This is a genomic window from Gammaproteobacteria bacterium (genome assembly GCA_011682695.1).
Lineage (GTDB): Bacteria > Actinomycetota > Acidimicrobiia > Spongiisociales > UBA4744 > BMS3Bbin01.
This window is the reverse complement of record JAACED010000012.1, coordinates 57,256-144,592: the sequence shown is the minus strand read 5'-3', so window position 1 is coordinate 144,592 and position 87,337 is coordinate 57,256. Positions and strand designations below refer to the sequence as shown.

84 protein-coding genes, 1 tRNA gene, 3 rRNA genes and 1 riboswitch (1 of these 89 cut by a window edge) are annotated in these 87,337 nt (G+C 62.6%); of the genes, 42 read left to right on the top strand and 46 right to left on the bottom strand.

What is annotated here, in order from left to right:
• The 27 genes from pyrR to GWP04_03995 all read left to right on the top strand — a co-directional run.
• On the top strand, positions 1–350 hold a 350-nt coding region (gene pyrR, locus GWP04_04125; GenBank protein ID NIA24734.1), incomplete at its 5' end, for a bifunctional pyr operon transcriptional regulator/uracil phosphoribosyltransferase PyrR.
• A complete protein-coding gene (locus GWP04_04120) occupies positions 347–1,264 on the top strand; it encodes an aspartate carbamoyltransferase catalytic subunit (GenBank protein ID NIA24733.1) in 918 nt (305 codons plus the stop codon). The genes pyrR and GWP04_04120, both read left to right, overlap by 4 nt.
• On the top strand, positions 1,257–2,513 hold the full coding sequence (locus tag GWP04_04115; GenBank protein ID NIA24732.1) for an amidohydrolase family protein: 1,257 nt from the start codon (positions 1,257–1,259) through the stop codon (positions 2,511–2,513). Before GWP04_04120 ends, GWP04_04115 begins: the two co-directional genes overlap by 8 nt.
• 38 nt (positions 2,514–2,551) lie before the next feature.
• Entirely contained in the window at positions 2,552–3,433 is an 882-nt protein-coding gene (locus GWP04_04110; GenBank protein ID NIA24731.1) for a dihydroorotate dehydrogenase, read from the top strand.
• A complete protein-coding gene (gene pyrF / locus GWP04_04105) occupies positions 3,427–4,116 on the top strand; it encodes an orotidine-5'-phosphate decarboxylase (GenBank protein NIA24730.1) in 690 nt (229 codons plus the stop codon). Before GWP04_04110 ends, pyrF begins: the two co-directional genes overlap by 7 nt.
• Before the next feature lie 21 nt (positions 4,117–4,137).
• Positions 4,138–4,449 carry a hypothetical protein gene (locus GWP04_04100; GenBank protein NIA24729.1) on the top strand — a complete coding sequence of 104 codons (312 nt, stop codon included), beginning with the start codon at positions 4,138–4,140 and terminating at the stop codon, positions 4,447–4,449.
• A 382-nt stretch (positions 4,450–4,831) separates the two neighbouring features.
• A complete protein-coding gene (locus GWP04_04095; protein ID NIA24728.1) occupies positions 4,832–5,437 on the top strand; it encodes a guanylate kinase in 606 nt (201 codons plus the stop codon).
• Positions 5,434–5,664 carry a DNA-directed RNA polymerase subunit omega gene (gene rpoZ / locus GWP04_04090; GenBank protein ID NIA24727.1) on the top strand — a complete coding sequence of 77 codons (231 nt, stop codon included), beginning with the start codon at positions 5,434–5,436 and terminating at the stop codon, positions 5,662–5,664. The genes GWP04_04095 and rpoZ overlap by 4 nt, the downstream gene beginning before the upstream one ends.
• Positions 5,665–5,670: 6 nt before the next feature.
• Positions 5,671–6,849 carry a bifunctional phosphopantothenoylcysteine decarboxylase/phosphopantothenate--cysteine ligase CoaBC gene (gene coaBC, locus GWP04_04085; GenBank protein ID NIA24726.1) on the top strand — a complete coding sequence of 393 codons (1,179 nt, stop codon included), beginning with the start codon at positions 5,671–5,673 and terminating at the stop codon, positions 6,847–6,849.
• A 108-nt stretch (positions 6,850–6,957) separates the two neighbouring features.
• On the top strand, positions 6,958–8,133 hold the full coding sequence (locus GWP04_04080) for a methionine adenosyltransferase (protein ID NIA24725.1): 1,176 nt from the start codon (positions 6,958–6,960) through the stop codon (positions 8,131–8,133).
• A gap of 2 nt (positions 8,134–8,135) precedes the next feature.
• Complete coding sequence (locus tag GWP04_04075) at positions 8,136–9,905, top strand: hypothetical protein (GenBank protein NIA24724.1); 1,770 nt, start codon at positions 8,136–8,138, stop codon at positions 9,903–9,905.
• Between the two features lie 14 nt (positions 9,906–9,919).
• A complete protein-coding gene (gene def / locus GWP04_04070; protein ID NIA24723.1) occupies positions 9,920–10,417 on the top strand; it encodes a peptide deformylase in 498 nt (165 codons plus the stop codon).
• Positions 10,414–11,316 carry a methionyl-tRNA formyltransferase gene (locus GWP04_04065; GenBank protein ID NIA24722.1) on the top strand — a complete coding sequence of 301 codons (903 nt, stop codon included), beginning with the start codon at positions 10,414–10,416 and terminating at the stop codon, positions 11,314–11,316. The genes def and GWP04_04065 overlap by 4 nt, the downstream gene beginning before the upstream one ends.
• Positions 11,317–11,399: 83 nt before the next feature.
• Positions 11,400–12,065, top strand: a complete 666-nt coding sequence (gene rpe / locus GWP04_04060) for a ribulose-phosphate 3-epimerase (GenBank protein NIA24721.1) — start codon at positions 11,400–11,402, stop codon at positions 12,063–12,065.
• 1 nt (position 12,066) lies between these two features.
• A complete protein-coding gene (locus tag GWP04_04055) occupies positions 12,067–12,996 on the top strand; it encodes a response regulator (GenBank protein NIA24720.1) in 930 nt (309 codons plus the stop codon).
• Between the two features lie 132 nt (positions 12,997–13,128).
• Positions 13,129–13,246: riboswitch (FMN riboswitch) on the top strand.
• A gap of 42 nt (positions 13,247–13,288) precedes the next feature.
• On the top strand, positions 13,289–14,332 hold the full coding sequence (ribD, locus tag GWP04_04050) for a bifunctional diaminohydroxyphosphoribosylaminopyrimidine deaminase/5-amino-6-(5-phosphoribosylamino)uracil reductase RibD (GenBank protein NIA24719.1): 1,044 nt from the start codon (positions 13,289–13,291) through the stop codon (positions 14,330–14,332).
• Complete coding sequence (locus tag GWP04_04045; protein NIA24718.1) at positions 14,332–14,919, top strand: riboflavin synthase; 588 nt, start codon at positions 14,332–14,334, stop codon at positions 14,917–14,919. Before ribD ends, GWP04_04045 begins: the two co-directional genes overlap by 1 nt.
• A complete protein-coding gene (locus GWP04_04040) occupies positions 14,916–16,139 on the top strand; it encodes a bifunctional 3,4-dihydroxy-2-butanone-4-phosphate synthase/GTP cyclohydrolase II (protein NIA24717.1) in 1,224 nt (407 codons plus the stop codon). Before GWP04_04045 ends, GWP04_04040 begins: the two co-directional genes overlap by 4 nt.
• The gene (locus GWP04_04035) at positions 16,126–16,587 is read left to right on the top strand and encodes a 6,7-dimethyl-8-ribityllumazine synthase (GenBank protein ID NIA24716.1); all 462 of its coding nucleotides are present in this window, start codon (positions 16,126–16,128) and stop codon (positions 16,585–16,587) included. Before GWP04_04040 ends, GWP04_04035 begins: the two co-directional genes overlap by 14 nt.
• A 189-nt stretch (positions 16,588–16,776) precedes the next feature.
• Positions 16,777–17,505: a translation initiation factor IF-3 gene (locus GWP04_04030; protein ID NIA24715.1), complete on the top strand. Its 729-nt coding sequence runs from the start codon at positions 16,777–16,779 to the stop codon at positions 17,503–17,505.
• Positions 17,505–17,696, top strand: a complete 192-nt coding sequence (gene rpmI / locus GWP04_04025; protein NIA24714.1) for a 50S ribosomal protein L35 — start codon at positions 17,505–17,507, stop codon at positions 17,694–17,696. Before GWP04_04030 ends, rpmI begins: the two co-directional genes overlap by 1 nt.
• Positions 17,697–17,706: 10 nt before the next feature.
• Positions 17,707–18,063: a 50S ribosomal protein L20 gene (rplT, locus tag GWP04_04020; GenBank protein ID NIA24713.1), complete on the top strand. Its 357-nt coding sequence runs from the start codon at positions 17,707–17,709 to the stop codon at positions 18,061–18,063.
• Positions 18,064–18,169: 106 nt separating this feature from the next.
• Positions 18,170–18,805, top strand: a complete 636-nt coding sequence (locus GWP04_04015; protein NIA24712.1) for an RNA methyltransferase — start codon at positions 18,170–18,172, stop codon at positions 18,803–18,805.
• A gap of 90 nt (positions 18,806–18,895) precedes the next feature.
• The gene (gene pheS, locus GWP04_04010) at positions 18,896–19,930 is read left to right on the top strand and encodes a phenylalanine--tRNA ligase subunit alpha (protein ID NIA24711.1); all 1,035 of its coding nucleotides are present in this window, start codon (positions 18,896–18,898) and stop codon (positions 19,928–19,930) included.
• Positions 19,927–22,314 carry a phenylalanine--tRNA ligase subunit beta gene (locus tag GWP04_04005; protein ID NIA24710.1) on the top strand — a complete coding sequence of 796 codons (2,388 nt, stop codon included), beginning with the start codon at positions 19,927–19,929 and terminating at the stop codon, positions 22,312–22,314. The genes pheS and GWP04_04005 overlap by 4 nt, the downstream gene beginning before the upstream one ends.
• Positions 22,315–22,316: 2 nt before the next feature.
• The gene (gene argF / locus GWP04_04000) at positions 22,317–23,207 is read left to right on the top strand and encodes an ornithine carbamoyltransferase (protein ID NIA24709.1); all 891 of its coding nucleotides are present in this window, start codon (positions 22,317–22,319) and stop codon (positions 23,205–23,207) included.
• Positions 23,204–23,749 (top strand): DNA-3-methyladenine glycosylase, encoded by a 546-nt coding sequence (locus GWP04_03995; protein NIA24708.1) that lies wholly within the window; start codon positions 23,204–23,206, stop codon positions 23,747–23,749. Before argF ends, GWP04_03995 begins: the two co-directional genes overlap by 4 nt.
• Positions 23,750–23,791: 42 nt before the next feature.
• Here GWP04_03995 and GWP04_03990 read toward each other — a convergent pair whose 3' ends face one another.
• Positions 23,792–26,176 carry a PBP1A family penicillin-binding protein gene (locus tag GWP04_03990; protein ID NIA24707.1) on the bottom strand — a complete coding sequence of 795 codons (2,385 nt, stop codon included), beginning with the start codon at positions 26,174–26,176 and terminating at the stop codon, positions 23,792–23,794.
• A gap of 148 nt (positions 26,177–26,324) precedes the next feature.
• On the opposite strand from GWP04_03990, the gene GWP04_03985 reads away from it, so the two are divergent.
• Positions 26,325–27,503: a tyrosine--tRNA ligase gene (locus GWP04_03985; GenBank protein ID NIA24706.1), complete on the top strand. Its 1,179-nt coding sequence runs from the start codon at positions 26,325–26,327 to the stop codon at positions 27,501–27,503.
• Between the two features lie 226 nt (positions 27,504–27,729).
• On the opposite strand, the gene gltA is transcribed toward GWP04_03985, so the two are convergent.
• Positions 27,730–29,166 carry an NADPH-dependent glutamate synthase gene (gltA, locus tag GWP04_03980; GenBank protein NIA24705.1) on the bottom strand — a complete coding sequence of 479 codons (1,437 nt, stop codon included), beginning with the start codon at positions 29,164–29,166 and terminating at the stop codon, positions 27,730–27,732.
• A gap of 17 nt (positions 29,167–29,183) precedes the next feature.
• The gene (locus tag GWP04_03975; GenBank protein ID NIA24704.1) at positions 29,184–30,029 is read right to left on the bottom strand and encodes a sulfide/dihydroorotate dehydrogenase-like FAD/NAD-binding protein; all 846 of its coding nucleotides are present in this window, start codon (positions 30,027–30,029) and stop codon (positions 29,184–29,186) included.
• A gap of 427 nt (positions 30,030–30,456) precedes the next feature.
• Between GWP04_03975 and GWP04_03970 the strand changes: the two genes are divergently transcribed.
• From GWP04_03970 to GWP04_03950, 5 genes are all read left to right on the top strand, one after another.
• A 16S ribosomal RNA gene (locus GWP04_03970) occupies positions 30,457–31,997 on the top strand.
• Positions 31,998–32,183: 186 nt separating this feature from the next.
• Positions 32,184–35,783, top strand: a 23S ribosomal RNA gene (locus tag GWP04_03965).
• A gap of 60 nt (positions 35,784–35,843) precedes the next feature.
• Positions 35,844–35,960 (top strand): 5S ribosomal RNA (gene rrf, locus GWP04_03960).
• Together the 16S, 23S and 5S rRNA genes form the textbook arrangement of a ribosomal RNA operon.
• Before the next feature lie 145 nt (positions 35,961–36,105).
• On the top strand, positions 36,106–36,771 hold the full coding sequence (locus tag GWP04_03955; GenBank protein NIA24703.1) for a hypothetical protein: 666 nt from the start codon (positions 36,106–36,108) through the stop codon (positions 36,769–36,771).
• Between the two features lie 53 nt (positions 36,772–36,824).
• On the top strand, positions 36,825–37,640 hold the full coding sequence (locus GWP04_03950; GenBank protein NIA24702.1) for a L,D-transpeptidase family protein: 816 nt from the start codon (positions 36,825–36,827) through the stop codon (positions 37,638–37,640).
• Here GWP04_03950 and GWP04_03945 read toward each other — a convergent pair.
• A complete protein-coding gene (locus GWP04_03945) occupies positions 37,609–38,532 on the bottom strand; it encodes an MBL fold metallo-hydrolase (GenBank protein ID NIA24701.1) in 924 nt (307 codons plus the stop codon). The genes GWP04_03950 and GWP04_03945 overlap by 32 nt on opposite strands.
• 91 nt (positions 38,533–38,623) lie before the next feature.
• Here GWP04_03945 and GWP04_03940 point away from each other — a divergent pair, with 91 nt between their 5' ends.
• From GWP04_03940 to GWP04_03925, 4 genes are all read left to right on the top strand, one after another.
• Positions 38,624–38,947: a single-stranded DNA-binding protein gene (locus GWP04_03940; protein NIA24700.1), complete on the top strand. Its 324-nt coding sequence runs from the start codon at positions 38,624–38,626 to the stop codon at positions 38,945–38,947.
• Positions 38,948–39,150: 203 nt separating this feature from the next.
• Entirely contained in the window at positions 39,151–40,674 is a 1,524-nt protein-coding gene (locus GWP04_03935) for a gamma-glutamyltransferase (protein NIA24699.1), read from the top strand.
• A 127-nt stretch (positions 40,675–40,801) separates the two neighbouring features.
• A complete protein-coding gene (locus GWP04_03930) occupies positions 40,802–40,981 on the top strand; it encodes a hypothetical protein (protein NIA24698.1) in 180 nt (59 codons plus the stop codon).
• A 165-nt stretch (positions 40,982–41,146) separates the two neighbouring features.
• The gene (locus GWP04_03925) at positions 41,147–41,497 is read left to right on the top strand and encodes a hypothetical protein (protein NIA24697.1); all 351 of its coding nucleotides are present in this window, start codon (positions 41,147–41,149) and stop codon (positions 41,495–41,497) included.
• On the opposite strand, the gene galK is transcribed toward GWP04_03925, so the two are convergent.
• Positions 41,452–42,567: a galactokinase gene (gene galK, locus GWP04_03920; GenBank protein ID NIA24696.1), complete on the bottom strand. Its 1,116-nt coding sequence runs from the start codon at positions 42,565–42,567 to the stop codon at positions 41,452–41,454. The two genes, GWP04_03925 and galK, sit on opposite strands and share 46 nt — an antisense overlap.
• A 178-nt stretch (positions 42,568–42,745) precedes the next feature.
• Entirely contained in the window at positions 42,746–43,120 is a 375-nt protein-coding gene (gene trxA, locus GWP04_03915; protein ID NIA24695.1) for a thioredoxin, read from the bottom strand.
• 820 nt (positions 43,121–43,940) lie between these two features.
• Here trxA and GWP04_03910 point away from each other — a divergent pair.
• Positions 43,941–45,731 (top strand): hypothetical protein, encoded by a 1,791-nt coding sequence (locus GWP04_03910; protein NIA24694.1) that lies wholly within the window; start codon positions 43,941–43,943, stop codon positions 45,729–45,731.
• Positions 45,732–45,995: 264 nt separating this feature from the next.
• A complete protein-coding gene (locus GWP04_03905; protein ID NIA24693.1) occupies positions 45,996–47,369 on the top strand; it encodes an MBL fold metallo-hydrolase in 1,374 nt (457 codons plus the stop codon).
• 3 nt (positions 47,370–47,372) lie between these two features.
• Here GWP04_03905 and GWP04_03900 read toward each other — a convergent pair whose 3' ends face one another.
• From GWP04_03900 to GWP04_03885, 4 genes are all read right to left on the bottom strand, one after another.
• A complete protein-coding gene (locus GWP04_03900; protein NIA24692.1) occupies positions 47,373–48,881 on the bottom strand; it encodes an FAD-dependent oxidoreductase in 1,509 nt (502 codons plus the stop codon).
• A gap of 83 nt (positions 48,882–48,964) precedes the next feature.
• Positions 48,965–49,729, bottom strand: a complete 765-nt coding sequence (gene amrB, locus GWP04_03895) for an AmmeMemoRadiSam system protein B (GenBank protein NIA24691.1) — start codon at positions 49,727–49,729, stop codon at positions 48,965–48,967.
• A gap of 385 nt (positions 49,730–50,114) precedes the next feature.
• Positions 50,115–50,780: a ribonuclease HII gene (locus GWP04_03890; GenBank protein ID NIA24690.1), complete on the bottom strand. Its 666-nt coding sequence runs from the start codon at positions 50,778–50,780 to the stop codon at positions 50,115–50,117.
• Positions 50,781–50,805: 25 nt separating this feature from the next.
• Entirely contained in the window at positions 50,806–51,342 is a 537-nt protein-coding gene (locus tag GWP04_03885; protein NIA24689.1) for a hypothetical protein, read from the bottom strand.
• 211 nt (positions 51,343–51,553) lie between these two features.
• Here GWP04_03885 and GWP04_03880 point away from each other — a divergent pair, with 211 nt between their 5' ends.
• Positions 51,554–52,042: a GNAT family N-acetyltransferase gene (locus GWP04_03880; GenBank protein ID NIA24688.1), complete on the top strand. Its 489-nt coding sequence runs from the start codon at positions 51,554–51,556 to the stop codon at positions 52,040–52,042.
• Positions 52,033–53,067, top strand: a complete 1,035-nt coding sequence (locus GWP04_03875; GenBank protein NIA24687.1) for an adenosine deaminase — start codon at positions 52,033–52,035, stop codon at positions 53,065–53,067. Before GWP04_03880 ends, GWP04_03875 begins: the two co-directional genes overlap by 10 nt.
• On the opposite strand, the gene GWP04_03870 is transcribed toward GWP04_03875, so the two are convergent.
• From GWP04_03870 to der, 31 genes are all read right to left on the bottom strand, one after another.
• Entirely contained in the window at positions 53,058–53,855 is a 798-nt protein-coding gene (locus GWP04_03870; GenBank protein ID NIA24686.1) for an alpha/beta fold hydrolase, read from the bottom strand. The two genes, GWP04_03875 and GWP04_03870, sit on opposite strands and share 10 nt — an antisense overlap.
• A 3-nt stretch (positions 53,856–53,858) precedes the next feature.
• Positions 53,859–55,349 carry an aminotransferase class V-fold PLP-dependent enzyme gene (locus GWP04_03865; protein ID NIA24685.1) on the bottom strand — a complete coding sequence of 497 codons (1,491 nt, stop codon included), beginning with the start codon at positions 55,347–55,349 and terminating at the stop codon, positions 53,859–53,861.
• The gene (locus tag GWP04_03860; protein ID NIA24684.1) at positions 55,342–56,676 is read right to left on the bottom strand and encodes an aminomethyl-transferring glycine dehydrogenase subunit GcvPA; all 1,335 of its coding nucleotides are present in this window, start codon (positions 56,674–56,676) and stop codon (positions 55,342–55,344) included. The genes GWP04_03865 and GWP04_03860 overlap by 8 nt, the downstream gene beginning before the upstream one ends.
• A 3-nt stretch (positions 56,677–56,679) precedes the next feature.
• Positions 56,680–57,732 carry a glycine cleavage system aminomethyltransferase GcvT gene (gcvT, locus tag GWP04_03855; GenBank protein ID NIA24683.1) on the bottom strand — a complete coding sequence of 351 codons (1,053 nt, stop codon included), beginning with the start codon at positions 57,730–57,732 and terminating at the stop codon, positions 56,680–56,682.
• A 74-nt stretch (positions 57,733–57,806) separates the two neighbouring features.
• Complete coding sequence (locus tag GWP04_03850) at positions 57,807–58,205, bottom strand: hypothetical protein (GenBank protein ID NIA24682.1); 399 nt, start codon at positions 58,203–58,205, stop codon at positions 57,807–57,809.
• Positions 58,206–58,243: 38 nt separating this feature from the next.
• Entirely contained in the window at positions 58,244–58,726 is a 483-nt protein-coding gene (locus GWP04_03845; protein ID NIA24681.1) for a MerR family transcriptional regulator, read from the bottom strand.
• 167 nt (positions 58,727–58,893) lie between these two features.
• Positions 58,894–59,889, bottom strand: coding sequence for a potassium channel protein (locus tag GWP04_03840; protein NIA24680.1), 996 nt, complete (start codon positions 59,887–59,889; stop codon positions 58,894–58,896).
• A complete protein-coding gene (locus GWP04_03835) occupies positions 59,886–60,392 on the bottom strand; it encodes a bifunctional nuclease family protein (protein ID NIA24679.1) in 507 nt (168 codons plus the stop codon). The genes GWP04_03840 and GWP04_03835 overlap by 4 nt, the downstream gene beginning before the upstream one ends.
• Positions 60,393–60,404: 12 nt before the next feature.
• The gene (locus GWP04_03830) at positions 60,405–60,968 is read right to left on the bottom strand and encodes a hypoxanthine phosphoribosyltransferase (protein NIA24678.1); all 564 of its coding nucleotides are present in this window, start codon (positions 60,966–60,968) and stop codon (positions 60,405–60,407) included.
• Positions 60,961–62,097, bottom strand: a complete 1,137-nt coding sequence (locus GWP04_03825) for a D-alanyl-D-alanine carboxypeptidase (protein ID NIA24677.1) — start codon at positions 62,095–62,097, stop codon at positions 60,961–60,963. The genes GWP04_03830 and GWP04_03825 overlap by 8 nt, the downstream gene beginning before the upstream one ends.
• A 126-nt stretch (positions 62,098–62,223) precedes the next feature.
• Positions 62,224–62,910 (bottom strand): MerR family transcriptional regulator, encoded by a 687-nt coding sequence (locus GWP04_03820; GenBank protein NIA24676.1) that lies wholly within the window; start codon positions 62,908–62,910, stop codon positions 62,224–62,226.
• On the bottom strand, positions 62,903–63,241 hold the full coding sequence (locus tag GWP04_03815) for an FHA domain-containing protein (GenBank protein ID NIA24675.1): 339 nt from the start codon (positions 63,239–63,241) through the stop codon (positions 62,903–62,905). The genes GWP04_03820 and GWP04_03815 overlap by 8 nt, the downstream gene beginning before the upstream one ends.
• A 236-nt stretch (positions 63,242–63,477) precedes the next feature.
• Positions 63,478–63,864, bottom strand: a complete 387-nt coding sequence (gene gcvH / locus GWP04_03810) for a glycine cleavage system protein GcvH (GenBank protein NIA24674.1) — start codon at positions 63,862–63,864, stop codon at positions 63,478–63,480.
• A 31-nt stretch (positions 63,865–63,895) separates the two neighbouring features.
• Positions 63,896–64,453, bottom strand: coding sequence for a CDP-alcohol phosphatidyltransferase family protein (locus GWP04_03805; GenBank protein NIA24673.1), 558 nt, complete (start codon positions 64,451–64,453; stop codon positions 63,896–63,898).
• Positions 64,426–65,442, bottom strand: a complete 1,017-nt coding sequence (locus tag GWP04_03800; GenBank protein NIA24672.1) for an ATP-binding cassette domain-containing protein — start codon at positions 65,440–65,442, stop codon at positions 64,426–64,428. The genes GWP04_03805 and GWP04_03800 overlap by 28 nt, the downstream gene beginning before the upstream one ends.
• Positions 65,439–66,458 carry an ATP-binding cassette domain-containing protein gene (locus tag GWP04_03795; GenBank protein NIA24671.1) on the bottom strand — a complete coding sequence of 340 codons (1,020 nt, stop codon included), beginning with the start codon at positions 66,456–66,458 and terminating at the stop codon, positions 65,439–65,441. Before GWP04_03795 ends, GWP04_03800 begins: the two co-directional genes overlap by 4 nt.
• Positions 66,459–66,462: 4 nt before the next feature.
• Entirely contained in the window at positions 66,463–67,503 is a 1,041-nt protein-coding gene (locus GWP04_03790; protein ID NIA24670.1) for an ABC transporter permease subunit, read from the bottom strand.
• Between the two features lie 35 nt (positions 67,504–67,538).
• Positions 67,539–68,711, bottom strand: a complete 1,173-nt coding sequence (locus GWP04_03785) for an ABC transporter permease subunit (GenBank protein ID NIA24669.1) — start codon at positions 68,709–68,711, stop codon at positions 67,539–67,541.
• A 101-nt stretch (positions 68,712–68,812) separates the two neighbouring features.
• Positions 68,813–70,831, bottom strand: a complete 2,019-nt coding sequence (locus GWP04_03780) for an ABC transporter substrate-binding protein (GenBank protein NIA24668.1) — start codon at positions 70,829–70,831, stop codon at positions 68,813–68,815.
• A gap of 160 nt (positions 70,832–70,991) precedes the next feature.
• Complete coding sequence (locus tag GWP04_03775; GenBank protein NIA24667.1) at positions 70,992–72,683, bottom strand: hypothetical protein; 1,692 nt, start codon at positions 72,681–72,683, stop codon at positions 70,992–70,994.
• Positions 72,684–72,691: 8 nt separating this feature from the next.
• Positions 72,692–73,393, bottom strand: a complete 702-nt coding sequence (locus GWP04_03770) for a response regulator (GenBank protein ID NIA24666.1) — start codon at positions 73,391–73,393, stop codon at positions 72,692–72,694.
• The gene (phoU, locus tag GWP04_03765; GenBank protein ID NIA24665.1) at positions 73,383–74,072 is read right to left on the bottom strand and encodes a phosphate signaling complex protein PhoU; all 690 of its coding nucleotides are present in this window, start codon (positions 74,070–74,072) and stop codon (positions 73,383–73,385) included. The genes GWP04_03770 and phoU overlap by 11 nt, the downstream gene beginning before the upstream one ends.
• The gene (gene pstB, locus GWP04_03760) at positions 74,069–74,929 is read right to left on the bottom strand and encodes a phosphate ABC transporter ATP-binding protein (protein NIA24664.1); all 861 of its coding nucleotides are present in this window, start codon (positions 74,927–74,929) and stop codon (positions 74,069–74,071) included. The genes phoU and pstB (GWP04_03760) overlap by 4 nt, the downstream gene beginning before the upstream one ends.
• The gene (pstB, locus tag GWP04_03755) at positions 74,926–75,699 is read right to left on the bottom strand and encodes a phosphate ABC transporter ATP-binding protein (GenBank protein NIA24663.1); all 774 of its coding nucleotides are present in this window, start codon (positions 75,697–75,699) and stop codon (positions 74,926–74,928) included. The genes pstB (GWP04_03760) and pstB (GWP04_03755) overlap by 4 nt, the downstream gene beginning before the upstream one ends.
• Positions 75,696–76,565, bottom strand: coding sequence for a phosphate ABC transporter permease PstA (gene pstA / locus GWP04_03750; GenBank protein NIA24662.1), 870 nt, complete (start codon positions 76,563–76,565; stop codon positions 75,696–75,698). The genes pstB (GWP04_03755) and pstA overlap by 4 nt, the downstream gene beginning before the upstream one ends.
• Positions 76,562–77,542: a phosphate ABC transporter permease subunit PstC gene (gene pstC / locus GWP04_03745; protein ID NIA24661.1), complete on the bottom strand. Its 981-nt coding sequence runs from the start codon at positions 77,540–77,542 to the stop codon at positions 76,562–76,564. The genes pstA and pstC overlap by 4 nt, the downstream gene beginning before the upstream one ends.
• A gap of 82 nt (positions 77,543–77,624) precedes the next feature.
• Entirely contained in the window at positions 77,625–78,740 is a 1,116-nt protein-coding gene (pstS, locus tag GWP04_03740; protein NIA24660.1) for a phosphate ABC transporter substrate-binding protein PstS, read from the bottom strand.
• Between the two features lie 285 nt (positions 78,741–79,025).
• Positions 79,026–79,100 (bottom strand) — tRNA-Pro (locus tag GWP04_03735).
• Positions 79,101–79,256: 156 nt separating this feature from the next.
• Positions 79,257–79,694 carry a nucleotide-binding protein gene (locus tag GWP04_03730; GenBank protein NIA24659.1) on the bottom strand — a complete coding sequence of 146 codons (438 nt, stop codon included), beginning with the start codon at positions 79,692–79,694 and terminating at the stop codon, positions 79,257–79,259.
• Between the two features lie 109 nt (positions 79,695–79,803).
• Positions 79,804–81,168 carry a thiolase domain-containing protein gene (locus GWP04_03725; protein NIA24658.1) on the bottom strand — a complete coding sequence of 455 codons (1,365 nt, stop codon included), beginning with the start codon at positions 81,166–81,168 and terminating at the stop codon, positions 79,804–79,806.
• Positions 81,169–81,196: 28 nt separating this feature from the next.
• Positions 81,197–82,513 carry a ribosome biogenesis GTPase Der gene (der, locus tag GWP04_03720; protein NIA24657.1) on the bottom strand — a complete coding sequence of 439 codons (1,317 nt, stop codon included), beginning with the start codon at positions 82,511–82,513 and terminating at the stop codon, positions 81,197–81,199.
• A 68-nt stretch (positions 82,514–82,581) separates the two neighbouring features.
• Between der and ispH the strand changes: the two genes are divergently transcribed.
• Positions 82,582–83,628: a 4-hydroxy-3-methylbut-2-enyl diphosphate reductase gene (ispH, locus tag GWP04_03715; protein ID NIA24656.1), complete on the top strand. Its 1,047-nt coding sequence runs from the start codon at positions 82,582–82,584 to the stop codon at positions 83,626–83,628.
• 14 nt (positions 83,629–83,642) lie between these two features.
• Here ispH and GWP04_03710 read toward each other — a convergent pair whose 3' ends face one another.
• From GWP04_03710 to GWP04_03690, 5 genes are all read right to left on the bottom strand, one after another.
• Positions 83,643–84,275 (bottom strand): (d)CMP kinase, encoded by a 633-nt coding sequence (locus tag GWP04_03710; GenBank protein ID NIA24655.1) that lies wholly within the window; start codon positions 84,273–84,275, stop codon positions 83,643–83,645.
• A gap of 359 nt (positions 84,276–84,634) precedes the next feature.
• Complete coding sequence (aroA, locus tag GWP04_03705; protein ID NIA24654.1) at positions 84,635–85,918, bottom strand: 3-phosphoshikimate 1-carboxyvinyltransferase; 1,284 nt, start codon at positions 85,916–85,918, stop codon at positions 84,635–84,637.
• Positions 85,915–86,631: a pseudouridine synthase gene (locus GWP04_03700; protein ID NIA24653.1), complete on the bottom strand. Its 717-nt coding sequence runs from the start codon at positions 86,629–86,631 to the stop codon at positions 85,915–85,917. The genes aroA and GWP04_03700 overlap by 4 nt, the downstream gene beginning before the upstream one ends.
• Positions 86,628–87,200, bottom strand: coding sequence for an SMC-Scp complex subunit ScpB (gene scpB / locus GWP04_03695; GenBank protein NIA24652.1), 573 nt, complete (start codon positions 87,198–87,200; stop codon positions 86,628–86,630). Before scpB ends, GWP04_03700 begins: the two co-directional genes overlap by 4 nt.
• Positions 87,187–87,337, bottom strand: the 3' end of a protein-coding gene (locus GWP04_03690; GenBank protein NIA24651.1) for a segregation/condensation protein A. It continues 614 nt past the right edge of the window; only the last 151 of its 765 coding nucleotides appear in the window; its start codon lies off the right edge, out of view; it ends in the stop codon at positions 87,187–87,189. The genes scpB and GWP04_03690 overlap by 14 nt, the downstream gene beginning before the upstream one ends.

Here is an 87,337-nt window from a genome sequence, read left to right as displayed (position 1 = left end):
CCGTGGGCACGCTTGGAATCGGCCTGTACCGCGACGATCTCGCCGCACGCCCAAGGGCGTCGCTGTTCCGTACCGCGATGCCGCTCGACATCAGTGGATGGACGGTCGTGCTCGTCGATGATGTCCTGTATACCGGTCGTACGATCAGGGCCGCGCTCGACGCCTTGACGGACCTGGGCCGCCCCGCCGCAGTACAGCTCGCCGTACTGATCGACCGCGGTCACCGTCAGATTCCCATCCGAGCAGACTACGTGGGCAAGAACCTGCCGACCTCGGAGGATCAGCGCGTCACGGTGCGGTTGAGCGAGATCGACGGTGAGGACGGCGTATGGATCGAGGGGGGCCCATGAAGCACTTCCTCACCACCGACACACTTTCCCGGGATGAGATGGACAGCCTTCTCGACCTGTCCGACGAGTTCGTAGATGTACTTTCGAGACCGATTCCCAAGGTCCCGGCGCTGCGGGGTCGGACAGTGGCGATGCTCTTCTTTGAGCCCTCCACGCGTACCCGCATGTCGTTTGAGCGAGCAGCGAAGGCGCTTTCGGCGGACACGATGAGTTTCTCCCCCGGCACCTCTTCTCTCTCGAAGGGCGAGAGCCTCAAAGACACGGCACTGACCATCAAGGCGATGGGAGCGGAGGCGCTGGTCGTGCGGCACAAAGCAACGGGGGCTCCGTGGCGAATCGCGGAGTGGACCGGTCTGCCCGTCCTCAATGGCGGAGATGGGGCGCACCAGCATCCGACCCAGGCCCTGCTCGACGCGCTCACCATTCGCCGGCACTTCGGGACACTCGACGGACTCCGTATCGCCATCGTCGGAGACATCAGACACTCTCGCGTCGCTCGATCCGACATCTCCACCTTCTCGACACTGGGCGCCCAGGTGACACTCGTGGGACCGAGCACACTGCTTCCGGTGGATCTGACGGGCTGGCCGGTCGAGACTGCGGAGGGCATCGACGACGTTCTCGATTGCGACGTCGTGTATTTGCTGAGAATCCAGACCGAGCGCGGTGGGGCCTCGGTCCTTCCCTCTCTGCCCGAGTACGTGAGCAGATTCGGTATGACCAGGGAACGTTTCGCGAAGATGCCGGACCATGCCGTGGTGATGCACCCTGGGCCGATGAACCGCGGAGTGGAAATCGCTCCTGAGGTTGCCGATCACGAACGGTCGCTCGTGCAACCCCAGGTAGCGAACGGAGTTGCGGTCCGAATGGCGGTTCTGTTCCGTCTCCTCGGAGGGGAGGTTGCTGATGCGTGAACTCTTACTGCAGGGCGGTGTCGTTCTCGGACCGGATGGGCCCGCTACGGCAGATGTGCTGATTCGCGAAGGACGAGTGGTCGAGGTGGGTGATCACCTGCGTGCGGAGCGGGTGATCGATTGTGAAGGTGCGCTTGTCGGTCCAGGGTTCGTGGACCTTCATGTTCATTTTCGTGAGCCCGGCCAGGAGTGGAAGGAAGACATTGAAAGTGGCTCCAGGGCGGCCGCCGCCGGCGGCTTCACGGCCGTCGTGGCGATGGCGAACACCGAGCCGGCGACCGATGCAGGACACCTTGCACGCTATATCCAGGAACGGGGCAGGGAAGTCGGCCTCGTGGAGGTGATCCCTGCAGGGGCGATCACACTCGGCCGCAACGGCGAGCACCTCGCTCATCTCGACGAACTGTGGAAAGCCGGTGTGCGACTCTTCTCCGACGATGGGGATGCCGTACAGGACGCCGGACTTCTGCGCCACGCCATGGAGTACATCTCGGACCTCGGCGGGACGGTCGCCCAACACGCCGAGGATCCCGGATTGACTCGCAACGCTCACATGCACGAGGGTGCCGTCTCTTCGAGGCTCGGGATGCCAGGTATCCCTTCTCTCGCAGAGGAAACGATCGTTGCGAGGGACCTCGCGCTCGTTCAACTCACCGGCGTCAGATACCACGTACAGCACGTGTCTACGGCCGGCACGGTCGAGTTGGTGCGAACGGCGAAACGTCGAGGTCTCCCGGTGACCGCGGAGGCCACTCCGCATCATCTCGCCCTGGATCACACCGAGATCGAACGGATGGACGCCGCATACAAGATGTACCCGCCGCTTCGGAGTCCAGAGGACGTAATCGCCGTCGGCGAGGCCCTGCGTGACGGTACGATCGACGCGGTGGCGACCGACCATGCACCGCACGCGGCAGCAGAAAAGGACGTTCCGTTCGAAGAAGCGCCGCGGGGTGTGATCGGGCTCGAGACGGCCGCGGCGGTAGTGCAGACGTTCGTCGCGCCGGATCCGGTCTCCTTGTTCGAGAGGATGTCGGTGGCGCCGGCCAAGATTGCAGGGCTCGCCGAACACGGCCGGTGGCTGGAGCCCGGAGCGGTGGCCAACGTCGTCGTGTTTGCTCCCGATGTCCAATGGACTCCCCGGCGATTCGTCTCGCGGTCGGAGAACTCTCCATTCCTGGGACGAACGCTGACGGGTCGCGTGATGGCAACGGTGCACAACGGCGACGTGACCTACCGGTCGGAGTGATGTCTCCATCGGTCGATACGAGAACCAGGTTGGGTCCTGTGCCTCTTGATACGCCGTTGATCGCCGCGGCGGGCACGTTCGGAGCAGTTGTCGATTTTGCAGCGGTGGCTGCTCTGCAGGTATATGGAGCTGCGGTGGCCAAGTCGGTGAGTGCCGAGCCATGGCCCGGTCGTCCGGCACCTCGAGTGGGGTCGGTGGGCACCGGGATGCTCAACGGAATCGGCATTCAGAACCCGGGCATCGAGGCCTGGGTCGTGTCCATGGCCGGCGAGATCGAAGAAGTGCCGATTCCTGTCTGGGGCTCCGCAGTGGGACAGACGCCCGGGGAATTCGCATTCGTCGCAACCGAGATGGCTCGCGCCGGGGTCGGTGCAGTCGAGGTCAACCTCTCCTGCCCGAACCTCGAAGGGCGAGGGATCATTGCGCTGGACCCGGTGAAATCGGGTGAAGTCATCGCGGAAGTTCGGTCGGCGGTGGATGTTCCGATCGGAGCGAAGCTCTCCCCGAACGCGGCGGATATCGTCGAGGTCGCCGGCGCCGTCCTGAATGCGGGGGCGGACTTTCTCACCCTGACGAATACCGTCAAAGGGGCGGGCATCGACGTACGAACAAGGCGGCCGATCCTCACAGGGTTGATCGGTGGCTACTCGGGACCCCCGTTGAAGCCGATTTCGCTCGCCTGTGTGCTCGAAGTGCACCGGGAGATACCCGACGCGCCGATCATTGGCTGCGGTGGCGTGCGGAGCGGGGAAGACGTGATCGAGTATCTCCTGGCTGGAGCGTCGGCAGTCGGTCTCGGGTCCGTGCACTTCGTGGAACCGAGAGCCGGAAGCAGGATCCTTCGCGAGGTACTCAGCCTCGCAGATGAGTTGAAGTTCGAGACGTTGAGTGAGCTGATTGGAGGAGTGGAACCATGGTGAATCCGCTGATTGTTGCTCTCGACGTTGCGACTGCGGCCCAGGCGGTACGGCTGGCGCGCATGCTCGAAAGCGAGGTGGGCGGCTTCAAGGTGGGTCTGGAGCTGCTGAGTGGCCCCGGTCCTGCGACGATCTCCGTGCTCGGGACGAGTGGGGTCCCTGTGTTCGCCGACGCGAAGCTGCACGACATACCGGCCACCGTTCGCCGCGCAGCGAGGCAACTTGGAGCGCTCGGAGCCCGTTGGGTGAGCGTGCACGCCTCCGGAGGACGGGCGATGCTGGAAGCAGCCGTAGAAGGCCTCGCCGACGGTGCGGGTGGCAGAGACGCCGGTGTCCTGGCTGTGACGGTACTTACGAGCCTCGACGATGAAGCTTTGCATGGGGTCGGCATCGCAGCGTCTCCCGGACGTCTCACCTCGCGCATGGCCCGCCTGGCCGCCGAGACTGGGTGCGAAGGTATCGTCTGTTCGCCGAAGGAACTCGGGATCATCGCCACGGTGGCGCCCGACCTCGTGAAAGTCACTCCCGGGATTCGAGAGGCCGGAGCCGCCAACGATGACCAAGCCAGGGTCGCCGCCCCTCGTGAGGCGATGCAGCACGGCGCCGACTTCTTGGTAGTTGGTCGCCCGATCATTCGTGCTGTCGAACCCGTGCTCGCCGCCCGCCGAATACTCGCGTCGATCTGAGGCTTGGTAGAGTGCGGACTCATGGCACCTCCTCCACTCACCAACGAGCAGCGAGCGGCTGCTCTCGCAAAGGCCGCTGAGGCACGCAGGGTTCGCGCAGAACTCAAACAGCTCCTGAAGATCGGTTCGGTGACATTCGCCGAAGTATTGACTCGGGCCGACGAAGATCCGATTGTCGCAGGCATGAAGGTCAACGCCGTGCTCTGCTCACTGCCGGGCACCGGCAAAGTCAAAGCGAAGCGGCTGATGGAAACACATGGCATTGCAGAGAGCAGGAGGCTGCGCGGCCTCGGTGGACGCCAGCGCGCCGCCCTTCTCGACACGTTTTCTTAGGAGCCCGCTGAGCAATGCATGGCACGCGCCTCGACGACCGTGCATCGCCGCTCGCCATGTCCGCAGCCCTTGACGCACCGCGGGGGGTGCGCCTTCGTCCTGCGTCCTTGCGGGCGACACGCACAGCCGCCGATCTACGCACCGGCATCACCCAGCAGACTCCTGGGAGCCCGCCGAGCAATGCATGGCACGCGCCTGGACGACCGTGCCCAGGAACTCGGTCTGGAAGCCGGCTTCCGGCTTCCAGCCGCCAGGTCTCTCCAGTTTTCGTCTTCGGCGGGAGCCGCGACGCTCGCCCTACGGTCTCGAGGCCGCGTAGGTCGCGGTACCGAATACGAAGTACTGAATACGAAATACCAGGTACCGGGTACGGGATCGACGCGTGCCGGCGCCGACGCGAGCGCTCGTGAGTACTGATCCTGGGCGCCTCATCGTCGTTTCCGGTCCTTCGGGTGTCGGCAAGTCGACAGTGGTGGCCGCACTTCACGAGCAGCATCCCTTCTTCTTCTCCGTCTCGGTTACGACCAGACAGCGCCGACCTGGAGAGGCAGAGGGAGTGGACTACCGGTTCGTCACGCGAGAGGAGTTCGACCGGCTGCGATCCTCGGGCCAACTTCTCGAATGGGCAGAGTATGCCGGGTTTCAGTACGGGACTCCCAAGGATCCCGTGCTGGAGCAGCTCGCATCCGGCAACGACGTGTTGCTGGATATCGAGGTCAATGGTGCCGTGCAGGTCAAAGCGGCGTTCCCGGAAGCGATCACGGTGTTCGTGGCCCCTCCGTCGTTGGAGGCCCTCGAGGAGAGACTCCGGGGGAGGGGAGATACCGACCCGAAGCAGATCGAGCGGCGTCTCGAAATAGCTGCATGGCAACTGAGTACGGCCAGGGACACCTTCGATCATGTGATCGTCAACAGGCGGGTTGAGGATACAGTCGCCCAGATCCTGCGTATACTTGATGCATCCCCCACGAGAGCAGACTCATCATGATGCAACCGCCAGTCGAAGACCTCCTGGAAGTGGCGGGAGGTCGGTTTGACCTCGTCGTGCTCGCTGCGCGTCGCGCCCGCCAGATCAACGCCTATTTCAACCAGTTGGGCGAAGGGATCGGCCACTATGTTCCGCCGCAGGTGCATACGTTGAGCCACAAGGCGTTGACGATTGCGTTCGAAGAGATTGTCGAAGGCAAGCTCGTCGTCGATCACGCAGAGGACTAGCCGTCTATGCAGCGGCGCATCCTGCTCGGGGTTACCGGAGGAATTGCCGCGTACAAGTCCATCTATCTGGCTCGCCGACTCGGCGAAGAGGGTGCGGACGTCCAGGTGGTCATGACGGACGCAGCTCAACGCTTCGTCGGGGCGCAGAGTTTCTCCGCAGTGACCGGTCACCGAGCTCTTACCGATCTCTTCGGCCGTGTGAGCCCGCACACCGAACTTGCGCAGTGGGCAGAAGGTGTCGTGGTTGCACCTGCAACTGCCACGACGATCGCAAAAGCGGCCGCCGGACTCGGAGACGATCTCCTGTCGGCAACGCTCATGGCAACACGCTCCCCGGTGCTCTTCGCCCCCGCGATGCATACCGAGATGTGGGAAAACGCTGCAACACGAAGGAACGTGTCCACACTGATGGCCGATGGCTACCGTTTCGTGGGCCCGGCGTCCGGAGTGCTTGCCGGGGGGGACATAGGGCCTGGACGGATGGTTGAACCCGAGGAGATCATTACCGCCCTTTCGGCGATGATGAATCCTGAGCTCGCAGGATGGGACGTGCTCGTGACGGCCGGCGGCACACGGGAGCCCATCGACCCTGTCCGGTTCGTCGGCAACCGATCGACCGGAAAGATGGGCCATGCCATCGCCGCCGAAGCGGCACGCAGAGGCGCACATGTGACGCTGATCAGCACATCGGCTCTCGAGACACCCCCGGGAGTGGATCGTGTCACGGTCGAGACCGCGGACGAAATGGCCGCAGCGGTACTGGAGCGCGCTCCGAGTGTCGATGTGGCCGTGATGGCGGCCGCCGTCGCAGACTTCAAACCGGCCGAAGTCTTCGATCGGAAACTCCGGCGGAAAAACGGCCCACCGCTGCTGAAGATGACCAAGACTCCCGACATTCTCGCTGCGGTTGCAGCGCTCGATCCCCGACCTTTCCTCGTAGGTTTCGCTGCCGAGACGGGCCCCGTGGATGCGGCGGTCGAGAAAGCCCGCGGCAAAGGTGCAGACTTCATCGTCGCAAACGACGTGAGCGCAGAAGGGTCCGGATTCGGAACCGAGACGAACCAAGTGAGCATCCTCGATCCCGAGGGCGCCATCGACGCGTGGCCACTCATGTCGAAACAGGAGGTCGCCGTCCGTCTCTGGGACCTCATCGCGGAGAGAGCGAAGTCGCGCCAACCCCGATAGCCCGGCTGGATGAACGCGCCAAGGATGGTTCCCACGTGCGAGCTCTGCTCCGTGCTCGCGGGCGTCTGAATCGCGAATACCGCACATCGACGTCGTATACTCCCGGCGATGCGTACCTGGTTCTTCACCTCTGAATCCGTCACCGAGGGACATCCCGACAAAGTCGCCGATCGCATCTCCGACGCGATTCTCGATGAGGTGATCAGACAGGACCCTGTGGGGCGCGTCGCCTGTGAAACGCTGGTTACCCGGGGCAGGGTTCTGGTTGCCGGGGAGATCGGGAGCAGTGCTCAGATCGATGTGGACGGGACAACCCGTGATGCAATCGCAGCTTCGGGATACGACGATCCTGCAGCGGAGTTTTCGGCGCGCAAGTGCCGGATCGACAACCTGATCGGTGTACAGAGCCCCGACATTGCCGGAGGAGTCGAAGTCTCATTGGAGTGGCGGAACGGATCCACCGACCCGTTGGACCGTCTCGGTGCCGGAGACCAAGGGATCATGTTCGGCTACGCGGTCAAAGAAACCCCGGAACTCATGCCGGCCCCGATTGAGTACGCTCATCGGCTCGCACAGCGACTCGCGGCAGTACGGAAGGACGGGACGCTCGACTATCTCGGTCCGGACGGAAAAACTCAGGTGACCGTCAGGTATGAGGGCCGCAAACCCGTCGCGGTGCACCGGGTGCTGATCTCGAGCCAGCACAAGCCGGGGTTCTCCCAGGAGCGGCTGAAGGATGAACTGACCGAAGCGGTCGTTCGACCTGCGCTCGATCCATCGCTGATCTCCGGAGAGTTCGAGCTGCTTGTCAATCCTTCGGGGAAATTCGAAGTGGGCGGACCCGAAGCCGATACCGGCCTCACGGGACGCAAGATCATTGTCGACACGTATGGAGGCGCCGCTCGCCATGGAGGAGGATGCTTCTCTGGGAAGGACCCCACGAAGGTGGACCGTTCTGCGGCGTATGCGGCGAGATATGCGGCGAAGAACGTGGTGGCGGCCGGCTTGGCCGAGGAGTGCGAGGTACAGCTCTCGTACGCGATCGGACGTGCCCGGCCGTTCTCCATTCGCGTAGAGACATTTGGCACGGAGCACATCGACCTGGTGGTCCTGGATGATCTCGTCAGGGAACGATTCGATTTTCGACCGGAAGCGATCATCGAACGCTTCGGTCTGCGTCGGCCGATCTATACGGCGACTTCTGCGTACGGTCATTTCGGTCGCGATGGATTTCCCTGGGAGGCGACCGACCTCGCCGAAGACCTGGCCAGGGAGGCAGGCTGACTTTGCGCATTGCGCGAGTCGTTCCCGACCTTCCCACATACGCCGTCGATGAAGGGTTCCGATACGCGACCGATCAGCCGCTCGCGGTCGGATCCGTCGTACGCGTGCCGCTGGGGCGAAGGGTCGTACGCGGGTGGGTGGTCGGTGTGGAGCACGGAGAACCCTCAGCCCTGAAACAGATCAAGGCGCTGTCGGCCGAGGTGCCGATCTTCACCGAGGAACTCCTACAGACGTTGCGATGGGCCGCTCATCACTATGTTGCCCCCCTCGCGGCTCTGCTGCGGCGCGCCGGACCTCCGAACCTGCCTGGCAGGGTGGACACGGAAGTGCTTCCCCCGGTGACGCTGGAGGCGCGAAAAGGGCTGGCGGCGCCGATCTCTGCCGCAGTCGCCGGGCGCCGGGCGAGAGCCGTGTACTCCCTGGTAGGCAGGGACGATCTGGCCGATGCCCTGCTGGAGGTCGGACCCGTTCTTGGCTCGGGCGGATCCGCAATGGTCATCATGGCGACAGGTGCGGAAGTCGCAACCCGTGCTGCTCTCCTGCGTGAAGCGTTCGGTACCCGTGTGATCGAGGTGCCTCCAGAGGCCTCTCACCGTGAGGTCACCGCCGCATGGGATCGTGCATGTCAGACGCCGGGGCACGTCGTGGTTGGCACACACCGAATCGAGTTTTGGCCGATCGAGCAACTGCGGCTTGCAGTGATCGTCGAGGAAGGCCGCAGAGCGATGCGGGACCGTCAAACACCCACGATCCATGCGAGAGAGGTCATCCGGCGGCGGGCCTCCGTTGAACGCTTCAATGTCATGTATCTGGGGAGCGTGCCGAGCACGACAGTGCTTGCGGCGGGTGTCGAAGTTCAGCGGCGTTCGACCCGGGGATGGCCCCCGGTCGAGATCGTCGATCGGACGGAGGATCCGCCGGGAAGTGGGCTCTTCGCTCAGCGCGTGCGAAGCTCGATCGCCGGTGCCCTCCGCAGAGACGTCAGGGTGTTCGTGTTCAGCCACAGGCGGGGGTATGCCCCCGCATTCCGCTGTGTCGGCTGCAAGACGCTGCGCCGTTGTCCTTCGTGCGGATCGCGGCCAGAGCCGGGCGACGCGTGCAGCCGATGCGGAGCCGAGCTGGGGCCGTGCCCGGTCTGTGGCGGGAAACGATTCGAACCGCTCGGGGCCGGCGTAGGAAGGATCTCCGAGGTTCTACGCCGTGCGTATGGGGACAAGGCGGTCGGTGCAGTCGGGAGCGAAGCGCCGATCTGGGTTGGCACCGAGCGTGACATTCCCTCGGTTGCAGGGGTCGGGCTTGGTGTGGTGGGCGACGCCGATGGTTTGATTCTGGGTAGCGCCTACAACGCGGCGGAGGAGGCACTGCGCATTTTCGCACGGCTCGCCGTCAGCATCCCTTTCGGCAGCGGTCGGCACCTGATCGTTCAGACCGGTCAGCCGGACCATCCGGTGATCGCCGCGCTGCGTAGCGGAGATCCGCTGCCGTTTCTCGAGGGGGAGCTTCGGGTTCGGCAAGAGTTCGGGCTTCCACCGTCGGGTGAGGTGATTGTCGTCGAGGTGGACGGAGGAACGCGGGACGCAAGCGCCGCGCTGCAAGCGGCCGTTGAAGCAGGGGCGACTCTGTTGGGTCCCGCGGAACGGGCGGGCAAGCTGCGTTGGCTGATTCAGGGCCGTGATCTCTCCGACGTGCGATCGTCGCTTCGACAGGTTGCACAAACACTTCGCGATGGAGGTGCCGCCGTTCGACTGGATGTCGACCCCCTCGACCTCTGAACTATGCTCGGGGCATGGCCATCTTTCCCATACGGACGTTCGGTGACCCGGTACTCAGAACCCGTACAACCGAGGTGACCGAGATCGATGACAGCATCCGGCGCCTCGTCGACGATCTGATCGAAACGATGTACGACGCGCCCGGTGTCGGGCTCGCTGCTCCCCAGATCGGCATCTCGAAACGGGTCGTGGTGTTCGATGCAGGAGATGGCCCGAAAGTCTTGATTAACCCGGTGCTCCTCGAAACATCCGGAGAATGGCTCTTCGAAGAAGGTTGCCTCTCTGTGCCGAACCGATTCTGGCCGATCGAACGTCCCGCGTTCGCCCGGGCGCGTGGACTGGACGAATTCGGCAATGTGGTCGAGTACGCGGGCCAGGAACTACTCGGGCGGGTGCTTCAGCACGAGATCGATCACCTCGAGGGGACGTTGCTCATCGAGCGCCTCGAGCGCAAAGTCCGCAAACAGGCGCTGCGCGATCTCCGCGAAGAAGCACTGGGACTCGACCAGTGACCAGGATCGTTTTCCTGGGCACACCTGCCACGGCGGTCCCGAGCTTGCGGGCTCTGGGCAGCCAGGTCGTGATGGTCGTTACGCGACCCGACCGGGGCGCCGGCCGCTCGCGAAAGCCGCGTCCCTCACCGGTAAAGCTGGCTGCGTCACAGCTCGGAATCGATGTATTCCAGCCAGAGCGGTCGGCCGACCTGGCCGCGACCATCGCCTCCGCGCAAGCCGATGTGGCGGTCGTGGTTGCCTTTGGGATGCTCATTCCTGCTCCTGCCTTGTCGTTACCGGCGAAGGGGTTTGTGAATGTTCATTTCTCGCTCTTGCCACGGTGGCGCGGGGCTGCTCCCGTCGAGCGGGCCATCCTGGCCGGCGATCACGAGACCGGAGTGACCATCATGCAACTGGACGAGGGACTCGATACGGGTCCCCTGCTGGCCAGTCGAACGCTGCCGCTCAGCAGCGAATCCGATGCCGTAGGCGTCACCGATGCGCTCGCCGACCTTGGAGCAGAGCTACTGGCCGAGACGCTCCCGTCGTACCTTCGGGGGGAGCTGCAACCACGAGCACAGCCGGACGACGGCGTCACGTACGCGAAGCGCATCGACACTTCCGAGATGAAGATCGACCCATCGATGTCCGCGGAGACGGTCGATCGGGTGATCCGCGCGTTCACCGCACGCGGGGGCGCATACGGGTTCCACGATGGTGAGCGGGTGAAAATATGGCGAGCTCGCCCGGCAGTGGGTCCTGACCTCGAGCCCGGTCGACTTGCCGTCCACGAGGGAGCAGTGTTCCTTGGAACGGGCCGAGGTGACCTGGAATTGCTCGAAGTGCAGCCCGCCGGCCGGAACCGCATGGAGGCCGCTGCGTGGGCGCGCGGCCGCAAACTCGGCAGCCTGCGCTAGCTTCTCGTCGCCGGGTTCGACGTGACCTGAAGAACGAACCGGGGGTCCGGAGTACCTGCCTCCGGAGTTGATACACTCGCACGATGCAGCCTGCACGCATTGCCCCTTCGCTTCTTGCTGCGGACTTTGCACATCTCGCAGAGGATGTGGCGATGGTCGAACCGTATGTCGAGGTTCTCCACCTCGACGTGATGGATGGACACTTCGTTCCGAATATCACCTTCGGGATGCCGGTCATCGCCGCTCTGCGGCGCTCTTCTTCGTTGTTCTTCGATTGCCACATGATGACGACGAATCCCGACGCCTATTTCTCGGCGTTGAGGGCAGCAGGAGCCGATCTCACGACAGTGCACATCGAGGTGTATCCGGACCCGACGCGAGTCGCCGCGCAGGCTCGGGCCGAAGGGCTGGCGTTCGGCCTCGCCCTGAACCCCTCCACACCGTTCGAAGCGGTGGAGCCGTTCGTCGAACTCGTCGACCTCTTGCTCATCATGTCGGTACATCCGGGCTTGGGAGGGCAGTCGTTCATCACCGATTCGCTCAAGAAAGTCGAGACTGCGAGAAAGTTCATTGATTCTCACTGTCTGCCGACCGATATAGAGATCGACGGAGGTGTGAGCTCTGAGAACGCCCGTGCTGCACGGGACGCCGGAGCGGACGTGTTCGTGGCCGGAAGCGCGATCTTCGGGTCACCTGATCCCGTCGCAGCCGTACTGAACCTCAGAGCGGCAGTCGAATCGATGGAGTGATATGGCACAACGGATCCTGGTGGCGGACGACGATCCCGACATCCTGCAGTTCATTCGCGTGAACCTGGAACTCGAAGGGTTTCAGGTGTCGGAGGCGCGGGATGGTCGCGAAGCGATCGAGTCGGTCATGAAGGAGCCTCCCGACCTCGTTCTCCTGGACGTCATGATGCCCAAGTTGGACGGCTTCGATGTTCTCCGTCGGCTGCGGACACATCCTTCGGCCGCGAATACGTCTGTGATCCTGCTCACGGCGAGAACGATGCCGGAGGACCGTGTCCGCGGTCTCGACCTCGGAGCAGACGACTACATCAACAAGCCCTTCGATGTCGAGGAACTCGTCGCTCGCGTCAAGGCTGTCATGCGTCGCTCCCAGACGATGCGAGACGTGTCACCGTTGACGGGGCTACCGGGGAATTTCAGGATTTCCGAGGAGATGGAGCGGCGTGTCGCCGAGCGCGGGCCGATTGCCATTGTCCACGCCGATCTCGACAACTTCAAGTCCTTCAACGACCACTACGGTTTCATGCGAGGGGACCAAGTGATCAAGTACACCGCCCACGCTCTGCTCGAAGCAGCGGCGGAGAACGAGGATCCGCGGGTCTTCGTCGGGCACATCGGCGGTGACGACTTCGTCGCGTTGATCCATCCCGACTCGGTCGAGGCGTTCTGCAAGGCGACCATCCGGATCTTCGATGAAGGCATCCTCGATTTCTACGACACCGCGGACGCGTTGCGCGGATATGTAGAGGTGAGCGATCGGCGGGGAGAACAGCACGCGTATCCCATCATCTCCATATCGCTCGGTGTCGCCACCAATCGGCACCGTGCCATCACATCACAATGGGAGGCCTCGGCGGTGGCGGTGGAGATGAAAGAGTTCGCCAAGGCAACGTCGGGTTCCGCCTACGAAATCGACCGCCGCACCTCCTGAACGCATGGGTCGCGCGGTGCCCTCGTCCTCGAGGAGCACATGTCCGCCTTCGTCCTGCGTCCTAGGCGACATCACCGACTCGGCATCGACACCACGAATGTCACCTGCCAAGGCGCCACTAGACTGTTGAGCAGCCCCCTTCAGGGCAGGGTGCAATTCCCGACCGGCGGTGAGAGCCCGCGACCCCTTCGGGGTGGACCCGGTGAAACTCCGGAGCCGACGGTGAAAGTCCGGATGAGAGAAGGAGGGCGTCATGCGTTCGCGCGCGTCCGCCCCGGTGAAGAGGTGACGTGTGGACGAACACTGGATGGCCCGGAGTCTCGAGATTGCACGAGGTTCGCATCCCCATCCGAATCCGCGCGTGGGAGCAGTAGTCGTCGACACGAACGGCGAATCGGCGGGTGAGGGCAGCCACACCGGCCCGGGTAGCCCCCACGCCGAGGTGATTGCGCTCGACAGGGCCGGCACCTTGGCCCGAGGTGGAACGATCTATGTCACGCTCGAGCCCTGCTCACACTTCGGAAGAACGCCACCCTGCGTGAGCGCCATCGTCGCTGCCGGGATTCGGCGTGTCGTCGTGGCGGCCGAAGATCCCGATTCCCGCGTTGCGGGTAGGGGGATCGAGGCGTTACGGAAAGCCGGATGTGATGTCGAGGTCGGTCTGATGGAGCACGAGGCGCGAATGCTCGATCCCGGCTATTTCCACCATCGCAGAACGGGACGCCCGATGGTCACGTTGAAGGCAGCAGCGACGCTCGATGGCCAGGTGGCGGCTCTCGACGGTTCGTCGCAGTGGATCACCGATGAAGCTGCACGAGAGGACGCACATCGCCTCCGCGCCGCAGCAGATGCCGTGATGGTGGGAGCCGGCACGCTGCGCGCCGACAATCCTCGGCTGGACGTTCGGTTGGAGGAGTACGCGGGTCCGCAGCCGGTGCCGGTGCTCGTCGCGGGGGCACAGCCGATTCCTCTCGATGCTCGGCTGTTGGCTCGCGCTCCGATCGTGCTCACCCCAACTGCGATCGAAGGTGTCGATGCAATCGTTGCACCTGCCAACGGTGTGGTCGATCTGCGGTTCGGCCTCGAGGCGCTTGGCAAACGAGGCATCGTGGACGTTCTCGTCGAGGGCGGTCCGAGGTTGGCTGCTTCGCTGCTCTCGGAGAATCTTGTCGACCGGATGGTCCTCTACCTCGGCGCCCGGGTTGCGGGAGGTGCAGGAAAGACCATGTTCGAAGGGGCGTTCGCCACCCTGTCACAGAGTCGTCGCGTGCACATCACACACGTAGGGACGGTTGGCACCGGCGTGAAGATCGAGGCCACATTGGAGGATGATTGATGTTTACCGGAATCGTTGAATCTCTCGGCACGGTGCGGCGCATCGTGATGACCGACCTGGGTTGTCGACTCGACATCGAGACGGACCTTCCGGGCCTCGGCATCGGTGACTCGGTGGCGGTCAATGGCGTTTGCCTGACGGTTGTTGCGTCTCCGGACGGGGGCTTCGAAGCCGATGTCATGCACGAGACCCTTCTGCGCACCGATCTGGGCACGCTCGAGGCAGGAACGTCGGTCGACTTGGAGCGTCCGCTTGCGGCATCAGGTCGCTTCGACGGTCACATCGTCCAGGGCCATGTCGATGGGGTTGGGCACGTGCAAACAGTGGAGCCGGAGGGCGACAGCGTGCGCATGCGTATCGGTATCCCGGAGGCGATCTCACCGTACATCGCGGAGAAAGGTTCGGTCGCGGTCGACGGCGTCAGCCTCACGGTGACTGCCGCGGGTGGCGACTGGTTCGAGGTCGCGTTGATCCCGCACACTCTCGAAGTGACGGTCCTTGGACTGCGGGGCCCAGGCGACCCCGTGAATATCGAGGTGGACGTGATCGCCAAGTATCTCGAACGCCTCATGGAGAGGAAACGATGACTTTCGCGCCGATAGAAGATGCGATCGCTGCGATCTCACGGGGAGAGTTGGTCGTCGTTGTCGACGATGAGGATCGGGAGAACGAGGGTGATCTCATCCTCGCAGCCGAAAAGGCGACGCCGGAGAAGATCGGATTCATGGTGCGTCATACGAGTGGCATCATCTGCGTACCACTCGTGGGTGAGCGCCTCGACGAGTTGCGTATCCCGATGATGGTGATGCAAAACACCGACGTCCGGCACACCGCCTTCACGGTGTCGGTGGACTACGGCCCGGTCACGACGACGGGGATCTCGGCAGCGGACAGAGCTGCAACGATCAGAGCAATGGTCGATCCTGCGACTGAGCCTGAAGATCTCACGAGGCCCGGTCATATCTTCCCATTGCGTTATCGGCCGGGTGGAGTGCTTCGGCGAGCAGGCCACACCGAAGCCGCGGTCGATCTGGCAACGTTGGCGGGACTCCAACCCGCCGGCGTGCTCGCCGAGATCGTTTCCGACGACGGTTCGATCGCTCGCCTCTCCGACCTGGTGGAGTTCGCTCGCAAGCATCATCTCGTCATGATTCAGATAGCGGATCTGATCGCATACCGGCGTCAGCGTCAACGGTTGATCCGGCGCGGGGCCGAAGCGCGCATTCCGACGGAGTTCGGGGACTTCGAGGCGATCGCCTACGAGTCTCTCGTCGATCATCGTGAGCATCTGGCGCTCGTCAGAGGGGAGATCGTGGGCAAGGAAGGCGTCCTGGTGAGGGTCCATTCGGAGTGCCTGACCGGGGACACGCTCGGGAGTCTTCGCTGTGATTGCGGTTTCCAGCTGCGGGACGCGATGAGGAAGATCGCAGCCGAAGGGAGCGGCGTGGTGCTCTACCTGCGTGGACACGAAGGCCGAGGAATCGGGCTCATGCACAAGCTCGAGGCATACGCGCTCCAGGACCAGGGTCGTGACACGGTTGAGGCGAACCTCGAGCTGGGGCTGCCAACAGACGCGAGGGACTACGGGGTGGGTGCCCAGATCCTCGCCGATCTCGGGATCACGACGATGCGACTGCTGACGAACAACCCGACGAAACGGGCGGGGATCGAGGGCTACGGTCTCGAGATCATCGAGAGCGTTCCGCTCGAGGTGAGACCGAATCCGGAGAACCTCGGCTATCTGACGACCAAAGTGGAGAAGCTCGGGCATTCCATTGATCTGGAGGGTGCAGATGCAAGTTCATGAGATCCTCGGAGAGCCGACGGGAGGAGGGCGTAGGGTCGGGGTCGTCGTCGCTTCCTTCAATCGAGTGATTACGGACGGTCTGCTTGCAGGCGCGCTGGAGGCGCTCGAGGCGGCCGGTACCGAGCAGGTGACCGTGGTTCGAGTTCCAGGATCGCTGGAGGTGCCCCTTGCCGCGCGACGCCTCGCGCAGACCGGATACGACGCGGTGGTTGCGATCGGCGCGGTGATCAAGGGAGAGACCGACCACTACGAGCATGTCGGCAGCCAGTCGATTGCAGGGATTGCGAGCGTCTCCCTCTCCAGCGGTGTACCGGTCGGCAACGCAATCCTCACCGTGACCGAATTCGAGCATGCGAGAGACCGTTCACTGCCTGGACCCGCAAACAAAGGGCTCGAGGCAGCGAAGGCCGTACTCGCGATGGTGGATGCACTGGAGAAGATCGGCTGAGGCCGGGACCTGAACTCCGGCCGGTCCCCTCCACCGAGGGTGCTCGCATTGACAGGGTGCGACCCCACCGTATACTGCCGTGAACAATCGAGCGCAAGTGGAGACCATCCCACCCGGCCACCGAAGGTGCGCCGAGGTTCTGTTGAGACGGCAGTGGGCTTCGCTTGCTGTCGTTTTCCATAGAGGAGGATTGCGATCGCCGAACTACGCGTCAATGGGAATATCCGAGCCCGAGAAGTCAGAGTTGTTGCCCCCGACGGAGGTCAAATCGGAATCAAGAAACTGCAGGAGGCCTTGTGGCTGGCCGAGCAGTTGGGTTTGGACCTCGTTGAAGTGGCACCGAGCGCGAATCCGCCGGTCTGCAGGCTCATGGACTATGGCAAGTACAAGTATGAGCAGTCCGTCAAATCCCGGGAAGCTCGAAAGAACCAGACTCGTACGGTGATCAAGGAAGTCAAGTTCAAGCCGAAAATCGGCCAACACGATTACGAGATCAAGCGGAATCGGGTTCTGAAATTCCTCGCACACGGTGACCGCGTGAAGATCACTATCTGGTTCCGAGGCCGCGAGATGTCTCGACCCGAGTTGGGGATGAAGATCATCGATCGCCTCGTCGAGGAGATCGGCGACGCCGCAAAGATAGAGCAAGCCCCCCGGCAAGAGGGACGGAACATGCACATGGTCCTGGTACCGGTCCGCCAACCGAAACCGGCGAAACAGGACGAAAGCGCAGACGCGAATGGTGAAACCGTCCCCGTCGAGGCCGTGGAGGCCGTCGAGCCTGTGGAGGCCGTCGAGCCTGTGGAGGCCGTCGAGCCTGTGGAGGCCGTCGAGCCTGTCGAGGAGGCCGCGGAGGCTGTCGAGGCCGTGGATACCGACGCCGGCACCGGCACCGATCCAGATGAGAGGAACAGCTGATGAAGACGAAGAGTCACCGGGGTGCCGCAAAGCGTATTCGGCGCACCGGATCAGGCAAGCTCGTGCGCGCGCGCGCGGGTCGAGGCCATCTGAAGCTTGCCAAGAGCCGGAAGCGTTTCCGTCAGCTCAAAGGCAATACCGAACTGACTCGCGGCGACCGGCGTACGGCGTCGCGTTTGCTGGGCCGCTAGGAGGCATCGCATGGCACGAGTAAAACGCGCCGTTCACGGTCGGAAGAAGCACCGCAAGGTCCTGGATCGCGCCAAGGGCTACAAAGGGGCAAAGAGCCGCAGATTCCGCACGGCGAACGAGCAGGTCATGCATGCCATGTCGGACTCATATCGAGACCGCCGTGCGAAAAAGGGAGAGTTCCGACGGCTCTGGATCTCCAGGATCAACGCCGCGGCTCGACAGAACGGTACAACCTATTCGCGGCTGATGGCCGGGTTGAAGGAAGCCGAGATCCAGGTCGATCGAAAGATGCTTGCGGAGATGGCGGTCAACGACCCCACGTCGTTTAGCCAGATCGTCGAGGCAGCCAACGCAGCCCAACACTGAACCGATTCGATCGACGCGCAACTCGCGGGTCGCTGCAGCCCTGAGGCTTCGGCGCACTCGCGAGCGTCGCGTCACCGGTCGAACGATCCTGGAAGGCCCCAATCTGGTGCTCGCGGCGATCGCCGCCGGGCATGAACTCGAAACGGTGTTCGCCCTCGTGGGTGATCCCGTGGCCGAGCCACTGCCCGGGACCGCATATGTGAGCGCAGAGGTGCTCGAGAGACTGGCGCCAACGCAGCATCCGCGAGGGCCCGTGGCAGTCATGGTGGTCCCGCCGTCGGTCGAAGCATCCCGCTCGTGCCTGTTGCTGTTGGGCATTGGCGACCCGGGCAACATGGGAACACTCATCCGCTCTGCAGCAGCATTCGGCATGGACGTGGCAGTCGACTCCACGAGCACCGATCCGTGGTCCCCAAAGGCACTGAGGGCGGCTGCCGGCGGCCATTTTCGAACGACCATCGAGAGGGAGGCGACACCGGAGAGCCTGCAGACACGAGGCTTCACGACGGTGGCGGCGGTACCACGGGCGGGGGTCGACCCGGTGGAGCTTGCCCACGAAGATCGGATTGTGATCATTATCGGTCCCGAGGCCGGTGGCCTTCCCGCGCATATCGTGACTGCATCCGATCTGCTCGTCACGATTCCCATGCCGGGAGGAATGGAGAGTCTGAATGCCGGAATCGCCGGAGCAATCCTCGCCTATGAGTACAGCCGGCATCACCGGGGAATCGAAGACGTCTGACAACGTACCCGCGAGGGTCTGGTGCGGCATGTGGACTTCCGCCGCAGGATCGGAGGGCAGGACTCGTCGGCGCGCTAACCTCCCGGCACGATGGATCACATCAAGCAACTGCGCGCAGAGGCCCCGGCTCGCATCCGAGCAGCTTCGAGCCTCGACGCGCTTCAAGAACTCGAACGGGAGCTGATCGGGAGATCGTCGATCATCGCTCAGCAGCGCAAGAATCTCGGCAGCATTCCACCCGAAGAGCGCCCCGCTGTCGGTGCCGCGCTGAATGAGGCTTATCAGGAACTGAAGACGCAGCTGGAAACACGTCGAGCCGAGTTGGAGAGAGCTGCGGAGGATGAACTTCTGGAGGTCGAACGCACCGATGTGACGTTGCCCGTGTTCGAGATCCAGAGGGGCCATCATCACCTGCTTACCGAGACCGTGGAGGAGGTTTGTGACATCTTCACCGCCCTCGGGTATGCGGTAGCCACAGGACCTGAGGTGGAGACTGCGGCCTACAACTTCGACGCCCTCAACACGCCGCCGACACACCCGGCACGGCTCGAGTCGGACACGCTCTATGTCGACTGGGGCGATCCAGCGGACGAACTGCTCTTGAGAACGCAGACGTCGCCCATGCAGGTCCGTTACATGGAGCAACATGAGCCGCCGGTCTATGTGATCGTGCCGGGGAGGGTGTACCGCTCCGATGCCCTGGACGCAACCCATTCGCCTGTGTTCACGCAGATCGAAGGGCTTTCGGTCGACGACGCTCTCACCTTCGCCGACCTGAAGGGAACCCTGCAGTACTTCATGGAGCGGTTCTTCGGTGCCGGCAGGAAGATCCGCATGTACCCGCACTTCTTTCCGTTCACCGAACCCTCCGCAGAGATGGCGGTGTCCTGCTTCAACTGCGACGGCAGCGGATGTCGCGTGTGCGGGCAAACCGGATGGATCGAACTCCTCGGGTGCGGAATGGTCGACCCGAACGTGTTCGATGCCGTGGGTTACGATCCGACACGGGTGTCGGGGTTCGCGTTCGGGGTCGGGGTGGAAAGGCTCGCGATGGTGCGGCACGGCATCGGGCACATCAGACATTTCTTCGATAACGATGTGCGCGTGCTGGAGCAGTTCCGATGAAAGTCTCCCTCCGCTGGCTGAAGGAGTTCGTCGCCGTCCCGACGGACGACCCGGCCGAGCTTGCCGAGGTGCTGGCATCGCTCGGGCATGAAGTCGAGGGTTACCAACGCTTGGAGGCGGCGTTTTCGGGCGTCGTGGTCGGCAGGGTCGAGCAGATCGAACGGCACCCCGACGCCGACCGGCTTCGCTTCTGCCAAGTGTCGGTCGGGGGAGTGCCGCAGGACATCGTGTGTGGAGCCGACAACTTCGACGTCGGGGCGATCGTGCCGGTGTCGGTTCCCGGAGCAGTCCTCGCCGGAGGACTCCATGTGGAGGTTCGAACGATTCGAGGAGTCCGATCTCATGGGATGATCTGCTCGGAAGCCGAGTTGGGTCTGGGCGAGGGACGAGAAGGGATCATGGTCCTCGACCCTTCGACTCCCGTCGGTACGGACTTCTCGACCCTGGTGCCATATCCGGACGTCATCTTCGATCTCTCGATTACCCCGAACAGGGGCGATGCGATGTCCATCCTGGGAATCGCTCGGGACCTGGCCGCCTACTACCGGCTCGATCTATCCGTACCGGCAGCCGAGTTGCAGGAACGGGGTGAAGCGTCGGCGGTCTCCATCGTGCTGGAGGATCCGGTGGGATGTCCGAGGTATGTGGGCCGAGAAGTGCGCGAGGTCACTGTGTCGGATTCCCCGTTGGGGATGCGCCTGAGGCTGCGAGACGCCGGAATCCGCTCCATCAACAATGTCGTGGACATCACGAACTATGTCCTGCTCGAGTACGGCCAGCCGTTGCACGGCTTCGATCTCGACACGATTGCCGAGGAAACGATCGTCGTGCGCAGAGGCCGGTACGGAGAGGACCTGCGAACACTCGATGGAGTGAAACACGAGATCACTCCCGAGGACCTGCTGATCACGGATCCCGAACGGGTGATCGCATTCGCTGGAGTAATGGGAGGCGAAGAGACAGAAGTCGGCCCTACGACGCGTCGGGTGCTCATCGAAGCCGCTCATTTCGATGCCCCGACGGTCATGAATACGGCACAGCGGCACGGGTTGCGGACCGAAGCTTCGTCCCGATTCGAACGAGGAGTGGATCCGGACCTTCCGGCACGAGCCGCGGCACGAGCCGCACATCTGCTGGCGCAGCTCGCCGGGGGCGTGCCCGCCCCCGGTTCGAAAGACGCGTACCCGAGTCCGATCCCTGAGCGAACGGTCAGGCTCTCCCTTGCCGAGCCTGGACGTCTCCTGGGGGTCTCCCTTGCCCGAGAGGAGATCGTCGATCTGCTGGAGCGACTCGGTTTCGGCGTGCGAGGAGAAGATCCTTTGGACGTCACCGTGCCGACGTATCGTCCTGACGTGAGCCGGCCGGCGGATCTGGTCGAGGAGATCGCGAGGCTGTACGGACTCAACCATATCCCCTCGCGACTGCCGCACGGCCCCGGGTCCGGACTCGGCGGTACTGCCCGACGGGCCCGAACGCTCCGGGCAGCGCTCGTTGGAGCCGGGCTTTGGGAAGCGTCGACGCTGACGTTCCTCGCTCCGGAAGACCTCGAAAAGCTGCACGCAGACGCCGCGACCGCCATCCGCGTGCGGAATCCGTTGCGTGAGGAGGAGTCGCTGCTGCGCACCACGCTGCTTCCCGGGCTATTGAAGTCGGTACGTTTCAATGCCAGTCATGGGCTCCCTTCGGTTGCCCTTTTCGAGACGGGGAAGGTGTTCATCGATACTCCGGATCACGTCGATCCGAAGATCCCGTTTCAACCGGACACTCTGGCCTTTGTCATCTCCGGACGATTCGGTGCCAAGACGCTCGGGGGGGAGAGCCGGCCGGCCGATTTTGGCACCGCAGGAGCCGTCTGGAAGGTGATCGAAACAGCCATGGGCCTAGAGGCTGAAGTGCGCGCCGAACAGCTCGCAGGTTTTCACCCCGGACGTGCAGGGCGAGTATTCCTCGACGAGCATCCGATCGGCGCGTTCGGAGAACTGCACCCAGCGGTGACGCGGGCCTACGGAATCGAAGGACGTGTTGCCGCCGGCGAGTTCCGCTTGGAGAGATTGCTCGAAACGCATGGCTTCTGGACCTTCAAGGAACCGAGCACCTATCCGCCGGTTGTCTTCGACCTGGCGTTCGAGGTGCACGAGACCGTGCCTTCAGCCGAACTCGTCAAGGTGATCCGGGATGCCGCAGGTCCCATGCTCGAGACGGTGCACCTGTTCGATGAGTTTCGCGGCGGCTCCCTGCCGGAAGGCCACAAGAGCCTCGCCGTCCAGCTGACGTTCAGGTCGCCTGACACGACGCTGACGAACGAGGACGTTCGGGAGGACCGAGGCCGCATCATCACCGCCGTAGCCGACAAACTCGGAGGACGCCTCCGGGGGGGAGCGTAACAATGGACTTTCTGCGTATCGACGACCTGACACCCGATCAGCTGCGCGCCGTGCTGGCCCGCGCCGAATCCGTTCGCCGTGATCCGTCCGCCGTGAGCGGGCGGCTGGCCGGACGATCTGTCGGCTTGTTCTTCCAGAAGCCGTCGACGCGTACCCGTGTCTCCACGGAGCTCGCATCTGCTCAGCTGGGCGCCATTCCCGTCGTGCTCGGTCAGCAGGAAGTCGGTTTCGGCAGCCGAGAGGCCGTCAAGGACGTCGCGGGCGTCTTGGATCGGTATCTGGATGTGATCGCCATGCGGGTGTTCAAGCACACCGACCTGGTCGAAGTGGCCGAGCACGCGCAAGCTCCTGTGATCAATCTGCTTTCCGATGTGGAGCATCCATGCCAGGCCTTGGCGGATCTGCAGACCATCGCCGAGGAGCGCCCCATGGCCGGCACGACACTCGCGTACGTTGGCGACGGCAACAATGTTGTCCACTCGCTGATGGTCGGGGCCGCGATGATGGAGATGAAGGTTCGCATCGCCACTCCTGCCGGATACGAGCCTGATCCCGAGTATGTCGCAAAGGCCGAATCGTTTGGTGACGTATTCGTTACCAACGATGCCGAGGATGCGGTCCGGGGCGCCGACGTCGTCTACACGGACGTCTGGGCGTCGATGGGTCAGGAGAACGAGGCGGGGGAGCGCAACCGTGTGTTCTCGCCATATCGAGTCGACCTCGCTCTCTTCGAGCAGGCGGCGGAAGACGCGATCTTCCTGCACTGCCTGCCCGCACACCGGGGGAGTGAGGTCACCGACGCGGTGGTCGACCATGTCCGATCTCGGGTGCTCGATCAGGCGGAGAACCGATTGCACACGTTCAAAGCCTTGCTCCTACACCTGTTCGAGTGACCACTCTGCCCGAAGGTCCGGTTCAGGAGGTCGCGAAACGTCTGCTCGGTGCGCGACTGCGGACCGAGTTTGCCGGCCTCGCCACGGAAGTGATCCTCACCGAGGTGGAGGCCTACGGTGGAGTCGACGACCCCGCCAGTCACGCTTCCAGGGGCGTCAACGCCCGCAACAGGGCGATGTTCGGTCCGGCGGGCACGCTGTACGTGTATCGATCCTACGGTGTGCACTGGTGCGCCAACGTGGTCACTGGGGCGGTGGGAATGGGGGAAGCGGTCCTGCTCAGAGCCGGACTGCCGACCGAGGGGGAAGAGACGATGCGACGGCGCCGGGGGAGAAGGGACCACCTGTGTGATGGCCCCGGGAAGCTTTGCCAGGCGCTGGGGATCACCGGGAGTCAGGATGGGACGAGCCTGTTCGAAGGGCCTGTGAGGCTGCGGCTGCCTGCAGTTCCCCCGCCACAGACCGTGCTGGCAACAAGCCGGGTCGGGATCAGCAGGGAGAAGGAGCGACCGTGGCGCTTCACAGTTATCGAGTTCTCATGACGGTTCGATGGGACTATTCCTGCGAAGCGTCACGAGAGCGGGTCAAGGGTTGGCCCACAGGGTGACCGGCTGACCGGCAGGCGTGCCCGGAGCGGGTTCCTGTTTCCACACGACTCCAGCTCGTCGGGCTGCATCGTCGGGATTCGCTTCTGCTTGGGTGATGATCTCGACCGCCGCGCCGATCGCTTGCAGCTCCGTAACCGCCTGACCCACGGGGAAGCCGAGCAGCGACGGGATGACCGAACCGGGTTCCGGGCCGGCGACGACAAGGCGGACCTGGCTTCCCGCCTGGGCGGGGAAGCCGGCCGATGGGCTCTGGTTGAACACCGTCCCTTGAGCGAGGGCTCCGCCGTCGCTCCAGTCGATGTGGTTCGTGAAGCCGGCAGTCGTCAGTGCTTCGACGGCCGACCCGAGATCCAATCCGATCACGTCGGGAACGGTCGCTGCCCCGGCCTCGACGACGCCGGCCGGGTTGTGGACCGGACATATGACCGTCGGGACCTGATCGGCCGGGACGCGAATGCGAGCGACGTGAGACCTGGGGCAATAGGGTCCGGCGAGGAAACCGGTCGACAGGTCGACTTCCACGGTGACCATGCCTTCCGTGTCGGCCTCGGCGAGTTGGCCGTACGGAGTGCCTGCGAGTGCTCCGGACGCGAAACGTGCCCAGATCTGTGCCGGCCATGACCCCCCGGTGATCGTGAAAGGAGTTGTTGGTGGTTCCATGGAGACCTGACCTTCCGCATAGCCAACCCATACGGCTGCGGAGAGCTCCGGCGTGTACCCGACGAACCACGCGTCGCGGTGTTTCTGTGAGGTTCCGGTCTTCCCGGCGATCGGTCGTCCGATCTTCGCCTGCTGGCCGGTGCCGCGGCGGACCGTTTCTGTGAGCGCAGCGGTGACCGACTGCGCCACGTCCTTGCTCATCGCCTGGGTGACGATCGGAACGGGTTCCCAGATATTCACGCCGTCGTGTGTCTCGATGGCAGTGACGAGAATCGGATCGACGTGGGTGCCGTCCGCAGCGAAGGTTCCGTATGCAGAGGCCATGTCCAGCGGGGTGACCTCTTGAGCTCCGAGTGCAATGGCAGGGAACGGCTGGAGGTCTGTCGTGATACCTGCCGCCTTGGCGACGTCGACAACGTGCTGCGCACCAATGGCGTCGACGACTTGCGCGTACACGACGTTGACGCTGTACACGGTGCCTTCGAGCAACGTCAGATTCGGAAATGCGGCATCGTTGTAGTTGTCGACGAGCCAGGGGCCGGAGTCGGTCTGGATCGTTATCGAGCGACCACCCTGGAACAACGAGTCGAGCGAGAACCCGTGCTCGAGGGCAGCAGCCAATACAAAGGGCTTGAACGCCGACCCCGGTTGGCGGCGGCCCTGAACCGCAAGATTGAACTGGGCGTGCGGGTCGGTCGGATCGTAGAAGTCCCGACCGCCGACCAGCGCCAGCACATGGCCGGTGCGCGGGTCCACGGCAGCCAGAGCGGCAGACGGGTCGGCTCCTTCGATCACGGACGCTATGGCCGCATGCGCCGCTTCCTGCGCCGTCGGATCGATGGTCGTGTAGATGCGCAGGCCACCCCTGAACAGCGCGTTGTAGCGGTCCTGAGGGGTTGCTCCGAGGCTCGGGTCGTGGAGGAGGCGCCGTTTCACTTCTTCGGTGAAATACGGGTAGCGATCCTCGTTGCCGCGATCCCGTGGTCGGAGGAGCAGAGGTTCCTGGTCGGCAGCCTTCGCTTCTTCGGGACTGAGCCAACCCAGTTCGACCATCTTGTTGAGCACGACCCTGCGACGTCGCAAGGCGGCATCGGGATGCCGGTAGGGATCGGTGTCCGATGGCGACTGGATGAGTCCGGCGAGGAGAGCAGCCTCGGCCACGGTGAGGTCGGCCGGAGCTTTGCCGAAGAAATGCGCCGTCGCCGTGCCGACACCGTAGGCGCCATCACCGAAATAGACGGTGTTGAGATAGCGCTCGAGGATCTCCTCCTTCGTGAGCCCCTCCTCGAGGCGCAAGGCGAGTGCAGCTTCGGTGAGCTTGCGATCGAGGGTGACTTCGGGTGTGAGCACGACGTTCTTCAGATATTGCTGGGTGATGGTGGAGGCGCCCTGCACAACGCCACCGGCGTCGAGGTTTGCGACGATGGCACGAGCCAGCGCGTGAAGATCGACACCGGCGTGCTCCCAATACCGTTGGTCTTCGATGGCCACGACTGCGTCGATGAGAGAGCGGGGGAGCTCCTCGTAGCCGACAAGTGCCCGGTCTTCCTCCGCATGCCACTCGGCCAGCACAGAGCCATCGGAGGCATAGACGACGGTAGTCAGGCCCCGTGTGCCCAACCCGGGATCATCGATGGGTTCCAGCCGGCATGACGCTGCGAGCAGCGCGAAACCTGCAAGGACCAGCAACCAGCGCTTCATAGCCATCCTTGGTCGTCCATCGGCCACGGCGGATCTGGGGTCGATGCACCTCGTGAAGGTCAGCGTACCGAGATGCGACACGAAGCCGCGGATTTGATACGGGTGAGCGTGTGCCTGGACACTAACCTGCCCCTTCGAAGGAGGGCAGATGCTCAGCGCGCTACTGCGAGGGACGGACCGGGTGGTGACCGAGGAGGCGTTCGCGCGTCGCCTCGCATCGAAACGGCCGCTCAGAGTGAAACTCGGTCTTGATCCCACCGCTCCGGCGGTGACGCTCGGCTGGGCGGTGGTCCTGCGAAAGCTCCGCCAGTTTCAAGAATATGGCCACACGGCCGTTCTGATCGTCGGGGATTTCACCGCTCAGGTCGGCGATCCATCCGGCAAGAATGAGACTCGACGGAGGCTATCGGCCGAGGAGGTCAACGCATACGCAGAGCACGTACTTGCGGGATTCCGCAAGATCCTGCTTCCGGAGCCACTGGAGATCCGCTACAACTCGGAGTGGCTCGCGAAGCTCGACATGGAAGCGATTCTCGAGCTTACCTCTCAGGTCACGGTCGCACAGATGCTCGAGCGCGGCGACTTCGCCAAGCGGTACGCGGCAAACCAACCGATATCGCTCATGGAGTTCGTCTACCCGCTCCTGCAAGGCATGGACTCGGTGGCGGTCAATGCAGACATCGAGCTCGGGGGTGTGGATCAGCTGTGGAACCTGATGGTGGGGCGTGTGCTCCAGGAGCGTGCCGGTCAGGACCCGCAGATTCCGATGACGATGCCGCTGCTCGTCGGCACCGACGGTGTCCACAAGATGTCCCAGTCGTTGGGCAATTACATCGCGATCGATGATCCACCTGCCGAGATGTTCGGCAAGATCATGAGCATCCCCGACGAACTGCTGGTCTCCTACTTCGAACTGTGCACGGATGTCTCGGAGGCCGACATTGCCGATATCGCCGAGGGGCTGGCCGATGGCTCTTTGCATCCGGGTGAAACCAAGCGGCGTCTCGGATACGAGATCGTGAAGATCTACTGGGGAGCCGATGAAGCCGTGGCGGCGGAGGCAGCTTTCGATCAGGTGTTCAAGCGGCACGAAGTGCCCGCAGACATGCCCGAATTCCAGCTACCGGGAGAAGACCCCGTCTACCTTCCCTCTCTCTTGCGGTCCGCCGGCCTGGTGGCTTCGGCGTCGGAGGCGAGACGGCTGGTCGATGAAGGTGCCGTCAAGGTCGACGGCGAGCGGATCGGCACGTTCGAGGTTCCCCATGCCACGCTGCACGGGAAGGTCCTCCAGGTCGGAAAGCGTCGATTCATTCGGTTCGTCGACTGAGCCGTCTGTGACGGTCCTCGTTCCGCGCGTGGCGGCAGGGAGCGCAATGTCGGTTCGAGATGGACCTCACGGGGATAAGTTCCGGGGGTGTGCCACATCGTCACGGGTCGGGCGGTGGCATCGACCTGAGGGGCTCACCGACCGGTGCACGCATCTCGATCGGTAGTCGCCGTCAGCCGGGTGATGGACCTTCCGCGTGGGCAGCTCCAGACTGTGCGCCAGAGCATCACGTCGAGGGTGCCGGCTCAAGCTCCGCCTCTTCGATCTCCCAGACGCCGGTCTCGAGGTAGTCGTTGATGGACTGCGCTGCCCTCCGGCCTGCTCCCATGGCGAGGATGACGGTGGCTCCGCCGGTCACGATGTCGCCGCCGGCAAAGACCCCGCGCTTGGTGGTCCGTCCAGTGGACTCGTCGACAACGATGGTTCCACGGCGTGTCTGGTCGAGGTCGGGGGCAGTCTTGAGCAAGAGCGGATTCGGGGCGTTACCGATCGCCATGATGACGATCTCGACGGGCATGTCGTACTCGCTGCCCTCAATCGGTACGGGTCGACGTCTGCCACTCTCGTCGGGTTCCCCCAACTCCATTCTCTGGACGCGCATCCCGGTGACGCGGGCATTCTCATCACCGAATATCTCCACCGGGGCTGACAGCAGGACGAAATCGACACCCTCCTCCTTGGCGTGTTCGACTTCTTCCTGGCGAGCCGGCATTTCTTCCTCGGACCGCCGGTAGATGATCGATGCCTTTGCGGCACCGAGTCGCAGTGGGGTGCGCACGGCATCCATGGCGGTATTACCCCCGCCGACCACCGCCACCGGTTTTCCGCGCACGTCGAGCACAGGCGTGTCCGCCTCCGGGAGATACGCCTTCATCAAGTTGACGCGTGTGAGGTACTCGTTGGCCGAGTAGACCCCAACGAGGTTCTCGCCCGGGATGCCCATGAAGCGAGGAAGACCTGCTCCCACACCGAGGAACACGGCGTCATAGCCTTCTTCGTCGAGGAGGTCGTCGAGTGTGTCGATCATCCCGATCACCTCGTCGGTCCGGAACTCGACCCCCATATCCTCGAGCTGCTGGATCTCGACGCGAACGATCTCTTTCGGGAGGCGGTATTCAGGGATGCCGTAGACGAGCACGCCGCCGAGTTCGTGCAGGGCTTCGAAAACCGTCACTTGGTGACCCGCTTGTATCAGGTCGGCGGCACACGCGAGCCCCGCAGGCCCGCTCCCGACGATGGCGACGCGTTTGCCGGACGGTTCGAACGTGCGCTGTTCCTTGGGATGAGCGTGCTCGCGTTCATAGTCGGCGACGAAGCGCTCGAGTGCACCGATCGCGATCGGACGACCCTTCCTGATGAGCACACACGCTCCTTCGCACTGGATCTCCTGAGGGCACACACGACCGCAGATGGCCGGGAGTGAGTTGTCCTCCTTGATGATCTTTGCGGCTTCCAAGAAGTGACCCTCGGCCATTTCGGCGAGAAAGTCCTTGATACGGATGTTGACGGGACAGCCGTCTTCACACTTTGCCACGGGACAGAGCAGGCAGCGGGAAGCTTCGAGCACGGCGGCGGCCTCGCTGAGACCCAGGTTGACCTCTCCGAAGTTGGAGATGCGCACCAGCGGATCCTGCGCGGGCATGTCGACCCTCGGCAATTGCATACGTTCTTTCCGACTGATCATGCGACGTCTCCGTTTGCCGTCCTGCACTGAAACTTGTCGAGCTGCTCGCGTTCGAACTCGAGATAGGTACGGTTGCGGAGAGCAAGGAGTTCGAAATCCACTGCGTGCGCGTCGAATTCCGGGCCATCGACGCATGCGAACTTGGTCTCGCCCCCGACGCTCACGCGGCAACCACCGCACATGCCGGTGCCGTCCACCATGATCGGGTTCAGGCTCACGACCGTCTTGATGCCGTACGATCGGGTTACGCGGGCCACGGCTTCCATCATCGGGATTGGACCGATGGCGAGGACGTGGTCGATCTTTCGACCGGTGTCGATGAGTTCCTGCAGCTTATCGGTGACGAAACCGTGGAAGCCGTAGGTGCCGTCGTCTGTCGTCGGGTAGACCTCGTCGCAGACTTCGCGGAGTTCCTTTTCGAGGATGACATACTCTCGGCTGCGACCACCGATGATGGAGATGACGTGGTTGCCCGCCTCCTTGAGAGCCACAGCGGTGGGGTAGGCGATGGCGGTTCCCACGCCACCGCCGATGGACACGGAGGTTCCGAAGTTCTCGATGTCTGAGGGGGCGCCCAGCGGACCTGCCACGTCGGCGATCAGATCGCCCGATTCCAGCAGGTTGAGGGCCATGGTCGTCTTGCCGACTCCCTGCACGATCAGGGAGATCCAGCCTTCGGTGTCATCGGCGTCGCTGATCGTGAGTGGGATGCGCTCACCGAGCTCGTCCAGCCGTACGATGACGAACTGTCCCGGTAAGCGTTTCCGAGCGATGCGAGGCGCTTCGATATGGAAGCGCTTTACCTCGGGAGCGAGGAACTCTGCCTGAAGAATGCGGAACATAGTGTCTCCTTGTCGTGCCATTCTTGTCTTTTGCGCGGCGATGAGCGAAACCTGCGGCTGTTGAGAATCGGGGTTGGATGGTGGAGTTGCGTCCGCCCGGGGAGTTGTCCATGCCCGGTTTGACAACCATCCTCAAACAGGTACAGTTCCCTTCCCCGGGGGTCGCCCGCCGGGGTCGGTGCCTGCCGACATGAGTCGGTAGGGCGAAAATGAAACCCCTAGGGGTTGGAACGCTGCCCAGACGTTGTCTGAGCGCTCCGGGCTCCTTGACAACTAAACAGCGTGCCAAATAGTCAGTAATCCATCTCGGCGGCTCGCCGTTCGAGGTGGACGTACTCCAGCGCGTCTCGGGATGTCAAGCTCGAGGCGCAGCAGGAAACCTCTCTGACAGTGTGAAGGCGGCCCTTCGGGGAAGCCTGAATCTGTACGTTGGAGAGTTTGATCCTGGCTCAGGACGAACGCTGGCGGCGCGCCTAATGCATGCAAGTCGAGCGACGCATATCGGATGGGTAACCAACTGGTATGACGGAGCGGCGAACGGGTGAGTAACACGTGAGCAACCTGCCCCAAAGACTGGGATAGCCCGGGGAAACCCGGATTAATACCGGATACCCTCGCAGGGTCGCATGACCCAGCGAGGAAATGGTCCGCTACTTTGGGAGGGGCTCGCGGCCTATCAGCTTGTTGGTGAGGTAACGGCCCACCAAGGCAACGACGGGTAGCTGGTCTGAGAGGACGATCAGCCACACTGGGACTGAGACACGGCCCAGACTCCTACGGGAGGCAGCAGCAGGGAATCTTGTCCAATGGGCGAAAGCCTGAGACAGCGACGCCGCGTGAGGGATGAAGGCCTTCGGGTTGTAAACCTCTTTCAGAAGGGACGAATACATGACGGTACCTTCAGAAGAAGCCCCGGCTAACTACGTGCCAGCAGCCGCGGTAATACGTAGGGGGCAAGCGTTGTCCGGATTTATTGGGCGTAAAGGGCTCGTAGGCGGCTCAGCAAGTCGATCGTGAAAACCCGGGGCTCAACCCCGGGACGCCGGTCGATACTGCTGTGGCTAGGGTCCGGTAGAGGAGAATGGAATTCCCGGTGTAGCGGTGAAATGCGCAGATATCGGGAGGAACACCAGTAGCGAAGGCGGTTCTCTGGGCCGGTACCGACGCTGAGGAGCGAAAGCGTGGGGAGCAAACAGGATTAGATACCCTGGTAGTCCACGCTGTAAACGTTGGGCACTGGGTGTGGCGGATTTATCAACGTCTGCTGTGCCGTAGCTAACGCGTTAAGTGCCCCGCCTGGGGAGTACGGCCGCAAGGCTAAAACTCAAAGGAATTGACGGGACCCCGCACAAGCGGCGGAGCATGCGGCTTAATTCGATGCAACCCGAAGAACCTTACCTGGGCTTGACATCATGGGAAAAACCATAGAGATATGGTGTGCGGAAGCGCCCATGGACAGGTGGTGCATGGCTGTCGTCAGCTCGTGTCGTGAGATGTTGGGTTAAGTCCCGCAACGAGCGCAACCCCTGTCCTATGTTGCCAGCACGTTATGGTGGGGACTCATAGGAGACTGCCGGGGATAACTCGGAGGAAGGTGGGGATGACGTCAAGTCCTCATGCCCCTTATGCCCAGGGCTGCACGCATGCTACAATGGTCGGTACAATGGGCTGCGATCCCGCGAGGGTGAGCGAATCCCCCAAAGCCGGCCTCAGTTCGGATTGGAGTCTGCAACTCGACTCCATGAAGTCGGAGTCGCTAGTAATCGTGGATCAGCAAAGCCGCGGTGAATGCGTTCTCGGGGTTTGTACACACCGCCCGTCACATCACGAAAGTCGGCAACACCCGAAGTCAGTGGCCCAACCCTTTTGGGAGGGAGCTGCCGAAGGTGGGGTTGGCGATTGGGATGAAGTCGTAACAAGGTAGCCGTACGGGAACGTGCGGCTGGATCACCTCCTTTCTAAGGAGCAAACCCGAGGCTTAGGCCTCGTAGCTCTTAGTTGATTTACTGATTATTGTTCACCGAAGAGACTTCGGTTTCGAAGGTGAACATGGCACGCTGTTTAGTTGTGAGGGAGTTCGGTCTGAGGATCGTCTCTCTTGACGGCACCTTGAGAACTGCATAGCGAGCATGTATAACGTTTTGGATTCTATCTATCCAAGCTACTAAGGGTCTACGATGGATGCCTTGGCGCTAGGAGCCGATGAAGGACGCGGCAGGCTGCGAAAAGCCCCGGGGAGCTGTCAAGCGAGCTTCGATCCGGGGATGTCCGAATGGGGAAACCCGTCTGGGGTAATGCCCAGTCACTCCGGTCTGAATATATAGGACCGGCAGAGGGAACCGGGGGAATTGAAACATCTCAGTACCCCGAGGAACGGAAAGCAAAAGCGACTTCCCGAGTAGCGGCGAGCGAAAGGGAATGAGCCTAAACCGGTGTGGTGGAATAGCCCGGTGGCGTTGCCACACCGAGGTCGTGGGACCTACCCGACGGGACACCGGAACCGTCAAGGAGTTACAAAATCGAGCGTTAGCTGAACCTGTCTGGAACGACAGGCCGCAGAAGGTAACAGCCCTGTAAGCAAAGGCGCATCGATCTCCTGGTGGAGTTCCCAAGTAGCACGGGGGATATCCCGTGTGAATCTGCGAGGACCACCTCGTAAGGCTAAGTACTTCCTAGCGACCGATAGTGAACTAGTACCGTGAGGGAAAGGTGAAAAGCACCCCGGTGAGGGGAGTGAAAGAGAACCTGAAATCGTGGACCTACAAGCAGTGGGAGGGGATCTATTGATCCCTGACCGCCTGCCTTTTGAAGAATGAGCCGGCGAGTCAGCGATACGTGGCAAGGTTAAGGCGTGTGCCGAAGCCGCAGCGAAAGCGAGTCTGAATAGGGCGTCGAGTCGCGTGTTCTGGACCCGAATCCGAGTGATCTATCCATGGGCAGGGTGAAGCGAGGGTAAGACCTCGTGGAGGCCCGAACCCACCAAGGTTGAAAACTTGGGGGATGACCTGTGGATAGGGGTGAAAGGCCAAGCAAACTCGGTGATAGCTGGTTCTCCCCGAAATAGCTTTAGGGCTAGCGTTGTATGTTTCGCCATGGGGGTAGAGCACTGATTGGGCTAGGGGGCCAACAAGCTTACTGACCCCAGTCAAACTCCGAATCTCATGGCTTTAGAGTACAGCAGTCAGACTGCGGGGGATGAGCTTCGTAGTCGAAAGGGAAACAGCCCAGACCGCCAGCTAAGGCCCCTAAATCCGAACTTAGTGGGAAACGATGTGGAGTCGCCCAAACAGCCAGGAGGTTGGCTTAGAAGCAGCCATCCTTGAAAGAGTGCGTAACAGCTCACTGGTCGAGTGATTCTGCGCGGAAAATGTAACGGGGCTCAAGTTCGGTGCCGAAGCTGCGGGATTCTGTCATGAGCTCGACCTGTACCTCTAGGGGTGCGGGTCCAGGCGACAGGATCGGTAGGGGAGCGTCGAGCAGCCATCGAAGCGGCGGCGTGAGCCAGCCGTGGAGGCTGCCCGAGTGCGAATGCCGGCATGAGTAGCGAAAGAGGAGTGAGAATCTCCTCCGCCGGATGTCCAAGGTTTCCTGGGGAAGGTTCGTCCGCCCAGGGTTAGTCGGGACCTAAGGTGAGGCCGAAAGGCGTAATCGATGGAGAACGGGTTGATATTCCCGTACCGCCTCGCGTGCGATCCGGCCAAATCCAGTGTGCTAAGGAAAGCCCTTCGGGGCCTACCGACCCCGCTGGTAGTAGGCGAACAATGGGGTGACGCGGAAGGGTAAGCGGACCCGGGCGTTGGTTGACCCGGGGTAAGTGTGTAGGGAGAGGTCCAGGTAAATCCGGACCTCACAATTCCCGAGGCACGATGCCGAGCCGATTTAGGCGAAGCCGCTGAACGCCCATGCCGCCTAGAAAAACCTCTAGTGAGTGCGCAGGCGCCCGTACCCCAAACCGACACAGGTGGACAGGTAGAGAATACCAAGGCGAGCGAGAGAACCCTGGTTAAGGAACTCGGCAAATTGGCCCCGTAACTTCGGGAGAAGGGGCGCCCCGGTAAGGTGTAGGACTTGCGTCCGAAGCCTGAGGGGGCCGCAGAGACCAGGCCCAAGCGACTGTTTACTAAAAACACAGGAGCGTGCTAAGTCGCAAGACGACGTATACGCTCTGACGCCTGCCCGGTGCCGGAAGGTCAAGCGGAGGGGTTAGCCGTAAGGCAAAGCTCTGAAGTCAAGCCCCGGTAAACGGCGGCCGTAACTATAACGGTCCTAAGGTAGAAGCACTCTTCGTGCAAGAGTGTCTGCCCTCCGCGATGGCGACATCGCGGGTTGCAGCTGGCTATATGCTGGAAACCCCGTGTATCCGACAGTACTCATTCATGCCACACCCTCTCTGGAGGGCGGAGACATGAATAGTGAAAATCTGATCGGTGCGGACAATCAGCAGGAAAGGCCAGGAATTGAGCAGTGGGTCGTCGGCTTTGTCGACGGCGAGGGCTGTTTTCGATCTCTACAGATCGAGCAGACCCGAACCGTTCTTCGAAGAGCACCCACTTGCAACCGCCAAGCGAGCGGACTTTCAGAAGTTCGCACAGATCGCTCGGTCTATGGAACGCGGCGAGCACCTCGACATCGAGGGGCTGGCTCGCATCTCCAGAATGACCGAGTCGACGTATCGCAGAGCGCGGTCTCGATTTCTGGAATCCTCAGAGGCCATACGCCAGCCCACTCAGCATCGACTGCTGAGTCGAAGATATGGTCCTATCCCCATGGCGACATGGGGGCACAATAGAGCGAAATTCCTTGTCGGGTAAGTTCCGACCTGCACGAATGGCGTAACGACTTGGGCACTGTCTCAACCAGGGACTCGGCGAAATTGCATTGTGAGTAAAGATGCTCACTACCCGCGACAGGACGGAAAGACCCCGGAACCTTTACTGCAACTTGGCATTGGAGTCTGGTATACGATGTGTAGGATAGGTGGGAGACTTGGAAGCGTCGGCGTCAGCCGGCGTGGAGTCGCCCTTGAAATACCACCCTTCGTATAGCGGGCTTCTAACCTCGATCCGTTATCCGGATCAGGGACAGTGCCTGGTGGGCAGTTTCACTGGGGCGGTGGCCTCCTAAAGAGTAACGGAGGCGCCCAAAGGTTCCCTCAGCCTGGTCGGCAATCAGGCGTTGAGTGTAAAGGCACAAGGGAGCTTGACTGCGAGACTTACAAGTCGAGCAGGGACGAAAGTCGGGCTTAATGATCCCATGGTGGCATGTGGAAGCGCCATGGCTCAACGGCTAAAAGGTACTCCGGGGATAACAGGCTTATCGCGCCCAAGAGTCCATATCGACGGCGCGGTTTGGCACCTCGATGTCGGCTCGTCGCATCCTGGGGCTGGAGCAGGTCCCAAGGGTCGGGCTGTTCGCCCGTTAAAGCGGCACGCGAGCTGGGTTTAGAACGTCGTGAGACAGTTCGGTCCCTATCCGTCGCGGGCGTAGGAGATTTGCGGGGATCTGTCCCTAGTACGAGAGGACCGGGATGGACGTACCTCTGGTGTGCCAGTTGTCCTGCCAAGGGCATGGCTGGTTGGCTACGTACGGACGGGATAAGCGCTGAAGGCATCTAAGTGCGAAGCCCACCTCAAGATGAGATCTCCCACCGTAAGGGTAAGGCCCCTGGTAGATGACCAGGTTGATAGGCCGGATGTGTAAGCGCAGTAATGCGTTGAGCTGACCGGTACTAATCGGCCGAGGGCTTGGATTTGAATCCAACTCCGCATACATGCTCGCTATGGAGTGCTCGGGGTGCCGAGCACTCACCGGGTTTCCGGTGGTGATAGCGGCGGGGAACCACCCGTTCCCATTCCGAACACGGAAGTTAAGCCCGCCAGCGCCGATGGTACTTGGGGTTCACACCCCTGGGAGAGTAGGTCGCCGCCGGATGCATACGTGAAAGATGGGCCGCCGATCAGGCGGCCCATCTTGTTGGAGGAGCTTTCACATGCCCAGCGATGGACGGAACAAAGACCGAAGCAGGATGTCGCGAGACGGCAACGGCCCGCGCTCCGGTCGGGGAGCACGGGAGCCGGTGCGACGCATCATCACCGGCAAGGGCACGACATTGCCCAAGTGGTTGCGTGAAGAGATCACGCGGGTAACCCGAAAGGATCGTCTGGAGGAGACTCTGTACCTCCTCGAGGCGGGCACCGACGCGTTCGCCGGCGGACATTTTCGCAAAGCGCGCTCTCTGTTGCTCAAGACGAAGCAACTATCTCCGAGAGCCTCCGCCATCCGGGAATTGCTTGGACTGAGTGCATACCGCAGCGGGCTCTGGAAAGAGGCATTGACGGAACTGAGGACTTACCGTCGCCTTACCGGAGACACCGTGCATATGCCCGTGGAGATGGACGTGCTCCGTGCGCTCGACCGGGACGAGGATGTTCGGCGCGTCTGGGAAGAGCTCAAGGAACTCGGCGGAAGACCGGAAGTGGTCAAGGAAGGGCGAGTGGTGTTTGCCTCCTTCCTCATGGATCACGGCGACGCCCGTGGAGCATGGGAAATCGCCAACCCGAAGCGCCTGGGTCAGGATCCTTTCGAGGAGGACCTACGGCAGTGGTTCGTGGCCGCCCGCGCCGCCTCGCTGCTCGACGACCGTGAGACGGCGCTCAAACTCGTGAGAGCCATCGAGAAGCACGATCCGGCGATGCCCGGGCTGGATGACCTTCGAGCTGCGATTCGGGACATCGACGCATAGACTCAAGAACAGGGCTTCGTCTGCCGATGTCCACTGTTGTGTCAGGGATACAGATGCTGCGCAGACTTCTTCTCGTAACGGCGGGAGCGGTTCTACTGACGGCGATGCCGTTCTCGAGCCGTGCAACTGCCGTATCGTTCGATGACCCCAACGTCTTCGGCTACGGCGAGGGTTGGAGCCCTCCATCGGAGCTTCGCTTGGGATCTACCGGCTACGGTGTGGTGCAGCTCCAGCGGCGACTCGCGGAGATCGGATTCCGACCGGGTCCGGTCGACGGCCGGTTCGGAGAAGCCCTGGGCGCAGCCGTGGTCGCGTTCCAGAAAGCGCACGATCTCCCCCGCGACGGAATCTTTCGATCGGGGGATTGGCAACTTCTCGATGAGCCCATCGTCGTGGGCGCTGCAGCGGCGCCGAATCGTGTGGAAATCGATCTTGAGCGTCAGGTGCTCTTCCTGATCGAGAACCAGAATGTGGAAAGCATCCTGCCGATCTCATCGGGCAGTGGAGGCACGTATCGCGGACAAAGTGGAAGTGTCTCGAAGGCGCGTACTCCCGAGGGGGCATTCTCGTTCTACCGCCATGTCGACGGATGGCGGATATCGTATCTGGGAGGACTCTATGAGCCCTACTACTTCCGGGGCGGGTACGCGATTCACGGGTCTGGGAGCGTTCCTGCCTACCCGGCTTCTCACGGATGCGTGCGCGTTCGGATCCCGGACATGAACTACCTGCTCGGACGGTTGAGGCTCGGAATGCCGATCTATGTATACGGCAACACCTCGAGCAGAAGCGACGTGGTCGCCGGTCCGGAGACGCCCGTCGTCCAACGCGTCGAGTTCAGTCTTCCTGTGCAGCTAGCCATCGCCTGATCCCGGCGGCCTGCATCGGCCAATTGGTCTTCTCGGCGTACGAGGCGATCGCATCCTCCGGATAGCCAAAGGCACGATATTTCTCTGCCGTCCACACCCTGAGGGCTTCGCCCGCTGCCTCATCTGACATTCCCGAGAATGTCGACACCGCCTCCACCCATTCGCGCAAGCGTTCTTCAGCTTCGTTGAGTGTGGTTTCTATGTCGTAACGCGGGCCGAAATGGGCAAACCCGAGGAAAGTCGGACGACGCTGCGCCATTCTCCTCATCTGTGCGATCTGCGCGTCGGGATCGAAATCCGGCGGCGGCGTCACGGGTTGAACGAAGTGCCCGTGTGGATAGCACAGCCCGAGGGCGTCACCGACGAACATGCCGCCGCCGTCCGAATCCTGGTAGACGACATGGTGCTTCGCGTGCCCTGGCGTGTACATGACGTCGAGGTACCTTCCGTTGCCCAGGGGAACTCGGTCTCCCTCGTCGAGAACCATTATGCGTTCGGAATCCACAGGCTCCATGGGACCCCATTCGGAGGTGAGCCACTCTTCTCCGAAGACCTGAATGGCCGAAGTCCACAGGCGTTCCGGGTGTACGAGATGCCTTGCTCCCCGAGAGTGCACTCCCACCTTTGCATTGGGGTATCGCTTCGCCATCTGCCCGGCCCCGCCCGCATGATCGAGATGGATATGAGTGACGACGAATGCCGCCAGATCATCCACCCCAAGCTCGTCGAGTGCTTCGATCAGATGCCCGAGTGTTGCAGAGGGGCCAACTTCGACGAGCACTCGCTCAGGAGTGTCGAAGAGATAGCAGGCGAGACGCTCGGACCGGCCTTCCATCCAAGCGTCGATTGCGTAGACGTGGTCACCGATTTCAACGGCACGTATGTCAGTCATGGGGACACTTTACGTCGTTCGTCGACCAGAAATGTCACACCCCGGCCCTACGGTGACCATCACCTCCCGCCTTCCCCGGAAAGGCACCGTCATGGACCTCAATCTTGCAGTTTTCTGTGGCCGCCTGGCCGCCCCGCCCGAAGTGCGCTCTTTCGATTCGGGGACGCGTCTGGTTCGCTATCTCCTCACGGTTCGCAGCGAGCAGCCCCGACGACGCGTCGACGTCCTGCCCGTCACGTTGTGGGATCCGCCGGAGGAATTGGTCGAAGACGCCCCTGCGGCCGGTTCTCGTCTCTGGGTCGTCGGAGCGATCCAACGACGATTCTGGGACGGGGTGCAGGGCCGGCGAAGCCGTCTCGAGATCATCGCAGACCAAGTGACCGTCCGCCTTGATGAGACAGCGCTCGTTCCGTGAATGTCGTCCGACGGCTGCTCGTCGTCGGCAGGCCTTCAAGTCTGCCGAGGCGGCGAGCATGGACGGCGGCTCCTCTTCACTGCCTACCGTCGCCGTGGCAGCCACGAGGAGAGCACGGCAGGCAACTGACGAGAAACGCAGCAGGATGACATGCCGACACCGAGAACTCCTTGTGAGAACGCTCCGGTTACGCTCAAGACTTCATGACCCGCATCGCTGTTGCAGCAGTCTCAACACACGCAGCCGGCGCCGCCGAACGGATCGCAGCGCAAGGGGGCAATGCCGTGGATGCTGCGATTGCCGCGTCACTCGTGGGCATGATCTCTGAGCCGGGCGTCGTTGCCTTGGGCGCCGGTGGCTTCTTCACCATTTGGCCGCCGGACGAGCCTCCTTGCACCGTCGACGGGTACGCCAGCATGCCGGGCAAGGGGCGGGATCCCTCCCGGCTCGGAGGGGGCATCTTCGACGCCTGGATGGCGTACGGGGGCGGCATGACCACCACGGTCGGCCACGGATCGGTGGCCGTTCCAGGCGCACTTGCAGGCTGCCAAGTCGCCTCCACACGCTTCGGAAGGCTGCCCTGGGGTCTCCTGGTCGAACCGTCGGTCGATCTCGCCGAGCGTGGATTCCCGCTCTCCGCTGCATCGTCGCGCTACCTCGAACACTGCCACGACACCATCTTCGGGTGGCATGAACCCAGCTACGCCGCACTTCACGACAAGAGCGGCCGGGTACTGCAGGTGGGCGCGACCGTGCACGTCGAAGGGCTCGCAGAGAGTCTGCGCTCCATCGCGGAGTTCGGTGCAGACGTCTTCTACAAAGGCTCTCTTGCGCGCAAGATCGTCGCCGACATGGATGCAGGCGGTGGACTGCTGACGGAACAGGACCTTGCAGGCTACGAAGCGACCCTTCGCGATCCCCTTCGACTCGAGATCCTCGGATGGGACATCGCTTCGAATCCGCCGCCGGCGGTCGGAGGCGTGGCCCTGGCGGCGATGATCGCGCTGATGGATCAGGAGCCTGTCGGTGGTTGGACGAAGGAGGCGCTGGACCGTCTCATCAAGGTTCAGCGCTCGGTCTTCGAGTATCGGCGGGGACATCTCGACGGGGCAGAGGACCTGGCCGCCGAAGCCGAACACCTGCTGAACATGATCGGCGAAGAAGGGGCCGCCTGGCTGGCAACGTCTCCATCGACCATCCACACTTCCGTCGTCGATGAGAGTGGGCTCGCGTGTGCCGCGACGTTCTCTGCCGGCTACGGCTCAGGGGTGATGGCCCCTGGTACCGGGATATGGCTGAACAACTCCCTCGGCGAGACTGAACTCAATCCTGGAGGCCTTCACGTGCTCGAGCCGGGAGAGCGCCTCCTTTCGAACATGGCACCGACGGTCGCCAGGGACGGCTCGGGTTCGGTGGTGGTCATCGGGTCACCGGGCGCAGATCGAATCACCACGGCCATCCTTCAGGCATTTCTGAACATCGCTCATCTCGGCATGAGCCTTCAGGATGCCGTGGAACATCCGCGGATTCACGTCGAGTTCGCAGACGGAGAGGCCCGTGTTGCCCATGAGCCGGGGCTGGCGGTCGAATCTCCCGGGTATCCAACAAGGCCCTTCGATCGTGAAGACATGTTCTTTGGGGGTGTGGGCGCCGTTGCCCTCCATCCCGATGGCACGATGGAAGCAGGCGTGGACCCTCGTCGGTCGGGAGCTGCCGTCATTACGTGAGCGTCGATCTGCGCACATACGCGGGTGGAACTGCACGGCTGTGTTTTCCCAGGTCCAGCACTCTTGACATGGGCGGTACCGTGAGATCGTCTCACTCATCCCCTCACTCATCCCACGGAGGTGCGCAATGCGATGGTTCTGGACCGACGATCTGGCGGCTGCTCTCACAGCTCACGATCATCCGAGTTCCGAACAGATCGCTCGGTGGATCGAACGTCCGGTGGCGCACGCGGCAAGCGACGAGGCCACTGCGCTCGAGGTCGCTCGACGCCTTCTGGAGGGAACCGAACGAGACTCGGCCGCATAGGATCCTGGGGAATGTTCGTGAACTCCTGTACGGGCGTGAGCGATGGGGCGAGGGGTAGGGATGATCATCGCCATCGCGCATCGGGTACCGACGACATGCATGCGTATACCCGGTAGCATCCGTCACGTGACGAAACGTATGAACCGGTGCAGGTGGTGTGGGGGAGTGCTGCCCAGACGCGCGGGCCCGGGAAGGCCGAGGCGCTACTGCAAGCAGAGTTGTCGACAGCAGGCGCACATCGCGCGGAAACTGGCGGACGCACATGGTCTCGGTGCGGACGAAGTTCTGGTGTCGCGCCGCGACCTCGAGGAGCTTCAGGGGCTTTTGTACGGTCTCGAGACCGCTCTGGAGGACGTCGCAGGTGATCTGGAGACGGCTGGAGTAGACGGTGATGCGTATCGGGAGGCTTTCGAGTGGTTGCGCGGCGCTGCCGAACCGCTCGCCGCCTTCTGGATGGAGCCCAAAGCCGCTCAAATGGGCTCGAAGCTTGCCCCATGCGCCGATTCGACGACGTAGCAGTGGCCCTGGAGGCCCGTCGCCTCATGGAACGCGTCCTCTACGGCGTGAATGAAGCGCTCGCTCGACTTGCGTGTGACGAGGGCGATGGCAGCACCGGCATAGCCACCGCCTGTGAGACGGGCTCCAAAACACCCGGGTGTGGACTGCGCAGCCTCCACCATCGCATCGAGCGGGCGGCTGGAGACTCCAAAGGAATCGCGCAGTGAAGTGTGGCTTTCGTTCATGAGGCTTCCAAACTCTCCGAGGGCACCCCGAAGCAGTGCATCCTTCGCGGCGAGCGTGCGTTCGTTCTCCGTCACAACATGTTTTGCACATTCGTACAGAGACTCTCCCAAGTCGTTCTTGTGGGCGTTGAGCCGGGCCATCGTGACGTCTCGCAGTGTCGTGACGCCCAGCTTCGCCGCGGCGACTTCACACTGAGATCGTCGCCGGTTGTACCCGGCCTCAATCAGGTTTCTGCGGGTTCCGGTGTCCATGACGACGATCGCCGCCTCGGGCGGAATCGGGACGTGGACACCTTTGAAAGAAAGACAATCGATGAGCATCGCATGGCCCTTGTGGGCACCCGTCACGATGAGCGGATCCATGATGCCGCTGCGAACCCCGACCCACTCGTTCTCGGAGTGTTGCTGAAGCTGTGCGAACGTACCGGGATCCCAACCGAGGTCCGAGACCTCGGCAAAGACCACTTCGATGGCGATGCCGAAGGCAGCCGAAGAGGAGAGACCTGCGGCCATGGCGATATCGCTCGCGATGACTCCTTCCCAGCCCTGGAGACGGTTGCCCGCCTTCTCCATGGCCCATGCCACACCTTTGGCGTACTCGGCCCAACCCTCACCGCGCGTGAGTTCGTCGAGATCAAGCCGTGCCTCATCGACGAAGGCTTCGGAACGGAGGAAAACCTTCCGATCGCTACGGGGTCGAAACGCTATCCAGATGGCTCTCTCAATGGCCATCGGGAGCACGTATCCACCGTTGTAATCCGTGTGCTCGCCAATCAGGTTGACGCGGCCGGGTACGCGTACGAGTCCCGTTGGCTTGGCATCATATTTGGTCGTGAACAGCATGATCGCGCGGTCGCGTCCAGCCACTGTGTCACCTCCAGCTCATCGGCACTGTCCGGTCGGCCAGGGGAACTCCGGTCCAGTATCCGTGCCCCGCGAGGACACTAGCTGCACTTGGCGATTCGCCATAAGGCGGCACCGCCGGGGAGCCGGCGGTGCGCGTAGCGGGGTCGGTGTTGGATTAGGCGTCGGCTTGGGCGGACTCTTCCTCGATCTTGCGGTGGACATCCTCCATGTCGATGTCGCGAACCTGAGTGATCAGGTCCTCGAGCATCGGCTCCGGAAGCGCTCCCGCCTGCGAGAACAGGATCACCTTCTCACGAAAGACCATGAGAGTCGGGATCGAGCGAATGTTGAAGTAGCCGGCCAGTTCCTGCTGGGCCTCGGTGTCGACCTTGCCGAAGACGATGTCGGGGTACTGCTCCGACATCTTCTCGAACACGGGTCCAAACATCTTGCAGGGACCGCACCATTCGGCCCAGAAGTCGACGAGGACCATATCATTGTTCGTGACGGTGTCCTCGAAGTTGTCCTTGGTCAGTGTGACGGTTGCCATTATCTCTCCAAAAGTTCTGTGATCATGATACCCCGAGGGGGTATATTGTACCCTTCTGTGGAGCTAACGCCGCAAGCGCCACTTCCATTCCCACCATTGTGCAACGCCGAGCGCCGCATCGACAAACCAATCCGTCACGTGACGTTTGGGGGCCCGAATGGGACACTGCGGGCCGACGATGGCGATACGGGGCACCGAGCCGGCCGAGGCCTGCCTGGGGCGTGTGGTGACAGGTCGTTACGACACGTCGGAGGGATCATGGGCGCGATTGCGAACAACGCGGGGACGGACACGGGGCCGCGCGTCGATTGCAGCCGGCGAACGTCAAGACAGTGGGCAAGCCGTCGGCTCGGCGGTGCGAGAAGGTCTGGGTCGGACCAGGCCTGGCAACGGTGCGGGTCTGGACGGTGAAACCCGATGCATTGGCGGAACGCCCATAATCCACGTTATGTCGAGTTGCGACGTATTTGTCCAACGGGCCAGGAATGGGGCGTTGCAGGCACAGTGGCTCCGACTCGATCTCGCGCTCGCCCCCACTGCCGGTGTCCGGGCGGCCAGGTCGAACGCGGTGGCAGTGATGGGTGGAGGCTGCATGTGCTCCGCTTTCGTGGACGGGCATCGGGCATGTGGGTGCCGCCGTGACGAGGCGCGCCCCCCTACCGGTCGGCCCGGGGGCTCGAGGAGATCGACAAGGCCGGCCGGATGTTGCCTTGGGGGTCCGGTGGGATCTGGGGTACAAACTCCTGGGGCACCGTAGAATCCCCATCCACAAGGCGTCCCCTGGAAGGCTCTGCTGGTGTTCGAGGATCCAATAGTGCAGTTGGGAGGCATAGTCGTTCTCGCGTTTGCGGTCACTTGGCTGGGAGAACGTATCCAGGTACCGGCGATTCTTCCACTGCTGCTGACGGGATTCCTCATCGGCCCCGCATTTGGGCTGATCAATCCGGATGATCTGATGGGAGACCTCCTCACTCCGGTGGTCTCGATCGCAGTCGGTCTCATCCTCTTCGAGGGAGGCCTCAGCCTTCGTATGAGGGAAATGGCCGGTCAACAACAGGTGCTGTGGCTGCTGGTAACCGTCGGGGTGCTCGTCACCTGGGCGGTTGGAGCGGTGACCGCCCTCGCCTTCACCGATCTCAAGCCTGGTCTGGCCGTGCTGCTCGGGTCGATTCTCGTGGTTTCGGGACCAACGGTCGTGGGGCCTCTTCTCAACCACGTCCGGCCGCGGCGCTCGGTCAGTTCGATCCTCAAGTGGGAGAGCATCTTCATCGACCCGATCGGGGCGCTGGTGGCCGTGGTGGCATTCGAGGTGTTCCTTGTCGGCAGGGTCGCCGCAACGCCGGGCGAGGTCATCAGCCAGGTTGCCCAGTTCACGTTTGCGGGAGTCGCGGTCGGAGGGCTCGTTGCCCTCGGTGCGATTGCTGCCCTTCGGCGCCACTGGGTTCCCGAGCATCTGCTGTCGCTGTTCGGTGTGAGTGTCGCTCTTCTGGCCTTCATCGTCGCCGACATGTTCGCCGCCGAGTCCGGCCTGCTCGCCACGACCGTGCTCGGATTGGTCCTCGCGAACCACAAAACGATCCGCACCGAACAGATAGTCCAGTTCTCCGAAGTGCTGAGAGTGCTGCTGATAGGGGTCCTGTTCATCGTTCTGAGCGCCCGCCTCTCGGCTGAGCAGCTCCAAGTCGACCTACCTGCAGCGATCGCGCTGGTGCTGACTCTGGTGCTCGTTGCGCGACCTGTGGCAGTGGCGGTCGCGACATGGCGGTCGCGATTGTCGTGGCAGGAGCGAGTACTACTCGCCGGGGTAGCTCCTCGCGGTATCGTCGCTGCCTCCATCGCATCGGTGTTTGCGCTCGAGCTCCAACGCGAGGGCATTCCCGGCGGCGACGAGATCACGCCGCTCGTCTTTGCAGTGATCGTCGCGACCGTCACCATCTACGGGCTTGGCATGGGCCCGCTCGCCCGCCGACTCGGACTGGCGGATCGGCACCAGGAGGGTGCGCTGATCCTGGGCGCCGGCCCGGTGGAGCGAGCAATCGCGGACGCACTGGCCAACTCGGGTGTGGACGTCGTGCTCGCCACGACCAACCGCGCCGACCACGACGACGCCTGGATGGCCGGCCTGCGCACCTACTACGGCGATATCCTCGCCCGCGACGTCGATCTCGACCTCGATCTGTCCGGCATCGGGCGGCTTCTGGCGCTGACTCCGAACGACGATGTCAACACCCTTGCCACCGGCCGCTACGCCGGCACCTTTGGCGGTGCCGAGACATACCAGCTGGTGCCTCGGCGTCGGGGCGCCGGGATCGACTCACATCCTCGGGCCGACTTGGGTGGCCGCCTCCTCTTCGGACCGGACTGGAGCTACAACGCGCTGCTCCATCTTCTCGACAACGGCGGGGAGATTCACCGCACCAAGCTCGATACCGATCCTGAGGGTCTGGGCGCCGCCGGACTGGGCGAGCGGGCAGCTGCGGTGCTGTTCGTGGTCAAACCCAACGGGAAAGTGCTCATCAGCGAGAGTGGCAACACGCGGGCGTTGCGCGACGCTGCACCGGGCGACACCGTCATCTTGCTCGTGTCCGCCAACTCCGAAGTGGATGCCTGAAGGGTCGGATCGTGACATGGCGGAGGACCACCGGGGAGCGATTGTTGCCGTCTCCGGTTGCCTCGGCCGCAGCAAGGTGCCGCGACATGGACAAGACGGCCAAGAGGCCATCAGAGCTTTGCCACCACTCCCCCACCGGGTGGCCTCCGAGCAGGTTGGGGGCCATGCGTGCATTCGGGGTCCGCGGACACAGGTCTCGATGTCGACAGGGACTCGCGACCGACCATGGACAGGTTCTCGCGCCGTGACACTAGCCTCCGCACCATGAACATCGAGTTCCTCGGTGGCACGGGCACCGTCACCGGCTCCAAGTACCTCGTCACGGCGGGAAACAGGCAAGTTCTCGTCGACTGTGGCTTGTTCCAGGGCTACAAGAACCTGCGTGAGCGCAACTGGGCTCCCCTCCCCCTGGACCCGGCGTCGCTCGATGCAGTCATGCTCACGCACGCGCATCTCGATCACAGTGGCTATCTCCCCCTTCTCATCAAGCACGGTTTCTCAGGCCCCGTGTTTGCCACACCGGCCACCATCGATCTCGCCGCGATTCTCCTTCCCGACAGCGGACACATCCAAGAGGAAGACGCCGAGTACGCCAACAAGAAGAAGTTCTCGAAACACGAGCCCGCACTCCCCCTCTACACCGAAGCCGACGCTCTCGCTGCGCTCGACAGCTTCCGACCGCTCGACTTCGACACACGCCACCGCATCGACCAGAACCTGTCGTTCCGTTTCCTTCCAGACGGACACATCCTCGGAGCATCCATGGTTCAGATCGAGTCTGGTGAGACGACATTGACCTTCAGTGGTGATCTCGGCAGGCCGGACGACCCGGTCATGATCCCACCACGAACAGGATTGAGCACCGACTACCTGGTGTGTGAATCCACGTACGGTGACCGGATTCACGAGCACGAGGATGCAGCATCCCGTCTCGAGACGATCATCAACAGTACGGCCGAACGCAAGGGCGTCGTGCTCATTCCCTCGTTCGCGGTAGGACGGGCACAGGCCGTGCTCTACGCCATCTACACCCTCATGGAAGCGGGCCGGATCCCGAGTATGCCGGTGTATCTCAACAGTCCCATGGCCGTCAAGACCACCGATCTGTACCTCAAGTACCCGCAGGACCACCGGCTCACCGTTGGCCAGCTCCGGGAGTTGGAGCGTGACGTGCGCCTGGTGCGGTCTGTGGAGGAGTCGAAGGAGCTGAACCACCTGGAAGGTCCTGGGGTGATCGTCTCGGCCTCAGGCATGCTCACTGGCGGCCGGGTTCTCCATCATCTCAGATTCATCGCTCCCGACGAGCGAAACACGCTCGTGTTCGTCGGCTATCAAGCCGCGGGAACCCGTGGACGCCGGATTCTCAATGGCGAGGACAAGGTGAAGATTCACGGTGAATGGGTACCCGTCCGTTGCAATGTGGAACACATCGGGGGCCTGTCGGCCCATGCCGATGCAAACGAGATCATGCAGTGGCTCGGAACCTTCGAACGTCCGCCGAAGCGGACCTTCATCACCCATGGCGAGCCGGACGCTGCAGAGGCGTTGCGAGTTCGCATTCGATCGGAGCTTGGGTGGGAGGTTGGAGTGCCGCTTCTGGGCGAGCAGGACGAGTTGACCGACTCTCCAGACTCGTGAGCTTCACCGGAGCCGGGACGCCACGATCTCTGCTGCGGTTCTCCCTGAAGCGATCGCCGTGCTCATCCCTCCCCCACTGATCCAGGCTCCGGTCAGGAACACATTGGGGATCGGCGTCTTCGGGGAAATGCGTACCAGCAGGTTGTCAACCGTCTGCTCACGGCCGTAGATGGAGCCTCGGGTCGCCAGACCGTAGCGATGGTTGGTCAGCGGCGTCGCTATCTCCATTACCTCGATGGAGTCCTGCAGGCCGGGGATGAGGCGTTCGGCTCGCGCGAGCAGGATGTCGGCTGCTGCGCGCTTCAATGCTCGGTACCGAGGGTTCCGTCGGTATCCAACCAGATCTCCACCGGTACCCCAGGTGTCCGCATATTCCCACGGTGCCAACGTGAGCATCGCCACGACACTCTTGCCTGCCGGCGCACAGCCGGGATCGGTGTGCGTGTAGTCCGCAATCACCATGGATGCCTTTGAGAAATCCCCGGACATCGCGGCGGCGTAGTCCGCGTCGGTGTCGAACGTCTCCGAGAGGAAGGCCTCGTGGGCGTTCCACCCCTCGGCACGGATGTCGCGGTCGAGCCCCAGGTACAGGACGAGTGTGGACAACGATGGCACATCGGCGCGTCGGTCCTGGACGTAGTCGTCCGGAAGCACATCCGTGCCCAGGAAACGCATCGTATCGACGGGACTGGCGTTCGAGATGACGACATCCGCGTCCACCGTGAGCCCGCGCTCTGTGGTCACGGCAACGGCGGTACCGTCTCGCACGACGATTCCGTTCACCGTCTGGCGGTAGAGGATCTCCCCCGCGTGTCTGGTGATCACATCTTCGAAGGCGCGACTGAGCGCCTGACTGCCGCCGACCGGGTAATACCCTCCGCCGACGTGATAGCTGTTCCACGCGAGGGCAAACAGTCCGGCACTCACCCGGCTCGGCGGCAGACCGAGATACCCCCACAGGGTAGAGAAGATGGTCGTGAGCCGTGCGTCACGGATATGGCCTTCGAGGAGCTCAGACCACGTTTGGGAGAAGGCACGTGCCATGGCCGGATAGCGTTCGAGCATCTCGAAGGGAGCCGGCCGCTCCCCATGCTGACGGTCGAGCGTGTAGCGGGCGACGTCGTGGGAGACCCGTCTGAGTGCCTCGACCAGACTATCGATTCCCTCACGCTCGCCGGGGAACAGAGACCTGAGCTGCGCCTGGTACTCGGCCAGATCGGCCGGTACCGTGATGTGGATGTCTGGATAGTGTGCCTGGTAGAGAGGGTCGAGTCTCGTCATCGGAAGATCGATTCCGAGTTCCTCCAGGATGGGATACAGCCAACCTCCCGGACCGGCGCCGTCCAGGGCGTGCAGGGCAACCTCGAAGCGGAAGTCATCCCGCTTGAATTCGTGGGCGTAGCCTCCAGGGACGGAATGGTGCTCGAGCACGGTCACACCGAGGCCTGCTCGTGCCAGGTGGGCAGCGGCGCTCAGCCCTCCGAGGCCCGCTCCGATGACGACTACGTTCACGCACAGCAGCCTAATGGGGGTCGACGAGTCTGTTGTTGCCCTCCCTGTACGAACGTCACGCAGCGTCCTTCCCGCTGAGGTCGTCAACCGATCGCGAACGCTCCGTAGCCAACGACCTGATCCTTGTCGCCGGCGGTGTCTCCCGAGTTGCGAAGATCGAGAAGGCGTACGGAGAGTTGGTGCCGTTCGGCGAACTGCAAGACACCTTGAATCCCGCGAAGCCCACAGGCGGAATGTCGCGCGAGGGCATTCCCTTGCCCCTTTACGATCCGGGATGCCGTTATCGAATCCACGCGTCGGGCGTCTTCATAACCGAGATAGTGGGACAGATCGGAACTGACGACAATCAACGTTTCCGGTCCTCCCTGGAGTGCTTCGAGTGTGTCGGCGACCAGTGCCGGCTCAGCGTCTCCAACGACCAGTGGAATCAGGTCGAACTCGTCGAGGACGACCTGGAGGAAGGGCAGCTGGACCTCGATGGAGTGCTCCCTGGCGTGTGCGGAAGGGATGACGGGAAGCTGCACCGGGAGAGGATCGACCAGCGGGATGTCCCCAAGTGGAGTTCGGAAACTGTCCACACCGGGGAGGGCCAGGCCTTCGAGCCAGACGAAGTGGGACGGTCCAATCACGACGACTCTGTGAACGATGTCCCGGTTGAGGGTCGCGTATGCCATGGCGGCAACAGGACCCGAGTAGATGTACCCGGCATGAGGAGTAATGATCGCTTTCGGGTGGCGGGTGATGTCGACCTTCGCCGAGGCAAGGAACCCTTCGATCATGCCGCGAAGCTGGACGGGGTCCTGCGGATAGAAGGTACCGGCGACGGCAGGTAGACGCACCCTCATGATTCGAGCTTACCGCACCGGATCAACTCCTGATCACGGCGTGGTGCACCTTCCCGGCGAACGCGCTCGGATGCGTGGTCGGTGGCGGCCTGTTCCCGTGGCCAGTGCGGTTTCCGAGGGTGCCTCGTCGAGTCGGGAAGGCGTGGATTGTTGCGCTCTGCGGCTGCGATTGGGCCATGAGAGCCGTTGAGACCGTTTGTAGCCGGCGCGCGTGTCTGAGACACACGCAGGGTTCGTTTCCGGTCCAGTGAGCGTCTTGATGCGCTCCCCCGTCCTCGACTCGTGGGGCGATTCTGCAGAGTTGCTCTGAAGCAGCGCGGGCGTTCACTCCCGCCGTAAACAGCCGTCCGCAGCCATGGAGACCGCAGATCAGGTCTTCGGCTTCGACCTATCGGATCGCCGGACGCCGTTGCCACATCAGTTTGTCCATGAATCCCCATGACGTGCGGTGGAGGGTCGAAGGGCCCCACACCTGTAGCGCCGCTCGATGAGCTGGGCTCGGGTAGCCCTTGTTTCGCTCTAGCCGATACCACGGGAGGTCGCTGGAGAGGGAGCGCATGAGCCTGTCGCGGGTTACCTTGGCGAGAATCGACGCGGCCGCGATCGAAAGCGAGGTTCGGTCTCCGTGAACGATCGTGTGGCTGTTTCCCCGGGCTACAAAGTCCCACGGCCCGTCGACGAGCACCCTGTCAGGCTGTCGATGCAGAGCACCGATCGCTCTCGAAGCCGCCAGGCGTTGCGCCTGGGACATGCCGAGACGATCGCACTCGGCTGCAGTCGCGTGCCCGACCGCCCAGTCGTCGCACCACTCCGCCACCCGGTCGAACAGGGCCTCACGTTCGTGCTCGTTGAGGAGTTTGGAATCACGAACCCTGTAGATTCGTCGCCGTTTCGGGAGGACGGCAACTGCGATCGTGAGCGGACCCGCCCATGCTCCACGACCGACCTCGTCGATCCCCGCGACGACACTTTCTCCCGAATTCCAATACTCCTGTTCCACCAGGAGGTTCGGAGAGACACCTCTGATGGATGGACGAAGCCGTGTCGTTGCCACCGGGCGAGCCTACCCGACAAACTGCTCAGTTCATGCTCGGATCGGTGGGAAAGTCCGCGAACAATGCGAGGTCTCCGTGCTGTCGTCTCAACACCTTCGACCAGAGCAAGGTGGCGTCGGATGAGAAGACATCCTGATCATCCAAGTCGACCACGAACCAGCCGGCCTCGGCAATCTCTCTCTCGAGCTGACCGGGGCCCCATCCCGAATAGCCCGCGAAGACCCGCACCTCCTCGAGACCTTCGATCTGCGTCGAGCTGCGGCTGAGGTCGACCAATCCCAGGCCGCAGCAGATCGGTGTCCACAGATCTGATTGCACCACCCCTCTTCCGAGACCGATGGCCGCATCGGTATCGACGGGTCCACCGAACCCCACGAGGGGGTCGGACGCCAAGTGGGTCCACTCCGGCAGGTGATCGGCTACGGCGACGTCAGACGGTCGATTGAGGACCAGGCCGACGGCCCCCTCATCTCCGTACTGGCACAGCAACACGACCGTGCGAGCGAAGTTGGGGTCGACAATCGTTGGAGTGGCGACGAGAAGCTTCCCTGCCTTCAGCATGGCCTCATGTTTGCACGATCCGACTTGTGTCGCATGAGAGCAGGCAACACCGGGAAGTTCACGGGTACGACTGTGTTGGCAGACAGTGTTCGTGGTTTCGATGGCCGGTCGGGGGCGTCGCCCGTGAGGACACGGGAAGAGAACACCGGGAGCGGAATTCCGGCGGAGAGATGGCGCAAACGTTGCCTGTGGAGCTAGTAGTTTGGAGGTCGTGAGGATCTGGAGGGCAGACGAGCAGGACCTGGCGTCCGTGGCGCAGATCGCGAATGTGTCGTGGCGTATGACATACCGAGATCTTCTGGATGCAGACACGATCGAACGATGGCTCGCGGCCGCGTATTCGCCTTCGGCGTTGGAGCAACGGTGGGAGGACCATCCGATCTTCCTGATCGAGATCGATGGCCGCCCCGCGGCGTTCACCGACGTCTATGTCGAAGGAAGCACAATCGTCGTGGCGGCGATGTGCACGCACCCGGAGTATCGCCGGCACGGTGCGGCAACGGCGCTCCTCGAGAAGATTCGATCCCTGGCACCTTCCTTTCCGGTCACCGTGGATCTGATCCTCGGAAACCAATCGGGAGAAGGCTTTGTCGAGCATCTCGGGTTCAGCCCGGGTGAGACAATGGAGGTTCATCTCTACGGAGAGCCGTTCCTGGAGAGGCGTTGGTGGATGGAGTCTGCTCTGATGAGATCCTCGTGAACACGCTGCCGAAGGTCTTGCTGCATGACCATCTCGACGGTGGCCTCCGGATCGAGACGATCCTCGATCTTGCAGAGGCGCAAGGCTACGGGTTCCTCCCGGAGACCGATGAGCGGGATCTGGCGGCATGGTTCTACCAGGGTGAATCTGGTTCTCTGGCCAGATATCTCGAGTCGTTCCGGCACACGATCGGTGTCATGCAGACTGCAGAAGCTCTGCAGCGCGTGGCCTATGAGGCAGTCCTGGATACTGCATCGGACGGAGTGGTGTATGGAGAGTTCCGGTTTGCCCCGACCAACCACACAGAGCTAGGCCTCAGTCCGGAGGAGGTGGTCGAAGCCGCGCTTGCCGGCCTCAACCAGGGATCCGCGGAGACCGGAATGTTCGTGGGCCTGATCCTGGATGCGATGCGTGAGCGCGACGACTCTCCTCTCGTGGCGCGGCTTGCATCGGCGTACTCACATCTCGGCGTGGTCGGCTTCGATCTCGCGGGTTCCGAACTCGACGTTCCAGCCGACCGTCATTTGGTCGCCACCAGGATCGTACGGGGCGCCAACATGGGCCTGACCATCCATGCAGGAGAGGTGGACGGTCCCCACAGCATCTGGACGGCCCTCCAACGCTGCGGGGCACATCGCGTTGGCCACGGTGTGCACATCATCGATGACTGCACGCTCGACGGCACCGACATCGTCGAGCTTGGAGATCTTGCCGCGTATGTCCGCGACTTTCGGGTTCCTCTCGAAGTGTGTCCTTCCTCCAACCTGCACACAGGCGGCTGGTCTGCACGTACCCATCCGGTGGGAGCGCTTCACAGAGCGGGCTTCACGATCACACTCAATACCGACAATCGGCTGATGAGCAGGACCTCGCTGTCCAGCGAGTTCCGCTTTGTCGTGGAGCATCATGGATTCGAACGTTCCGACCTGTTGAAGGTGACCGAAAACGCGATGATGGCGGCGTTCGCTCCGCTTCCCCTCAAGCACAGGATTCTGGAGGAGCGAATCCGGAGTGCCTACGCCTGAACCTGTTCCTCAACCCAGGTGGCGATGTCGTTCAGGACCTTGGCCTGCTCGGGCTCGTTGTGGCACTCATGGCGAAGCCCTTCGTACAGGATACGCTTCGCGTGGGGCTCCAAGAGTGCACTCGCCGACGGAGGGACGAGTGAGTCTTCGGATCCGTGAATCGTCAGCGTCGGGAGCGAGATCTTCGCCAGTTGACCGATTGTCGCAACTTGGGCCTGCAGTGCCTCCGCTGCGAGTCGAAGCGTGGCCTTTGTCAGGACCAGCGGATCGGCGAAGTAGGCCTCTCCGACTGCCGGGTCTCGCGACAGTTGATCCGCGGTGATCCCCGTCGCCACGGCGAGCGTGGGCAGTAACGGACCGAGGATCTTCGGGAGCACATGCAGTATCGGTTTCAGGTTGTCTTCGAGGCCGGGTGCGCTCGCTATGAGAGCGTCCGGCTGCGGACGATCCGACGTGACATACGACGCGGCAATCAGTCCTCCGAGCGAGTGTCCGTAGAGCACGACGGGAGCTCCGATGGATTGCGTCTCCAACAGCCTGTCTTCGAGATCGTCCAGGTAGTCGCTCCAGCGTCCGACGTAGCCTCGTCGCCCACCGGACAGACCATGTCCTCGCAGGTCGAAGGCGGTTACGTCGATACCCCTTCCGTTGAAAAACCGGGCAACGTGGTCGTACCGTCCGCTGTGTTCGCCAAGTCCGTGAACGATGAGCATCGCCGCCTTCGGGCTTGGTACCGCCCATCGCCGTATGGCGATCATCGTTCCGTCTCTCGCCGTTCTCTCTTCCATGACCTACTCCTCCATGAACCAGCTGACATTCAGATGACGGGCGGCAAGGGCGTCGTCGGGCCGATGGACAGGCGTCAGAATGGGAGCGTCCTTGACGGCTGTGGGATCCGTGTACGCCTTCTCGCCGATCGCGTTCATCGCGGCAGCCAATGCCTCCAAAGTCTCCCTCGACTGCGTCTCGGTCGGCTCGAACATGAGCGCCTCGTGAACGATCAGCGGGAAGTACATCGTTGGAGCATGGAATCCCTCATCGAGGAGGGCCTTGACGATGTCCATGGTGTGTACGCCCGTTTCGGTTTTGATCCGATGGGCGGAGGCAACGAACTCGTGCATACACGGCGCCGGGTACGGAATCTCGAAACGGTCGCTCAGGAGGTAGGCGAGATACCGGGCGTTCAGCACGGACCGCTCTGCGACTCGCCGGAGGCCTGCTCCTCCCAGCGCACGCATGTAGGCGACGGCGCGCAGCACCACGCCGAAATTCCCGTGCCGACCATGCACCCTGCCGATCGAGCGCGCAGGCATTCCCCATCGGAGGAGGCCTTCGTCGTCGCGTACCGGCAGCGGTCCTGGCAGGAAAGGAGCAAGTTCCCTCGAAACCGCCACGGGGCCGGATCCCGGTCCACCACCCCCATGGGGAGTCCCGAAGGTCTTGTGCAGATTGGAGTGGACGATGTCGAACCCCATGTCACCCGGTCTGGACACTCCGAGGATCGCATTCAGGTTGGCTCCGTCGTAGTAGAGGAGGCCTCCCACCTCATGCACGGCATCGGCGATATCCAGGATCTCCACTTCAAACAGCCCGAGCGTGTTCGGGTTGGTCAGCATCAAGCCGGCAACCTCGTCGTTCAGGACTGCACGGAGTGTGTCGAGGTCGACCATTCCGTGCTCATTCGATGGCACTTCTTTGACCTCGTAGCCGCTCAGCGCGGCCGACGCCGGGTTCGTACCGTGTGCGGAGTCAGGGACCAGCATGACACTGCGCGGATTCCCGTTGGCAGCGTGGTACGCACGAGTGATCATCATGCCCGTGAGTTCTCCTGCGGCTCCGGCGGCAGGCTGGAAGGTCGCACGAAACATGCCGGTGAGCTCGCAGAGGATACGCTCGGCTTCCACCAGCACCTCCATCGTCCCTTGCGCTGCGTAGGGCGGAGTGTCCGGATGCAGAGTCCCAAACTCTGGGAGATCGGCAACCCAATCGGCGATCTTCGGGTTGTACTTCATGGTGCAGGAGCCGAGGGGGTATGCACCGAGGTCGACGGCGAAGTTGCGGTGTGCCAGGCGGGTGACATGCATCACCAGGTCGTGCTCGGACACCTCCGGGAGATCGACGAGACCATCGCGTCCCTCCACGAGATCCAGCGGCGACTTCGGTACGTCGAGGGGCGGGAGAGACCACGCCTTCCTTCCGGGACTGGAGAATTCTGCGAGTGTCGGCTCGGTGGCGCCGCCCAGGAGCGGCGAGGATGATGCGCGTCCTGCGGGTTCAGCCATTCGCGAGCACCTCCTTCATGGCGTCCGCGTATCCGTCGAGTTCTTCTCTGCTCCTGCGTTCGGTGACGGCGATGAGTAACCCACCGGGAAGATCCGGATAGTCCTTCGAAAGGGCGATTCCCGCCAGGTAGCCGCGATCGATCATCGCCTCGATCACGATCTCAGGTTCCATGGGGAGAAGGACGGCGAACTCGCGTACGAACGGTGCCTCGTTGGCGCGCTGGACACCGGGGATCTGCTCGAGACGTTCTGCCAGATAGTGCGCTTTCTGTGCCGATTGCTCTCCGACCTCGGCCAAGCCATTTGGGCCGAGCCATCCGAGCTGCACGGCGGCCGCGACCGCGTTGAGCGCCTCGTTCGAACAGATGTTGGAGGACGCCTTGGCTCTTCGAATATCCTGTTCCCTGGCACGCAATGTCATCACATAGGCGGTTGCACCGTCACGATCGACGGTCCGTCCGATGATCCGACCCGGCATGCGCCGCATGTGCTTGGTCGTGATGGAGAAGAGTCCGAGGCCGGGTCCTCCGAAGGACAGTGAGCTGCCGAGCGCCTGACCTTCGCCGACGGCGATGTCGACCCCAGCGGATCCGGGGCTTCGGAGTACGCCGAGCGTCATGGGGTCATAGGAGACGACCGCAAGGGCGCCATGCTGTCGTGCCGTGGCCACGGCGTCGTCGTAGTCCTCAACCACGCCAAGGTAGTTGGGCTGGGCCCACAGCACGGCGGCGGGTTCCGGTCCGGCATCTGTTGCCCAGACGGTTCTCCCACCGACAAGCGGATGTTCGACCATCTCGATGTCTCTCGCCGTCGCCAGGGTGCGGATCGTTTCGCGAATCCGCGGACTCACCCCCAACGAAACCCAGACGGCAGAGCGCCGGGTCGCCAAGATCGCCGCATTCACGGCCTCCGCGGCGGCGGTCGCACCGTCGTACATGGAGGCATTCGTGATGTCCATCTCCGTGATACCGCACACCATCGACTGGTATTCGTACAGGATCTGGAGCATGCCTTGGGACACTTCCGCCTGGTATGGCGTGTAGGCGGTGACAAACTCCGGACGAGACGTGAGTGCCTTCACCGTAGGTGACACGTAGTGGTCGTAGTAGCCGCCACCGGCGAAACAGACGAGGTCGGAGCGATTCGACCGGGCCCAGGCGGCGAACATGTGCTGCAATTCCGCCTCGGAGACGCCTTCCCCGACCCTTGGAGAACGATCGACGAGCACGCTGATCGGCAGATGAGCGAAGAGATCGTCGACGTCCCGAAGTCCGAGGCACTCGAGCATCATCGCTATGTCCTGTTCCGTGTGTGGAGTGAAATCCATGGGTTATCGCCTCCCGATGAACGGCAACTTTGCCCGGTGGGCGGAGACCCACTTCCCGCGGATCTGGACTTCGATAGTCGCATCTGGCTCCGCGGGCGGGCTCAAGTATCCGAGCCCTATCCCCCGCCCGAGCACCGGGCTGAAGTTGCCACTGGTGACCGTTCCGGACGAAGCTCCCGCACGCATCGGATATCCGTGTCGGGCGATCTGCCGACCGTCCATCACAAACGCAACCTGGCGTTTGGGCAGGCCCTGCTCCATCTGGCGTTGGAGGGCGGCCTTGCCTACGAATTCGTGGTCCCACTTGACGACCCAGCGCAGTCCTGCCTCCAGGGGTGTGGTCGATTCGTCGAGGTCCTGTCCCCACAGGGGATAGCCCATCTCCAGCCTCAAGGTGTCGCGCGCTCCGAGCCCGCATGGTGCGGCACCGGCATTCAGCAATGCGTGAAACATGGCGACACCTGCGCCTCGGGTGATCGCGATCTCACCACCGCGCTCCCCCGTGTAGCCGGTGCCGGCGATCTGTACCGGCGTGCCCCGGAATTCACCTGTGGTGACCCGGAAGTGATCGGGGACGAGGCCGAAGATCTCCTTGAAGACGCGGGGTGAGTCGGGCCCTTGAAGAGCGACGAGAACGGTGTCCTCGCGTATCGACTCGATGGTCACGCTCGAGGGCGCCGCTGCACGAAACCTCGCCCGGATCCCGTCATCATTCGCGCCGTTGGGGATGACCCAATACCGCTCGTCGGACCAGCGCCACACGATGATGTCGTCGAGTACACCGCCCGCTTCATTGAGAGACATCGTGTACTGCGCCGCACCGGGATCGACGTTGATGATGTCGTTACAGAGAAGGCTGCGGAGCAGGTTCGTGCTGCCGTTTCCCTCGACGAGGAACCTGCCGAGGTGGGAGACGTCGAACACGCCGGCCGCTTTTCGAACGACCTGGTGCTCGCTCAGCACACTGTCGTACTGAATGGGCATCTCCCAGCTTGCGAAATCGACGAATCTGGCGCCGAGGCGGACGTGTTCGGCATGCAGCGGGGAACGTGGCATCAGCGCGGCTCCTTCCGGCTCGTCATTGTGCTGCTCAGCTTAGACATCGCCGCTGGGGCCTCATGCTCGCTGAATCAACCGGCGGAAGCGTCCTCGACGACGTTCACGTCCGGTGGGCCCGGGATTCGTGTCGGTGTTGCGAGTCCTTCGAGCTGGTCGGGTTCGTCCAGGCCGTACTTCACGAGGAGGTGCAGGTAGTCCCGCTGGTAGAAGATCTTGCAGGTCACGTCCGGGTACAAATCCCTCAGCCGTCGGACTTTCCGGTTCTTTCGGGTCACGAGGCGCTGGTTCATAGTGGTGATCTCGATGAACACGTCTTCTGCCGGCAGGTAGAAGTCGGGGGCAAAGAAGCCCGTTGCCGTGCCGTTCTCGTCCCACGAGATAGGAAAGGCGCGCGGTTCATACTCCCAGTCGATCCCGTAGAAGTCGAGCAGTCGTGCGAACTGGCGTTCGCTGTTGTGGGCAAACGTCACCTGATCGGCGCGCCCATTCTCGAACGTAGCGTCTTCGTTCAGACGCCTACCTCCTTGGCCTGAGCGGCTTCCTCTTCCTCGGCCCACAGAGCATGGATCTCACCTTCCAGCTCTTTCTGAACGGGGCCGACGGCGATGCCGAACACACCCTGGCCGCGCCGGAACACGTCGACGACTTCCTGTGAGCTGTGCGCCGCGTAGATGGTCTGTCCATCCGAGAGCAATGTGACGTCCACCAGCGGACGAGCAGACTGCAGCTGGACACGGAGAATCCCGATCGCCTGGCGGATCTTCTTGAGGCTCATGCCTGCGTCGAGGAGGCGCTTGACCACCTTGAGCTGTACGACGTCGCCGAATGCGTAGAGGCGTTGTGATCCGGAGCCTCGAGCGGTTTTCAGCGACGGCTGCAGCAGGCCGGTGCGCGCCCAATAGTCGAGTTGCCGGTACGTGATACCGACGAGGCGGCATACTTGCGGTGCTCTGAATCCCTGTTCGCCCACGGTCTCGCTCCTTGGTAGCAGGTTACACGCTCGTAATTCGGATACTCAAGTTACCGGCGAGACAGGCGACTTGTCAACAACCTCTGTGGATAACTCGACTGGACCTTGCCCCATCGTGCTCCGCATTGGGTTGTCGTTTTCATATCGCGGTAGTGCAGCGATGCGAGCCTTACGGAGTGGAAGGTGCCCTACCTTCCACACGCATCTACGAGACGTTCGAGCTGACCGGGAACGCCGACACCGATGAGGACGTCTCCGGCTGCGAGGACGAGATCGGGGTCGGGATTGAAATGGAGTTCGCCGGTTACGGCACGCTCCACCGCCAGAACCATCGCGCCGGACCGTTCGCGAATAGCGGCATCCTTGAGGCTCTTGCCGACAACTCTTGATCCCTCGTGAATCGGGACGCGTTGGACGCGATACTCAACGGGCCCTTTGCGCGCGACGAGATCGATGAAGTCCGCCAGTTCGGGCTGGATCACGAGGGAAGCCAACCTCCGGGCCCCGACGCTCTGGGGGGAGACCGCCCGGTCGGCTCCGGCAAGGAGCAACTTGTGCTCGGCTTCCATGTCCGAGGCCCGGGCAACCACCATCAGACCGGATTGGAGAGCTTTGGACGATAGGACGATGACCAGGTTGTCGGAATCGGAATTCACGGCGGCGACGAGGGCCTTGGCCTTCTGGATGCCGGCGAGTTCCAGAGTCTCGTCGTAGGTGGCGTTACCCTCAACGACCAGGGCGCCCGCCTCTCGGGCACGATCGGCCACCGATCGGTCCCGCTCGATGACCACGCATGGGAGCTTGCGCTCCTGGAGGATCTCCCATACTCCCCTGCCGACCCGCCCCCAGCCGCAAATGATCGTGTGATCCGTCAGACGCCTGGTTTTGTACTCCATCTGTGCTCGCCTCCGTTCCGAGATGTTCTCGACTGCCATTTCCAGGGCGGCAGCCGCGGTGAAGAACAACGTCCCGACGCCCACGATGATCAATGCCATGGTGAGGACACGTCCTGTCACCGAGAGCGGTACCACTTCCCTGAATCCCACGGTTGAGATCGTGATCACGACCATGTAGAGGGCTTCGAGGAAACCTGCATGTTCCAGGATGATGAATCCGAGGGTTCCCAGCACGACCACCGCAATGAGGATCGCTGCCCCGATGCGGATCCTGGCGGTACTCGTCATTCCCCGGGAGGCCCTTCGTGCGGGACAAAATCCTCAGGGGTCACTTCGTCGAGAAACTCCCGGAATTTCTCGATCTCGGACTCCTCGTCCTCGTCGCGAATCTCGATCCCGGCATCGTCGATGACTTCTGCAGAAGCGAAGATCGGCGCGCTGGTTCTCGCCGCCAGAGCGATGGCGTCGGAAGGCCGAGCCGAGATGTGCACCTCTTCGCCGTCTCGATCGAAGACGAGGTCGGCGTAGAACACGGCATCACGCAATTCGGTGATCACGATCCTTACGACCGTTCCACCAAGAGCCTCCGCGACCAACTTCAAGAGGTCGTGTGTCAGTGGACGCTGAGGGACCAGGCCCTCTACGGCGTAAGCAATGGCTGTCGCTTCGACGGCCCCGATCCATATCGGCAAGAATCGGGTGCCGGCGGTCTCGCGCAGAAGCACGACCGGCTGGTTGGTCGGCAGTTGGAGACGTACTCCGATCAGTTCCACTGGGATAGCGTCATTCACAGCCCAAGCCTATCACCGGCCAAACGCGTATTTCGCGAGCAGGCCCGGCTCTTCCTGAAACCTCGCGAGGTCCAGTACGGCCCAGATCGAGCGGAGATTGCGATAGTGTCCCTCCCAGTCGAGGCCGTAGCCGAGCAGGAACTCGTCTCCCACCTCGAACCCTCGATACTCGACGGGGACATCGACGATCCGGCGGGGTGCCTTGTCCAACAACGCAACGGTGCGCAAGCTCGCCACGTCTCTCGTGGAGAGCAACCGTCGTAGAAATGTGAGGGAAAGCCCGGTGTCCACGATGTCTTCGACGATGAGCACGTCGCGGTGTTCGAGCGAAATCTCCGTGTCCATTGCAACGCGAGCTCGGCCTCCTTCGCCAAAGCGGTTCAGCAAGAGAAAGTCGATCTCACAGTCCCCGGTGATCACGCGTGACAAGTCGCTGAGAAAAGGAAGCGACCCTGCGAGAACGCCGACCAGGACAGGTACGGTGTGTGCGTAATCGGCACTGATGAGTTCACCGAGCACTCCGATGCGTTCCCCGAGCTCCTGCTCATTGATGACCTCGACGACCGTCTCAGCCATCGCCCCACAACCACGACCAGTAGCGTCCTGCCCATGCAAGTGCATCCTTCAGCGTTGGGAGACGCTGAAGGTCGGCGCCGACGAGCGCTGTCTTCCCGGCGGTTTCGTCGTCAATGGTGGCGGTGACCACGGGGATCGCTCCTTCGAAGCCCGTTCGGAGGGTGATTGCCTCCTCCTTGGCGGCGAAGGCCTTGACGGTGGAGTCGGCGGTCATATCCTGCAACTCGGTGGAGGATCGCCGCTGGGCATACGTGACTCCCTCCATGATCACCTCGATCACCCCGAATTCGGCGAGCCCGTAATCGAGGAGCGCCGTTGCGTCTCCGAAGCTGTCCGTAGATCCCATGACGACCGCGTAGAGCCGCCGACCCGAGTTCTCCGCACCCGCGACGAGGACGTGTCCTGCATTGCCCGTGTAGCCGGTCTTGACGCCGATGGCGCCTGGGTAGATGTCCAGGAGTTGATTGGTGTTGTGAACGATTCGCTGCGTTCCGTCGGGTGCATCCGGAAGTCGCGCCGTCTGTGTATGGACCAAGGTTGCGAAGAGAGGATTCTTCATGGCAGCTCTCGTCATCGTCAGGAGGTCACGAGCACTGGTGAAATGCCCGGGCACATCGAGCCCGTGCGGATTTACGAACTGAGTGTTCTCGAGTCCCAGATCATGAGCCTTGTCGTTCATCAGAACAACGAAGTCTTCGACGCTGCCGCCGACACCCTCGGCTACTGCTATGGCGGCATCGTTCGCCGATCGAACCAGCAGCGCGGTGAGGAGGTCTCTGAGCGTCCACACCTCCCCTTCGACGAGATCGGCCTCTGCCTCTCCGACCCCGGCGGCGCGAGCACTGATCCGGATCGGGTCATCGAGGTTGCCCTGATCGAGAGCCACGAGCGCGGTCATGATTTTTGTCGTCGATGCCATCGCACGCCGCTCGTCTGCGTTGTGTTCTGCAAGGACACGATCGAACGTGTCGTCATAGAGGATCCACGCCTCGGCGGTCACGTCTGGAGGAGCCCCCGCAAAGGCGCCATAGATCGGCAGAGGTGGCACATCTTGGACGGCTGCGACCGCCGGTGGGACGGAGGCGACGACGAGGGCGATGGACAGGAGAACGAGTGTGATGAGACGCATCGAGAATCGCGGAGCCGGCGCGGGCGCCCGCGCGGTGTCGACGACCGACGCCCGAGCAGCCGCTCGCCGGCGTGTAGAACCAGGAACATGGGAGCTTGTTCGGTGCATGATCTGTGACTCGGGCCCTTAGTCCGCTGCCATGAGGGCGCGAAGTTCCTCTGAGAGAGCAGCGCTTCGGATTCTCGCGATCGCATCTGCGCATCCCGCGAGCATTTCGGCGGCTCGCTGTCTCGCCTCCGGGCTCTTGGCGCGCAGTAGTGCAGCCGTGAGGGCCTCCAACAGCTCGGCATCACGCTCGCTGGAGATGCGCACGGAGCGCAAGTGACGAGCCTCGAGACCGTAGGCGAGCAACCTCTGGGCCTGGGTGGCGATGGCTACCTCTTCCGCCGAGTAACGCTCGGGCTTGCCTTCCTCCGGCCGCACGACCCGGTGGTCGATCAGGTCACCCAGTTGGCGCGATGACAGTCCGGTCACTCGCCGAAGCTCATCGCGATCGACTTCTTGGCTGGCAGATTGGAAGAGCTGCTCCGGCGGTGGACCGGCCGGCGCGGGAACCGGCATCTCTTCGCCCCGTTCCCACATAGTCAACTTCGACTTGATCACTTTCAGAGGAAGGAAGTGATCTCTCTGCTGCTGGAGGATGTAGCGAAGACGCGCCACGTCTTCGTCGGAGAAGGACCGGTAGCCCGAGGCGCTGCGTCTCGGATTGATCAGGCCTCGGCCTTCGAGAAACCGTACCTTCGAGACGGTGAGGTCCGGAAACTCATCCTTGAGAAGGGTGATCACCTCACCGATCGAGGCCCCTTCACTCATTGCCTTTGGCCACTACGAGATGAAACTTCCCGACGATGACCTCATCCCCCGTCTTGAGCGTTGCTCTGTCGACCCGCTCTCCGTTGACATAGGTGCCATTGGTCGAGCCCGAGTCTTCGACGGTGAGGTCGGAGCGGTCGAGAATCAGTCGACAGTGATGGCGAGAAACCGTGATGTCATCGAGGAAGATGTCCGAATCCGGATGGCGGCCGACGGTGGTCGTCCCCTCCTGGAGCACCCATCCCATGCCTGCTCTGGGACCGCGCTTGACGAGGAGGATGTGATCTCCGGAAAGAGTCGCTTTCTCTGCTTCCGGGATGGGCGCGGCCATCTCGGGCACGAAGGTGATCGTCGGCTCGTGCTCGATAGAGATCCCACAGACCGGACACCGGGCCGCATCGTTGGGAATCTCGGCATGACAACTGGGACAGTGCATCATTCGTATCGTAGCCGCCGATCACGGCGCGCTGTGCAATGTTGCGAGAGCGACCCGGCAGCGTCTCGGAGAAAACCGACTCCCGTGTGGAGCTGGAAGCTTCGGTGCGCTCGAAAGGTTGTGAGCAGACGTCAGGTGTGGGCCGTCAACTCCGCATACGCGGCTGCATCCAGCAGAGCATCGGTCTCTCCGGCATCTGTTGGCTCCAGAAGAGCAATCCAGCCCTCGCCGTAAGGATCCGTGTTGATCAGCTCGGGGTGATCGGCGAGTGCCTCGTTGACGGCCACGACGGTACCCGAAATCGGAGCGAAGACATCCGACACCGATTTGGTGGACTCGACCTCGCAGAACGGGTCACCCTTGGCGTAGACGGTTCCCACTTCGGGGAGTTCCACATACACAACGTCGCCGAGAGCGTCCTGAGCGAAGTCGCTGATGCCGATGCGGACCGTTCCGTCCGATTCCTGGAGTGTCCACTCGTGGTCCTCTGTGTAGCGCCTGTCTTGTGCAACCTGCATTCGGCTCGGCCTCCTGTTCCTTCACGGCAGTTTACAGCGCCCTTCGTGCATCTCCGACGTAGAGGACGGCCACCCACCAGTACAGAATCAGCCCGACCACCCCGAAGCTCCATGCAATCCCGAGGAACAGGCCTGGGAGAAACTCACCGTGGGAGACGTAGAAGGCGGGAATCGCTCCGTAGAGAATAAACGTGGCAAGTTTTCCGAGTCGACGAACATCGATCCTCTTTCCGCTCCCTGCGAGGACCAGCGCTCCCACACCGACGAGTATCTCTCGCACCGCAATCCCGATGCCGAGAAGGAGGGGAATCACACCGACGAACATCCCGCCGACGACTGCGGTAACGATGGCGAGTCGGTCGGCAAGTGGGTCCAGCACCTTGCCGAGTTCACTCACCTGGTTCAGACGTCTGGCGAGGTAGCCGTCGATCCAGTCGGTCCAACCGATCAGAAGGAGCAGCCATCCAGCCGCAGCCGGTTCGCTTCGACCGAATGCGAGCCACGCGAAGATGCCGACTCCGACCAGGCGTAGTGCCGAGATCAGGTTTGGGATGGTGAGAATCAGAGTGACTGCTCCACGACATAGCACGCGACGAAGTGCTCAGGGCTGGTCTCGACGAGTTCGGGATGCGGATTGGTGCGGCAATGTTCCGTGGCCCACCGGCAACGTTCGATGAACCGGCAGACGGGAGGCGGATCGATCGCCTTGGTGATGCCGCCTTCGATTTCGAGTTCTGGCCGTTGGTAGCTGGGGTCGGGAACGGGAACCGCGGAGAGAAGCGCTTTCGTATAGGGATGGCGCGGATTTGCGAGCAGCTCTTCGGTCTTGGCGAGTTCGACGATCTTGCCGAGGTACATCACCGCGATCCGGTCGCACATGTAGCGTGCAACGGCAAGGTCATGGGTGATGTAGAGGTAGGAGACTCCGAACTCTTCGGCGAGGCGGAGCATGATGTCCATGATGGAGATCCGGATGCTCACGTCGAGCATCGATGTCGGTTCATCGGCCACCACGAATGCAGGGTCGATCACGAGGGCGCGAGCGATGGCGACCCGCTGCCGCTGACCACCGGAGAGTTCGTGCGGATACCGGAACAAGAACGTGCTCGCCGGTGCCAGGCCGACCATCTCGAGCAGTTCGGCAACACGATGCTCCCGCTCGAGGAGAGTGCCGATGGCCTGTACTTGGAGCGGTTCTGCGATCGTGTCGAAGATCGTGCGCCGGGGATTCATGGACTCGTAGGGATCCTGGAAGATCATCTGCACTCTGCGGCGGAACCGTTTCATGCCATCCCTGCCGATATCGGAGACGTTGAGCATCTCCTCTCCGTCTCGCAGCAAGATGTCCCCGCCCGTGGGGGTCTCGAGTCGGGCGAGGATGCGCCCGGTCGTCGTCTTTCCGGAGCCGGACTCCCCCACCAGACCGAGACTTTCACCGCGCGGGATCTGGAAGCTGATGTCATCGACCGCGTGGATGAACTGTGTCGCTTTTCGGAAGAGACCACGCCCCACCGGGAAGAGCTTCTTGAGGTGCTCGACCTTGATGAGGGGCTGCTCCGTCTGTTGCTTCACCGTCATGCCTCCAGCCTCCCGAGTTCTGGGACTTCCTCCGAGTGCCAACAGGCGACACGGTGTCCTTGCGAGACCTCGTCGAAGGGAGGCTCCTCGGTCGTACAAAGCTCCGTTGCCCACGGGCACCGGGGGTGGAAGCGGCAGCCCGTCGGAGGGTTGATGAGATCAGGCGGCTCGCCTTCGAGAGGAGCGAGCTTGCGCTTGGGACCTTTGACACTCGGTGTCGATGCGAGCAGGAGGTAGGTGTATGGATGTCGGGGCCGGGGGAACACCTCATCGGTGTCGCCGAGCTCCACCAGTTTTCCCGCGTACATGACTCCGATGCGGTCACTGACCTCCGCGATGACGGCGACATCGTGGGAGATATAGATGATGGCCATCCCGAGTGCCTGTTGCACATGCTTGAGCTCGGTGAGGATCTGGTCCTGGACGATGACGTCGAGTGCGGTCGTGGGCTCGTCGGCAATGATGATCTTGGGCTCACACGACAGCGCCATGGCGATGATCGCCCGCTGACGCATGCCACCGGAGAACTCATGTGGGTACCGGTCCATCATTGCGGGCGTCAGCCCCACGAGTTCGAAGAGTTCGGCGATGCGCTCGCGCCCCTCGTCCTCCATCATCTCGGGGAAGTGCTGCTCCATCGCCTCCCAGATCTGATCGCCGATCTTGTACACGGGATTCCAGGCGTTCATGGCTCCCTGAAAGACCATCGAAATGTCACTCCAGCGGTGGCGGCGCATCTCCTCGTCGGAGATATGCGCTACGTCCGTACCGGCGAGGATGACGCGACCATCGACGATTTCTGCGTTGTCGGCAAGCAGCCGAATCAGCGTCATGGCCACCGACGTCTTCCCGCATCCGGACTCGCCCACCAAGCCCAAGGCTTCACCTTGCGCGAGCGAGAAGCTGACGTCGTCCACCGCCCTGACCACGCCTGCCTTGACGGTGTAGTGCATGGTGAGGTGGTCGACCTCGAGCACCAATCGTGCCCCGATACGCGCCTCTTGGTGCAAACTCATCTCCCTACCGTCTCCTCAGCCTTGGGTTGATGATCTCGTCCATCGCTCTTCCGACCAGGTAGAAAGAACCGGCCAGCAGTGTCACCGACAGTCCCGCGGGGAACAGCAGCCACCAGTAGCTGGCGCTCGACAGAAGATATCCCTGAGAGTTTGCCGTGTAGATCATGATTCCCCAGCTCATGTTGATGTTCATCAATCCGAGGAACGACAGCGTCGCCTCGATGGAGATGGCATCCGTGACCGAGAACATCATGTAGAGGAAGCTGAGGGGCAGAACGTTGGGAATGATGTGGCGGAAGATCAGATGCATCCGACCGCCTCCGGCAACGCGGGCGGCGTCGATGAATGGTTTTACCGATACCGACAGCGCCTGGGACTTGAGGATGATGGCTGTGCCTCCAAAACCTGACAGGACCCCAATCAACACCGCAAGGTGGAGCAATTCGAAGTGGATGAGCGCCGACAGCACGATCAGGATCGGGAGGAACGGTACGAGGATGATCAGGTCGGCGAGCCTCATGAACAGGGTGTCGACTATCCCGCCAAAGAAGGCAGACACCGCGCCGACAGTCGTGGCGATTCCTACGGTGACGAGTGCAGCGACGATGCCAAGCATGAACGCAGCGCGTGTACTGAACATGAGCTGAGAGAGCACGTCACGGCCTAACGGGTCCGTACCCAACCAGTGTGCGCGCGACGGGGGCGCCGGCTGCAGCGTGATATCCATCGTGTCACCCACTTTCAGAAGCGGGTTGATGAGGCGAGCGCTGAAGAGATCAATCTCCGTACTCGTGTCGGTGACCTCGTTGTCAGGAACGATCACTTTCTCCTGAAGGGGAGCGTCGTAGCCGATGACAGGGTCGTAGACGCCAGGATCCCAGACGTACTTCATCAGGAGGGGATGAGAAAGCGCAGCGAGTCCGTAGATGACGATGATCGAGAGACCGACCAGCCCGATGCGATTCTCGACGAAGGAAGACCAGCCGCTGCGGAATCCGCGCCAGGCAAGCCGAACGCGCACGCGCCACAACGGCTCCTGGATCAGGGGTCGGGTCTCAGGAGCCCTCAGGTGATCGGTCACTATCGCCCCCCCACTCGAATTCGCGGATCGAGGAACATGTACAAGATGTCGACCACCATGTGAGCGATTAGTGCCAGAATCGCGATGAACGTGAACGCTCCGATAACGAGCGGGATGTCTTCCGTCAGCGCCGCGGTCAGCAGCGTGCGTCCCATACCGGGCCAGGAGAACACTGTTTCGGTGATGACGCCTCCACCGATGAGAAATGCAAGTCCGATCACGAGAGAGGTCGTTACCGGGAGCAGGGCGTTTCTGGCAGCGTGCTTATCCCGAATCACCCGCGAGGGCAGACCTTTCGCCCTGGCCGTCAGGATGTAGTCCTCACGCAGTGTCTCGAGCATCGAAGCTCTGGTCAGCAGCATCGTGCCGCCGAATCCGATGAGCGAAAGGGTGATCGTGGGCAGAATCAGGTGGTCGCCGATATCCAACGCGTACGGCAGCATTTCGCCCCACACGGTCATCCACCAGACGACCGTCGTACCGATGAAGACGACTCTGGCGGCCCAGATCAGACGCCTTCCGACGATCCGGTTGTGCATCTTCCTTCCGATCATCTCCGTTATGAGCAGCGCCATTCCGAGCAGAGCGACGGTCACCAGCATCCTGTTGAAGACATTGTTGGCATCGAACGTATCCGGCTTGTCCAGCCACTTCTCGACCGTGAGGAACTTGCCGCCCGGGAAGAGCTTGAGGTCGAACGAGAACGTTCGGATCATCAAGAGTGCGAACCATGGGTAGAAGACGGTCTGAAAGAACACACCCGTGATCGTTATCAAGTTCTCTCCCCTCTTGCCCCTTCGCCAGGCGAGGATCTTCCCGGATTTGAACCCCATCCAGAACGAAAGGAGCGTGGCGAAGACGAAGAGTGCGACGGTACGGGGGATGCGTTCCTTGAGGATGTCCGAGACTTCACGCGGGTATTCGGAGAAGGAGACACCGAGGTTACCGGTCACGAAGTTGTGCATGTAACGGACGTATTGATCCCACGTTGAGCCGGTGAGACCGAGACGCTCTGCGTACAGCTGGCGCGCCTCCGGTGGAATCTTCGGATTGGAGAGGAACTGGTCGCTGATATCACCGGGCTGTGCTTGCAGGAGGAAGAAGGTTGCAGTGAGGAAGACGAAGAACACAATCACGTTCTGGACTGTGCGCTTGCCGACGTATTTCAGCAACCTTTACCTCCTCACCTGCCGTGCGCGGCTGTGGGAGCATAACACTCACAAGGAGGGGAGGGCTCTCGCCCTCCCCTCCAGCAGTATCGGTTGTCGGTTGCTCAGTCGCTCATCTGCACGGCTGCCGGCATACCGTTCAGGTTCGCCAATCCGTCCAACACGTCGGTGAAGGGGAAGATCAGCTTGCTGTTGTAGGCCTCGAGCACCGGCGTGGTGAAGAGGACCAGATACGGAAGATCCTGAACGATCTTGGCATCCATCTTCTGCACCGCGTCCTTGGCAGACGGGATATCCGTCGCTGCCAGGAACTCCTTCGCGAGTGCGTCGAAGTCCGGGTCGTTGTAGCCGGGGGTGTTGAAGCCACCGTTCGCCGAGTCCTGCCACGAGGCGAAGAACGCTTCGTGGAAGTCCGGGAGCGCAGGGTTCCCGAGACCCCAACCGAGGATGTACATGTCCCAATCCTTGGCGGCGTCACCTTCGGCGAAGACCTTGTTGACGATCACGTTGAAGCCGGTGGCATTCGCCTTGACGGGAATACCCAACCAACCGGCCCACTGTGCGATCCAGATCGAGGCCGTCGACCGCAGCGGGTCGTAGCCGGGTCCGGGAGCCAGCAACTCGAGTTCCGGAACGGCGTTGCCGTCAGGATCCGTGAGCCCGGTACCGGTACCAGGAAGCAGGTTGCCTGCGGTGCCCTCGTCCCATGCGGGTTCGACATCCCAGGTGAAACCGGCATCCTTGAGGTACTGGATGGCCTGATTGAAGCGCTCTTGCTCGCCGAGACCCTTGCAGATCTGCTCCACGTTGGGGTTCGCCCACGCGGTGTTACCTTCCGGAACGAGGCTGTACGCAGGAATGATCGCTCCGCCCAGCAGGGTCTGGAGGAACTCTTTCTGCGTCAGACAGCCGATCGCCTGGCGGAAGCCCTTGTATTTCATTGGCGCCTTGCGCAAGTTGAACGCCAGGTAGCGGAACCCGTTGGACGGGTTCGCAATCAGGCTCAACTCGGGTGAGTTCAGAACTTCGTTCTTCAACCCGGTGTTGAGTCCGATTGGGTTCAACATGAAGTCGATCTCACCGCTCTTGAGGGCCAGGATGGCCGCGTTCTGATCGGAGTAGATCGAATAGATGGCGTCCTTGGCGAACGGCCCCTCGCTGTACTGAAGGGTGATGTCGCCTGTGCCGGAGCCGTCGTACATCTCATCGAAGCCCCTCTCAGCATTGGTCTGCTGGAAGGTGCCGTCGCTGTAGAACGTGTACTGCGTACCGGCGTAGTAGGCGTCAGGGTTGGCGACGTTCTTGGCGAACGCGCCGGGCTCCCGGCTGTCGTAGATGAACGCTCCTGCGGAGGGCTCGCCCTCACCAGAAGCGGCGTACAGCGTCGTCGACGGATCGTCCGATGCTGCAGCCTCATCCACGACCGACTGCCAGAAGTGCTGCGGCAGAATCGGCATCAGGCCGATACCCATTTGCCACACGGCGAGGCCTGGCTCGCTCGAGAACGTGATCTGAACGGTGTAGTCGTTGATTGCCTCGACAGTCTTGATGCCGTCGGCGGACTCGTCCACGTCCGTGGTCGCCGGGTCATCCGGGGAATACAGCGAAAGTGAACCGGCCCAGTTGCCGCCCAACTTGAAGTCGGGACCTGCGGTGTTGAACGTGAAGGCCACGTCGTTCGCGGTTACCGGCACTCCGTCAGACCACATGTAGCCCTGGCGCAGTTCCTGCGTCACGACCCAGTCGTCACCAACCTGCTCAGCGTTGTTCGGTTGTGCGGTCGCCAGGTCCGGCACGAGCTGCCAGGACGGCGCCGCCAGGGTGAACAACCCTGGATGCTGGTTTCCGAGGACATATGCATTCCAGACCGAAGCCTCCGGGTCCATATAGGCCCAGAAGTTGTCAGTCGTCAGGTCCTCGAAAACACCGAGTTTGTACGTAAAGCCCGTCGCACCCGGCGCCGCTGCCGTGGTCGTCGTCGCAGCCGTGCCGGCTGTCGTCGTCGTCGCAGCCGCCGTGGTGCTGGTGGACTCTGTGGTGGTTCCCTGGCCGCAGGCTGTCGCGACGAGCGCAAGCAGCGCAACGACCGCGATCCACGTCCAGAGTCTCCGTGAGTTTCTCACAGTGCAACCCTCCGTAGGTCTTCCCATTCCTTGCGCGTTCACCGTCGAATCCGCCCGAAGACAGCTAGCCGACGGGAACGTAACAGAGGTTAGCCCTCGTGCGGCCCCGCGCCAACAGCCTCCGGCCAGGATCTGCCAGGCGGCGCCGCACCTGGATTGTTCACGATTCGAGCGGTATCACGATCTGAAACACCGATCCTTCCGCGAGGATGCTCTCGGCCTGGACGCGTCCGCCGTGTTCTTCGGCCACGTGTTTGACGATGGCAAGGCCGAGGCCTGTTCCTCCGGTTCGACGGGAGCGGCCTTCATCGACGCGGTAGAAGCGCTCGAAGACCCGCGGCAGGTCGGCACTGGGTATCCCGACCCCGTCGTCTGCCACCTCAACGACGGCAGCGCGATCATCTGTGTACACCTTGACCCAGATATGACCTCCTTCAGGGGTGTATCGCACAGCATTTGCCAAGAGGTTCCGGACTGCCAGGGTGAGGTCGGCGCGTTCTCCACACACAATGGCCGGTTCGGTCTGCACCGATATATTGACCGACACCACCCCGAGTCGAGCGACCTCGTCCTGGACGAGCTCGCTGAGTGAGAGGGGCACTCGTACCGGTTCCTGCATCTCCAGCCGTGACAGATCAAGAAGGTCACCCACGATGCGCGACAGTCGAAAGGCGTCGTCGCAGACTCGTTGGGCGAAGAGACGGGCAGCCTCCGGGTCATCGTCGAGCGCGGTAAGAATCGTTTCTGCACCCGCCTGGATAGCTGTTGCCGGGGTCTTCAGCTCATGTGACGCGGCGGAAACGAAATCCCGCCGCAGCGCCTCCACTCGTCTTGCCTCGGTCACATCGGTCAGGGTCAGCAGGACGAGCCCGCTCCGCTCGAGCCACACGGCCGCTGCGGCGATGGACCGCGCCGGATAACCCGCTTCATAATCGGCAGCCGCTCGCTCCTCGTCGGCGCCGGCGGGCGAGATCATCTCTCGGAGAACGGCGGGATGGAGTTCCTGCACTCTGGCTGCCTCGTTTCCGATGAGCGTACGGGCCGGCGGGTTGGCGTAGGCGATGTCGTCACCATCGATGAGCACCACCCCGATGTCCAATGCGGAAAGTACGAGGTCCCGCACCTTCTGCTCCCTTTGGATGTCGGAGATACGAGCGTCGATCTCGGTAGCCATTTGTGCGACTGCTTCGCCAAGATGGTCCAACTCTGCAATACCGCTCCTGGGTATCTCGGTTTCGGCTACACCCTGTGAGATATCTGCCACCGACCGCGCCAAGTCCTCCAAGGGACGCATGGAGTGTCGACCGATGAGCCATACGCCAATGAGGCCGACGGCCGCGGCAATGAGACCCCAGACCAGAAGGATGACCCGGAGCGAAGCAAGCCGCTGTTGTGTCTCGGTCTCAGGAAGTGCCACTCTGACGACGACGCCATCGCGTACCGGGAGTGCCACATATCGGAAGGCGATGCCGACAGTGGCGCTCGTTCGCGACGCCACCCCCACTCTCCCCCCGAGGGCATCAACCACCTCTGGCCGCGTGCTGTGGTTCTCCATCGTTGTCGGATCGGAAGCCGAGTCGGCGAGCACACTTCCGTCTGGGGCGATGACCGTGATCCGCATGCCGAGGTCGTCGCCCAGTGCCTCGGCCGCAGCCTGAAGATCGGCCTCTTCGGCGGGCAATGCTTGCTGAACCGCTCGTCCTTGGGCAGTGAGTGAGTCGGTGAGTTGGTCGAGGAGAAACGATCGAAGTGTCTGGTCGAGTGCCAGACCGAGGCCGGCGAGGACGACCAGCAGCGTGAGCGCGTACCACGTGACGAGTCGACGCCGGAACGAAGGCGACCGCCTAGGCATGGCGGCTTCTACGCGTTCTCATCGACGAACTTATAGCCGAGACCGCGCACCGTGACGATCTGGGTCGGACGGGAAGGATCCCGCTCGATCTTGTCACGTACTCGCTTGATGTGCACGTCGAGTGTCTTCATGTCTCCGTAGAACGTGTATCCCCAGACTTCGTCCAAGAGGATGGCCCGGGTCACGAGCTTGCCTTTTCGGCGGAGGAGAGCTTCGAGCAGGTCGAACTCCTTGGGTCGAAATGGCACGAGTTCTGCGTCCACACGAACCTCGTGACGATCTGCGTCGAGCCGCACCCGACCGCCGAGCAAGATAACGGGCTCTTGATCGCTCGTATAGATGTCGGCTCGGCGAAGCACCGCCCGGATACGCGAGAGAAGCTCGCGCATCGAGAACGGCTTGGTTACATAATCGTCGGCACCCAGCTCCAGCCCTGTGACTTTGTCGGCCTCGCTGTCTTTGGCCGTCACGATGATCACCGGAACAGTGGAGTCGATCCGGAGCTCCCGGAGCACATCCAACCCGGACAGACCGGGCAGCATCAGGTCGAGCACCACGAGCGCAGGGCTGAATGCCTCGTGCTGTCGCAGAACCTCGCTTCCGTCGGCTACGACTTTGACCGAGAAGCCCTCCCTCTCGAGGTTATAGCGGATCGACTCGGCGAGGGTCTCGTCATCTTCGACGACGAGGACCCGACTCTCAGTCGGCATGGAAAACGATTGGCATGTTGTCCGAGAACTCTTGGAACTCGCCGGTCTGCAGGAAAGCGACTTGCTCGCCGATGTCTACTGCTCGGTCGCCGACGCGTTCTAGGGCCCGCGATACGATGATCATGTGCACCGCCCATTCGAGCAACTCGGGGTCGGGGCCGCACTTCACGACGGCCTTGTGCATGTTGCGATCCAGCCGGTCGACGGGATCGTCCATCACGGGCAGGCGGAATGCCAGCTCCAGATCACGCTTGACCAGGGCCTCGATCGCCACGTTCAGCATGGGGATGACGATGTCACCCATTTCCTGGAGATGTAGCAGGATGGTGTTGCTGCGTGGCAGCCCGTGGGTGGCTCTTGCGATCTTGGCGATGTTGACGGCCTGGTCCCCGATCCTCTCGATGCTGTGATTTGTCTGCAACATGAGTGTCATCCGCCGCAGGTCGGTGGCGACGGGAGTTTGCAGCGCCATGAGTTCGGTCCACCGCTGTTCGATCTCGAGGTAGATCCGATCGATCTCCCTGTCGCCGGCAATGACTTCTTCCGCAATTCGCGTATCGGCATTGGCGATGGAGACCATGGCTTTCTCGATCTGCGAGGTAGCGAGCTTGGCCATCTCCACGAGCGTTGTTTCCAACGCCTCCAACTCGGTGTGGAATTGGGTGCGGAACCTGGTCATCCAAAACGCCCGGTGATGTAGTCCTCGGTGGCCTTTTCCGCGGGATTCGTAAAGATCTTGCTCGTCTCGTCGTACTCTACTACGTGGCCGATGTGCTGGCCGGTCTCGCCGACGTCGACGGTGAAGAAGGCCGTGCGATCGGAGATTCGGGCGGCTTGCTGCATGTTGTGGGTCACGATGACGATGGTGTAGTCCTCCTTGAGCTCGAGCATGAGCTCCTCGATGCGGAGCGTCGCGATGGGGTCCAGTGCCGAGCACGGTTCGTCCATGAGGATCACCGCGGGCTGAACCGCGATGGCACGGGCGATGCAGAGGCGTTGCTGCTGACCTCCGGAGAGCGCCAGCGCCGACTGGTCGAGGCGGCCGCGTACGTCGTCCCAGAGCGCGGTGCGACGTAGCGACGCTTCGACGATGTCGTCGGGATGCCGCTCACCGTGAAGGCGCGGGCCGTAGGCGACATTGTCATAGATCGACATCGGGAACGGGTTCGGCTTCTGGAACACCATGCCGATGCGTCGGCGGACCTCGACGGCGTCGATGGCGTCGTCGTAGAGGTCGCGGCCCTCGAAGAGGATCCTCCCGGCCACCGAGACGCCGGCGATGCTGTCGTTCATGCGGTTGAAGCTACGCAGCATGGTCGACTTCCCACACCCCGAGGGACCGATGATCGCGGTGATCTCGCGAGGAGCAATCTCGAACGACACATCGCGTAGTGCCTGGTGCTCGCCATACCACAGCGAGAAGTTCTCGGCGCGATAGACGGGGGCGACGCGATCGGCCAAAGCTCCTCGATTCTCCCCGACTTCGTGCCGGCTCGACGTGTCAGGGGGGGTGATTCGCGCGGCGTTGCCGATCATCCGAACTTCCCCGAGATATACCGCTCTGTGCGTTCGTCGGCCGGAGTCGTGAAGATCTGGCTCGTTTCGCCGAACTCGATGAGACGGCCGGGGTCTGCGGCCTTCTCGATCACGAGGAACCCGGTGAAGTCGGACACTCGGGCCGCCTGTTCCATGTTGTGGGTCACGATGACGATGGTGTAGTCCTCCTTGAGCTCCCGCATCAGGTCCTCGATGCGGAGCGTCGCGATGGGGTCGAGTGCCGAGCACGGTTCGTCCATGAGGATCACCGCGGGTTGAACGGCGATCGTCCGGGCGATGCAGAGGCGCTGTTGCTGACCTCCGGAGAGTGATGCTCCCGGGGCGTGGAGCTTATGCTCGACCTCCTTCCAAAGGTGGGCGGAACGCAGCGCCCATTCGACCCGGTCGTCGAACTCGTCACGCGTGTACCCGCCGTCGAGCCGGAGACCGGCGGCGACATTGTCGAAGATGCTCAGTGTTGGAAAAGGGTTGGGTCGCTGGAACACCATGCCGATGACACGGCGCACCTCGGCGGGTGACACCGAAGGGCCGTACAGGTCCTCGCGGTCAAGGGTGATCTCGCCTTCGATGCGTGCCCCCGGGACGAACTCGTGCATCCGGTTCAGAGAACGCAGAAGGGTCGACTTTCCGCAACCGGAAGGCCCGATGAGGGCGGTGATCACCCCAGGTTGGAGGGTGAGGTCGACATCGGCGATGGCGCGAAAGTCGCCGTAGTACGCACTGACATCGCGGAGTTGGAGGGTCTTCATTGGCCAAGCCCCCGGTCATGTCGGGAGGCGGTGACGGTGAAGACGAGGACGATGGCGAGGAGTTCGGCGGCCGCAGCGAAGGCGCGTTGCTGTCCCGCAGCGAACGGGTTGCGGGCCCCGTCGTAGATGAAGAGCGGAAGCGCAGAGATCGGGATGGTCCAGCCGAACACGAGCTGGACCGATCCGAGCGCGGTCATGATCAGGGGCGCGGTCTCCCCGGCGGCGCGAGCGACGGCGAGCATCACCCCCGTAGTGATCCCGCGACGCGCTGCAGGGAGCACGACCTTCATGATCGTGTACGCCCGGGTGGCTCCCAATGCCGCGCTGGCGTCCCGCAGACTCGGAGGGACGAGCCGGAGGATCTCTTCGGTCGAGCGGATGATGATGGGCAGCATGATGAGAGCGAGGGCCATCCCTCCGGCCATGGCCGAGAACCCGAGCGACGTGGGAACGATGAGAAGGGTGTAGATGAAGAGCCCGACGAAGACCGAGGGCACGCCCGTCATGACATCGGCAAAGAAGCGGACGACGGCTGCGAACCGGCCGGAGCCGTACTCGTTGAGGTAGATGGCGGCGGCGATACCGAGCGGGACGGCGAGCAGGGAGGCAAGCCCGACCATGTAGAGGGTGCCGACGAGAGCGTTGAGTGCACCGCCACCGTGCTGGACATAGCTGAGGGGCTGGGAGCTGGTGAGGAACTCCCAGCTCATCGCCCCCAGGCCGCGCACGATGAGGAAGTACGCAATGAGGGCAAGGGGGATGAGCGACACCCCGACCGCGGCGTACATGGCGGTGAGCGCCAGACGGTCGGCGAGCCGACGGCGAGCCGAGAGGGGCCTGCCCAGTGATACGGGTGCCGTGGTCATAGATCCGCCGACACGAGGGTGCCTCCGGTGCGCGCCACGACGATGCGCGCCAGCACGTTCACGACGATGGTGATGAAGAAGAGGACGACGCCGATGCCGAGGAGAGCGCTGATCTGCGCCGCGTCGGCCTCCTGGAACTGGTTGGCGATGACCGCTGCCATCGTGTAGCCGGGTTGGACGACAGAGAGGTGGATGCCCACCTGAGATCCGATGAGCAGCGCGGCGGCAATGGTCTCGCCGAGGGCCCTGCCAAGACCCAGCATGACCGCACCGACGATGCCCGGGCGGGAACGCGGCAGGATCGCGAGGCGGATCATCTCCCAGCGCGTTGCTCCGAGTGCCAGGGCCGCCTCCTTCTCTCCCGCAGGGACGGTGGCGAAGACTTCTCGGCAGATGGCGCTGATGATGGGCACGATCATGATCGAGAGGACGAGTCCGGTCGAGAGGTAGGAGAGGCCGAAGACGGGACCCTCGAAGATGCCGGTCCAGCCCAGGTATCGGGCGAGAAGATCGGAGATCGGCTTCACCACGTAGGGGACGAAGACGAAGATGCCCCAGAGCGCGTAGACGACCGAAGGGATGGCGGCGAGGAGGTCGATGAGGTACGACACCGGGCCTGCGACCTTCGGGCCGGCGACCTCCGAGATGTAGAGGGCGATGAGCACGCTGATGGGGACACCGACGAGGACGCCGATGAGTGCGGTGACGACCGTGCCGTATATGAAGGGGAAGGCTCCGAAAATGGCCTTGTTCGGCACCCAGCGCATCCCGAGGAGGAACCCGACGATGCCTTGGGATCGCCATACGGGGAGCGATGCGATGGTGGTCGACACGATCATGATGGCGAGGAGGAGCAGCACGACGGCCGCCGCCGCCAGTGTGGCGCGCCGGAAGACGCGATCGCCACGGCGTCGGGGACGATCGACGATCGGCCGGCGAGGCTGCTGCCCCCTGGGTTCGCCGATGGTCTTGGTCATGGACTCCTCCGTGGTCTGCGCCGCGTGAACCGGGCCGCACGGATACGGGTTCGTGCGGCCCGGTTCAAGGTTGTCGGTTTGGTCAGCCTTTACCGATCTTGTCGACGAAGGCGAGCGCCTTCTCCTGGAGCGAGTCGGGGATGGGCGCATAGTCGAGAGCCTTGGCCGCATCGTCACCCTGGGTGAGGGCCCAGGTCAGCCATGACTGGAGGAGCTGTGCCTCTTCCTGGGGCATGTTGCCGTAGGCGAGTATCCAGGTGGCGGTGGCAATGGGCCAGCCTTGGGGTGCCGGCGTATCGGCCAGGGTGAAGCGAAGGTCGTCGGGGAAGGCGACGCCGTCGGCGGCCGCTGCGGTGGATGCGAGATTCGGCTCAACGACGTTGCCGGACTGGTTGACCATGGAGGTGACCTGGAGACCGGTCTGGGTGGCGTATGCCAACTCGACGTAACCGAGAGATCCTTCGGTATTGGAGATCGCAGCGGCGACTCCGTCATTGCCCTTGCCGCCGACTCCGACAGGCCATTCGACGTCCTTGCCGTACCCCACGGTGTCGTGCCACTGCGGGTTGCAGATGTCGAGGTAGAGGGTGAAGGCGTTGGTGGTTCCGGATCCATCAGAGCGATGGACGATCTGGATACTTTCGTCAGGGAGCGTCGCCTGCGGGTTGAGGGCGGTGATGGCGGGGTCGTTCCACTGGGTGATCGTGCCGAGGAAGACGCCGGCCAGACTGTCACAGTCGAGCGTGAGACCGTCGAGACCAGGCAGGTTGTAGGCAGGTACGACCGCGCCGAAGACGGTGGGGATGTGGTAGACGGTCCCGTTCTGCGATGCCTCGGCCAGCTCATCGTCGGTGAGGAAGGCGTCGGTCCCGGCAAAGTCGACGGTCTGTTGGATGAAGTTCTGGACTCCGCCGCCAGAGCCGATCGCCTGGTAGTTGACGCGGACGTCCGGGAATTCCTTCTGGTAGGCGCCGATCCACTCCAGGTAGATGGGGGCGGGGAAGGTTGCGCCGGCGCCGTTCAAGGTACCCGCCAGGGCCGGAGCGGCGGTCGTGGTCGCGTCCCCTGCGGGGGCCGGAGCGGCAGCCGACGACCCCGACGAGGTCGAGCATGCCGCTGCGACGAGCGTCACAGCTGCGATGAGGGTTGCGATGCGGAACCTGTGCCACATCTTCGCTCCCCGTTGACTATCGGACATTGTTCCTCCTCGTCGATGCGGTGCGCCGCGATGTGCCGCGATGCGACCGGGTCAGTTCTGTCTGCGAGGACGTTAGGGATCGCTGGTGACCCCACCATGGCCGGAAGTTGAACGGGAGGTGAACCTTCACGTGGCGGGATTCAGCGTGGCCCGCGGCGGTTCCACGGTCGTCGACACACCCTTGTGGCGACGGCCCTAGGCCAAGGTGAGCACTCGATGGTCATGCCGATGCGGCCGGATGAGTGAACGCGCGGATACCCCTGCTCTCAGAGGGGTATCCGGCGGTCGGGCTGGCCGGATTTGAACCGGCGACCTCTTGACCCCCAGTCAAGCGCGCTAACCAAGCTGCGCCACAGCCCGAAGGTCAGCATCATACCTGCCCTGCCGATGGCCTGGTACACCGACGAGACCATTCGTTGGACGATTCAGCAGGTGAGATACACCACGGTCAAGCCGATGATGGTTCACGAATCAAACGGCCGGGGAGGACGATTGCCCTCCCCGGCAGGGGTTGTATCAGGCCGGAACGAAATAGACGTCGGTCGGCTTCAATTTCGAGTTGCGCAGAAAGCGGGGCTTGACCTCCATGTCGATCCAGTCGAGTGAGACGGCGTCGGGATCGACTCCCATCAGCCTCGTCAAGAACAGTGTGTCCACGCCTTCATATTGGATCAACGCGAGCACGTATGGAGTCTCGGGAAGGAACTCTTCGGATCCGAAGTAGCAGACGGTGACTGCGTGCACCGAGGCCTTCCGGTCCGTGATATCGATCCACTCCGTCTCTTCACCCGTGTACATGTCGTGGCCCCGCGGTGTCGCGTACGTGTAGCCGGTCTCGGCATCACGGCTTGCCAGCAGCTTCTTGTTCGTCGCTCCGGCGAACCAGGGGCTGTCCTGACCGTACGAGTGCAGATACGTGATCGAGTATCCCTGCTCGATCTGAATGGGCGCCATCTTCTTGAGGAACGCCAGCGCGTCCGCATCGGTCTGGACAGGGAAGGGGATTCCGTGAACGGTATAGCCACCGAGGGTCTCCGGGCGGCGTTCGGGCAGCTTCGCCATGTCAGTCCTCCCTTTCGAGAATGCTCACCGTCACGTAGGTACCCGTTCCGGCGTGCGAGTGAATCGCACCCTTCTTGGCGTCCTGCACTTGGAGGGTCGCGTCCTTGAAATGCTCGTTGATCGTGCCCTGGAGTTGCCACATCGAGAAGACCGCCTGCATGAGTCCCGTCGCGCCGACGGGGTGACCGCAGGCAATCAGGCCTCCAGACGGGTTGACCGGCATCACCGGATCATCGGGCAGATCCAAGCCGTAGTCGATTCCGGGGAGGAACGCTTTGCCGGATGCCGCGAATGGGCCTCCTTCTCCATACCGGCAGAGGCCGAGGTCTTCATACGTCTGTATCTCCGACGACGTGTACGCGTCGTGCAACTCGACAAAGTCCAGATCTTCGAGCGGGTTGCTGATGCCTGCTCGCTTGTACGCCATGTTGCCGGCACTACGGCCGGCCCTGAACGAGTGGACCCCCGGATAGCGCGTGCCGTGATCCCACAGCTCTTTGTAGTAGGAGCGGGTGTCGTCCGAACCCTTCTCCTGCTCCGTTGCGTACTCTCGCATGAACGTGTCGTAATCGACATGCGGACGATCCGACATCCGCATCGCGTCGGTACCGCGGCCGATGCCGGCCACTTTGACGAGGGGGCGCCGTACCCGGCCACCCGCCTCCTCGATCTTTGCGAGTCCCTCCTCTGAAACGAGGATCGTCACCGCCGCCCCGTCGGACATCACACAGATGTCGAGACGGGTGAGGGGCCATGCAACCATAGGAGCGTTGCGCACGTCCTCGATCGTGTACTTGTTCCGCTTCTGGGCGTACGGGTTGAAGTACGCGTTGCGATGATTCTTGACCGACACGGCCGCCATCTGTTCCGGAGTCGTGCCGAACTCCTTCATGTGGCGTGACACCATCATGGCGTAGTACCCGGAGTAGAACCCGCCCACCGGGTAATCCCACGAGACGTCGGAGGCGAGTGCGATGAACTCGTTTCCCTTCCATGTCTCGACGTGGCTCATCGTCTCGAAGCCGTAGGCGACGCAGATGTCCATGTCGCCCGAAGCGACGGTTTTCCATGCTTCCTGAAAGCACAGTCCTCCCGTCGCTCCGCCGCCTTCCACGCGGTGACTGGGCTTGGGGAGGAGCCCCAGATAGTCCTGGGCCATGATCCCCGCCATGAGCTGACGAGTGAAGTGGTCGGAGAAATAGGAGGCAACTGATCCATCTGCCAGGGCGATGAACGTACGGAAGTCGAGCCCGAGGTCGGTGATGGCGTCGTCATACGCCTCTTTGATCACCGCCTGGAACGTCTTGTCCGGACGTGCCTTGGCGAACTTGGATACACCGCCTGAGATTGCGTAGACCGTGCGCATCGGTGTCCTTTCTTGTGTTCGGGGCATCCTACCTTGATCGACCTTGGCGGCGTCTCGCGAAGATCTTGATCGGGGTCCCCTCGAATCCGAACTCGTCGCGGAGACGGTTCTCGAGATAGCGCAGGTAGTCGTCACCTGGTTGGTCGCCCGAGACGAAGAGGATGATCGTCGGAGGAGAGGTCCCTGCTTGGACGGCGTAGAGGATTCGCGGCCGGCGCCCTTTCCTGACCGGAGGCGGGTGGCTCGCCTGCCACCCCCTGATGAGCCGGTTCAGTGTTCCGGTCGGAATGCGAAACTCTCTCGACTCGAGCACCCGATCAACGGCAGGAGCGAGGCGATGTAGGCGCGCTCCGGTGAGCGCCGACACGCGTAGCAGTGGTGCCCATCCCACGAATTGGAGACGGTCGGCGACATCGCGCGTCACCATTTCGCGTTGTTCGAGGTCGGCCGCATCCCACTTGTTCAGCAGAACGATCAGACCTGCGCCGGACTCGGCTGCCGCCTGAGCGATCCGTTGGTCCTGCTGAGCGACACCATCGACGGTGTCGATGAGCAGAAGGGCGACATCGGCTTCGGCAAGCGCCCCTTTGGCACGAAGAACCGAGTAGAAATCAGCAGGGTCCTTCACCTTTGGAGTACGTCGGATGCCGGCGGTGTCCACCACTTTGAAGGGTCGCTCCCCCAGTTCGATCATCGCGTCGATGGGATCCCGTGTCGTTCCCGGCACGGGAGACACGAGGACTCGTTCTTGTCCGACGAGACGGTTCAGCAGTGTCGACTTACCCACGTTCGGGCGCCCGATGATCGCGAGGGTCTGAACGTCTTTGACCGTCTGTCCCACACCTTCGGGGAGTCCGGCCACGACACGATCCAGAAGATCCCCCACCCCGCGACCGTGCAGGGCGCTGATCGGCATCGGTTCGCCGAGCCCGAGCTGCCACAACTCCGCCGTGTCGAAATCCTGGCGGGGACTATCGACCTTGTTGGCGACGACGATCACCTCATTGGGGGCGCCGCGCAGCAGCGACGCGACTTCTGCATCATCGGAGGAAATCCCCGCAGTGGCGTCGAGGACGAGCAAGACGACGTCTGCCGCTCCGAGCGCAGCCTCCGCCTGGGCGGAGATCGCGGCAACGAGTTCCTCGCTCGGATTGAGCTCCCATCCGCCGGTATCGACGAGGAGGAACTCTCGTCCGGCCCATTCGGCCCGAAACTCTCTGCGATCCCTGGTGACGCCGGGTTCTTCTTGCACGACGGCCATGCGCCGACCGAGGATTCGGTTGACGAGGCTGGATTTTCCGACGTTCGGGCGCCCCACGACGGCGACCACGGGCATACGACTCACTGGCCCTCCTTGGTCCGGCAAGGATAGGCTTGGCGCCGGTTCTTCAGGCACATCGTTACCATCGGTCCATGGTCGATCAGGTACTCCTCGCCGAGCCACGCGGTTTCTGCGCCGGTGTGGAGATGGCCATCAAAGCGCTCATGTGGATGATCCGCGTCTTTGATCCCCCCGTCTACTGCTACCACGAAATCGTGCACAATGAGTGGGTTGTCAGAGCGTTCGAAGACGTCGGTGTGGTCTTCGTCGACGATATCGCCGAAGTCCCTCATGGTGCTCCGCTCATGCTGTCCGCACACGGATCAGCCCCGGAAGTCGTGCAGGCGGCTCAGGCGTGGGCGGGTGTTGTGATCGACGCCGTATGTCCGCTGGTGACCAAGGTGCACCATGAGGTCAGGCGCATGGCCGAACGAGGGTTCGACATCATCTATGTGGGTCACGAAGGACACGATGAAGCCATCGGTACCGTCGCCGAGGCACCAGACGCGATCACGCTCGTCGAACCGGAAGAAGGGCTCGATGCCTTTGCGCCGGCCGATGAGTCCCGTGTCGCTCTGCTCGCACAAACCACCCTCGGAATGCACGAGTGGGAAGCCGTGCTGGAGGCCGCATCGGCTCGTTTCGCCGGGCTCCGCACCGCCCGGCGCAGCGACCTCTGCTATGCGACGACGAATCGTCAGGAGGCAGTCAAGGATCTCGCCAAGCGCACAGACCTGATCCTGGTCGTCGGATCTGAAACATCGTCGAATACCAGGGCGCTCGTCAGAGTCGCCCGACGAGCCGGGACGCCGGCGCACAGGGTGGACTCGGCGGGGCAGATCGAGGATCGCTGGTTGGAGGGGGTCGGCGTCGTTGGAGTCACGGCGGGCGCTTCGGCGCCAGATCACCTCGTGCGCGAAGTGATCGACAGAATCGCGCCGCGCAACGGATATCAAGTGGCGCGTGTCACCGACGAAGACGAGTACTTTCCACTTCCGCGTCAGTTGCGTGGCTTCCTCACCGCTCTCCAATTCGCGGTGGAAGGAGGGTTCTGTGTCCGCAGCCCTGGCGAGACAGGACCACTCCAGAAGGATCGAACATGGACGGCGACGGAGGCGCTGGTCGCGCTGAACTCCTGAAGCCCGACCTTTCGTCAGAGCAGAGTCAGGATATGCTCGACGACGTCGGGCACGGTCACGTCCGAGGTGTCGAGCGTGACTGCGTCTTCTGCCGGGCTCAGCGGTGACACGGCGCGAGAAGAGTCCAGGTGGTCGCGCCGCGCGAGGTCCTGTTTCACGTTCTCTACTCCGGGGGAGTCGAGTTCATGGGCCCGCCGTGAGGCTCTGATCTCTGGGCGTGCAACGAGGAAGATCTTCAGTTCCGCGTGGGGGAACACTACGGTCCCGATATCCCGTCCCTCGACGACAGCCCGGTTACCATGCTCCTCCACCCAGCGCCGTTGGCGTTCCACCATTGCCCTACGCACGGCCGGCTCTGCACTGACCACCGACACGAACGCATTGACGGCTTCTGAACGGATTGCCTCGCAGACGTCTTCCCCATCGAGATACATGTGCCCGTCCTCGTACCGCAGATCGATGCGCTCCGCGAGAGCGGCCAGGTCCGATGGAGCGGAGAGTCCCGCCCGAAGTGCCGCGAGAGTAACCGCTCGATAGAACGCACCGGTATCCAGATGTGCCACTCCGAGAGCCTTGGCGAGAGCGCGGCTCACCGTGGTCTTACCGGATCCTCCCGGCCCGTCGATCGCTATCACGAGGTGCTCCATGGCGCAGCAACCCTAGTGCGTTGACTCGCGGCGTCGGTGGTGGCACCGCACTCCCCCTCTGTCTGGCGCCGGCCCCCTCCCGGCCGTTTCCTCCCCCAGCGAGGGCCGTTTCCTCCCCCAGGAGGCCGCAAGGCCGACGTTGGGGGAGGTGTCCTCGGGGCTTTGGCCGAGGACGGAGGGGGTCTTGGCGAGCGTTGGGGGAGGTGTCCTCGGGGCTTTGGCCGAGGGCGGAGGGGGTCTTGGCGAGCGTTGGGGGAGGTGTCCTCGGGGCTTTGGCCGAGGACGGAGGGGGTCTTGGAAAGTCCTGCCGAGGACGGAGGGGGTCTTGGGAGGTGTCGCCGGCGAGCGACGTACCGGTATCACTCGGCAGATTCCCGGGGGTCTGGGCGTGCCCAGCTCGAACCACAGATCCGATTCATGTCCTCATAGAAGCCGGGCCACGTCTTGCCCACACAGTCGCTGTCCTCAACGCGGATCCCCTTCCTGCCGAGCCCGGCGACAGAGAACACCATGGCCATGCGATGATCTGCATGTGGATCGATGGTCGCTTCACGAGGATCGCCGGCAGTGATGGAGAGACCGGCGGCCTCGACCTCGACCGTGGCCCCCATCGCCGTCAGCCCTTGGGCGAGTCCGGCAGTACGGTCGCTCTCCTTGGCTGCGAGCGTATCCAGACCGCGAATCCTCGAGGTTCCGTCGGCAAACGCTGCTGCGATCGCCACGGCGAGAGCTCCGTCCGGTGCACTACCCATGTCGGCGTCCACCGCGCGTAGGCGTTCGGGACCGTCTACGCGGACACCCGTCCTGCTCCACTCGACACGGCAACCCATCTCCTGGAACATGTCGAACACTCGCAAGTCTGCCTGGGAAGGGGCTCGCTGCAATCCCCTGATCACGACTCTGCCCCTGGTGATGGCCGCGGCCAGCGCGGGGTATACGGCAGACGCCGCGTCGGGAGGAATCGACATCTCTGCCGCCCCATAGGTGGCTCGGTCCGAGACGGTGAGACCACGATCGGACAGCTCGACGGTCACGCCGAAGGTCGCCATGACCTCCACGGTCATCTCGACGAAAGGTCTCGACACGAGTTCACCCCACCGAATCGATAGACCGCCCTCGATCACGGGTCCGATCAAGGCCAGTGCCGAGACGAACTGGCTCGAAGCCGAGGCATCGACCTCGACGCTGCCGGCCACGAGGCTGCCTCCTCCGACAAGGAGGGGCAGGTGTTCACCTTCAATCTGGGCGCCCATCTTGCGAAGCGCATCGACGAGAGGCCCGAGAGGCCGTTCCTGCAGCCGCTTCACACCGTTCACGACGGCCTTCTGCTCACCGAGACAGGCGACCGCCGTCAGGAATCGTGCGGTCGTGCCGGAAGCCAACGCATTGACGACCGCTCCGGGCCTGCCGATTCTCCCGCCCCTGCCGGTGACCAACAGCTGGTCGTCATGCCGGCGGATGCTCACACCGAGACTGCGCAAACCGTCGATCATGGCTTGCGTGTCGTCGCAGACTGGGACCCCGCGAAGGGAACTCACTCCGTCGGCCAGAGCGGCCGCCACCAGGGCCCGGTTCGTGATGCTTCGAGACCCCGGCACGGTCATCTCTCCCCGGGCTGTGGTCGGTGTGATACGGCGTCTCATGGGGCTGCTGCCGCGTAGAGGCTTCGCACTTCATCGAGGGTCAATGGCCGGAACGACCCGGGTCGAAGCGTACGATCTCGCAGCGGCCCTATGGCTGTCCGAATGAGCCTCAAGACGGGCAGGCCGACATCGGCGCACATCCGACGCACCTCACGCTTGCGTCCTTCCCCCATCACGATCTCGATGAGAGCTTGTCCCTTCGAACGATCGATCACCCGCGCCGAGAGCGCGGCCGCAGACCCGTCCTCCAGATCGACACCTTCTCGAAGGATGCGGAGTTGACGGGCGGTCGGGTTCGCATCGACGAGCACCATGTACGTCTTGGCAACCTCGAACTTCGGGTGCATCAGCAGGTGAGCCAGATCTCCATCGTTGGTGAGGATGAGTAGCCCCTCGGATTCCACATCCAGCCGTCCCACCGGATACAACCTCGTTTCGCTGCCGACGATATCGACAACGGTGCGGCGGCCCTGCGGGTCGCGTACCGTACTGACGACTCCGGGCGGCTTGTTCAGCAGGTAGTAGACGAGGCCTGGTGCCACGGGGAGTGGAACTCCATCGATCATGACGGATGCGTGCTCAGGGTCGATCTTCTGTCCCAGATGAGCGGGAGCACCGTCGACCGAAACTCTCCCTTGTTTGATGAGTTCCTCCGCACCACGGCGCGAGGTGAACCCTGAGTGAGCGATGAGTTTCTGGAGGCGCTCGTTCACAGGTCCGTACGAAAGGTTTCCTCGAGCGATTCGACGACCCGCGAAGGCGGGACGTGATCGGCGAGCGGGGGAAGATCGTTGAGTGAGCCGATGCCAAGTTTCTCGAGGAAGAGGGCTGATGTGCCGTACACGGCCGGGTTGCCGGGCACGGAGAGGCGCTCGAGTTCTTCGATCAGGCCTCGCCGTTCGAGCGTGCGAACCGCCGACCCGGAGTCGACACCACGAATCTCTGCGATCTGTCCGCGTGATACGGGCTGTTTGTAGGCGACGATCGAAAGAACTTCGAGCGCAGCGGGAGAGAGGCGGGTCGCGGTCGCCGTGGTTGCATAGCGGTCCAGGTAGGCTCGCACGCCGCTCCTGGCATATAGGCGCCAACCGCCTCCGACGGTGCGCACGATCAGACCTGATCCCCTGTCATCCAGTTCGGTAGCGAGTTTCTCGAGCTCAGATTGCACACGTTCGGTGCTCATCTCCAATACCTCGGCCAACTCCGCGATAGGCACGGGCTCCTCGGCAACGAACAGGATCGCTTCCAGGACCGAGACCGCTGTCGTCTCACTCCCATTCACTGACGACCTCCTCCGTCGACTTCGTCTCGGTCGCCTTGACGTGAATCTCCGACAACCACCCGGCCTGGCTTGCCTCCACGACTCCCCAGCGGGCCAACTCCAGCAATGCGAGGAAGTAGGCGACGACCTCCACCGTT

Excerpts from the sequence above, each read along its gene's own strand:
- GWP04_04120 (NIA24733.1), top strand. The coding sequence starts at position 347 with ATGAAGCACTTCCTCACCACCGACACACTTTCCCGGGATGAGATGGAC.
- GWP04_04115 (NIA24732.1), top strand. The coding sequence starts at position 1,257 with ATGCGTGAACTCTTACTGCAGGGCGGTGTCGTTCTCGGACCGGATGGG.
- pyrF (NIA24730.1), top strand. The coding sequence starts at position 3,427 with ATGGTGAATCCGCTGATTGTTGCTCTCGACGTTGCGACTGCGGCCCAG.
- GWP04_04100 (NIA24729.1), top strand. The coding sequence starts at position 4,138 with ATGGCACCTCCTCCACTCACCAACGAGCAGCGAGCGGCTGCTCTCGCA.
- rpoZ (NIA24727.1), top strand. The coding sequence starts at position 5,434 with ATGATGCAACCGCCAGTCGAAGACCTCCTGGAAGTGGCGGGAGGTCGG.
- coaBC (NIA24726.1), top strand. The coding sequence starts at position 5,671 with ATGCAGCGGCGCATCCTGCTCGGGGTTACCGGAGGAATTGCCGCGTAC.
- GWP04_04080 (NIA24725.1), top strand. The coding sequence starts at position 6,958 with ATGCGTACCTGGTTCTTCACCTCTGAATCCGTCACCGAGGGACATCCC.
- def (NIA24723.1), top strand. The coding sequence starts at position 9,920 with ATGGCCATCTTTCCCATACGGACGTTCGGTGACCCGGTACTCAGAACC.
- rpe (NIA24721.1), top strand. The coding sequence starts at position 11,400 with ATGCAGCCTGCACGCATTGCCCCTTCGCTTCTTGCTGCGGACTTTGCA.
- GWP04_04055 (NIA24720.1), top strand. The coding sequence starts at position 12,067 with ATGGCACAACGGATCCTGGTGGCGGACGACGATCCCGACATCCTGCAG.
- GWP04_04045 (NIA24718.1), top strand. The coding sequence starts at position 14,332 with ATGTTTACCGGAATCGTTGAATCTCTCGGCACGGTGCGGCGCATCGTG.
- GWP04_04040 (NIA24717.1), top strand. The coding sequence starts at position 14,916 with ATGACTTTCGCGCCGATAGAAGATGCGATCGCTGCGATCTCACGGGGA.
- GWP04_04035 (NIA24716.1), top strand. The coding sequence starts at position 16,126 with ATGCAAGTTCATGAGATCCTCGGAGAGCCGACGGGAGGAGGGCGTAGG.
- rpmI (NIA24714.1), top strand. The coding sequence starts at position 17,505 with ATGAAGACGAAGAGTCACCGGGGTGCCGCAAAGCGTATTCGGCGCACC.
- rplT (NIA24713.1), top strand. The coding sequence starts at position 17,707 with ATGGCACGAGTAAAACGCGCCGTTCACGGTCGGAAGAAGCACCGCAAG.
- pheS (NIA24711.1), top strand. The coding sequence starts at position 18,896 with ATGGATCACATCAAGCAACTGCGCGCAGAGGCCCCGGCTCGCATCCGA.
- GWP04_04005 (NIA24710.1), top strand. The coding sequence starts at position 19,927 with ATGAAAGTCTCCCTCCGCTGGCTGAAGGAGTTCGTCGCCGTCCCGACG.
- argF (NIA24709.1), top strand. The coding sequence starts at position 22,317 with ATGGACTTTCTGCGTATCGACGACCTGACACCCGATCAGCTGCGCGCC.
- GWP04_03990 (NIA24707.1), bottom strand. The coding sequence starts at position 26,176 with ATGAAGCGCTGGTTGCTGGTCCTTGCAGGTTTCGCGCTGCTCGCAGCG.
- GWP04_03985 (NIA24706.1), top strand. The coding sequence starts at position 26,325 with ATGCTCAGCGCGCTACTGCGAGGGACGGACCGGGTGGTGACCGAGGAG.
- gltA (NIA24705.1), bottom strand. The coding sequence starts at position 29,166 with ATGCAATTGCCGAGGGTCGACATGCCCGCGCAGGATCCGCTGGTGCGC.
- GWP04_03975 (NIA24704.1), bottom strand. The coding sequence starts at position 30,029 with ATGTTCCGCATTCTTCAGGCAGAGTTCCTCGCTCCCGAGGTAAAGCGC.
- GWP04_03950 (NIA24702.1), top strand. The coding sequence starts at position 36,825 with ATGCTGCGCAGACTTCTTCTCGTAACGGCGGGAGCGGTTCTACTGACG.
- GWP04_03945 (NIA24701.1), bottom strand. The coding sequence starts at position 38,532 with ATGACTGACATACGTGCCGTTGAAATCGGTGACCACGTCTACGCAATC.
- GWP04_03940 (NIA24700.1), top strand. The coding sequence starts at position 38,624 with ATGGACCTCAATCTTGCAGTTTTCTGTGGCCGCCTGGCCGCCCCGCCC.
- GWP04_03935 (NIA24699.1), top strand. The coding sequence starts at position 39,151 with ATGACCCGCATCGCTGTTGCAGCAGTCTCAACACACGCAGCCGGCGCC.
- GWP04_03930 (NIA24698.1), top strand. The coding sequence starts at position 40,802 with ATGCGATGGTTCTGGACCGACGATCTGGCGGCTGCTCTCACAGCTCAC.
- galK (NIA24696.1), bottom strand. The coding sequence starts at position 42,567 with ATGCTGTTCACGACCAAATATGATGCCAAGCCAACGGGACTCGTACGC.
- trxA (NIA24695.1), bottom strand. The coding sequence starts at position 43,120 with ATGGCAACCGTCACACTGACCAAGGACAACTTCGAGGACACCGTCACG.
- GWP04_03905 (NIA24693.1), top strand. The coding sequence starts at position 45,996 with ATGAACATCGAGTTCCTCGGTGGCACGGGCACCGTCACCGGCTCCAAG.
- GWP04_03885 (NIA24689.1), bottom strand. The coding sequence starts at position 51,342 with ATGCTGAAGGCAGGGAAGCTTCTCGTCGCCACTCCAACGATTGTCGAC.
- GWP04_03870 (NIA24686.1), bottom strand. The coding sequence starts at position 53,855 with ATGGAAGAGAGAACGGCGAGAGACGGAACGATGATCGCCATACGGCGA.
- GWP04_03865 (NIA24685.1), bottom strand. The coding sequence starts at position 55,349 with ATGGCTGAACCCGCAGGACGCGCATCATCCTCGCCGCTCCTGGGCGGC.
- GWP04_03860 (NIA24684.1), bottom strand. The coding sequence starts at position 56,676 with ATGGATTTCACTCCACACACGGAACAGGACATAGCGATGATGCTCGAG.
- gcvT (NIA24683.1), bottom strand. The coding sequence starts at position 57,732 with ATGCCACGTTCCCCGCTGCATGCCGAACACGTCCGCCTCGGCGCCAGA.
- GWP04_03840 (NIA24680.1), bottom strand. The coding sequence starts at position 59,889 with ATGACGAGTACCGCCAGGATCCGCATCGGGGCAGCGATCCTCATTGCG.
- GWP04_03830 (NIA24678.1), bottom strand. The coding sequence starts at position 60,968 with ATGGCTGAGACGGTCGTCGAGGTCATCAATGAGCAGGAGCTCGGGGAA.
- GWP04_03825 (NIA24677.1), bottom strand. The coding sequence starts at position 62,097 with ATGCGTCTCATCACACTCGTTCTCCTGTCCATCGCCCTCGTCGTCGCC.
- GWP04_03820 (NIA24676.1), bottom strand. The coding sequence starts at position 62,910 with ATGAGTGAAGGGGCCTCGATCGGTGAGGTGATCACCCTTCTCAAGGAT.
- GWP04_03815 (NIA24675.1), bottom strand. The coding sequence starts at position 63,241 with ATGGCCGCGCCCATCCCGGAAGCAGAGAAAGCGACTCTTTCCGGAGAT.
- gcvH (NIA24674.1), bottom strand. The coding sequence starts at position 63,864 with ATGCAGGTTGCACAAGACAGGCGCTACACAGAGGACCACGAGTGGACA.
- GWP04_03800 (NIA24672.1), bottom strand. The coding sequence starts at position 65,442 with ATGACGGTGAAGCAACAGACGGAGCAGCCCCTCATCAAGGTCGAGCAC.
- GWP04_03795 (NIA24671.1), bottom strand. The coding sequence starts at position 66,458 with ATGAGTTTGCACCAAGAGGCGCGTATCGGGGCACGATTGGTGCTCGAG.
- GWP04_03775 (NIA24667.1), bottom strand. The coding sequence starts at position 72,683 with ATGCCTAGGCGGTCGCCTTCGTTCCGGCGTCGACTCGTCACGTGGTAC.
- GWP04_03770 (NIA24666.1), bottom strand. The coding sequence starts at position 73,393 with ATGCCGACTGAGAGTCGGGTCCTCGTCGTCGAAGATGACGAGACCCTC.
- phoU (NIA24665.1), bottom strand. The coding sequence starts at position 74,072 with ATGACCAGGTTCCGCACCCAATTCCACACCGAGTTGGAGGCGTTGGAA.
- pstB (NIA24664.1), bottom strand. The coding sequence starts at position 74,929 with ATGATCGGCAACGCCGCGCGAATCACCCCCCCTGACACGTCGAGCCGG.
- pstB (NIA24663.1), bottom strand. The coding sequence starts at position 75,699 with ATGAAGACCCTCCAACTCCGCGATGTCAGTGCGTACTACGGCGACTTT.
- pstA (NIA24662.1), bottom strand. The coding sequence starts at position 76,565 with ATGACCACGGCACCCGTATCACTGGGCAGGCCCCTCTCGGCTCGCCGT.
- pstC (NIA24661.1), bottom strand. The coding sequence starts at position 77,542 with ATGACCAAGACCATCGGCGAACCCAGGGGGCAGCAGCCTCGCCGGCCG.
- pstS (NIA24660.1), bottom strand. The coding sequence starts at position 78,740 with ATGTCCGATAGTCAACGGGGAGCGAAGATGTGGCACAGGTTCCGCATC.
- GWP04_03730 (NIA24659.1), bottom strand. The coding sequence starts at position 79,694 with ATGGCGCCCATTCAGATCGAGCAGGGATACTCGATCACGTATCTGCAC.
- GWP04_03725 (NIA24658.1), bottom strand. The coding sequence starts at position 81,168 with ATGCGCACGGTCTACGCAATCTCAGGCGGTGTATCCAAGTTCGCCAAG.
- ispH (NIA24656.1), top strand. The coding sequence starts at position 82,582 with ATGGTCGATCAGGTACTCCTCGCCGAGCCACGCGGTTTCTGCGCCGGT.
- GWP04_03710 (NIA24655.1), bottom strand. The coding sequence starts at position 84,275 with ATGGAGCACCTCGTGATAGCGATCGACGGGCCGGGAGGATCCGGTAAG.
- aroA (NIA24654.1), bottom strand. The coding sequence starts at position 85,918 with ATGAGACGCCGTATCACACCGACCACAGCCCGGGGAGAGATGACCGTG.